This is a genomic window from Streptosporangium oxazolinicum (assembly GCF_039537505.1).
GTDB classification, from domain to species: Bacteria; Actinomycetota; Actinomycetes; order Streptosporangiales; family Streptosporangiaceae; genus Streptosporangium; species Streptosporangium oxazolinicum.
The window spans coordinates 114,045-229,387 of sequence record NZ_BAABAQ010000012.1; the positions used below are offsets into that span (position 1 = coordinate 114,045).

The window sequence follows — 115,343 nt, forward strand, 5'->3', positions numbered from 1 at the left end:
AGACCGGTTCGCACGCGCCGCAGTCGACGCATTCGTCGGGGTGGATGTAGAGCATCCGCTCGCCCTCGTAGATGCAATCGACGGGGCACTCCTCGATGCACGCCTTGTCCAGGACGTCCACGCAAGGCTGCGCGATGACGTAGGTCACCTCGGGCTCCTTCTTCTTTACGCACCTAGGCACGACTTCGACCGCGAGTTGCTAAGCCCTAGTATTGCCGTGCCCGCCATGTGTCTGAAACGGGAGGGGGCAAAAGCCGGTGGCCTTTGGTTTCAGCGCTCGCCTGAACATCACCATAACCCCTTCCGACGTGGGCAAAAGAGTCACCACTCGGAGAAGGGTTCCCGAGGGATTCCGCGACGCGGTGGGTGAGCTGGAGTTCTGGCGGGACGGCGTGCTCGGCGTGCGCAGGCGAAACGGCACCCTGGTCGAGATCGACGAGGAGACGCTCGCCGCGGCGAAGGTCGTCCCGGAGTCCCCGCGCCCGCGCGCGTGAATCCGTAGGAGCCCCGCGAGGAGTCCCGCGCCCGCGTGTGGACGACCTTCCGAACGCCCTTTGGACGCCCGCCGGGTAAGCGACTCGCCAAGACACGTATAAGCCGTTCGTTAAGAAGGGCCGCGCCTGCTCGACCAGGCGAATCGCAGCGGAGAGTATTCCGTTCGTGACCGTACGTACCAGCGCCGCAGCCGCCGTGATCCTCACGGCCACGATCGCCGGATGTGGCGCCCCGGCTCCTCAGAACGTCCAATTTCCGCCTCTCAACCCGCAGGCCGCCTCCCTGAAGGAGGGCTTCTCGACGATGGAGCGCCTCGTCGAGGCCGCCAGGAAGGAGGGGGCGCTCACGGTGATCGCGCTACCGCGCGACTGGGTGAACTACGGCGAGATCATCGACACCTTCTCCGAGGAGTACGGGATCAAGGTCCACCAGCTGGAGCCCGACGCCAGCAGCGCCAGGGAGGTCGCGGCCGCGGCCCAGCTCAAGCCGGACGTGTTCGACCTGAGCATGGACGTCGCCGCCGCCAAGACCGCCCTCTTCGCCCCGTACCGGGTCCAGGGCTGGCAGGACATCCCCGACCGCCTGAAGGACCACAGGGGCTTCTGGTACGCCGGGTACGGCGGCTACATGTCCATCGGCTACGACCCGAGCAAGGTCACGGCCCCCGCGTCCTTCTCGGACCTGCTCAAGCCGCGCCACAGCGTCTCGCTGCCCGGCGATCCCCGGGAGGTCTCCGCGGCCTTCAACGGGGTGATGGCCGCCTCCCTCAGGGGCGGCGAGGCGAGGGCCGAGCGGGGCGTGGAGTTCTTCCACCGTCTCAAGAGCGCCGGCAACCTCGCGGCCACCCCCAAGGCGGCCTCGGTCCTCGTCGACTGGGATTACCACAACGTCGAGCGGGCCGCCGCGGACAAGCTGTGGAAGGTGACGATTCCCGGCGACGCGGTGCTCGGCGCCTACTACGTCCAGGCCATCAACAGGCAGGCCCCGCACCCGGCAGCGGCCCGGCTCTGGCAGGAGTTCCTGTTCTCCGACAAGGGACAGAACCTGTTCCTGAAGGGATATGCCCGTCCGGCCAGGATGGAGGCCCTCCAGATGCGTGGCACCCTCGACCGCGAGCTGGCCGCGAAGCTCCCCGCCACCAGCGGGAGCCCCGTGATCCTCTCCATCCCGGAGATCGACAGGGCCAGGGCCTACCTCCAGCGTGAGTGGGCCAAGAAGGTGAGATGAGCCTGAGGCTGCCGAGACTGATATGTCGCGACTTCCCAGAGGCTCTAAAGTGTCTGGAGAGTACCGATAAGAGGCCTCGCGTCTCAGAATGTGAGCTGATCGTCTTGCGATACGACACCCCGAGCTTGATGAGGTGGAACGCTCGCGCCTATGACAGCAGCTTCGGGTACGTCTCAGCGCACGGCGCCCCCCTGGTCGAGCTCCTCGACCCGCAACCGGGGGAACGCATCGTGGATCTCGGCTGCGGCACCGGGGTGCTGACGGCCGAGATCACCTCCCGGGGCGCCCGTGTCCTGGGGATCGACGGATCGCAGGCGATGATCGAGAAGGCCCTGGCGCAGCATCCGGGGCTGGACTTCATCGTCGGTGACGGCCGCACCTTCACGGTGGCCCAGCCGTACGACGCGGTCTTCTCCAACGCCGCCCTGCACTGGATGGGCCAGGAGCCGGACGTGGTGATCACCCGCGTCCGCGAGGCCCTCACACCGGGCGGGCGGTTCGTGGCCGAGATGGGCGGCGCGGGCAACTGCGCCGCGCTGACGGCGGCCCTGTCCACCGCCTGGCGGGAGTACGGGCTGCCCGAGCCCGGCCTGCCCTGGTACTTCCCCACCCCCGCCGAATACGCCACGCGGCTGGAGAAGGGCGGCTTCACCGTCCGCCTGCTGGAATACTTCGACCGGCCGACCCCGCTCGACGAGTGCCCCGGCGGGGCGGCCGACTGGGTGCGGATGTTCGCGGGTTCGCTGCTCAAGGAGGTGCCCGCGGAGATGGTCGACCCGCTGCTCCGCCGGGTGAACGAGCTGGCCGCCCCCGCCCTCCGGCGGGAGACCGGCTGGATGGCCGACTACGTGAGACTGCGGTTCGCGGCCGTACGCCGCTGAACCGACCCAATGCGCCGGGGCGATTTGCCAGACTATGGTCTGTTCCATGAGTCTCGTTCCCCGGCCACATGGAGTGACTCGGGCGGCTTGAGGGGCTGGTGAAGGGAACGGATGAACTTCTGTCTGAGTGACCTCGTGCCGCCGCTGCGCTGGAGCGACGCGGCCACGATCCCACTTCTGCGCGCACAGCCCGACCTACCGGACGCTTGGTGGCGGAGCCTGCCGATGGCCCGCGTGCTCGCCGTGCTGGGCCCGGAGCGGCTCGCCGACATCCTCGCCTCGGTCGCCCTGAACCACTGGCCGGCCGCCGCCGTGGGTGACGTGCTTCCCGCCCTGTACGTCCTGGATCCGGACGACGCGGACGAGCCCTACACGGCCATCGCCCTCGACCGCGCCGGGTCCTGGGCGGGCCTTCTCTCGCTGACCGGCCACGACCTGCGCGACCAGCCGTTCATCCAGCCGGTCCCCCTGCTGCACGCGCTCTTCACCGCGGTCTTCACCCGCCTGGCGGCCCCCGCCCCCGCCCACGCGGTCCCGCCTCCGGCGCACGCGGCCGAGGACTCCCGGGCACCCGTGTCCTCCCTTACGCCCGTCGTGGGCGGATCCACCGAGCGCGAGCCCGCTGTGGATGGGTCCGTCGCGAGCGGATCCACCGTGGGCGAGTCCGGCTCCGGGGAGCTTTCCGTGCCGGACGGCCCGCCCGCCGTGGCGGACCTCCACGCCGAGAACGTTCCCGAGCCGGAGCCCGAGGCCCCCGCGAAGCCGATGCCGCTGCCGAAGCGCAAGGGCCCCCGGGAACGCGACGCCGTACCGGTGCCCGATGCCCGTCGTACGACGGAGACGGACACCGGCCCCAAGGAGCCCCCCGGTTCGCTCTTCCAGCCCGCCTCGGCGAGGAAGGGCAGGCCGACGAGCTCCTTCACGCGGGAAGAGCGGTTCGCGACCGCCTCCGAGGAGGCGGAGGCCGCCGGATCCGGCCCTCGGGACATCCCGGTGGCGGGGGTTCAGGCGGAGGGCGCGCCCGGCCTCCTCCCCCGGCCGGTGCCGTGGGCCGATCGGGCGGACCCCGCAGAAGCCGAACTCGCCGCCGAGGCCGGACCCACCGGAGCGGAGGCCGCCCCGGAAGCCGGAGCGGAACCGGTCGTCGAGGCCGGACCCGAGAGAGCCCAGGCCGCCTCGGACGCCGGACCCGCCGAAGCCCTCCCGGAGGCCGTAGCGGAGCCGGTCGAGGCCGAACCCGCGAGAGTCCAAGCCGCCTCGGAGGCCGGACCCGCCGAGACGAACCCCGATTTCGAGGAAGGCCCCGGCGAGACGGAACCCGCCGACGAGGCCGGACCCCCGGAAGCCGAAGCCGACCCCGGGGGCGACTCCGAGGACAACCCCCGAGACGACTCGCAGGACGACTCCGAGGACGACCCCGTACCCGCCCCCCTCGCGGAGGACGGCGAGGGCGACGGGGCCGGGCCGAAGGTACCGAAGAGCCTGCACTCGCTGGTGGACGCCGTCTTCGCCAACGTGGAGGACAAGCGCTGGGCGGTGGCGCAGAACAGGCTGTTCAGCGACGTCCCGGCGACCGTGGAGGCGCTGGCCAAGCTCTTCGCGGTGTCTCCGGAGATCATCAGCGACATCGAGACCGACCTGCGCCGGGAGCTCGCCGAGTGGGTCTCCTCCGACGAGGCCGCCCCGTACCGGGAGCACCTGGAGGAGACGAAGGAGGTCCTCGGCAAGGCCGCGCCGAGGGAACGGCTGGTCAACGCGGCCGAATGGCACACCCGGGAACTGCACTCCCTCGACGTACCGGCCTGGCAGTTCGTGCTCGCCACCCTCCCCGGCTACCACCTGGTCGACGAGTGGCTGGTGGAGGGCGACATCACCGAGCTGCGCCACCGCACCCGCGACATGATCAGCGGCGCCAAGCCGCCGCTCACCATCAACAAGGCCCTCGACATGGTCTCCTCGCTGGGCATCCATCCCGAGGTGTCCAAGGAGTGGCTGGAGAACGTCCCGCAGCTCCGCATCCTCGGCGCGGGCGAGCGGCCTCCCCAGCGCTCGAACGGCGCCCCCGCCCTGACCGCGGAGAAGCCAGGCGCAGAGCCCGGACAGGAGCCGAAGAAGGCCCCGTTCCGCCCGCTGAAGGACGTCTCGCTGACCAGGCGCTGCTTCCGGCAGCCCGACGGCCGCTGGTGGCTGAGGATCGACGTCACCGGGGAACACCTCGGGGGCGCCGAGTGCCCGCTGCCCAGCGGGTTCGCCGCCTACCTCGGGATGTCTCCCGGTGACGGCCGCACGGTCAGCAGTGCGGTCGGGGAGCTCGTCCTCAGCTGGCACGACAGGCCCGTGCTGGAGTCGCTCATGACGCTCCTGGAGGACGTGGGCGCCAAGGAGGGCAGCCACCTGTTCCTGACCCTGTCGGACGAGGGGGTCCTGCGGGCCAGGCACCTGCCGGCCGCGGGCGAGGAGGTGGAGACCACGGCGCGGGCGCTGCGGCTGGTCGGCTACACCGCGACGGGCGGCACCCCCGAGCAGGCCAAGCGGGTGATCGCCACCCGGGTCGGCATGACGGGACCCGTGGGCACCCCGGAGCTCCTCACCCGGCTGAGGGAACGCGGGGACCGCGACCTCCTGTCACTGTTGGCCTGACCCATGCCCCGCCTCGCCATCTCCCCGGACTTCCCCGTCGAACTCGGCGCCCTGGCTCAGCCGGTGCGCCGGGACGTCGTGGTCTCGGCGCGCAGGTTCCTGCAGAACGTGGCGGGCGCCCCGCACCCCGAGCGGGTCAGGGGGGCGAGGGATCCCCGGGTGGCCACCCTGAGGCTCGCCGACCGGCACCGGGGCGTCGTGGTCAAGCAGCGGGACGTCTACTGGCTGCTGACCGTGCTGCCGGACGCGGAGGCGTGGGCGTACGCGCAGCGCTACCGGTTCGGCGTCAACACGGCGCTGGGCGTGGTCGAGATGTGGGACGCCGAGGCGCTGGACCGGGTGCGGCCCGCGGTGCGCAGGGCGGCCGAGGCGTCCGCGACGCGACTGTTCTCCGACATCTGCGACAGCGACCTGGCCGAGCTGGGGGTCGACGGCCGTTTCCTGCCGCTGGTCAGGCAGATCACCGACCAGCTCACCCTGGAGGCGCTCGAACCGCTGCTGCCCCTGACGCAGTACGAGCCGCTGGCGGCGCTCGCCAGGGGCGAGTCGATGGCCGGGGCCTGGCGGGAGCTGGAGAACTGCCGCGCCGTCGCCGCGGACCCCGAGCCGATCAATCCCGAGGACTTCGGCGCCGCCCTCCTGCGCAGCCCGGACCGGGCCGTCTTCACCGACGACCCGCGCGAGCTGAACCGCGTGCTCGACGCGCCCGGCTGGTGCGTGTTCCTGCGCCCGCCGCAGCACCGGCTGGCGTACTGGGAGTCCTACCAGCAGCCGACGCTGGTCACCGGCGGCGCGGGCACCGGCAAGACGCTCGTCGCCCTGCACCGGGCCGCCTTCCTGGCCGGGCGCGCGAGCGGGCAGATCCTGCTCGTCACCTTCTCCCAGGGGCTGAGCGCCGAGCTCGCGGCCAGGCTCGACCAGCTGATCGAGGACGAGGTGGTCCGCAAGCGGATCGAGGTCGGCAACGTGGACCGGCTGGCCCACCGCATCGTCGCCGAGGCCGAGGGACGCCCGCCCTCGCTGGTCGGCGCCGCCGAGCTGACCGCGCTCTGGGAGGAGACCGAGACCGGCCACAGCCCGGCGTTCCTGCTGCGCGAGTGGGAGCAGGTGGTCCTGGCGCAGAACCTGCGGACCCTGGACGAGTACCTGGACGCCCCCCGCCCCGGCCGCAGCGTCGAGCTCGCGGGTGAGGAACGCACCTCCGTGTGGAAGGCCATCGAGCACGTCACCGAGCAACTGCGGGAACGCGGCAAACGAACCCTGCTGCAGCTCGCCTCCGAGGCGTCGGTACTTCTCGGCCAGACGACGGGGGACCTGCTGGAGGAGGCCGAGCCGGCGCGGGAGCCGTACCGGCACATCGTGGTGGACGAGGCGCAGGACCTGCACCCGGCGCAGTGGCGGCTGCTGCGGGCGGCGGTGCCGCACGCCCGCGACGACATGTTCATCGTGGGCGACCCGCACCAGCGCATCTTCGACACGCGGGTGACACTCGGCGCCGTGGGGATCGACGCGATCCAGCAGCGCCTTCAGGTGTCGTACCGGCTTCCACGGGAGATCCTGTCCTGGGGGGTCCGGTTACGCGGGGGTGGCCCCGCCGACGGGCTCGTCAAGGGTGTGCAGGAGCTTTACGGCTTCAGAGGCATCCGGCACGGGCTCCGGCCGATGGTCCGCGCCTACGATTCACCGCAGGATGAGCTGACGGGTCTGGTGGGACAGGTGGGACAGTGGGTGAATGAGGGTGTGACGCCCGAGGAGATAGCGGTGGCCGCCAGGACCGCCGGCCTCGTGCGTGACGCACGGGCCGCTCTGCGTGATCTGGGGGTGCGGGTGACGACGCTGCACGGTATGAAGGGGCTGGAGTTCCGGCGGGTCGCGGTGATCGGCGTGGGCGACGGGATCGTGCCCGACCCCGACTCCCTCACCCCGGTCGGCGAGGACCCGGCGGCCAGGGCACATGATCTCCAGCGGGAGCGCGGCCTCCTCTACGTGGCCTGCACCCGGGCCAGTGAACTCCTCTACGTTTCTCATTACGGACGGGCAAGTCCCTTCCTTCCTACCTGACCACATAGTCTGAACTGCGGATATATTCCCCTTTGCCGGTTGGACCTCAATGAACCTCAGCCTGAGCGACATCGCGCCACCCTTGCGCTGGACCTCTCCCGGCCAGGTAGCGCCGATCGCGACCGACCCCCGCCTCCCCGAGGCGTGGTGGCAGGCGCTTCCGCTCGACACCGCCTGCTCGACCATCGGGACGTCCGAGGTCGCCGGTCGCCTGACCGACCTCGCCCTGGCGTGCTGGGGTCACCTGATGCTCGGTGACGTCCTCCCCGTGCTCAGGTTCGCCGACCCCGCCGCGAGCGTCCGCACGCCCGAGGGGCTCGGCCGCGAGGTGGTGCACAAGCTGTTCACCGGGGTGCTGGAGCGGCTGCTCGAACCGGTCACCGAGGAGAGCGTCGCCAGCATCCGCCCCTCCCGGCCCGACCGGCCGCTGCCCGAGCTGATCGACGAGGTCTTCGCCACGCTGGACGAGCGGCAGCGGGCCATCGCCAGGGACCGGCTGTACGCCTCCCAGCGGGCCACGCTCGACGACCTGGCCCAGCGGTTCTCGGTCACCAGGGAGCGCATCCGGCAGATCGAGCGCGACCTGCGCGACCACGTCGAGGCCTGGCTCGCCAAGGAGGACGCGGCGCCGCTGATCGCCCACGTGTCCTGGCTGCGGGGCCGGCTGGGCTCCGCCGTGCCCGCCGACGACCTCGCCGCCGCCGTGCCGTGGCACCGCACCGACCTGACCACGCTGGGCATCCCCTCCTGGCGGTTCGTACGGACCCTGCTGACCGGCTACGAGCAGGTGGACGGCTGGCTGGTCGCCGGGGGGGCGGACGAGCTCAGGGAGAAGACCCGGCAGCTGTTCACCGACGGGCCGCGCCCGCTGGACGAGGCCGTGACGCTCGCCAGCCAGCTCGGCATCCGCGAGGACGTGGCCGAGCGCTGGCTCATCGCGGTGCCCCAGCTGCGGGTGCTGGAGAACCACGTGGTCCCCTGGCCGCGCAGCGTCAACGACAAGGCCGAGGCCGTGCTCGCGGTCGCGGGCGGCCCGCTGACGCCCGAGGAGATCCAGGAGCGCATCGGCGAGGACTACAGCCTCGTCGGCATCCGCAACCAGCTCACCGCCGACGACCGGTTCCTGCGGGTCGACCGGAACAAGTACGGGCTGTCACGCTGGGGCGGCGAGCAGTATCTGGGCATCCGGGAGATGATCGTCCGGGAGATCGAGCGGTCCAACGGCGAGGCGTCGGTCAACACGATCGTCACCAACCTCACCGGGCGCTACGACGTGAGCGAGAGCTCGGTCCGCGCGTACGCGGGCGGGCCCGGCTTCGAGCGTACGCAGCGCGGGTGGATCAGGGTGGCCGGAGCCGAGCAGGCCGACTACCAGCCGCGCCGGGACGTCTCGGAGACCCGGCGCTGCTTCCGCAGCCGCGACGGGCGCTGGTGGCACCGGGTGGACGTCAACGCCGAGCACCTGCGCGGCTCGGGCTCCCCGCTGCCGACCGGCTTCGCCGCGCACCTGGGCATGGCCCCCGGCGGCCAGCTGACCGCCGCCACCCCCTCGGGCGACGTGGTGATCAGCTGGCACAACCAGCCGACCATGGGCTCCATCCGCCCCGTCCTGATCGCCGCCAACGCCTCCGAGGGCGACCACGTCTTCCTCACGGTCTCCGACGGCGGCGAGCTGCTCACCCGCTACCTGCCCGCGGCCTCGCCGACCCTGCCCGCCCTGAACCGGGCGCTGCACCTGATCGGCTACACGGCGCCGGTGGCGTCGGAGGCCGAAGGCATCCGCCTGATCGGCGCCCGCATCGGCCTGCCGGAGGGCTGCACCCGCGAAGAGGTGATCGCCCGCCTGCGCGACCGGGGCGACCGCGAGATCCTCGCCTTCCTGGAGGGCTGACCTCTCTCGAAGGCCGGTCTGGGAGTCGGCCCGGGGCCGACTCGGGGGCTGAGGGGTGCCGCGCCGAGGGCTCCCGCTTCGCCCACGCGGGCTCGGGCGCCTTCGGCCGCGTCCGGGCCGGGCCCGGTCGCGCCTGTGTGGACTCGTACGCTGTGGAACCGGACTCGGTTGCGTAGGCTCGGTACATGCTGAGCCTGTATGACACGCGGAATCGCCGGGTCGAGCGGATCGTTCCCGAGGGGACCCGTTCCCTGCGGATGTACACCTGCGGCCCGACCGTCTACAGGTCGGCCCACGTGGGCAACCTCCGGTCGTACCTGCTGTCGGACCTGATCAGGCGGGTCAGCGAGCGGCAGGGGGTCCGGGTGGTGGTCTGCCGCAACATCACCGACGTCGGGCACCTGGTGGACGACGCCGAGATCGACCCCTCCGGCGAGGACAAGATCCTCGCTCAGGCCAGGGCCGAGGGGCGGAGCGCCCTGGAGATCTCGCGGTTCTACGAGGACACCTTCCTGAAGGACACGACGGCCCTGAACATCCGCCCGCCCGAGCACTCGCCCCGGGCAAGCGAGACGATCGACCTGATGGTCGAGATGATCGCCAAGCTGATCGAGAAGGGGCACGCGTACGCGGTGCCCGACGGGTCGGTCTTCTTCGACGCGGCCTCCTTCCCGACGTACGGGGAGATCTCCGGCAACCGGCTCGACCACCTGAGGCCCGGCCACCGGATCGAGGCCGTCGACCCGCGCAAGCGCTTCCACGCCGACTGGGCGCTGTGGAAGCCCTCTGAGGCGGAGCTGACCTGGGAGACCCCGTGGGGCCGGGGCTTCCCCGGCTGGCACATCGAGTGCTCGGCGATGTCGCTGCGCTTCCTCGGCGAGCACATCGACGTGCACACCGGCGGGATCGACCTGCGTTTCCCGCACCACGAGGACGAGCGCGCCCAGTCCGACGCCACCGCCGGGCACGAGGTGGTACGGCACTGGGTGCACGGCGAGCACCTGCTCTTCGACGGGCGCAAGATGTCGAAGTCCACCGGCAACGTGGTCCTGCTCAAGGACGTGGCGGACGCGGGCCTCGACCCGCTGGCCGTACGGCTGGCGCTGCTGGAGCACCGCCACCGCCAGCAGATGAACCTCACCTGGGACACCCTGCGGGCCGCCGACAAGACCCTGCGGCGCTGGCGCGGCCAGGTGGCCGAATGGTCGGAGTCGCCGAGCGGCCCGATGCCCGCCGACCGGGTCTCCCGGATCGAGGCCGCCTTCGACGACGACCTCGACACCCCGCTGGCGCTGCGGCTCCTGCGCGAGCTGGAGCGCGACGACTCGATCTCCCCCGGGTCCAGGTTCGAGACGTTCCTGCACCTCGACCAGATCCTCGCCCTGGACCTCTCCCTCGACATCGGCAGGACGGTCAGGCCGAAGGACCTGCCCGGGGGCGCCGCCGAGCTGCTGGAGCGGCGCTCGCGAGCCCGCGACGCCAAGGACTGGGCCGCCTCCGACCGCCTCCGCGACGAACTGGCCGCCCTCGGCGTGAAGGTCGTCGACACCCCGGACGGCCAGACCTGGTCCTGACGGCCATCCACCCGGACCGGCCCTGACGGTCTTCCACCCGGACCGGCCCTGACGGTCTTCCGCCCGGACCAGCCTGACCGACCTGACGGGCTTCCGCCCGGACCGGCTCTGACGGTCTTCCGCGTCCGTCCCGGTCCGGGCGCGAGCCCCCGGCGGGCGGGCGACGAGCCCGGCGGCCGGTCGGGAGCCCGGGAGCTTCGGGAAAGGATTTCCTGGCTCGCAAGGAAGAATCCCCACCCCGCCGGAAAGGGTTTCCGCCCCGCCGGTAGGGGCGAAAGCAGCAGATCACTCGTAATGTCGGTCGCGACCGATAGCGTCCCGATCATGAGTGAGATCGCCGTTGCCGTACGACCCGGCACGATCGCGGATGTGGACGGCATCGTCGCCTGCAGTTCCGCGCTGTTCGTCGAGGACGCCGGGGCCCGTGACCCCGCCCTGAACGTCAACTGGCCCGAGGAGCACGGGCGGGCCCGCTTCGTGGACGCGCTGGGTGACCCGGAGCGCCTGGTGATGGTCGCCGAGGACGGCGACCGGATCGTCGGCCACCTGACCGGGTCCCTGTCCGGCCCCACCGCGATGCGCCCGGTCACCGTGGCCACCCTGGGCAGCATGTACGTCCAGCCCTCCTACCGCAGCCAGGGAATCGGGGCCAGGCTGGTGGAGGAGTTCAGGACGTGGGCCCGCCAGCAGGGAGCCCGCTACGCCGGGGTGACCGCCTACGCGAGCAACGAGGCCGCCGTCCGCTTCTACCGGACCAACGGCTTCGCCGTACAGTCCACGGTCCTGGAGACGGTGCTTTAGCTGAATCCGACACGATTTCTCGGGCACCCGGTTCTTTCGAGGATCCGGGTTCCGGAAGGAATCGCCCTCGCGGGGGCGAGACTCGAAACCGTGGTGTGCCGACGAGTTCCGGTGCTTCGGAGCCAACACGATCTGACTACGGATCAGAAGGTTAGGTGTTCGGGTCCTCGCGGCCGCACCACAACTCAAGGGCCACTTTCGGACATCAGACACAGTATGTCGTCCTGTGATCGCTCGTCGCTCCCGGTTGTCGGCGGCGGCGAGTGTGAGGTGGGTAGATCTGTCTCCGGTGCCGTGGACGATCTAGGCTGAGCGCCTCCATTCACGATGAAGCGGCGGCGACCTTGCTTCCATTACCGGAGATTCCCCCTCGCTGGGGGATACCTCTGTTGACCCTGGCGGCTCTGGCGGCCCCCGCTTCACGCACCGTCCGGTGGTACCTCCCGGGGGGCTGACCTCCGAGATGAAAGGATTCACCTGTCCCCTCAGCGCGAAGCCGTACGTCTTTCAGGATGTCGGCTGGCTGATGGAGATCAACTGGCGGACCATTTCCGCGGAGCTGGACGGCTGGCCAACCGTCGTGATGGCGCTTGGCTTGAGTGCGGTTCTCACCCTTCGCGGGAGGTGGGGCACGATCGCCGGTTGGGTGACGGCGGCGCTGTTCGTAGTGATCGCCGTGCTGTTCACGATCCCCTTCGCCATCGATATCGTCACCGATGGCTGCCAGAACACGTTTCGTTTCGGGGGGTGGAACATCATCGCGGCCGGACCGGTCATGCACTATTTGGGCGGCACGGTGCTGGTCATGTTCTTGTTGCTGCTTCGGCGTGACGGGACGGACCGTTACGCCTCGGCGCGGAGGACACCGCGTCCGATGGAATGAGGCTCATGACCTGGCCTGGCTGTTGTCCGGTATCCCGGTGCTTCGCGACGTGTGCCGGCCCATGGCGGTTATCGCGCCATGTACAAGTAATCGTCACGACACAGACGGCAGAAGGTGACGACACAGTCGACACCCGGAAAGCGGACGCGGCTTGGTCTGAGATGACGGCACGTGCGGGGAGGGCGGCGCGGTGGCGAATGGGGAGTGAGGGGCAATAGGTGTTGAATTGCCGGGTGACAAACATCGCGCCCACCGGGGCCCAGCACACCATCGCGGCCGACGGTTTCCAGGCCGTCATCACCGAGCTCGGGGCCGGTCTCAGGAGCCTCACCCTGGACGGTCGTCCCCTTGTCGTCGACTTTCCCGAGGACCAGTCCCCGCTCGGCGGGGCGGGGTTGCCGTTGCTTCCCTGGCCGAACAGGGTCGAGGACGGCCGCTACACGTTCGACGGTGAGGAACGGCAGCTCGCGCTGAGCGAGCCCAAGACCGGCAACGCGATCCACGGCTTCTCCCGGTCGTTCCCCTGGCGGGTCCTCTCCCGTGACGACCGCGACGACCACAACGACCGCGACAGCGCCTCGATCACCCTGGGGCTGCGGCTCTTCCCCCAGCTCGGCTACCCGCACGTCCTCGACCTCTCCATCCGGTACGCGCTGGGCGCCTCCGGCCTGGAGGTCGAGGTGGGCGCGGAGAACGTCGGGGCCACCGACGCGCCGTACGGCTTCGGAGCCCATCCCTATCTGTCCCTCGGCGTCCTCTGTGCCCTCAACGACGCCCTTCTGGAGCTTCCCGCCACCCAGTGGATCGCGGTGGACGAGCGGAAGATCCCCATCGGCCGTCGCGACGTCGAGGGCACCGAGTACGACTTCCGGACCCCCCGTCCGATCGGCGGGACGGAGCTCGACACCGCGTTCACCGGTCTGGAGCGGGGTGCCGACGGGCGGGTGCGGGTCACGCTGACCGGCGGGAGCGGCGGGGTCGAGCTGTGGGCGGGCGAGGGGATCGAGTGGCTCCAGCTCTACACCGGCGACACCCTGCCGGAGGGCCACCGCCGCCAGGGGCTGGCGGTGGAACCGATGACCTGCCCGCCGAACGCCTTCCGCACCGGGGAGGACGTCATCCGGCTGGCCCCCGGCGAGCGCGCCGTCCATCACTGGGGAATCGGCCCGGTCTGACCGCCGCGCCGCGGGCGCCGACCAGGTCGGCCGTGGAAAGTCTCATGCCCGCATCTTCACGATGACCTCGGCGCCGACATCACGGGGGTGGTGCCACACTTGCGGGAGCTTGTCGCCTAGGAGGTTTTTGTGAGGTTCCGCCCGTACGCCTGGATGCCCCGCCCGTTCACGTGGCTGGCGCGGGTGCTCACCGTCCTTCTGGTGCTCGGGCTGCCGCTCGCCGGGGCGGGGGTGTGGAGCGTGCGGGCATCCTTCCCGCAGCTTGAAGGCGAGCTCAAGCTGGACGGCTTAAAGGGAAAAGTCACCGTATATCGCGATAAGACGGGTATCCCGCACATCTACGCTGACTCCCCCGAGGATCTCTTCCTGGCCCAGGGCTACGTCCACGCCCAGGACCGCTTCTTCGAGATGGACTTCCGCCGCCACGTGACCGCCGGACGGCTCTCGGAGATGTTCGGTTCGGCGACGCTGACCGAGGACAGGGTCATCCGGACCATGGGCTGGCGGAGGGTGGCCGAGAAGGAGCTGCCCCTGCTCGACAAGCAGACCCGGCGCTACCTGGACGCCTACGCGGGTGGGGTGAACGCCTGGATGAGGCGGAACACCGGCTTCGCCGACAGGAGCCTGGAGTACGTGCTGCTGCGGGCGACCAACCCCGACTACCGGCCCGAGCCGTGGAAGTCCGCCGACTCGCTGGCCTGGCTCAAGGCGATGGCCTGGGACCTGCGCTCCAACATGTCCGACGAGATCGGCCGGGCGCTCGCGGCGAGCAGGCTGCCGCGCGACCGGGTGGAGCAGCTCTGGCCCGGCTACCCGTACGACACCAACCAGCCGATCGTCACCCGGGGCTCGGTCGGCGAGCGCGGGTTCGACCAGGACGTGGAGCCGAAGAAGGTCGACACGGAGCCGTCCGGGGTGGCTCCGGCCACCGAGGCGCTGACCCGGGCGGCCGAGGCCATGCGCGCGGTGCCGAGCCTGATGGGCGACCCGGCGGGCGGCAACGGCATCGGCTCCAACTCCTGGGTGGTCGGCGGCGAGCACACCGCGTCGGGCAAACCGCTGCTCTCCAACGATCCCCACCTGGGGCCGGGCATGCCCTCGGTCTGGTACCAGGCCGGGCTGCACTGCCGCGTCAAGAGCCCCGAGTGCCCGTTCGACGTCACCGGGTTCACCTTCTCCGGCGTACCCGGCGTGATCATCGGCCGCAACGACAAGATCGCCTGGGGCTTCACCAACCTGGGCCCCGACGTCGCCGACCTCTATCTGGAGCGGATCAAGGATGATTCGTACCTGTCCATGGGCGAGTGGAAGCCACTGACCGTCAGGGCCGAAACGATCAAGGTGGCCGGGGGTACCGACGTACGGCTCAAGGTACGCGACACCATGCACGGGCCGATCATCTCCGACGTCATGGAGAACGCGAAGGACACGCTGCCGGGCATGGAGGCGACCCTCAAGGAGCGGGCCGACGCGGTCGCGCTCAAGTGGACGGCCCTGGAGCCCGGCAGGACCGCTGACGCGATCTTCGCGCTGAACACCGCGCAGGACTGGCAGCAGTTCAGGACCGCGGCGAGCAAATTCGAGGTACCCGCGCAGAACCTCGTCTACGCCGACACCGAGGGCAACATCGGCTACCAGGCCCCCGGGCGGATCCCGGTGCGAACCCGTGGCGACGGCACCTGGCCGGTACCCGGCTGGACCGGCGACTACGCCTGGCAGTCGACGATCCCCTTCAACGAGCTGCCCAGCCTCCGCAACCCGCCGGAGGGCTACATCGTGACCGCCAACAACGCGGTCATCGACCCTGCCCGCTACCCGTACACCCTCACCAGGGACTGGGCGTACGGATACCGCTCCCAGCGCATCCTGGAGCGCCTCCGCGAGGCGGTGAAGGACGGCGGCACGGTGGACGTGGCGGCGATGAGCGCGTTGCAGCAGGACAGCGACAACGGCTTCGCCGAGTTCCTGGTGCCCAGGCTGCTGGACGTCGAGATGGCCGGGCCCGCCAAGGACGCCCGCGACAAGCTGTTGCGCGGGTGGGACCACACGCAGGGCGCGGAGTCGGGACCCGCGATGTACTTCAACGCCGTCTGGCGGCACCTGCTCATCGAGACCTTCAACGACGATCTCCCCGAGGGTGCCCGGCCCCAGGGCGGCGACCGCTGGTTCGAGGTCGTACGGGTCATGCTCGACAAACCGGACGAGGCTTTCTGGAACGACACGACCACCCCGCGCGCCGAGACCCGCGACGACATGCTGCGGCGGGCGATGGCGAGGGCCTACGACGAGCTGAACGACCGGCTCGGCCCGGACGTCAAGGACTGGCGCTGGGGCGACCTGCACTCCCTGGAGCTCGTCCACCAGACCTTCGGCACCTCGGGAATCGGCCCGATCGAGTGGCTGTTCAACCGGGGCCCGTTCCCGGTGGCCGGCAGCGACGACGCGGTCAACGCCGCCGGGTGGGACGTGCAGGACGGTTACGCGGTGAGTTGGCTGCCCTCCATGCGGATGGTGGTCGACCTGGCGGACCCGGACAAATCTCGGTGGATCAACCTGACCGGCGCCTCCGGGCACGCGTTCCACGACAACTACTGGGATCAGGCGCCGCTGTGGGCGCGCGGCGAGACCATTCCCATGCTCGCCCGCCAGGACTCCGTCGAGAAGGCGGCCACCCACACCCTGACGCTCAGCCCCCGATGACGCGGGCGCCCTCGGGCCACCTCCTGACCCGTCGTCAGGGCGTCAGCGCGTCAGGACGCGGGACTCTCCGATGGCCAGGTCCCACAGGTCGGCGCGGTCCCGTCCGGCCTCCGCCCAGGCCGCCCTCGCCTCCTCCACCGGCGCGAGGAGCGACTCCCCGGACAGGACGAACGTGCCCCAGTGCATGGTCGCCATCCGGCGCGCCCCCACGTCCTGGCACGCCCGCACGGCCTGCGCGGGATCGACGTGCGCGGCCTTCATGAACCAGCGGGGCTCGAACGCCCCCACCGGCATCAGGGCCAGGTCGATGCCGCCGGGATAGCGGGCTCCGATCTGGGCGAAGCGCTCGCCGTACGCGGTGTCCCCGGCGAAGTAGATCGTCTGGTCGTCGGAGGCGATCACCCAGCCGCCCCAGAGGGTCTTGCAGGTGTCCCAGATCGACCGGCGGCTCCAGTGGTGGGCGGGGACGAAGTCGAAGCGGACACCGCCCACCCAGGTGCTCTCCCACCAGTCGAGCTCGGTGACGTCGCGAAACCCGCGCCGGGTGAACCAGGACCTGAGCCCCGCCGGTACGAGGACGGGCGTGCTACGCGGCAACCGCCGTACGGTCCGCGCGTCCAGGTGGTCGTAGTGGTTGTGGCTGATCACCACGGCGTCGATCCTGGGCAGGTCCACCCACGCGACGCCGGGCGGGGTGAGCCGGGGCCGGTGAATGCCGACGATCTTCCTCGCCCAGACCGGATCCGTGAGGATGGTCAGCCCGCCGATCTGCACCACGTACGTCGCGTGTCCCACCCAGGTGACGACCGCCTCGGTCCCCGTCGTCCGGGGGAGCCCGTCCCGGTGGACCGGGATGCGGTCCGCGTCCCCGACACCGGGCCGGAGCGTGCCGTGCCAGGCGACCGCCAGCAGTTCCTGGAACGTCGGGAGCGGCGAGGTCAGCCGGTCCCTGAAGCCACCCGGCCAGGACCGTCTCGGCAGGGGCGCGGGACGCCTCGGCCGAGGCGCGGGCCGTACGGGAGGCGCGGGCCGCACAGGTGTCACGGACCGTACGGAGGTCGCGGCCCCCGAGGGGGTCACGGATTCTGCGGGGAAGTCCGTTCCCGGGGAGGGGGCGGAGAGCGCCGAAGGGCTGGATGCCGTCTCCGCCGTCGCCGTCCGTCGCGCGGAGGGGTGATCCCGCACCGCCCGGCCCGCGGTCCGGCCCAGCTCCCTGAGAGCGCGCGCCGGTCTCGTGGCGAAGCGGGCCGACCATCCGGAACGCCGTGGGAGCTGCTCCTCGACGAGGCCGTCGGGTTCCGGGGACGCGTGGGAGGCGGTTGCTGGGTGGGACGTCTGTGACATGGGCGGCCCCCTTAGGTCATCGACAGCTCACCCCTTGTAGATCCCCCCACAGAGAGATTCATTCCTTTTGCGGGGATCTAGTGTGAAACCACCAGGGGGATCTGCGGGCATAGTTGCCGTCCTCCAGGTTCGCCAGCCGCTCGAAAAGGTTCCACGAGCCATGGTGGCCGCAGATCACCACGGAGACGACCACCGCGACGAGGTAAAGCGGAAGCATCGGCAGGCCCACGCAGCACATGTACTGGGAGGCGTGCCGGTCCTCGTGCCTGAGCAGGGCGCCGGTGAGGAAACCCTCCGGGTGCTTGGTCAGCACCACGTTGCCCACGGTGAACGCCGAGGCGATCGGGAACCGGAAGCGGTAGTCGTACGCCAGGAGCAGCCCGTCGGGCCCGGCGGTCACCCGGGCGTGGCCGAGGCGTGCCAGGAGCAACCCCAGCGGTGTGGACAGGTTGACGTAGTTGAGCGTCCGCCGTACCCGATGCAACCGCCGCATACCGGGATTGTGCGTCATCCGGGCGTCCGGCGGTAGCGACCCCCGGAGGGTGCGGCGAGGTCGTCAGTGGGCGGCCGGGCCCGGTGGTACGGGTGGGGTCTGAGAGTCTGGTGGGCCCCAACCCGACGGGGCCTGATCCGGTCCGTTCCGGCCGGACCGGAGCCGATCCTGCGAAACCCGACCGGACTGGGCCTGATCGGCCTGGACCTGTCCGGACTGGTCGGGCTGGACTTGACCGGACTGGCCGGGCGGCGCGGGTGGAGGCTGGGATCCGGACGTTACCGGCGAGGATTCCGGGCCGGAGCGGTATCCATGCGGGGTGAGCAGCCACGAACCGCCCATGGCGGCCGACGGCGAGAGCATGATCCCCACCGTGACCGCCGCCAGACCCCCGTAGAGGTAGAGGTAACCGGACAGGTCGTTGGCGATGACCAGGTCGCCCTCCGGCCGTCCTGAGGTCCAGATCACGGTGACCAGCACCCAGCCCGCCGTGAACACCAGGGCGGCCGTCTTGCCGCGCGTCATCCGGCCCGCCCCGTAGGTGATCGCGAACAGCAGGGCGAGGCAGCCGACGGCGGAGACCGGGACGGGCCTGATGTACCAGGAGTGCTGGAACCCGCCGAGGACGCCCAGCAGGAGGCCAAGCATGAAAAGCACGGCGTTGGCCGCCACGGCGACAACCGTCTCCGAGGGTTCGCGCACAGCTGGGACCTGCTCCATCACAAGCATCGAGGCTAGTGGATCCCGGCGAAGAGGTCGTCCTCACGGTCGTACGGCTCGCCGAGCCCTCCCACTTCGATCGGCGCTCCGGGGCCCGCCGGACCCGGCACGCCAGAGCGCAGGATGAAGTGCTCGACCCCGAGAACCTCCTGGCCGACGTTGTTGGACAGGGCGAACCAGGGCGGGTTCACGCTGATCTGGGTGGCGTGCGCCCGCATCGCCGCGATCTTCCGGCCGACGTGGGCGCGGGCGTCGATCTCGGTGGTGACGTCCTTGTCCGCGCAGCCGAACGGCATGTCGTCGACCGGCTCGACGAGAAAGGGGGCGCGGCTCTCGCGCATCGCCTCCTCGGTCCTGTGCAGCACGGATCTGGGGGCGGCGGTGTGGTAGAACTTGGCGACCCGCCACGGCCCGCCCCCACCGGACGTCTCACCGGGCGCCTCGCCGCGTTCCCCGGAATCCCCGGACGTTCCGGAGACCGGCGTGAACCCCGGGTCTGCGGCCAGCGCGACGGCCCGCCAGGCGACGCGGTGGGCCTGGATGTGGTCGGGGTGGCCGTAGAAGCCGTTCTCGTCGTAGGTGACGAGCACCTGGGGCCGTACCTCGCGGATGATCCTCGCGAGCTCGCCCGCCGCCTCGTCCACGTCGGCCTGCCAGAAGGCGTTCCTCCGGTGGTTGGAGGCGACGCCCATCATGCCGGAGTCCCTCCAGCGGCCGGGGCCGCCCAGGAACCGGTGGTCGGTGACGCCGAGCGCCGCGCAGGCCGCGACGAGCTCCCCGACGCGATGCTCGCCCAGGGTGTCGTCGCGATCGGCGGTCAGGTGGGCCAGCTCCGGGGGGATGACCTCGCCCTCCTCCCCCAGGGTGCAGGTCACCAGCGTGACGTGCGCGCCCTCGGCGGCGTACCTGGCCATGGTGGCTCCGCTGCCGATCGTCTCGTCGTCCGGGTGGGCGTGCACCAGCATGAGGCGCCGATCAGTCATGCGTCCGAGGGTATCGATGCCGGGCATCGTGCAGAACCTCCGGATTGCCTGTCGGTCAGCCCCCGGAAAACAAGACACTCGATGCGGAACTGGCAAGATGGCTCGTATGAGTGAGAGCTTCCCTCGCCTGCACGCCAGAACCCGTCGATTCACCCTCGGGGTGCCGCGCGGCTTCACGATCGCCCCGGGCGGTGACCGCATCGTCTTCCTCCGGACCAAGGGCGGCTTCGACCCGGTCACCTGCCTGTGGGAGTACGACGTCCTCAGCGGCACGGAACGGCTGATCGCCGACCCGCGCGCCCTGGCGGCCGACGAGGAGAACCTGCCGCCCGAGGAGCGGGCGCGCCGCGAGCGGAGCCGGGAACAGGCCGGGGGCATCGTCGGGTACAGCACCGACAGCGCGGTGACCGTCGCGACGTTCGCGCTCTCCGGCGGCCTCTACGTCGTCGACCTGAAGACCAGGCACGTACGGCGGCTGAAGACCCCCGGAGCGGTGATCGACCCCCGGATGTCCCCCACCGGCGTGCACGTCGGCTACGTGACCGGCGGCGCGTTCCACATCCAGGACCTGGAGGACGAGGTCGACCACGCGCTGGCCCGTCCCGAGTCCCCGGAGGTGACGTACGGCCTGGCCGAGTTCGTCGCCGCCGAGGAGATGGACCGCATGCGGGGCTACTGGTGGTCGCCGTCCGGCGACGCGATCCTGGTCGAGCGGGCCGACGACGCGCCGGTGCAGCGCTGGCACATCGCCGACCCGGCCAACCCGGCCCGGCCCGCCACCGAGCAGCGCTACCCCTCCGCCGGTACGGCCAACGCCGGGGTCGAGCTCTTCGTCCTCACCCTCGGCGGAGCCCGCGTCCCCGTACCCTTCGACGACGAATACCTGGTCAACGCCGCCTGGGACGCCCACGGCCTCTCGATCGTCACCATGACGCGCGACCAGCGGACCATGCGGCTGCTCGCCGTCGACCCGGCCACCGGCACCTCCACGGTCGTGCGCGAGGACACCGACCCCGCCTGGGTCGACATCGTCACCGGCGTCCCCGGCCACCTGTCCGACGGCAGCCTCGTCTGGGCCGCCACCTCGGAGGGCGGCCACCGCCTGATCGTCGGCGACTCCCCTGTCACGCCGCCCACCCTCCAGGTCCGCGAGATCCTCGACATCGACGGCGAGACCGTGCTCTTCCGGGCGAGCGGGGAGCCCACCGAGATCGCTGTCTGGGCCTACCGGAGGGGGCAGATCACCCTTGTCAGCCCGACCGAGGGCGGCGTCTACAGCGGCCACACCGCTGGCGGCACCCTGGTGATCACCGGCCAGACCCTCGACAGCGAGGGCTCGGTCACCCGTGTCCTGCACAACGGCACGCCTCGCGGCCACATCACCTCCCACGCCGAGCGGTACCGCTACGACCTGCGGGTCTCCCTGATCAGGACGGGCGAGCGCGACCTGGCCACCGCCGTGCTCCTGCCCACCGACCACGTGCCCGGCTCGGCGAAGCTGCCGGTCCTCGTGGACCCGTACGGCGGACCGCACGCCCAGCGCGTGCTGGCCGCGGCCGGAGCGCACCTGACCAGCCAGTGGTTCGCCGACCAGGGCTTCGCGGTGGTCGTGGCCGACGGCCGGGGCACCCCGGGGCGCGGCCCCGAGTTCGAGCGGGCCGTCCTGCACGACCTGGCCACCCCGGTCCTGGAGGACCAGATCGACGCCCTGCACGGCGCCGCCGCGCGGTTCCCCGACGACCTGGACCTGTCGCGGGTCGGCATCCGGGGCTGGTCGTTCGGCGGCTACCTCGCCGCCCTGGCCGTGCTCCGCCGCCCCGACGTGTTCCACGCGGCCGTCGCCGGGGCCCCGGTGACCGACTGGCGCCTGTACGACACCTGCTACACCGAGCGCTACCTCGGCCACCCGGACGAGGGCCACTACGAGTCCTCGTCCCTGTTCGCCGACGCCGAGAAGCTGGACCGTCCCCTCCTGCTGATCCACGGCCTGGCCGACGACAACGTGGTCGCCGCGCACACCCTGCGCCTGTCCTCCGCCCTGCTGGCCGGGGGCCGCCCGCACACCGTGCTACCGCTGTCGGGGGTCACCCACATGACCCCGCAGGAGATCGTGGCGGAGAACCTGCTGCTGCTCCAGGTCGACTTCCTGAAGAAGGCCCTGTCCTGAGTCCTCTCCGGTCCTGAGTCCTCTTCGGGAAGGCCCTGTCCCGGGCCTTCCCGGAGAGGCTCCTGTCCTGGGCCGAGACGAATCTCCGGTCATCGTCGCCTCGCGACGACACCTACTTGGAGCGCGGTCCGAGGGGGTCGCGTCAGTGGTTCTGACCGGGAGGGTAGGGAGCGGTGTAGCCCTGCTGGGGGTCGTACCCCTGCGGGACGGTGTACCCCTGCTGGAGGTTGTAGCCCTGCTGGACGTACCCCTGCTGCGGGTTGTGACCCTGCGGGGGGTAGTGCTGCGGAGCCGGGGGCTGCGGGGGAACCTGCGGAGGGCGACCGGTCCGGCGCTCGGCGGCTCCGCAGGCGGCTCCGGCGACCATCAACCCGATGGCGCCCAGCGCGAAGACGTGTGCCCGTTGCATGTTCTCGGGGTCGTTCTCGTTCGTCGCCATCAGCATGGCGACAAGCAGCAACATGCAGCCAAAAGTGAGATAGAGGATGCGGCCTATACCCATGGGGCGAGAGTGTAGCTTCCCGGACTGAACGATTTTTGGCCGCGAAGAGACTCGAAATGCGGGGCACCGCCGCGACCCGCTGTCCGACGAATCGTCGTCCGGCGGTTGCGCCCGTGGCGGTGGTGTACGAGTTTTCCCAGGTGGTTGCCGTGGCATCGTGAAATAGGGACGACCATATCCGCCCCGCGAGCGCCCCCGGCCCACGTACCACCGCTCGCCGGACATCGGACACGGCGACGCCGGGAGCCGGACGCGGCGGCACGGGGACACGCTCTCCGTGCCCGGCGAGTACGGGGCGGACCGCGTCGGGCGCGTCGGGTGCGTCTTCCCCGGCTGTTACGGACGGCCCGCTATACCAGATCTATCTTCTGTCAAGATTTCCGCGGCACAACGGCCGTAATATCAGTGCCCGAACCATCGTGAATGGTCCGTAAAACCGGCGGCGTTCCCTGTCTTCGTCTTCCAGACCGTGAACGCACCGGCACGAATTCGCGGTTCACCGGGGAAGCGACCATGGGGGGCGGGTAATCCCTTTCACCATGGCCTTCGTCGTTTCAACGGGAGGGTCAACCACTGATGATGGTCACTCGCACAAGAATCGTCGCGGGCCTCGCGGGACTCGCCATGGCCGCCGGGATGACAGCGGCCCCCGCCGCGGTGGCGGCCGGTGTCACACCGTCCTTCGACGTGGTGGCGTTGGGCGACTCCTACGGATCCGGCACGGGAGCCGGAGACTACGAGCCCGGCACCGAGCGGACCTGTTATCGCAGCCGCAATTCCTCCTCCACGATTCTCGTCGAGCAGCTCCGGCGGCGCGGCGCGAATGTGAGGTTCACCAACGTCACGTGCAGCGGGGCGACCGTCCAGGATCTGCGGCAGCCGTTCAAGGGGGAGCCCCCGCAGCTCGACGCGCTGCGCCGGAACACCGACCTGGTGACACTGAGCATCGGCGGCAACGACATCGGCTTCGCCGGATACGGCAACCTGTGCGTCCAGACGGACTGCACCGGCGCGCCCACCACGGCGATCCTCGACCGCGTCCCCGCCCTGAAGCGCCCCCTGAGCGGCCTCCTCAGCGAGATCAGGCGCCGCAGCCCCCACGCCCAGATCGTCATGACCGGGTACGGCAGGGCGGTCACCCGTGGCCAGAACGCCACCGGCGTCCAACTCGACCCGATCTGCGACGCCGGTGTGTTCAGCGCCGAGGAGCGCCTGGCGGGAGCGCGGGTCTCCGGCACGCTGGACGCGACCCTGTCCCGGACCGCGCGGGCCGCCAGGGCGCGCGGGGTCGACGTCCGGTTCGTCAGCCCGCACCGGAGTTCGACGACCCTGCACCCCGAGTTCGCCGGGCACTCGCTGTGCGAGTCCGCCACCCCGTTCTACCGGGGATTCGACGCCCTCGCCCCCGGCCAGGAGGGCGGCGCCGCGGTGCTGCACCTCAGCAGCCAGGGCCACGCCGCCCTCGCCGCCCTCATCCAGCGCAAGATCCCGATCCTTACCGCCCCCTGACCCGCGAGGCCCTCTCCCGACCGGAGACGTTCTTCACCCAGCCGACCCTCGTCTCCGAAAGATCTGCGGAACACGGCTCACCGGGACCGGAACACCCCGGCACGCGCCGCCGCCAGAGCCGCTCGGCACGGTTCCCCTGATGGACGGAAGGGTCATCTGGGCGGAGATCACGTCTACCGGCGCGTCGGGAACGGGCTGATCGTTGCACGAAAGTGTGACTTGTACGTCCCGGTGAGAGCCACAGGAACCCGGTCTCACCGGGACGTGCCGTGCCAGCTGCTCCACAGTGCCGCGTACGGGCCTCCCGCCGCGACCAGTTGCTCGTGGGAGCCGAGTTCGCTGATGCGGCCGTCCTCCACCACCGCGACGCGGTCGGCGTCGTGGGCCGTGTAGAGGCGGTGGGCGATGGCGATGACCGTACGGCCGTCGAGGACGGCGGCGAGCGAGCGTTCCAGGTGGCGGGCGGCGCGGGGGTCGATCAGCGAGGTGGCCTCGTCGAGGACGAGGGTGTGCGGGTCGGCCAGGACGAGCCGGGCCAGGGCCAGCTGCTGCGCCTGGGCGGCGGGGATGGCCTCGCCGCCGGAGCCGACGGCCGTGTCGAGCCCCTTGGGCAGGGCCTCGACCCACTCCCAGGCGTTCACGGCCTCCAGCACCTCGCGGACCCGGGCGTCGTCGGCGTCGGGCCGGGCGATCAGCACGTTGTCGCGTACGGTGCCACGGAAGATGTGGTGCTCCTGGGTCACCAGGGCGACGTGGCCGCGCAGGTCGTCCAGGGGGAGCTCGACCAGCGGGACGCCGCCGACCGCGACGGAGCCGGTGCGGGGGCCGTGGATGCCCGCGAGCAGGCGGCCCAGCGTGGACTTGCCGGCCCCGGACGGGCCGACCATGGCGAGCCGCTCCCCCGGCCGCACCGTCAGGTCGATGCCGTGCAGCACGTCGTGGCCCTCGCGGTAGGCGTAGCGAACGTCGTCGGCCCTCAGCTCGCTGCCCTCGGGGGCGCCGGAACCGGCCTCGCGGTCGTCGGGCACCTCGGCGACGCCCAGCAGGCGGGCCATGGAGGCGCCGCCGACCTGGAGCTCGTCGATCCACATGAGCAGCCGGTCGAGCGGGTCGATGAGCTGCTGGACGTACAGCGTGGCGGCGGTGACCTGCTCCAGCGTGACCCAGCCCCGGACGCAGAAGAGGCCGCCGATGACCAGCGTCGCCACGATCGGGATCACGTAGCCGAGCTCGACCGAGGGGAACCAGACCGTGCGCAGCCCCAGCGTGTAGCTCTCGGCCGCCCACGACTCGGCGATGTCGGCGTCGGTGCGGCGGTGGCGCCGCCTCTGCAGGCCCAGGGCCTCCACGGCGCGGGCGCCGTTGACCGTCTCGGCCAGGCCGTCGGTCATGTCGGCGTACGCCGCGCTCTCGCGCAGGTATCCGTCTCTGGCCCGCTTGAGATACCAGCGGGTGGAGATCCACAGGACGGGGACGGCCAGCAGCGCGGGCAGCGCGAGCAGCGGCCCGACCACGACGAGCGCGCCGACGGTGATCACGCAGGTGACCAGCGCGATCAGCGTCTCGGGCACGGCGTGCCGTACGGTGCGCGACAGCGAGTCGACGTCGCGCGAGGTCCGTGAGATCAGGTCACCGGATCCGGCGCGCTCGACCGTGGACAGCGGCAGGCCGAGCACCCGCCCGACGAACTCCTCGCGCAACTCGGCGAGGACCTTCTCCCCGAGCCTGGACGAGGCGTAGACGGCGAACCTGACCAGCACCGCCTGGGTGACCACGAAGCCGCCGATGGCCAGCGACACCTGGGCGACATCGACCCCGGAGCCGTTGTGGACGCCCTGGACGAGGCCGCCGAGCAGCCACGGCACCGCGAGGCCCGCGACGGCGGCCAGGGCGTGCAGGACCAGGGCCACGGTCAGGTCGCGGGGGTACTTCAGGGTGAGCCTTCGGGCGTACGCGCGGACCTGCGCCTGGTCGGCGACGGGCAGGATCTGCCTGCTCATGACTCTTCCCTCCGGGTGACGACGGCGGTGTAACCCGGGTGGGCGGCCAGGAGCTCCCGGTGCGTGCCCTGGGCGCGCACGACGCCTCCCTCGACGTAGATGACATGGTCGGTGCGGTCGAGCACCAGCGGGCTGGTCGTGCAGACCAGCGTGGTCTTGCCGACGCGGGCCTTGGCCAGCCGGTCGGCGATCCGCGCCTCGCTGTGGGCGTCGACCGCGCTGGTGGGCTCGATGAGGATGAGCACCTCCGGGTCGACGGTGAGCGCCCTGGCGAGCCGGAGCCGCTGCTGCTGGCCGCCGGAGAACTCCCGGCCCGCCTCGGCGACGCGCCCGTCCAGACCGCCGGGCAGCGCCTCGACGATGTCCTCGGCGCACGCGGCCCGCAGCGCCTGCCTGAGCTCCTCGGCCGTGGCCCTGCCGGTGACGTCGAGCTCGTCCCTGAGCACCCCGGCGAACAGCTTGGCGTCGTTGTCGGCGACGAGGATCCGGCGGCGCACCTCGGAGATCGGCAGGGTCGCGAGCGCCACGTCGCCGAAGTCGACGTCGCCCTCGCTGTAGCGGCCGAGCCGGTCGGCGATGGTCGCGGCCTCCTCGGGAACGGCCGCCGCGACGGCGGTGAGCATGCCGGGGCGCACCGCGACCCCGGAGGCCACGTCACGCAGCAGGCCGCCCTCCGAGCGGCCGGTGCCGCCCTCCACCTCCGGCTTCAGCGAGAGGATGCGCACCACCCTGCGGGCGGCGACGTGTCCCTTGGTCAGCTTGTCCGCGGCCTCGGTGAGGGTGCGCACGGGGGCGATCAGGAAGGCGGCGTAGCCGTAGAAGGCGACGAGCTGACCGGGGCTGATCTCGCCGCGCATCGCGAAGGTCGCGCCGAGCCAGGTCACCGCGGTGATCAGCAGCCCCGGCAGCAGCACCTGCGCGCCCTCCAGCATCGACTCGACGGAGGCCACCCGCACGCCCGCACGCCGTACCCGCTGGGACTCGGCGCCGTAGCGGTCGGCGAAGACCCGCTCGCCGCCGATGCCGCGCAGCACCCGCAGCCCGGCGACGATGTCGGCGGCGCGGGTGGAGAGGTCGCCCTGGAGGTCGCGGTGGGCGTTCTGGCGGCGGTGCAGCGGCTTGAGCAGGGGGGCGACGGCGACCGCCATGAGGGGCAGGCCCACCAGCACCATCAGGCCGAGTGGCGGCGAACTGTCCATCAGGATGACGGTCACGACGGCGATGGCGACGACCGCGCCGCTGCCCCGGATGAGGATGTCGATCGCGTTGCCGATGTGGGCGATGTCGGAGTTGCCGACGCTGACGACCTCGCCGGTGGACATGCGCTTGGGCAGGGTCGCGCCCAGCCGGGTCGCCTGCCTCGCGGTGACCTGCACGGTCCGGTAGGCGGCGGCGAGCCAGTTGTAGACGGCCAGCCGGTGACGCAGGATGCCGGTGACGGCCTGCGCGATCCCCAGGGCGAGCACCACCCCGCCCCAGCTGGTCAGGGACGACGCGTCCCCGGCCCTGATGGCGTCGATCCCCTTGCCGATGGCGTACGGCACGAGCGCCATCGCGAGCCACCACAGGATGGCGTAGACGATGCCGAGGAGCAGTGGGCCCCTTTGCGTGTGGGCCACCCACCGCAGGTATCTGATCGGACTGCGGGCATCGGGAACGCCAGGGTTGGCGGTGGGTAGGGAACGCATCTCCCTGAAAGGGTTCCAAACTCCGCCCTGACCAGGCAAACCATTTTCGGCCTCCCCGGCGTGTCGCCGTCAATCAGGGTTGACAAGCGGTTTGCGTCAACCTAAATTGACATCCATGAGTGATACGGCGCAGCTGGCATCCGACGCCGGTAGCCGCGATCCGGCCGTGGGCCTGCGGGCCGTGCGGGCACTGCGAACGCTGGTCGACCGGCTGGAGGCCCTCCAGGTGGAGAACGCGCGGGAGCAGGGCTGGTCCTGGCAGGAGATCGCGCACTGCCTGGAAGTGACCCGGCAGGCGGTGCACAAGAAGTACGCGGGTGGCCGAGGGTTGCTGAGACGGGAGAGATAGCGATGTTCGAACGGTTCCACCGCGAGGCCCGCCAAGCGGTGATCCTCGCTCAGGAGAACGCCCGCAGACTGCGGCACGACGTCATCGGCACCGAGCACATCCTGCTCGGCCTGCTCGACCAGCCGGAGAGCCTCTCGGCACGGGTGCTGGGCCGTCACGGCCTCGACCACTCCGGCGCCTACCGGGCGGTCACCCGCCTCACCCCGCCGAAACCGGGCGACGCCCTCGACGCCGAGGCGCTGGAGTCGATCGGCATCGACCTGTCGGCCATCAGGGAGAAGGTCGAGGCGGCCTTCGGGCCCGGCGCCCTGGACCGCAGGCCCCGCACCGATCGGCGGGGCCGCGTGCTCGGCGGCTCCCACATCCCCTTCAGTCCCCGGGCGAAGAAGACCTTGGAGCTGTCCCTTCGCGAGGCCGTCAACCTCAAGCACAACCACATCGGCGACGGGCACATCCTGCTGGGCGTCCTGCGCGAGGGCGAGGGGCTGGGCAGCAAGGTCCTGGCCGACGCGGGCCTCGACTTCACGAGCCTGCGACGGGAGATCGTCGTCGAGCTGGGCTAACCGCACCGAACCGAGGGACCGGGTACGCGACCGGCGGGTGGGGAGCCGGTCCGGGCGAGCCGGGGTATCGGTGCCGTCAGGGCCGTCCGGTGACGGTTCGGGTGCGCGGAAGCGTCGGTGCCGTCAGGGCCGTCCGGTGACGGTTTGAGCGTGCCAGGGCCTCGGCCGTCGACCGGAGAGTACCGGCCGTCCGGGACGGGAAAGGCGGGAGCCGCCCCGGTGGCCGGGGTGGCTCCCGCCTTCGGCGGAACCTACTTCGCGGCCCGCAGGTAGTCGCGGTTCATCTGGGCGATGGTGTCCAGCGGGATGCCCTTGGGGCAGACCGCCGTGCACTCGCCGGTGTTGGTACAGCCGCCGAAGCCCTCCGCGTCCATCTGCTCGACCATGGCCTTGGCGCGGGAGTCGCGCTCAGGCTGGCCCTGCGGCAGCAGGCCCAGGTGGGTGATCTTGGCGGCGGTGAAGAGGGAGGCCGAGCCGTTCGGGCAGGCGGCGACACAGGCGCCGCAGCCGATGCAGGTGGCCGCGTCGAACGCCGCGTCGGCGTCGACCTTCTTCACCGGGACGCTGTGCGCGTCGGGGGCCGATCCCGCCGGTACGGAGACGAAGCCGCCCGCCTGGATGATCCGGTCGAACGCCGAGCGGTCCACGACCAGGTCCTTCACCACCGGGAAGGGCGCGGCGCGCCACGGCTCGATGGTGATGACCGCGTTGTCCTCGAAGTGCCGCATGTGCAGCTGGCAGGTGGTGGTGGCCACCTGCTCGCCGTGCGCGACACCGTTGATGACCATGCCGCACATGCCGCAGATGCCCTCGCGGCAGTCGTGGTCGAAGGCGACCGGGTCGTCGCCCTCCAGGATGAGCCGCTCGTTGAGGACGTCGAGCATCTCCAGGAAGGACATGTCCGGCGACACGTCCTCGACCCGGTAGGTGACCATGCGGCCCTTGTCCTCGGGACCTCTCTGCCGCCAGACCTTGAGTGTCAGGTTCACTTGTAACTCCGCTGGCTCATCTTGACGTACTCGTAGTCGAGATCTTCCTTGTGCAGGATCGGGCCCTGCTCCCCGTACTCCCAGGCGGCGACGTAGGCGAAGTGCTCGTCGTCGCGCAGCGCCTCGCCGTCGGCGTCCTGCGACTCGGCGCGGAAGTGGCCGCCGCACGACTCGGTGCGGTGCAGCGCGTCGACGCACATCAGCTCGGCCAGGTCGAAGAAGTCGGCCACCCGCCCGGCCCGCTCCAGCGCCTGGTTGAGCTCCCCGGCCTCGCCGGAGACCTTCACGTTCCTCCAGAACTCCTCGCGCAGCTCGGGGATCCGCTCCAGGGCCTTGCGCAGCGACTCCTCGGTGCGCTCCATGCCGCAGTAGTCCCACATGAGCTTGCCCAGCTCGCGGTGGTAGGAGTCGGCGGTGCGGTCCCCGTCGTTCGACAGCAGCCTCGCGATCTTCTCGCGCACCGCCACCTCGGCCTCGGCCACGGCCTCCTCGTCGACCTCGCCGTACGGGCCGTTCGCGAGATAGTCGCCGATCGTGGTCGGCAGCACGAAGTAGCCGTCGGCCAGGCCCTGCATCAGCGCGGACGCGCCGAGACGGTTGGCTCCGTGGTCGGAGAAGTTGGCCTCGCCGATCACGAACAGGCCGGGGATCGTCGACTGCAGGTCGTAGTCCACCCACAGGCCGCCCATCGTGTAGTGGACGGCCGGGTAGATGCGCATCGGCTGGGCGTAGGGGTCCTCGCCGGTGATGCGCTCGTACATCTCGAAGAGGTTGCCGTACTTCTTCTCCACCGCGTCGCGGCCCAGGCGGCGGATCGCGTCGGCGAAGTCGAGGTAGACGCCCAGGCCGCCGGGGCCGACGCCGCGCCCCTCGTCGCAGACGTTCTTCGCGGCGCGGGAGGCGATGTCGCGCGGGACCAGGTTGCCGAACGCCGGGTAGATGCGCTCCAGGTAGTAGTCGCGCTCCTCCTCGGGGATCTCCGAGGCCGGACGGGCGTCGCCCCGCTCCAGCGGCACCCACACGCGGCCGTCGTTGCGCAGCGACTCCGACATCAGGGTCAGCTTCGACTGGTAGTCGCCGCTGACCGGGATGCAGGTCGGGTGGATCTGGGTGTAGCAGGGGTTGGCGAACATCGCGCCGCGCCGGTGTGCCCGCCAGATCGCCGTGGTGTTGCAGCCCTTGGCGTTGGTCGACAGGAAGAACACGTTGCCGTACCCGCCGCTGGCCAGCACGACCGCGTCGGCCAGGTGCCGCTCGATCTCGCCGGTGACCATGTCGCGGACGATGACGCCGCGCGCCCGGCCGTCGGAGACGATCAGGTCGAGCATCTCGTGGCGGGTGTGCATCTTGACGGTTCCGGCCGCGATCTGCCGCTCCAGCGCCTGGTACGCGCCGAGCAGGAGCTGCTGGCCCGTCTGGCCCCTGGCGTAGAAGGTACGGGAGACCTGCGCGCCGCCGAAGGAGCGGGTGTCGAGCAGGCCGCCGTACTCCCGGGCGAACGGCACGCCCTGGGCCACGGCCTGGTCGATGATGTTCACACTGACCTGGGCGAGCCGGTAGACGTTGGACTCGCGGGCGCGGAAGTCGCCGCCCTTGACCGTGTCGTAGAACAGCCGGTAGATCGAGTCGCCGTCGCCCCGGTAGTTCTTGGCCGCGTTGATGCCGCCCTGGGCCGCGATGGAGTGCGCGCGGCGGGGCGTGTCCTGGTAGCAGAAGGACGTGACGTTGTAGCCCAGCTCGCCGAGGGTCGCGGCGGCCGAACCGCCCGCCAGCCCGGTGCCCACGACGATGACGTTGAGCTTGCGCTTGTTGGCCGGGTTGACCAGCTTGGCGCCGAACTTGCGCTTCTCCCAGCGGTCCTCGATCGGGCCGTCGGGGGCCTTGGTGTCGCGGATCGGCTCGCCCTCTGTGTACCTCGTGGTCATGACCCGCTCACCGCTCCTCGCTCACCACGCGGAAGATCCGCTTCTCGCCCGCCGTACGGGAAGACCACTCCGCCGTACAGGAGGTCCGCTCCGCCGTACGGGAAATCCGCTCCTCGTACGTCACCGCGCTCGTCACGCCAAGCCCCGCTCACTTGATCACTCCGATCGCGACCGCGACCGGGACCGCGAGGAAGCCGACGACCAGCAGGGCCGACAGCCCCGTGGCGGCGGCCCTCAGCGGACGGTAGACGCGACGGCTCGCCAGGCCGAGCGTCTGGAAGGCGCTCCACAGGCCGTGGCGCAGGTGCAGGCCGACCATGACGACCGCGAGCACGTAGAACAGGGTGACCCACCAGCGGGACGGCGCGAAGCCCTCGACCAGTCGCTCGTACGGGGTGGAGCCGGAACCCGCCGGGTTGACCGCGCCGAACGTCAGGTCGAGCAGGTGGTAGACCACGAACAGCACGATGACGACGCCGCCGTAGCGCATGGTGTGGACCGCGTAGCCGCCCGCCTGGGACTTGCGCCTGGCCGCGTACCTGACCGGACGGGCCTTGCGTGCCCGCCGGGCCAGGGAGATCGCCGCCCACATGTGCAGCCCGACCGCGACGACCAGCCCGATCTCGACGACGGTCAGCAGGACGCGGTGCGGGAGGATCGGCTCGCCCATGGTCCGCAGGAAGGCCGCGTAGGAGTTGAAGGACTCCGCGCCGAAGAAGCTCTTGAGATTCCCGGCCATGTGGCCGATCAGGAAGAGCACCATCACGGCACCCGTGACGGCCATCACGGCCTTCTTGCCGTTGGAGGAGCTCAGGAAGCCGCCCCGCCTGGGCCGCGTCGGCTTCGCGGGGGCGTCCGCCGGGGGTTTCACCGGCGCGGTGGCGGATCCGCGCTCAATCGTGGCAGTCACGCCTGTCACGCTAAGTAGGAGGATTTACCGGCGTCCAAGTCATCGTGGATGTGGTTTCCATAGCCTGTGGCTATTAGCTGTGCGTTCCTGCCGCTTCCCGGAACGCGCCGCCCGCGCGGTGCGAGCAATCTCACAGCTCCCCGGGCCGATCTCCCATCGTCTCCCACGTCACCACCGGTCCCGGATCCGGGACCGGAAGGTCCGTGCGTTATACGTCATACGTCCGCGCGTTCAGAGTTCCAGACGCCCAAACGGCTTCAGCCGCGTTCGCCCGTGCGGGGACCCGTACGCCCGCGAACACGCACGCCGATGAAGCCGGGCGCCGAGGACCCCCTACCCTTGGGAAACGTGCAGCTCCAGCAACTCGCCTACTTCGTGGCGGTCGCCGAGGCCCGGCACTTCACCCAGGCCGCCGAGGGGATGCGCGTCGCCCAGCCCTCGCTGAGCAAGCAGATCAAGGCCCTGGAGGCCGAGCTCGGCGCGCCGCTGTTCAGCCGCGCCCGGGGGAACGTCACGCTGACCCCGGCGGGCGAGGCGCTGCTGCCGCTGGCCCGCAGGATGCTGGCCGACGCCGAGACCGCCAGGAGCGAGGTCGGCGAGCTGGCGGGCCTGCGCCGCGGCCGGGTCCGGCTGGGCGCGACCCCCTCGCTCTGCGCCGGGCTGCTCGCCGACGCGCTGGCCAGGTTCCACCACGCCTACCCCGGCATCGAGCTGTTCGTGGAGGAGGGCGGCTCCCGCGACCTGGTCCGTACCCTCGCCCGTGGCCAGCTCGACCTGGCGCTGATCATCATGCCGTTGCACAACGACGACCCGGCCCTCGTCACCGAGGAGATCCTGCGGGAGAACCTCGTCGTCGTCTCCCCCTCGAACGATCACACCCGCAGGCCGTACGTGCGCATCGAGGAGCTGCGGCGGCGGCCGATGGTGATGTTCAGGCGCGGGTACGACCTGCGGGAGGCCACGCTCAGCGCTTGCAGGCAGGCGGGGTTCGAGCCCAGGTTCGCGGTGGAGGGCGGCGAGATGGACGCCGTGCTGCGCTTCGTGGAGGCCGGGCTGGGGATCGCGCTGGTTCCCTCGATGGTGCTGGACGGCCGCCCCGGACTGACGGGGACGCCGCTGGCGCCTCCCGGGCTGCGCCGTACCGTGGCCATCGCGCACCGCAAGGACGTCGAGCCCACCCGCGCCGCCCAGGCGTTCCGCGCGACCCTGCTCCTCTTCCTCACCGAGGCCGCCCGCGACGGCAGCCTCCCCCAGGGGCTCGACCTGATCACCATCACCGAGAGATGACTCCCATCCGGCGGGCCCGCTCCGGAAACCGCCACGGCGGCCAGCGGCGCGGGCGGCCGTCTGCGGGACGGCCGGGGGGGCACCTGGCGGGGACTGTGGCGCGTTCCCGACGTGCGGCGGGCACGATATCGGCCACGTGGATCAAGGGGACTGATCAACACCCTCTAAGTCCCGGTGTCACACTATTCTACGTAGCGTCGACAGGTTTTCCCGATCCAACGAAGAGGCGTCAGTGACCGCCCCCGCCAATGAAACGCTCACGCTTCTCCTCATCGAGGACGATGCGGGCGACGCCTTCCTCGTGGAGGAGCTGCTCAGCGAGGCGGACAACCCACCCAAGATCATTTGGGTGCGTAGCCTGGCCGAGAGCCGGGAGCGTCTCACCGAGGACGTGCGGTGCGTGCTCGTCGACCTCTCCCTGCCCGACGCGAGCGGCCTCGAGGCACTGGAGCAGGTGCTGTCGATGGCGCCGCACGCCGCCGTGCTCGTGCTGACCGGTCTGAACGACACCCACGTCGGCGTGGAGGCCGTCGCCGCCGGCGCCCAGGACTTCCTGGTCAAGCAGGACGTGGAGGCCCGCCTGCTGGCGCGGGCGATCCGCTACTCGATAGAGCGCAAGCGCGCCGACCTGGCCCAGCGCAAGCTGGTCGAGGCCGAGCTGCTCACCAAGGAGAACTCCCGCCTCGAACGCGGGCTGCTGCCGGTCCCGCTGCTCACCCCGGGGGTCCTCGACCACCAGGCCCGCTACCTGCCGGGACGCAGGCGTGCCCTGCTCGCCGGTGACTTCTGGGACACCGTGCAGAGCCCTGACGGCGCCGTCCACGTGGTGGTCGGCGACGTGTGCGGGCACGGCCCCGACGAGGCCGCGCTGGGGGTCGCGCTCAGGATCGCCTGGCGGACCCTGGTCCTGGCCGGGCACACCGGCAACGAGCTGCTCGGCACCCTGGAGGCGGTGCTCCGCCTGGAGCGCAAGTCCGCGGAGATCTTCACCACCCTGTGCATCGTCACGATCGACCCCACGCTCAGCACGGCGCGGATGCACGTGGTCGGCCACCCGCCGCCGCTGCTGATCCGCGACGGCGTGATCGACGTGGTGCCCGGCACCCCCTCGGGGCCCCCATTGGGGATCTTCCACGACATCCAGTGGTCGGCGATCGACGTGCCACTCGGCGACGACTGGTCGCTGCTGCTCTACACCGACGGCCTGATCGAGGCCACCGTGGGCGGCGGCCCCGACCTGCTCGGCACCGAGGGCCTCCTCAGGCTCGTCCAGGAGCAGGGCGGGATCGAGCTCGACCGCCTCATCGAACGCGTCATCGAGCTGAACCGCGACGCGCTCAGCGACGACCTCGCGACCGTGCTCATCTCCCGGAACGGAACACGATGACCGGCCGTTCCGACCGTTCGCGGCCACAGCCCCTGCCCGCGTTCACCCCCTCGACGGGGTTCGGGAACCTTCCGGTGGGCCGCTGGTTCACGTTCGCCGGGGTGGGCATCGCGCTGGTCTTCATGATCTCGGCCGCCGTCACGATCAAGTCGATCGAGGAGACGCGAGAGGCCAGGGAGACACTGGTCAACGTCGTCGACCCGGCGGCGCTGCGCCTCCTGGAGATCTCCAACGCGATGACCTCGCAGGAGAGCTCGGTGCGGGCGTACGGCAGGACCAACGAGGACGTCTCGCTGCGGGACTACCGGAACGCGATCACCGCGGAGAGGACCTCGCTGGACACGCTCACCTCGCTGCTTCCCCGGATACCGGAACGGCAGGTGGTCAGTGCCGAGGTGGCCGGGCTGAGGGCCGCGGGGGACGCCTGGCGGCGCGACTACGCGGAGAAGGTCATCGCCGCCGTACCGACCCTGAAGACCGAGGCCGCCCGGCAGAACGCCGCCATCAACGCCACCCGGTTCAACGAGATCCGCCAGTCCCTCGCGGAGCTCCAGAACCACCTGAACCGGCTGCACGAGGCCGGTGTCGTACGGCTCGACCTCGGCTGGCAGGCCCTCTACGCCGCGCTCATCGGGGTGGCCCTGGCGCTGGTCGTGGCCGCGATCGCCGCGGTGCTCATCGTGCGGTACGCGGTGCTCCGCCCGCTGGCGGAGCTGAACGGACAGGTCCGCGCGGTCGCCCAGGGGGATTTCGACCACAGGCTCAGGGTCGAGCGCCCGGCCGAGCTGTCCGAGCTGTCGGGCCACGTCGACGCGATGCGCCGCCGCATCCTCGCCGAGTGGCGCCGGTCCTCGGAGACGCAGCGCAAGCTGGAGGACCAGGCGGCGGAGCTGAAGCGCTCCAACGGCGAGCTCGAACAGTTCGCCTACGTGGCCAGTCACGACCTGCAGGAGCCGCTGCGCAAGGTGGCGAGCTTCACCCAGATGCTGGAGCAGCGCTACGGCGACCAGCTCGACGAGCGCGCCAAGCAGTACATCGCCTTCTCCGTCGACGGCGCCAAGCGCATGCAGATGCTGATCAACGACCTGCTCGACTTCTCCCGGGTCGGCAGGATGGGCGGCGATCGCACCAGGATCGACACCACCGTGCCGTTCAGGGCCGCGCTGAACAACCTCGGCGCGACCATCGAGGACAGCGGGGCGACGGTCACCCACGACGAGCTGCCCGAGGTGTACGGCAACCGGGCGCAGCTGACCCAGCTCTTCCAGAATCTCATCGGCAACGCGATCAAGTTCCAGTCGCAGGACCCGCCGGTGATCCACATCGGGGCGCGGCGCGCCGGGGACATGTGGGAGTTCTCCTGCACCGACAACGGCATCGGTATCGAGAGCAAATACACTGACCGCATCTTCCTGATTTTCCAGCGCCTGCACGGGCGGGACATGTACGCGGGCACGGGCATCGGGCTGGCGCTCTGCAAGAAGATCGTCGAATACCACGGCGGCCGCATCTGGGTCGACACCGGAGACGGCGAGAACACCAAGAACACCAAGAACAGCGAAAAGACCGAAAAGCCCGGAACCGCCGCGACCGCCGAAGTCACCGAGAACGCCGGGACCGCCGAGGCTGCCGGAACCACCGAGAACCCTGAGAACGCCGCGATCACCGAGAACAGTGCGAACGTCGAGAAACCCGCCAAGTCGGGCACGACCTTCCGCTGGACCCTTCCCACAGGAGATTTTGATGAATGACCTGCGCTGGATCGACGTGCTCCTGGTCGAGGACGACCCGGGTGACGTCCTGCTGACGCGGGAGGCGTTCGAGCTCAACAAGGTCCGCAACAAGCTGCACGTGGTCAACGACGGCGAGCAGGCCATGGCCTTCCTGCGCAAGGAGGGCGACTACGCCGACATGCCCCGGCCCGACCTGATCCTGCTCGACCTCAACCTGCCCCGCAAGGACGGCCGGGAGGTGCTCCAGGACATCAAGGCCGACGAGAAGCTCCGCGGGATCCCGGTGGTCGTGCTGACCACGTCGGAGTCGGAGGAGGACATCCTGCGCAGCTACAACCTGCACGCCAACGCCTACGTCTCCAAGCCGGTCGACTTCGACCAGTTCATCAGCGTGGTCCGGCGGATCGACGACTTCTTCGTGACCGTCGTCAAGCTGCCCAACTCCAGCCAGCACTACTGAGACCCGCCGGGGGCACGATGGGGGGTGGGGTTAGGGGTTGCTCATCCGCCGCATCCGTGCCCATGACCTCCCGAGACCTCCCTGTGATCGTCCACCCCATGAGACGTCGCAGGCGAGAGGCCCTTGGCAGTCGAACGTGACAGGAATCACACCGGGTCGGTGAAATTGTGAGAGACCCCTTACACACAACCCCTAGGCTCCGTCGTAACGTATCCCCCACCAACATGCGCGCGCACGTGTGAGCCGGCGCGACGATGCCCCGGACGCGCGGCAACAACTGAAACAACCCGGATCCCTGGGCGAGCGGGATCCGCGGGAGGTGGAGAGGTCTCGATGACCCAGACAACGGCCGAGAGCCCGGCCAGAAGGCAACGTGCGCAGATCAAGGAGCGCACCCTGCGAACCGATCAGTGGTGGCGCTATCCGCTGGTCACTTTCATCATTTTCACGGCATTCCTCGTCTACGCCACGTGGGCGATCTTTGATACAAGCTACTTCGTGTCGCCGTATCACGCGCCGTTCGCGTCGCCCTGTCTGGCGACGAGTTGTCCGCCGGACGCGCGGCTGTTCGGCCTCGCCCCCTTCGGCGACTGGTACACCCTGCCTCCCGGTCTGCTGATCCTCGGCCTTCCCGCGGGGTTCCGCTTCACCTGTTACTACTACCGCAAGGCCTACTACCGGGGGTTCTGGCTCTCGCCCCCGGCCTGCGCGGTGAACGAGCCGCACAAGAAGTACTCCGGCGAGTCGCGGTTCCCGCTGATCCTGCAGAACGTCCACCGCTACTTCTTCTACGCGGCGATCGTCGTCGGCCTCATCCTGGCGTACGACGCGGTGAAGGCCCTGATCGAGAGGCCCGCCGGGCTGGGCACGTGGATCCTGATCGTCAACGCGGTCCTGATCAACCTGTACACCCTGTCGTGCCACTCCTGCCGGCACATCACGGCCGGGCGCCTGAACCACTTCTCCAAGCACCCGATCCGCTACCGGGCCTGGGGCTTCGTCTCCAAGCTCAACGCCAGGCACTCGCAGCTCGCGCTGATCTCCATGTTCTCCGTCATGGGCGCCGACCTGTACGTGCGCCTGGTCGCCAAGGGCATCATCGCCTTCTCGTTCGCATAAGGATCTCCTGTGGAAATCGAGCGTCACGAATACGACGTCGTCGTCATCGGCGCCGGCGGTGCGGGGCTGCGGGCGGCCATCGAGGCCCGCCAGCAGGGCAAGCGGACGGCGATCGTCTGCAAGTCGCTGTTCGGCAAGGCGCACACGGTCATGGCCGAGGGCGGCGCGGCCGCCGCGATGGGCAACGTCAACAGCGACGACAACTGGATGGTGCACTTCCGCGACACCATGCGCGGCGGCAAGTTCCTCAACAACTGGAGGATGGCCGAGCTGCACGCCAAGGAGGCCCCCGACCGGGTCTGGGAGCTGGAGGCGTGGGGCGCGCTGTTCGACCGCACCAAGGACGGCAAGATCAGCCAGCGCAACTTCGGCGGGCACGAGTACCCCCGGCTGGCCCACGTCGGCGACCGCACGGGCCTGGAGCTGATCCGTACCCTGCAGCAGCGGGTGGTCGCGCTCCAGCAGGAGGACGAGAAGCTCCACGGCGACGCCGAGGCGTACATCAAGGTCTTCCAGGAGTGCACGGTCACCCGCCTGCTCAAGGAGACGGATCCCGGCGGGAGCGGCGCGATCTCCGGGGCCTTCGGCTACTGGCGGGAGAACGGCAAGCTCATCCTGTTCGACGCCCCCGCGATCGTGCTCGCCACCGGCGGCATCGGCAAGTCGTACGTTGTCACGTCCAACTCGTGGGAGTACACCGGCGACGGCCACGCGCTGGCCCTGCTGGCCGGCGCGAAGCTGATCAACATGGAGTTCATCCAGTTCCATCCCACCGGGATGGTCTGGCCGCCCTCGGTCAGGGGCATCCTCGTCACCGAGTCCGTCCGCGGTGACGGCGGGGTGCTGAGAAACTCCGAGGGCAAGCGCTTCATGTTCGACTACATCCCGGACGTGTTCAAGGACAAGTACGCCACCACCGAGGAGGAGGGCGACCGCTGGTACACCGACCAGGCCAACAACCGCCGCCCTCCGGAGCTGCTCCCCCGCGACGAGGTCGCGCGGGCCATCAACTCCGAGGTGAAGGCGGGCCGCGGGTCGCCCCAGGGCGGCGTCTACCTCGACGTCTCCACCCGCCTCCCGGCCGCTGAGATCATCAAGCGGCTGCCGTCGATGCACCACCAGTTCAAGGAGCTGGCGGACGTCGACATCACCAAGGAGGCGATGCAGGTCGGCCCGACGTGCCACTACATCATGGGCGGCGTCGAGGTCGACGCCGACACCGGCGCGGCGGGCGTGCCCGGCCTGTTCGCGGCCGGTGAGGTCTCCGGCGGCATGCACGGCTCCAACCGGCTGGGCGGCAACTCGCTGTCCGACCTGCTGGTGTTCGGCCGCCGCGCGGGGGCGGGCGCGGCCTCGTACGTGGACGGCCTGGCGGCCCGGCCGAGGATCTCCGAGGAGGTCGTGGCCGAGGCGAGCGCGGAGGCGCTGGCCCCGCTGGAGCGCGCGGGCGAGAACCCGTACGAGGTCCACCACGAGCTGCAGCGGACGATGAACGAGCTGGTCGGCATCATCCGCAAGGCCGAGGAGGTCTCCGAGGCGCTGGAGGCGGTGGAGAAGCTCAAGGGGCGGGCCCAGGGCGTCGGCGCGGCCGGCAGCCGCATCTACAACCCGGGCTGGCACCTCGCCCTCGACCTGCGCAACATGCTCCTGGTCTCGGAGTGCGTGGCGAAGGCGGCCCTGCTGCGCCAGGAGAGCCGAGGCGGCCACACGCGCGACGACTTCCCCGGCATGTCGCCCGAGTGGCGGACCAAGATCCTGCTCTGTGGCCTCACCCCGGACGGCTCCGGCGTCACGGTGGAGGAGCAGGCGCAGCCTCCGATGCGGGACGACCTCATCGCGCTGTTCGACCGCGACGAGCTGAAGAAGTACATCACCGAGGAAGAGCTGGCCGCCTTTGACGCGCTGGCCAAGGAGTAACCATGAGTTACAAGGCGAAGTTCCGCGTCTGGCGGGGCGAGGGCGGCGAGGGCAAGCTCGAGGACTTCACGGTCGAGGTGAACGAGGGCGAGGTCGTCCTCGACATCATCCACAGGCTCCAGGCGACCCAGGCCCCGGACCTGGCCGTCCGCTGGAACTGCAAGGCCGGCAAGTGCGGCTCGTGCTCGATGGAGATCAACGGCAAGCCGAAGCTCGGGTGCATGACCCGGATGTCCACCTTCACCGAGGAGGAGACGATCACCGTGACGCCCATGCGGACGTTCCCGGTGATCAAGGACCTCGTCACGGACGTGTCGTTCAACTACCAGAAGGCCAGGGAGATCCCGTCCTTCACCCCTCCGGCCAACGTGAAGCCGGGCGAGTTCCGCATGCAGCAGATCGACGTCGAGCGGTCCCAGGAGTTCCGCAAGTGCATCGAGTGCTTCATGTGCAACAACGTCTGTCACGTCATCCGTGACCACGAGGAGAACAAGACCAACTTCGCCGGTCCGCGCTTCCTGATGCGGATCGCGGAGCTGGACATGCACCCGTACGACGTGGCCGACCGCAAGGACTCCGCCCAGGAGGAGCACGGTCTCGGCTACTGCAACATCACCAAGTGCTGCACCGAGGTCTGCCCCGAGCACATCAAGATCACTGACAACGCGCTGATTCCCATGAAGGAGCGCGTCGTCGACCGGAGGTACGACCCGCTGGTCTGGCTGGGCAACAAGATCTTCAAGCGTTCCAGCTCGAAGACCTGACGTTTCCCGCGTTCCACTCCCGCGTTCCACGACGGCGCCGTCCACGGGCTCTCCCGGGGCGGCGCCGCCGCGTTTCCCCCTTTTCCGTACGGGCTCCGTACGGGCTCCTGGCGGGACAGGGGCGGGGACGGGGACGGGGACGGGTCAGCCTCGCAGCAGGTGCCGGGTCTGCTTCCGCATGAGGTCGTTGGCACGGACGAAGAAGTCGTAGATGATCGTCAACTCCGCGGCGCTGTAGCTCCCGGCGAGGTCGGCGTAGGCCCGGTTGACGTCCGCCAGGATCTCCTGCAGCGCGTTGTAGGGGCCCTCGCGCACCAGCTCGACGAGAACGCGGCGCCGGTCGGCGTCGTCCCGGCCGCGGCGCACGTATCCCGCTTTCTGCAGGCGGTCCACGGCCGCGGTGATGGCGCCGCCGCGCGTCAGTCCTATCCGCGCGGAGAGGTCGTTGGGGGTGAGGGGGCCCTCCTTGTCGAGGACGGCCAGGCAGTTGAAGTCGGTGACGTTGATCCCGGCCCGGCCGGCCACGCCGACATGGAACAGGGCCAGTTGCATGGCCGTGAGGCGTCCCTGGGCGGACACGGCCATGATCATCTCTCTGTGGCCTTCCGGCTCCGTTGACACGGTGGTTCCCTCTTTCCAGTCTCTCCAAAATAGAGAGACTCCATATCAGAGAGTCTCTATTTCAGTCCAAAAAGAGTCGTTCGATCCTCGTGAAGAAGGCGTACCTACATCTTCTGCCCGAACCGGCCCGCCCCTATCGCGTCGGCGATGGAGCACTCTCGGCTCGTCCTGAGCGCGACCTCGCCGAGCGGTTCGGCACGGCGACCGAGGCGACGCTGTTTCCCTCCCGTCCACGACCCGGCCGTGGACGCCGGGGCTCGCGCCCGGACGATCGGGTCAGGTGGAGCGGCGGAAGAGGCCGCGCTTCTTCTTGCCGCCGTCCTTGGCGGTGTCCTTACCGCCGTCCTTGCCGGAGGACTGGTCGCCGTCCTTGCCGGAGGGCTGGCCGGGGAGCGGATAGACCGCCGTCGGGGTCGGCTCGGCGGGAGGCCCCTCGCCCCCGTCCGGCCGGTCGCCGGGACCGTTCTTCGGCTCGGGCCCGAAGGTCATGACCTCGCGCTCCGGCCCGCCGTCGCCCCGCGACTCCTGGAGTGCCGGGTCCTGCGAAGGGCCCTGGCCGGGGATGTCACCGGCAGCGGTGCCGGAACCGAACGTCCGGAAGTCGTCTCTCGGGCCGTCGAACCCCGTATTGCCCCGAGCGGGCTCCTGCGGGAACGGCGCCCCGGGGAACTCCGGCGCCCCCTGCGGGAGGCGCCCCTCGCGGGAGTCGGGACCGTGCTGCGAGGGGCCCTGGAACGTGGCCGCCGGGCCGTCCTGGAGCGTCGGGGCGTAGGGCGACTGCCCGGCCCGCGGGTCGTACGGGTCACCGTGACCGGCGACCGGCTGCTGCTGCTCGTAGCCGGGCGCGGGCATGTACGCCGTCGTCTGGTCGTACCCGTGGGGATGCTGCTCCGGGGTGTAACCCTCCGGGTAGACCGGGGCGTACATCTGCATGGGCACGAAGCTGATGATCGGCGCGTAGGCCGTACCGCCCTGGTAGGGGCCGGGGCCGTAACCGGGTCCGGCGCCGTAGCCGGGACCGCCGGGGTAGGCCATCGGGTCCATCGGATCGCGGCCCATCGCCCGCGGACCGGCCCGGCGGATGGCCGCGGCGTGGGCCAGGCGGCGCAGCCTGCCCTCGAAGATCAGGACCGCGAACAGCACCAGCAGCACCAGGATCAGCGCCGGGATGCCGAGCTGGCGGCTCAGCGTGGCCCCGTCGAACTCGGAACCCGCGTTGCGGATCTCGTACACGGAGGTGCCCGCGGCGCTCTCGTCGAGCGCGGCGGTGTCGGACGGCGTGGGCGTGGGCGTGACCGTGGGCAGCTGGTTGGGGTCGGGGTTGGTCGGCGGGAACTGGGGGTCGCTGTTCTCCGGCGTGCCGGTCTCGGCGGGCGGGACCACCGGGTTCGTCTGCTGGACCGGCGGCGGCGGCGCGACCGCCGTCTCCTGAGGAGGCGGGGGCGGGGCCGTGGTCTTCGTGGGCTTGGGCTTCGGCGACGCCGGGACGGTGATCGTGGTGGTCACGGTCTTCTGCGGTACGGGGCTCTCCTCGGAGCCACCGCCCTGGGGATCCTCGGTGACCGTGACGGTGACGATCGGCGTGGGCTCCTCCTCGCAGGGGCCCGCGGGATCGACGTCACAACCCTCGATCTGCGACGGCTCGACGGCCACCGTCCTGATGGCCGCGCCGGCCACGGAGGGGCCGGTGAGCGGCGCCAGGGCGAGCAGGACGGCGCCGCTGAGTCCCACGGACATCACAACGGCGGAGACAGCTGCCCTGTGCCGTGCTCGCGTCACCGGTGCCCTCCGTGCAATCAACCATGAACACGTCAAAGAAATACTAGTTGGGCAAAAGTAACAGTAAACCGGGTTTTACAAAACGTGTCGCGATCGACGGCGGCGCTGGATCCTCCGCTGCAGCCACAGGAGGCCGAGCAGCGTTCCCACCGCCGCCCCCACCGCGGGGAGACCCGTCACCCCGCTCAGCGGACTCGACTCCGCGACCGCCTGAACCTGGCCGTTCGGGCCGTCGAGGTCCTGCGGGAGGGGCGCCCCCTGCGGGCGCGGGTCCTGCGGAAGGGGGACCTGCCCGCCGGGGAGGCCCGCCTGCGGCAGCTGGAGGCCGTTCACGAGACCGGGCATCTGGCCCGCCCCCGCCATGCCCATCGAGATCGGCGGCGTCATGGCCCCCGGCGCCTGCGGTCCGCCCGGCTGCGCGCCCGGCATCTGCGGCCCGCCCGGCTGCCCCGTTCCCGGGTAGCCGGGAGGCATGGGGCCGCCCATCGGCCCGCCCGGACCCTGCTGCGGCACGCCGGGCTGCCCCGCCATCCCCGGCCCGATCCCCGGATATCCCGGAGGCATCGGCTGCCCCGCGCCCTGGGGCCCCGCACCGGGCCTGCCGGCCATGCCCTGGCCGGGCACGGCGGGTTGCGCGGCGGGCCACTGGCCGCCCCCCGGATAGCCGGGAACCATCGGCCCGACCACCGGCGGGCGCACCCCCGCCTTCTGCCCGCCTCCGATTCCTGGATAAACGGGACCCATCTGCTGGAGTCCCGGCTGACCGGGCATGGGCTGCGGCATCCCCGGCATGCCAGGCATCCCCGGCATCCCGGTCATCGGCCGGCCGGGACCCGCCTGCCGGAGGGCCTGCCGGTCCGCCCCCTGCCCGCGCGCACCGGGCCGGCCGGCCGCGTGCCGCTGCGCGTGCGCCTTCCGCCCGGCTGCCTTGCGGCCCGCCTGAGAGCCCATGGCCGAGTGATTCCTACCGTTCTGCCCTTGAAGTGTGGGGGGTGCGGGCACTTTCGCCGGTGGTACGGCGGCCTGTCCCTGGCCGGGCGCATTCGTACCGGACTCCGGCACGGCACCCGGGGTCGCGGCGCCGTCCGGAAGGCGCGTTCCCTCCGGTGGAAGCCTCGTCCCCTCCGGCGGAAGGCCGGGAGCGACCGGACCCGCGGAGACACCGGCGGCACCGTTCGCACCCGCCTCGCCCGGTTTCGGGGCCGGGAGGACGAACGCCTTCCCGGCGAGATCGAGAAGGAACGCCGACATGCGCTGCTCGGCCCTCTGCGCCTCCGAGACACCGGGTGCGACCAAAGGGACCCCTCCGGTCTCCTCGACCGCCTGGGGGACGCTGAGGACCATGCTGGCGGCACCTGGCGCCCCCACTCCGGGGCGGGTCCCGGCGGACCTCGCCTCCCTCGCGGCGCGAGCGTGCTCCGGCGCCTCCGACGTCTCCGGCCCCCGAGCGACACCCCCGCCCCGCATCACCGCGTCCGAGCTCCTGATCGTGCTCTGGGCCTGCTGCCTCACCAGCCTGCCGTCGGGCCCGTTCATCCGGGCTAAGGCGGACACCGTGATGTCCCGCGGGCGCTCCGGCACGGCGAGCAGCACGTCGACGGTGCCGCCCTCGGCGGGCAGGGCACCGAACGCGCACACCCCCGCCCCCTTGGGGAGGGGCGCCGACGACCCGGTCTCCTTCGGGCACTCGATGCCCCTGAGCGCCTCGGCGGGGGTCGTCAGGACCGCGAGCCGCGCGTCGGTGCCCGGTCCGCGCAGCCGGATGCGGTAGCGGATCACCTGTTCGGCACGGCTCCCCGGCGCCCATGTGCCGGGGTCGGCGACGGCGACCAGGTCGAGGGGCAGCGGGGCCGGCTCGTCCATCTGGACGGCGTACACCCCCGAGGCTCCAAGGACGAGCACCCCCGCTCCGACCGCCGACACGAGCCCAGCGTTACGCCACCATACGGTCACCGCATATCTCCGTTCCCCGGGTACGGACACGCGACATCGCCACGTCCAGTAGCAGTTATGTCACGTTGCGGAGTCGATCAATCCTTATTGAACCGACCTTGCCCATCGTTGAGGCGACCTTGTACCGCCCGGACGATTGGAAGGTCCGCGGGGAGCCACGCCACGTCGTAGAGCTCCTCCTCGGTCAGCCAGCGCAGGTCCAGGTGTTCCCTCGCCTCGGGCTTGCCCTCGGCGACCACCGCGAGCCAGACCCGGAGGACGTAACCCCCGGCGAGCGCCCAGTCCCCGCCGACGCGCTCGCCCACCTCGATCAGCACGCCGAGCTCCTCCTGGCACTCCCTGACCAGGGCCGCGTGCTCGTCCTCACCGGGATCGACCTTCCCCCCGGGCAGCTCCCACCCTCCGGCCAGCTCGGGGGGGTCGGCACGCTGGGCGGCGAGCAATCTCCCGTCGCCGTCGACGATGGCGGCGCCCACAACGACCTTTTCCATGGCTCCCGATTCTGTCAGCCCTGCTCCCGCGCCTTGAGTTGCGCGAGGACCTGGGGGTGTTGCAGCGGCCGGGTGAATCCCACGATCCCGGTGCGATCCCGGTAGGTGGTGACCTTGATCGGCCCGCACAGCGTGCACCTCGCCTCGACCATCTTGCCCGGAGTGACCACCATTCCCACGTGCCCGGGACGGTCTGGGCCGGTTCCTGGACCGGAGTTGAAGAAGACCAGGTCTCCCGCCTGCTCCTCCCCCTCGGGAACCTCCACGCCGAACGGCCACTGGCCGAACGTGGTGCGCGGGATGGTCAGGCCGACGCTCCGATAGGCCATGTAGATGATCCCCGAGCAGTCGTAGCCCGCCGGACCCGTACCGCCCCAGATGTAGGGCTTGCCGCGCTGGGCCAGCGCGTACTCGAGGATCGCGGCCACCGTGCTCGTCGGCGCCGCCTGCAGCATGGGCTCGTCGCAGCTGTCGTCCGCCTCGGGCGGGACGGTGACCTCGCCGTCCTTGGCGTACTTCCCGGCGATCTCCATGACCTGGTCGACGTACCACCAGGCACGGTTGTAGACGAACAGCGAACGTCGCACGTCCTCCGGCGCGCCGTTCCGCTTCAGCATCTTCGCCGCGCCTAGGATGGCGTCCGCCGGGTTGTACACGTCGGCCCAGCCGTCTCCGTCGCCGTCGGAGGCGTAGCCGTTGAACGTGGACGGGATCTTGATCTTGGCCTTGCCGCCCCACGTGCTGATGAGAAACTGCATCGGCCCGGCGGCGCCCGCGTAGTTGGTGCCGCTCCGCACGCCGCGAAGCGTGGAACGGCCGTGGTCGGTCTCGCGCTTGCCGACCCCGGCGAGCACGTTCCACTGCACGCCGACCTTCCGGCCGTGCTCGCGATACAGCTTCAGATACTCCTCGGGGATGTCGGACGTCGCGGTCTCCGACTGGTCCTCCACCGACTGCGCGGTGTCCCCGCACTCGGGCCGAGTCTCCCCGGTGATCGACGGGAAGCTGGGGAAGCCGCTGATCATCATCATCGGCGCCATGATCAGCGTGACCAGGCAGAGCGCGGCGACTCCGAGGATCAGCGCGAGGCGGAGGTGCTTGTTGTCCCTCATGCGCTCCCGCCGCCCGTCCCGTACGCGCCTTCGCCGCCCATCCCGTACCCGGCCTCGCCGCCCGTCACGTCCCGCCGGGACGCGATCCCGCCGCTCGCTCCGTCCCGCCGGGACGCGATCCCGCCGCCCGGCTTGTCACGGCCGTACGCGACCCCGTCACCCCTGTACGGGGGCCCGCCTGTTCGCTCTCGTCCGTACGTGATCTCGGCGCTCATCCGGTCTCGCCGGTCTCGCCGGTCGCACCGGTCTCGGAGATCTGGTTGTCCCCCTCCTGGCCGGAGTCCGCGGGCTGGAGATCGTGGACCCGCCATTCGGCGCCGACCTGGATGAGTGTGACGGCGTACTCCGCGGTCCTCTCGTTCACCCCGCTCCTGGCCGTGACGTTCTGGGTGCCGACGACCACGAAGACCACCGAGGCACTGTCGATCTGCCGGATCTCCTTCACCCGCGCCGCCCCGACCGAGACGACCTCGTCGGCCCTGTTCGCCTCGACGGTGCCCGGCGAGGTGACGGTCCGCAGCAGTGCCCCGGAGAACTCCGCCGTGACGTACCCCTTGAGGCGGTCGCCGTAGACCGCCGGGTCCTCGTCGTAGCTGAACGTGCCGTACTCGGCGGTGAAACGCTGCGCGTAGTCGGCGGCGGCGGCGAGCTCCTGCTTGGTCATCGGCAGGTAGGAGTAGACGTCGAAGGGCGCGTTGCTCGCCGTCGCCGCCGGGCGCGCCGGCTCCGGGGCCGGTTCCTGCCCGGACGCCACGGTACGGGTGACGCCCGCCGGCTCCGCCCGGGTCTCCGGCCCCTCTCCGGTGTCCGGCCACATGGTCAGGTAGACGCCGACGGCGGCGAGTATCACGACCAGCACCGCGAAGACGGCTCCCCGCCGGCTGCCTCCCTCGACCATTGTCAGTCCTTGCCGCGGTTGGACGGGCGCAGCCAGAACGGCGGCGGCTCACCGGCCTCCCCGCCGCGCTCGGCCCGCCTGGTGATCCAGAGCGGAGGCGCCTCGGACGACCTGCTTCCGGAGTCGCGGTTCCGCGAACCACCGGAGCCCCGGGAGGAACCGCCGAAGATGCTCCCACCGGAACCGCTCGAACCACCGGAACCCGAGGAGCCCCGGGAGGACCCGCCGTTACGCGAGCCCGAGCCGGAGCCGCCTCGCGAGGAGCCCGAGGAGCCCCGGGAGGAGCCGCCGCCGAAGATGCTCCCGCCGGAACGACCGCCACCGCCCGAGGAACCGGAGGAACCCGAGGAGCCCGAGGACCTGCCCGGCGAGGGTGCCGCGGGCCGGACCGCCGGGGAACCGGACGACCTGCCCGCCGAGGAGGACCGGCCGCCCGAGCCTCCCTGCGGGGCCCAGCCACCGGAACGGCCGCCGAACCAGCCTCCGGAACCACCTGACCCACTCGACCCGCTCGACCCGCCCGAGCCGCGCCCGGAGGAGCCTCCGGCCCGGGTGGGGGGCGCGCCGCCTCCCGTACCGGCTCCGGAGAGGTTGAGCGGCGGTGCCGCGCCGGGGCGGGCCGCGGTGACCGGCCTGCCGGTGCCCTTGCGCCGCCCCGCCGCCTGGGAGTCGGTGTCGAGCGGTGCCGGTTGGGCACCGGTCGGGACCCTGGTGCCCGACGGTGTGTTCGGCGTGGCGCCGCCGTCCTCGCCGCGGACCCTGCCCTGGGCGACCGCTGCCGCCGCTGCCGCGCCGACGGAGGCTCCGCCCGCCATCGCGGCCGCCTGCAGCATCGGCTCGGCCTTGCGCATGCCCCACCGGCCCACCCTGGCCGCCGCGACCGGCGGCAGCGCGGACGCCGCCCGCTGCAGGGTCGGCGCGGTCGCCGCGTCGCCGAGCATCCGGGTGGTGAGCGTGTGCCCGTCCATGGACGAGAACAGGTGCTGGAACGGCCGCCGGTAGAAGAACACCGCGATCGTCAGGATCGCCATGAACATGACCTGCATGCCCCACGGCATCGCCGTGGAGATGATCAGGGCGTAGCCGTACACGAGCACGCCGAGGACGAGGGCGAGCACGGCCTGTCTGAGCAGGGTGCCTATCAGCATCTCCACCCAGCGCATGGCGATGATCCGCCCGGATCCCGGATGGACGCCGATCAGCAGGAAGACCGGCGCGAGGATCAGCAATAGCAGGAACCCGACCTTGAGCACCAGCAGCGAGACCGCCACCAGGAAGATCAGCAGCCCCGCGACCACCGCGGCCATGAGGGCGCCGATCGCGACCCCCAGGCGGCTCGTCCAGTCCTTGCCCTGGAAGAGGGGGAAGACCGGCGTGCTCTGCAGCTTGTCGGCGACCTCCGTCTCGTATCTCGCCTGGTGGGAGTTCGCCTCCGGCACCTGCTCGGCCTTCATCTCGGCCGCGTCGATCGTCTGGATCTCCAGCAGCTTGGCGCCGAACACCTTGATGATGGGGGCGTTGGCGTCTGCCGTGCCGAACTGGCCCATCAGCCACGGCTTGCAGACCAGGGTGGACCAGAGCGCGTCGGAGTTCTGCTCGACGCCCGGCACGCCGCTCTGGCCGTACCCACCGCCCTGGACCTGCGGGTTGGCCTCTCCCCTGGCGGGCAGGCAGGAGGTGCCACCCGCGCCGGGCAGCCCGGAGAAGGCGGAGTTGACCACCTCGCCGGTCTTGTCGGTGACGACCTTGCCCAACCCCGTGAGGTCGCCGGGGCGGCTGAAGAACCAGACCGCCACCGTGACCGCGAGGACCATCCAGATGACGCCCTCGGCGGTGGTGGTGGCGCGCTTGCGGATCAGCCCGTACCAGGCCAGCCAGATGGCGCCGAGGATCACCAGCGGCCGCAGGTACGGCCAGTACATGGCGTCGGCCAGCCGGACCACCATGTCGTCGACGACGTTCTTGATCGATTCCAGCGGCCCCTCGGTGGCCGCCGCCTGGTAGGTCGTGATGGTCAGCCGGTCCAGCGCCTTGGCCCACAGGAAGACCGTGTTGGCCATCGCGTTGCCCATCACCGCCGCGATGTCGTCGCAGCCGAGCAGGTGGGTGTGCCAGAACTGGCCGCTCATGCCGTACGTCGCGTAGTTGCCCTGCGTCGCCGGGGGCTGCGCCGCCTGGGGCTGTGCCGCCGGGGCGCCCGACGGGGCGGGGTCGGGAAGCGGCGGCTGGATCAGGCCGTCCACGCCTCCGGCGACCATGTCCGGGGACAGGTCGGGAGACATGTCGCAGGGAGCCGCGGCGACGGCCGTGGACGTGTCGCCGGGGAAGGCCAGCGGCAGCGCGAAGAACGCGGTCAGCGCCACCAGCCCGATGGCGACCCGCCTGCCCAGCCGTCCGCCGCGGGAACCCCTCCCGCGAGGACCACCGGGCCCGCCGGACCCGCTGAACCCGCGAAGACCGCCGAGCCCGTGAAGCCCGCGAGGACCCTTCGGCCCGTTGCGGGACCGTCTCTCGCGAAAGCCCTCGAACCCCTTACGGGAGACCCTCATGACCGCACCTCCAGCGCCGCAGCCCCCGGCCTACCGACTCTGTCGCCCCCAGGAAGATCATGCACTTTCTCGTCGGGTTTGTCGTGGGTCGGATTCGTGTCCAGCCAGCGCAGCAGCTCATCCGAGATCAGGTCCACCCCGATACGGCCCGCGCGACCGTCCAGATCCCGGAAGACGCATTCGCCGTTGCCGAGCGAGCGCAGCACCGCCTTGTGCTCCTCCGAGGGTTCGACCCCGAGGAGCGCCATCACGTGCTCCACCTCGACCCGTTCCGTGGAGCGGAACGCGAAGACCGACGACAGGCAGTTCGTCACCTGCTCGCTCAGCAGGTCTCCGGCGTTCTGCGAGACCAGGACCAGCGCCGTGTTGCGGGAGCGGCCCATCCGGCTGACCTCGGGCACCAGCTTGGCCCCCTCGGGGGTGGAGGTGATCGCCCACGCCTCGTCCAGGAAGATCGCCTTGGGCGTCCGCCGGTCCAGGCCGTTCATCAGACCCCGCGCGAACTGCGCGACGAGGTAGAGCAGCGCCACCGACAGCCTCTGCTCGTACGAGTAGTCGTCGCGACCGGTGGAGGCGTCGGGCAGCGTCAGGCCGCCCAGGGTGAAGACCGTGGTCCAGCCCTCGGTGTCGATCTGGTCGCCGCCCGAGGGGTCGAAGCAGAGCCTGGCCAGATGCATGTCCGACATGGAGCGGAGCACCGCGCCCAGGTTCTTGGAGGCGGCGTCCTCGGTGTGCTCCAGGAAGTCGACGACCTTGCCCAGCGACGGGTCCTCGGCGTTGGACACCGCGGCGACCGCCTGGATCATCGCCGACTCGCGTTCCTCCGACATGCGAGGCAGCAGCAGACGCAGGGTCTCGGTGGCCATCGTCTTCTTGGCCGCCAGGTCGTCGCCGAACGAGAACGGGTCCAGCAGGCCGGGAGCCGCCGAACCGAGGGGGATGATCCGCGCCTTCCTGCCCCGCTTCTGCAGCAGCTGCACCAGCGACTCGGCGTCGCCCTTGGGGTCGATGACCGCGACCGTCACCCCGCGCAGCGCCATCTGGTAGATCATCAGCAGCGCCAGCGTGGTCTTGCCACCGCCGGGCTCGCCGGTGATGGCGATCGCCGTCGGCCGGTTGCGCGTCGCTGCCACCAGCGGGTCGAAGTGCACGATGCTGCGGGCCCGGCCCAGGGTCTCCCCGACGTACGGGCCCATCCAGCCCGAGCCGCTCTCGTCCGTCCGGTCGCCCAGGTCGACGGTGGCGGTGGCCATGCCGCCCGCGATGGTGCGCAGCGGCTGACGCTGCGCGTAGGCGTTGACCCGGACCCGCTCCCCCGGCAGCGTCTCGCAGAACAGCGAGAACTGGTCGCCGGTGGAGTTGACGATGTCGATGCCCATGTCGCGGTAGTGCTCCACGACCGCCTCGACCCGCTGCACGCAGATCTCCTCGGTCGGGGCCGACACGATCAGGCGGTGCCAGCCGTACACGAACGGCAGGCGCTCCTTGGTGATGCCGTGCTCCAGCATCCTGGCCGCGTCGATCTGCTCGGCCAGGGCCAGCGGCGCCTCCGCGCCCGCCTCGCGGATGTGGATGTCCATGTCGCGGGCGTGGGCGAGCTTGCGCGCCACGTCCTTGCTCGCCTTGACGGGCGGGATGAGCCGCATCCTCGAACTGATCTCCACGGGGAAGGGCAGCTGGTCGGCGAAGTGCATCCAGGGCTCGCCGTCGGGGAAGGGCATGAGGTCGGGGAAGCGGGCGAAGGACATGTGCGCCACGTAGGAGTCTCCCTGCGGCTGCTCGATCCGCAGCAGCGCCCTGCCGTTGTGGATCTGCCCCTCGACGAGGGACTCGATCTCCCCCTGCCCCCACCGGCGCTTGGGGCTGGCCGAGGCCGGGGGGTCGCCGAGGGACCCGGTCGTGGCGTGCTGGAACAGCCAGGCGAGCTCGACGGAGGTGGCGTGCCTGGCGTACAGCGCGCTGGCCGACAGCGCCCTGCCCAGACGCTCCGCCTGCTCGGACCACTTGGCGATCTCCGCCTTGGGGACGTGGTCGTCCTCGATGCCCAGGGCCTTCTCGCTGCGCTGGTAGAAGCCGAAGAGCTGCGAGAGGACGCCGGTGCCCAGCTGCCGACCGCGCGTGCCGAGCCGTACGCCGAGGTAGACCTCCTTGGTCCAGAAGTCCTTCGCCCAGACGTGGCGGTACATGTCCTCCAGGTAGTCGCGCCAGCCCGGCCCCTCGTCGGAGGTGGCGTTCAGCGCCATCGCCCACTCGGCGGCGGGGTAGGTGCGGTGCGCCACGCGCAGGTGGACCTCGGCGTCGGGCATGCGGATGGCGGCCAGCGCGATCGTGATGTTGGTGGCCAGCGCCTCCCGCTCCTCGGGGGTGATGAACTCGTAGCTCACGGTGGGAAGCCTGAAGTAGGCCCAGACCGACGATTCGGTGAGCAGGATCCGATCGTCGAAGTATCGGACGGCCAGGCGGCTGCGCGCCCGGGAGGCACGGCTCACGGCCCTTCCCCTCCCGAGACCGGGACCGGGACCGAAGCCGGGACCAAAGCTGAGGCCGGGACCGAGACCGAAGCTGAGGCCGCCGACATCCCGGCCACCGCCGGAACCACCATCGCTCGCCCGGCCCCGTTCCCACGGTCTCCGGACCCCTCGCCGGGCCGGATCCCGTGACACCCGCCCACCCGAACCTCGACCGGTCCACCCTCGCGAACCCGCTCAAGACGCACCAGACCAACCCGATCCAGCCCGCCACGGTCCAGCCCGCCCACCCGAACCTCGACCGGTCCACCCTCGCGAACCCGCTCAAGACGCACCGCACCGACCCGGCCCGGCCCGCTCACCCGAACCTCGTACGACCCGTCAACCCGCGCCCGGTGCGACCCGCTCGCCCGGACCCCGGCCTGCCCGATCACCACCTGCACCTCGTCTCGCCCGCTCACCACATCTCCTCGCGCCCGGGGGATCACTGGGCTAACTCCTCCTCGCTGGGTCGACCCGCCTGAACCGTTCCGAAGCCCGCCACGACGACACCGGCCAGGGCGAGGTACGCCCGGCGGCCCGATGCCCTCAGGTGGGACGGCTCCACCCGATCGGCCCTGCCGGGGGCCAGCGCGTCCTCCCAGGGAACCCGGACGATCGCCCGGCACCTGCCCCGCGCGACCGCCTCCGCCTGCTCCACGTCGGCCATGCTGCGACGGCTCACCCCGTTGACCACCATGACCGCCCGATGGCGCAGGTCGGCACAGCCGTGCCCGTCGAGCCACTCGTAGGTCATGGCCACCGCGTCCGGCCCGTCCTCGCTGGCCGGGACGACGAGGACGAGCTGGTCGGCGTAGGGGAGGACCCGCGCGGCCAGAGCCGCCGCCGGGTCCATGACGATCATCTTGTAGTGCCGGTCGAGCGTGTCCATCGTCTGGCCGAGCCGCCGGTCGGAGAAGAGCGTGCGGTCGGACAGGCGCTGCTCGGCACCGGCGTCGCTGTCTCCGGCGAGGACCTCCAGCCCCGAGGCGCAGCGGCTGGTGTACGCGCGCATGCCGAGGTATCCCTGGACGTTGTCGAGCCCGGAGAGCAGGGAGGTCAGGGTCTCGGGCGACTCGCCCTGGATCCGGCTGGACAGGGCGTGGGAGCCGGTGCTCGCGTCGACCGCGAGGATCCGGTCCTCGCGGTAGCGGGCGAGGGTGTGGCCGAGCATGAGCGCGGTCGTGGTCTGCCCGGCGCCGCCGGTGCATCCCAGGACCACCACCCGGCGACTGCCGCTGAACACCGCCCTGGCCCGCGCCTCGTCGATCTCCGAGCCGTCCGTACGGCCACCGCCGCCGGGTCCGATCACCACCTGGGCCAGCCGCCGCCAGCCGCCCGAGGAGTCGCGGCCGACCACCGACTCCACCCGGCGGACCCTGGTCTCTGCCTCACCGCGCGAGGAACCGGCCACCGGCACCGCCGGGGTGACCGGATCCGCCGTGGCCGATCCCGACGGGACCGCGCGGATCGACATGCCGCCTCCCTGGGCACCGGCGCCCGCTTGACCGACGGGACCGCCCTGCGCGCCCGCGGGCCTCTCCGGCGGCCACGCCTGCGACCTGTCGACCGGCCGTCCGATCGGCGCGGGCTGCCCCTTGCGGTGCTGGCGCCGCGCGCTCTCCTCGTCCGGTGTCTCCAGCCTGTCCTGTCTGTTCTGCGGGAGCTCGGCCGCCTCCGTGGCACGGTGCCCGATCGGCGCCGGTCCGACGAACCTCGGCACGAAGGAGGGAGCGGCCGGGACGGCGGGCTTCTGGGCCGGGTCGGGCACGACAGCCGGTCTCTTCTGGGCCGGGTCGGGCACGGCGGGCGGCCTCTCGGCGGGCACCGCACGGGCCGGGGCGGGTGTCTCCACCCGCGGCGCCTCGGGGGCCGAGGGCGTCGTCGGCACGGCCGGGGTCTCGGGCCGCGACCGGCCGGGAGGCTTCGCGGTGGGGGCGACGGTCTCGGAGGACGCGGCGGGCGCGATCACCCCGGGGGGCGCGACCGGCGCGGGCGGCGCCTCTCGTACGGGAGGCGCGTCCGGTACGGCCGGGGCCGCGGCGGCGCGCTGGGCCTCGGCGGAGGCCGCGAGCCTGCGCAGGCGCCGCAGCGCCTCGGCGCCGATGGGAGCGGGCGGAGTCGCGGTCGCGCCGGACGACGCCGCGGGGGCCTCGTCCCTCGAATCGTCCGCGCTCCCCGTAGCGGCGGATCCGGTCGCCGGAGCGCGATCGGCCCGAACCTCCGCCCGTCCGGGGGAACGGTCGGCGGGCGGTCGCGAGGCAGGGCCCGGGACCGGCGTACCCGGCGCGGACCCCGCGGCCTCGGCGAACGCGACCGGCTCGGCGAACGCTACGGGCTCGGCCACCGGGGTCACGACGGGCAGGGGCGCGGAGGGCGCCAGGGACACCGGGGGCCCAGAGGGCACGGAGGACACGGAGGACACGGAGGACACGGGAAGAACGGCGGGGACGGTGACCGGGGGCGCCTCGACGGCCCAGGGTGCCTCGACGGACCGAGAGGTCTCGACGGCCGGGGCGTGGCCGAGCGCTGGGGCGACGCCCTGACGAGGGGCGTGGACCTCGGCCCAGGCGACGCGCTCGCGGGCCACGGGAGCGGTCGCGGCTGCCGCCGCCGCGGCGGCAACGGCGGGACGCACCTCGCGCGAGCGGGCGGCGGATCGTTTGGCCTGGGCGTGCCTGGCCCTGCGCGACGCCTTGACCCGGACGGCCGCGTACTGCGGCGCGGCCCGCCAGATCCGGCCGTTCAGCGTGACCTCGGCGGGCTCGGAGAGGGGTGCCATCCGGCACCAGGTGCGCGGCTCTCCCACGTAGCGCATCTGCGACTGAAGCAGCTCGGTGAGCCTCTTGCTCTCGATCACCGGCCGGGTGGAGAGCCAGGTGACGACACCGGGCGGCACCAGGTAGAGCACGTGCCAGGGGGCGGCGAAGGGCAGACCGAGCAGGTAGAGCAGCAGCGACCACGGGGCCAGCACTCCCACGAACCCACCGATCCAGACGATCGGGAGCGGCATCGGCAGCCGTAGGTCGTACAGCTTGTAGAGCCGCTTCTCGATCCTCCAGATATTGGTGTACGTGGGCAGATCCACGTGATCCTCCTCTCCGCCTCTCCTTGTTTGACCGTTCGAAGCCGGTCTCAACCCCCCGAGATGCCCAGCGCGCCCGCGATCGCCTTGGCAGTCACCTCGATGATGTTCGGAACGTAGAAGATCACGCCGATGGCGATCGCCAGGATGATGAACTGGACGAACCTGGTGATCTCACGGGTGAAGAGGAAGAAGAGGGCCACCACCGAGACGATGACCAGGAAGAGCGGCGCGAAGAAGCTGCGGAGGAAGTCGGCCAGGCCCTCGGTGTTGACGCCCGCCGGAGGAGCTGTGGGCTGAGTGAGCTCTATCGCGCTCAACAGCATGGTCTTGAGAATCACTTCTTGTCCTCCGTACTCACGATCGTGCCCGCCGGGCGGCGACGGGTCCACGGCGCGTAGGCGCGGGAACCCGGACCGACGGCTCGTCGATCAGGGGGGGTCTGCTCACCGTGGACCGGCACCATTCGATCATGCGTTACCCCGCCACAGATCGGTGTGCGCCGCGGATGTCCTTGACGAACCATTTGTCGCCTTGTTTGACCATGGTGAGCAAGTAGGACTGTTCCAGCTTGCCCCCCGCCTGGCCGGGATCGGCGGGTTCCGGATCGGTGGACGGCGTCGCCTTCGACGGCACTCCCCACGAGACCGTCGCGGTCACCTCGCGGGTGTTCCCCCCGCCGAGGGGCACGGCGAGGTCCTTGAGCTGCAGGAAGGTGAACGCGCCTCCGAACCCCTGCAAGGTGACCCCGGCATCGGCGTACTGCTGCAGCGAGGTGGTGTCACCCGCGTACGCCCTGAAGAAGTCTTCCAGCGTGGTGCGCAGCTCCTGCTCCGCGGCGCGGTCGCGCTCGGGCGCGGCCTTGGGCGGCAGGTCGGCCGCCCTGGGCGCGGGCAGGATGCCCGGACGCCCGGCGACGACGAACCTCTTCGCGGCGTAGTCGTGGTAGACGGGCACCGACAGGAGCTGGCGGCGGTTCTCCGACTGGTAGGCGACGGTGACGACGGCGTTGTCTGCGTCGACGACCTCGATCCCGTACGGTTGCACCGCTCCAGCGCTCATCCTGCCGAAACCGTCCCAGCCGAACTGCGCCTCGGCGCCCTCGGGCAGGTAGGGGGCGAGTCTCGACTCCCGCTCCGCGAGGCGGGCGCCGTCGAAGTTGAGGTAGACCTCGGCGAACTGGGCCGCGAAGGCGGAGGCCTGGACCGTGGGGAATCCGCTCCCCGCGACGGGCGCCGCGCCGGAGGGGGCGTTCTGCTGGGTGAAGCGCTCGAAGGGCGCGCGGACCCCGTTCACGACGATGACGACGATGAGCGCCCAGAGCACGGCGCGGCCGGTCCACACCAGCCAGCGGCCACCCCCGCCGGACCAGCGTCCGCGCGACGCGCCCCGCCCGCGCGCCGGAGCGCGATCGAGGTCGGAATCGTCGGGAAAGTCCGGGTATGACGACAGCTCAGGGTCGCCAGCGATCCGGGGATCACGCTGGACCGTCGACCTTCGAGCCATCACGCCTCCGCTCGCGTCAATCCTCGGCCGGTGCGGTCTCGTATTGCCGCCGATCCCGTTGGCCATGGTGACGCACTTACTCTAGCCGCCCAGCCGATTGTTCCAGGAAAGCCACGCCTATGCTGCAGGCATCGTGATGACTGAGCAAACCCGGTCTGGAACCCCGGCGAGGCCGCCGATGCCGACGACGCCCGGCGAAAGGCGTATTACCCCTGGCCAGCGCATGGGCCGATTACTCAAACGCCACCCATTGCTAACTAGACGGCCCCCGGACTGTCGCGACCTGCGCATTTAACACTAAATACGTCACCCAGGGTCACAACTCCTTGAAATGGACTTTCTTCCCACCCGGCAACGATCACAGCCGCGACCAGCGGAGTCATGGCGTCCGTGGCGATCTCCGACTCGGCCACGGTGATCCCTTTGACTATGGAACAGCGCCAAATCAGTCTTCCCGGGCGTACGCCGCGCTCCACGCGAAGCGCGTACCACGGGCAAGGCGGGACAGGTGGTGACCAGCCACCGTCGAGCCTCAGGCCGCCACAGGCCCGTCGGACTCCCACCTGATGAGCGCCGGTCGATGGCCGAGTTGCGTACCGGTGCGGGGGTCGATCTTGAAGGCGCCGAACAACGTGGTCGTCTCCAACGACGCGGCGGCCGACCACAGGGCGTCGCGTCCCGTGTCGCCGGCCGCCGTCGCGCAGTGGGTCGCGATGATCGCGGCGGCCACCGCCTGAACGGCTGGATAGTCAGGGAGCGTCCCGGCGCGGTCTCGGTAGGCGGCGAGGAAGTCGGGTTCGCCGATGCCCACTTCGGCCGAGTCCGCGGTGCCGGGGAACCACTGTCCGACCCCGTAGACGCCATAGGGGTCGTCGATCGCCTCACCGAACTCGCGGACGCCCGCCGCCACCGCGCACACCACCCGTGGTGGTGCGGGCAGTGATCTGGCTCGCTTGACCGTCTCGACGTCCTCTTCGAAGGCGCCGGCGCAGAGGAGAGCCCAAGCGCCCCCGGCCGTTCGCGGCAGATCGTCCCCGGGGCCGAGCCGGACCGTGTCGATGCCGAGGGAACGCGCGATCGTCTCGGCACCGGCGGCCACCTGCCGGCCGAAACCGCCCCTGCCACAGACGATCCGTACGGGGAGTGCCCCGGTGCCGGCCAGATGCCGCAGGAACGGCTCCGCGTATCGGCCGGCAGGCGTCAGGACCGAGACGACGTGCCCGGGGTGGGCCGCCTCGACGTCGTCACCTGATCCGCCGTGGTTCCAGATCAGGCGGCCGAGTCCGGCGGCGACGTCACCGGCCCCGCGCATCAGCCGGGTCGAGTACGGGCCGAGCAGGAGGTCGCAGCGGTCCGACAGCCCGCGGAGCGACGCCCGCAGGACCGCCGGGTCACTCCGGTCGTCCTGGATCACCAGGTCCGGCGCGCTGTTCGCGGCGTGCCAGATCTCCAAGCCGAGACGGGCCTGCGTGCCGAAGCGGGCATGCTTGCCGGAGAGGGACAGGCAGGCGCCGATGGTGAGTGCCGTCACCGCGTCCTCACCTCCCCGACGCTCGCAACGCGCTACACGTTGAAGCGGAACTCCACCACGTCGCCGTCGCGCATGACGTAGTCCTTGCCCTCGATGCGGGCCTTGCCCGCCTGGCGGGCGGAGGCGATGGAGCCGGTCTCCAGGAGCTCGTCGAAGGAGACGATCTCGGCCTTGATGAAGCCGCGCTGGAAGTCGGTGTGGATGACCCCGGCCGCCTCGGGAGCGGTGGCGCCCTTGCGGATCGTCCAGGCCCTGGTCTCCTTGGGACCGGCGGTCAGGTACGTCTGCAGGCCCAGGGTCTCGAAGCCGACCCTGGCCAGCTGGGTCAGGCCCGACTCCTCCTGGCCGACGGACTGCAGGAGCTCCAGCGCCTCGGTGTCGTCGAGCTCGACGAGCTCGGACTCGATCTTCGCGTCGAGGAAGACGGCCTCGGCCGGTGCGACGAGCGCCGACAGCTGGGCCCGGAGCTTCTCGTCCACCAGCTCGTCGGCGTCGAGGTTGAAGACGTACAGGAACGGCTTCGCCGTCAGCAGGTGCAGCTCGCGCAGCTCCTTCGGGTCGATGCCCGCGCCCTTGGCCCCGGCGTACAGGGTGGTGCCGCCGTCGAGGAGCTTGAACGCCGCCTCCGCCGCGTCGAGCGCGGCCTTGCGGTCCTTGTTGGTCCTGGCCTCCTTCTGGAGGCGGGGAATCGCCTTCTCCAGGGTCTGCAGGTCGGCGAGGATCAGCTCGGTGTTGATCGTCTCGATGTCACGGCCGGGGGCGACGTCGCCGTCCACGTGGGTCACGTCGGGGTCGTTGAAGACCCGGATGACCTGGCAGATCGCGTCGGTGTCACGGATGTTGGCGAGGAACTGGTTGCCTCGCCCCTGTCCCTCCGAGGCGCCGCGGACCAGACCGGCGATGTCGACGAACTCGACCTTCGCCGGCAGGATCTTGGCGGACCCGAAGATCTCGGCCAGCTTCTCAAGACGCGGGTCGGGAACGCCGACGATGCCCACGTTGGGCTCGATGGTGGCGAACGGATAGTTCGCCGCCAGGGCGTTGGCGGTCTTCGTCAGCGCGTTGAAAAGCGTTGACTTGCCGACGTTGGGCAATCCGACGATGCCGATGCTCAGGCTCACGTGAGCCGAGTTTACGCGGAATGACCCACTGCTACCCGCCGCGGGCGGGTCACAGATGCGAACGGAGCTCGTTCCGGTGCGGAGGCGTGTCGGCGCGCCAGGAGTGGCCGGGCCTGGAATCATGCCGGGGTGGATGTCATGGCTCTCTCCTTCCAGCTCGCGGTGGGCCTCGCCGCGGGACTCGCGATCGGGTTCCTGCTGGGCCGGGCGCGTGCCACCTCGGGAGCCGCGGACGTCATGGCGCGCCTGGCCGACGCCGAGGCCCGCGCGAAGATCGCCGAAGAGAAGGTCGTCTACATCGAGGGGCAGCTCTCCGAACGCTTCCAGGCCCTGTCGAGCCGGGCGCTCGACGTCAACAACCTGCGGTTCCTGGAGCTGGCGGAGACGAGACTGGCCGCCAACCGGGCCGAGGCCGCCGGTGAGCTGGAGCAGCGCAAGCAGGCCGTCGAGCACCTGATCGAACCGCTGAAGGACACCCTCGCCCGCGTCGAGACGCAGCTGCGCGACACCCAGACGGGCCAGCGGGCCGCCCACGCCGAGCTGGCCAAGCACATCGACGTCGTCCGCGAGAGCAACGAGCAGCTCCGCGCCCAGACGAACTCGCTGGTACGGGCCCTGCAGCGGCCCGAGGCCAGGGGCCGCTGGGGAGAGCTCCAGCTCCGCAGGGTCGCCGAGATCGCCGGGATGCAGCGGTTCTGCGACTTCGACGAGCAGGTGAGCGTCACCACGCCGGACGGCGTCCTGCGCCCCGACATGATCGTGCGGCTGGCCGGTGGCAAGAACATCGTGGTCGACTCCAAGGTCTCCCTCGCCGCCTACCTGGAGGCCGCCGAGTCGGCCGACCCCGACCACCAGTCGGCCCGGCTCGACGCCCACACCCGGCACGTGCGCGACCACGTCGACCGGCTCGCCTCGAAGCCCTACTGGCAGGCGTTCAGCCCGGCGCCGGAGTTCATGGTCCTGTTTATCCCCGGCGAGGCGTTCCTCGCCCCAGCGCTGGAACGCGACCCCGCCCTGCTGGAGTACGCCATGCGGCGCCGGGTCCACATCGCCACGCCGACCACGCTGATCACCATGCTCCGCACCGCGCAGTACGCCTGGCAGCAGGCCGCGCTGGGCGAGAACGCGCGGGCGATCTTCGAGGTCGGCAAGGAGCTGTACGAGCGGCTGAGCAGCATGGGACGCAACGTCGACGCCCTGGGCCGCTCGCTGAGCCGGGCCGTGGAGTCGTACAACAGGACGGTCGGCTCGCTGGAGACCCGGGTGCTGGTGAGCGCCCGCAAGCTGAACGATCTGGGACTGGTCGAGACAGATCTGGACACCCCGCAGGCGGTCGAGGACCTGCCGCGCGCCCTGACCTCACCGGAACTACTCGCGCAAGAGGAGCCAAGCTCGCCTCTCGTATCCCGCTTGAACGGTAGGTTGGCCAACGACCTGCCCTGAAAACTGTTCCCCGAAGGCTCCGGCGGCCGGACACTGGAGACGGCGGGATCGACGGCGCGGGGCCTCGCGAGGGCCCGCGGGGTCCGCGAGGGGCAGGGTCAAGGGGGCGAGTGGTGGAAGAGCGAGGCGGCGTGCAGCCGGTCGGCGGGGTAATCGCATGAGTGAGCTTGACCGGACCGCGGGCATCCGGCTGACCGTCCGGGGCGCGCTGGCCTTCGTGCTGGCGTCCACGCTGGTGGGCAGCGTGCTGCAGGCGCTGCTGGGAGTGACGGCGCTGACCGGGGTGGCGTTCGTGGCCGGTTGCGTGGCCGCCGCGTCGCTCGTGAACCGCCGGGACCTGCTGTCGCTGGTGGTGTCCCCGCCCCTGGTCTTCTTCGTGACCACAGCGTTCATCGAGGCGGTCCGGTCCCTGTTCGCGGCCACGCCCGTGCAGGCCTTCGGCCTGGGCATGTACACCGCGCTGTCGCAGGGGGCCCCATGGCTGTTCGGCGGCTCGTTCCTGGTGCTGGTCATCGCCTGGCGCCGTGGCCTGACCCGCTGCGTCCGCGAGCTGCGCGAGGAGCTCAGGGCGTCCAAGGCCTCGGTGCCCCGGCCCAGGAGCGGCGGGGACGGCAGCGGCGGCACGGCCTTCGCCCCCGAGCCCGAGGGATACTTCGAGCCCAAGGTGTACGGCACCCCGCGCGAAGGGCAGTGACGGCCCGGCACGGGGCTTCGCGCGGGTGGTTTCTCACACGGCGACGGCGGGCCGTGGTGGCCCGCGGGGCATCCGTGCCGGGCCGCGCGACGGCACCGATGCCCGTACGGGCGACGGCGGAACTTCTCGAAGGCCCCTGACTCACAGGCCCTGAACTCACGAAGGCCTCCTTAAAAGGGGGCCTTCGGGTGACGGGGCCTGCCGGGGAGAACTGTCGGCCGGAGCGGCGTGATCAGACCGTGGCGCGCAGGTCCTTGCGCAGCTCGTGCGGGAGGGCGAAGCGCACGCTCTCGTGGACGGACTCGACCTCTTCGACGTCCGCGAAACCGTTGCGCGCGAGGCGGGCCAGGACCTCGGCGACGAGCTCCTCGGGCACCGAGGCGCCGCTCGTCACGCCGACCGTGGTGACGCCGTCGAACCAGGCGTCGTCGATGAGCGAGGCGTCGTCGACCAGGTAGGAGGCATCGGCCCCGTGATCGAGGGCGACCTCGACCAGCCGCTTGGAGTTGGAGGAGTTCTCGGAGCCGACGACGATGACCAGCTGGGCCTGGGCGGCGATCTCCTTGACCGCGACCTGGCGGTTCTGGGTGGCGTAGCAGATGTCGTCGCTCGGGGGGTCGATCAGGCTGGGGAAGCGCTCCTTGAGCCGGGAGACCGTCTCGGTCGTCTCGTCCACCGAGAGCGTGGTCTGCGACAGCCAGACGAGCCGCTCGGGGTCCTTGACCCGCACGGTGTCGACCGAGTGCAGGCCGTCGACGAGCTGGACGTGGTCGGGCGCCTCGCCCGCGGTGCCCTCCACCTCCTCGTGACCCTCGTGGCCGATGAGGAGGATGTCGTAGTCCTGGGAGGCGAAGCGCTTGGCCTCGTTGTGCACCTTGGTCACCAGGGGGCAGGTGGCGTCGATCGTCTTGAGGCTGCGCCGGGCGGCCTCCTGGTGGACCGCCGGGGAGACGCCGTGGGCGGAGAAGACGACGATGGCGCCCTCGGGCACCTGCTCGGTCTCCTCGACGAAGATCGCTCCGCGCTGCTCCAGCGTCCTGACCACGTGGGTGTTGTGGACGATCTGCTTGCGTACGTAGATCGGAGCACCGTACTGCTCCAACGCCTTCTCCACGGCCTGGACCGCACGATCAACCCCCGCGCAGTAACCACGGGGCTTCGCCACTAGCACGCGTCGAGTCGCGGGGGTGTCTGAAGTCATGCTCTTATGCTACGTGGACACGCCCGCGAGACAGCCCACACGTCCCACAAGCTCATGCGGCACAAGTCTTGCCACACTAGCCTTCTCGATACAGACCTCCCAGGGAGACGATATGTCAGTCCCCGACATGATTCGCAATGTCACACAAAAGGCAAAAGACCTGCCGCTGCACATGCTGCAGAGCGCGCTGAGCGGGGTCGGCCAGGCTCTGCTCCTCGGCGACCGCGTCCGGAGCAGGCTCAAGGGCACCTCCGGCCAGGGCGAGGCCACCGACGAGCCCGTCGGGACGACCGCCGACCAGACCGCGAAGACCGGCGAGGAGACCACGGACCAGGCGGGGAAGCCCACCCGCCGCGAACCCGTCATCTTCGCACCGCGCCCGGGGCAGACCGCGAGCAGGCCCGCCGCCGAGAGCAACGGGGCCAGGACCACTCCTGAGCCGGTCATCTTCAGCCCTACCAAGCCCGACACCGAGGCGCCCTCCACTCCCGAGGCCAAGGCTCCCGAGGTCAAGGCTTCCGAGGCCGTCGCCGGAACCACCGAGGCACCCGCCGCCACGGAGTCCGGGACCGCCACGGCGAAGCCCGCCGAGGCCCCGGCCACCGCCGAGGTCAAGGCCACGGAAACCCCGGTCACCAAGGAAACCCCGCCCGCCGTCGAGACCGCCGAGCCTGCCGAGGCCAAGACCAAGGTCACGGACACCTCCGCCAGCGACGTTCCGGCCGCCGAACCCGTGGAGCCCGAGGCCGCCAAGAGCGCCACCCCGGAGGCCACGGCCGCCGAGGCCGCCCCGGTCGAGGTTCCCGCGACCGAGGTCGCCGAGGTCAAGGCCCCCGCCGCCAGGAAGCCGAGGGCCGCCAAGGCCAAGGCTCCCGTCGCGGAGCCCCAGGCCGCGGAGGCGAGCGCGGTCGCCGAGGCCCCCGCCAGGAAGCCCAGGGCCACCCGGGCCAAGGCCAAGACTCCGGTCACCGAGGCCGCGGAGTCGGAGGCCGTCGCCCCCGAGGCGGCCAAGGCCACCCCGAAGGCCAGGGCGACCAGGACCCGCAAGACCACCAAGGCCGCCCCGGCGGAGGCCACGGCCGGGAACACCGGGAACGCGGAAAGCGACACCCTGACGAGCACCACGACGGAGGCCGAGGCTCCCGCGGCGGTGAAGGTCGAGGTCACCAAGGTCGACACCGCGAAGCCCGAGACCGCGGACGCCGCGGTGGTCGAGGTGACGAAGACCAGGGTCGCGGCACCCGAGGCGGCCGACGCGGCCGGGCCCTCCCCGGAGACGGCCACCGCGACGACCACCACGGCGGCCGAGCCCTCCACCGTGACGACCACCACGGCGACGACCGCCACGCCCGCCGAGCCCCTGCCGGGCTACGCGGGGCTGACGGTCGCGTCCCTGCGGGCGCGGATGCGCGGCAGGACCGCCGCGCAGATCCAGGAGCTGATCGCCTACGAGCGGGCCACCTCCGACCGTGAGGTCGTCGTGCGGATGTACGAGAACCGCCTGGCCAAGCTGGAGGGCGCGGAATAGTCACGCCCGGCGCGTAGGCTCCCGGCCATGAGCTCGAAGACCACTCCTGAGCAGCCTCTCCCGGTTCGCACGGTGTTGCAGATGGTCGGCGGCTGGATCGGCAAGCTCGGCACCGTCTGGGTCGAGGGGCAGATCACCGAGTTGACCGCCCGTGGCGGCACGGTGTTCCTGACGTTGCGCGACCCGGTGGCCAACGTGTCGGCCCGGGTCACCTGCCCGCGCGGCGTGTACGAGGCGACCCTCCCCCGGCCGGTCGACGGCGCCAGGATCGTGGCCCATCTGAAGCCCGACTTCTGGGTCAACAAGGGTTCCTTCGCGTTCACCGCGCTGGAGTTGCGGCCGGTCGGGGTCGGCGAGTTGCTGGCGCGGCTGGAGCGGCTGCGCCAGGTGCTCGCGTCCGAGGGGCTCTTCGGTGTCGACAGGAAGCGGCGGCTGCCGTTCCTGCCGGGCACGGTCGGGCTGATCTGCGGTCGTGACTCGGCCGCCGAACGCGACGTGCTGGAGAACTCTCGGCGCCGCTGGCCCGCCGTGCGGTTCAAGGTCGAGCCGGTGGCCGTGCAGGGGCCGTACGCGGTCGGCGAGGTCACCGAGGCGCTGCGCAAGTTCGACGCGGACGGCGAGGTCGACGTCATCGTGGTCGCGCGGGGCGGTGGGTCGATGGAGGATCTGCTGCCCTTCTCCGACGAGGCCCTCGTCCGGGCGGTGGCGGCGTGCCGCACGCCCGTGGTCAGCGCGATCGGCCACGAACAGGACAATCCGCTGCTCGACCTGGTCGCCGACGTGCGCGCGTCCACGCCGACGGACGCCGCGAAGAAGGTCGTGCCGGACGTCGGCGAGCAGATGACGCTGATCCGCCAGCTCCGCGACCGGGGCCGCAGGGTGACGGGCGGCTGGCTCGACCGCGAGACGGCCTGGCTGGCGGCGGCCCGCTCCCGGCCCGCTCTCGCCGACCCGGTGCGCGAGGTCGAACGCAGGGCCGAGCAGGCCGAGCAGCTCAGGGACCGGGCGAGACGTTCCCTCACCGCCTCCCTGGACCGCGCCCAGGATTCGCTGGAGCACCTGCGCGCCCGCCTGATCTCGCTGTCTCCCGCCGCCACGCTGGAGCGCGGCTACGCGATCGTGCAGCGTCCCTCGGGCGACGTCGTACGGCTCGCGAGCGAGGTCTCCCCCGGTGACGAGCTGACGGTGCGCTTCCCCGACGACCGGGTGACGGTCAGGAGCGAGACCGCCACGTGAGCGAGGGATAGCCGTCGTCGACGAAGCCGAACTCCCGGTAGAGGGGTTCGGCGTCGGAGGTCGCGTGCAGGTCGACCCTGTGGACCCCGCTGCCTCGGTACCACTCCAGGAGGGCCCCCATGATCGCCCGGCCGTGCCCCCGGCGCCGGTGCCGGGGGTCGGTGGTCATGCCCTGGACGTAGCCGTAGCGGCCGTCGGGGAGGGAGGGGCCGGGAAAGCGCTGGAAGATGAGGCCGATCCCGCAGGCCGCCAGCCCCGCGCCGGGGGCGTCCACCACGTAGACGGCCGTGTCGGAGCTGCCCAGCCGCTCTTCGAGGCTCTCCGCGTAGGCCCCCTGCCACGCTTCGTCGATCGGGTAACTGCCGTCCTGGGCCATCCGGTCGGCCAGGACCTCACGGAGACGCACCAGCTCGGGGATGTCCTCCGGGATCGCCTCACGAACGCTCACCCGGGCATTGTGCCAGCTGTACGCCCCGATGGAGCGGCCGGGGAGGTTCGCCGTGGATCACGCCGTCGCGGATGCGCGCTGCGCCGGTGGCGGACCACGGGCGGTAGCGTGCCAACCCCGCAGACGGTGAGGCGTCGTCAGGTGGCCGTCACCGGTGAGACCGTGCCGGGACGGCGCCGGGAGCCGCGCCGGGTGGGCGTCACGGGCTGAAGATCCTTGGGACACGACCTAAGGTGGGGGCGTGGCCGATAAGAAGACACCGTCGTACGAGCAGGCGCGCGAGGAGCTGACCGAGGTGGTCCGCAGCCTTGAGGCGGGCGGGCTCACGCTGGAACAGTCGATCGAGCTCTGGGAGCGCGGCGAGAAGCTGGCCGCGGTCTGCGAGGAGTGGCTCCAGGGGGCCAGGGTGAAGCTCGCGGCGGCCATGACACAGCGGCGGCACCCCGACCCGGCCGGAGACGCCCCCTTCTGACCTTTCCAAGCTCTGACCTTTCCGAGCTCTGACCTTTCCGAGCGGCCCCGGCCCAGGCGCCGTCCCGCGAGCGGAAACCCCGGCCGCCGGGCGGACAGGCCGGGTGCGGGCGTGCCCCGTACGACCGGGCGCCATCCGAAGCCGGGAACGGCGTACGAGAGAGCGGCACCCCGCCAGAAAGCCCGAACGAGGGGCCCTTCGCGGCGGGGCGGACGTCAGGAGGTGTTTCTCGGCTGCTGTTTGAGGGACCCGGCCAGGGTGGACAGCTCGTCCCACGGGGCGGTGCCGGTGACGACGATCGTGACGTCCGGCAGGAAACGTACGAGGGAACGCTGGTCCTTGTCCTCGCGGAGGCGCTGCTCCCAGGTCACGCCGTTGATCTGGACGGTGCCGGTGACCGTGGAGGTGTTGGAGAGCCGGTTGGCGAACTCGGCCGCGGGCTTCTCGTTGCTCTGGGCGAGCATCGCGTGGAAGCGCTTGGCGGTGGCGAAGCCGAGCCTCCAGGTCGTGACGCCGTTGGCGTTCGTGTTCCTGGAGCTGTTCGGGACCCACCCGGCGGCGACGGGCTCGGGCGCCCACAGCTGGAAGGGTGCCGTACGGCGCAGGTCGGCGAGGGCGATCGAGTAGTCGACCCTGGGGATGTGCTCGGTCCTGCTCTGCGGAGTGACCAGCAGGAACAGGCCGACAGCGCCCAGACAGACCGCCATCGCGACCACATAGCCGTAGAAGCCCTGAGTGAACCTTCGCACGACTGTCGACACTATCCGTTCGGGAGGGCGGTCCGTCCTCAGGGGCGGCGGATCTGGGCGATGATGGTCAGCACGTCCTCGGCGAGGGCCCGGGAGGCGTCCTCGTCGTCGGACAGGGCGACCTCGGAGACCGCGGCGGCGAGCGCGCCGGTGAGGACCACGACCAGTGCTCCCTCGTCGCCCTCGAACAGGGCGGCGTTGCGCTTGGCCCACTGCCGGAGCCGGTCGCGCATGATGACCTCGAACCCCGGCGGCCCGTCTCCGCGCAGGAACAGCGCGGAGATCTCCCGCTCGGCCAGGCAGCCCTCCAGGTAGGCGCGGGCCCCGGCGATGAACAGCCGCATCGGGTCGCCCTCACCCTCCCCCCTGGCGTCCTGGACCGCCTGCTTGGTCCGCTGAGCCTGACGGGTCTGGAACTCCTCGAAAAGCGTGAGGTAGAGGTCGGCTTTGCCGGAAAAATGGTGGTAAAGACTTCCGACACTGGCTCCCGCGCGGGCGACCACGTCGGTGACCCCGGTTTCGGCGAAACCGCTCGTGACGAAGATCTCCCTCGCGGCGGACAGGAGCGCGACGCGTGTGGCGGCCCCTCGCTCGGAGGTCCGCGCACCCACGCCTTTCACCAGTCGTTCCGTGTCGCTGCTCATGGTGGGCACATTATCCTCCGCCGACCGGTCAGAGGGGGGCCAACTACGATCGTTGCATTGACCACGAGAGGGGTTTCCCACCATGTCCGATGAGACGTCCGTTCCCGACGCCCTCGCCGCGGGAGAGCACGCGCCCGATCGCAACCTCGCTCTGGAACTGGTCCGGGTCACGGAGGCGGCCGCGATGGCCGGTGCCCGCTGGGTCGGACGAGGTGACAAGAACGGCGCCGACGGCGCCGCGGTGAACGCCATGCGCCAGTTGATCAACACGGTGTCCATGAGCGGCGTGGTGGTGATCGGCGAGGGTGAGAAGGACAACGCGCCGATGCTCTACAACGGCGAGCACGTTGGTGATGGCAGCGGCGCGGCGTGCGACGTGGCCGTGGACCCGATCGACGGCACCCGGCTCACCGCGCTCGGCATGCCCAACGGCATCTCGGTGATCGCGGTCAGCGAGCGCGGCTCGATGTACGACCCGTCGGCCGTCTTCTACATGGACAAGCTGGTCACCGGCCCCGAGGCCGCCTCGTCGGTCGACATCAACGCGCCGGTGGCCGACAACATCGCCGCGGTGGCCCGCGCCAAGGGCGGCGTCCCCTCGGACGTGACCGTGGTCGTCCTCGACCGTCCCCGCCACGAAAAGATCATCCGGGAGATCCGGGAGACCGGCGCCCGGATCAGGCTCATCACCGACGGCGACGTGGCCGGTGCGATCATGGCGGCCCGGGTGGGCACGGGCGTCGACCTGATGCTCGGCATCGGCGGCACCCCGGAGGGCATCATCGCCGCGTGCGCGCTCAAGTGCCTGGGCGGCGTCATCCAGGGCAGGCTCTGGCCGCAGGACGACGCCGAACGCCGCCGGGCGCTGGACGCGGGCCTCGACCTCGACGCCACGCTGAGCACCGACGACCTGGTCAGGTCCGACGACGTGTTCTTCGCGGCCACCGGGATCACCGACGGCGAGCTGATGCAGGGCGTCCGTTACCGCGCGGGGAGGGCCATCACCAACTCCCTGGTCATGCGCGGCCGTTCCGGGACGATACGGAAGATCGAGAGCGAGCATCAGCTCTGGAAGCTGCGGGCCTACAGTGCGATCAACTTCGACAGCGCCACCTGAGGGCCGGGCGCCGGGCCCGGGTCGGGCCGGGGCCGGGGCCGCCCTCAGCCGAGGAGCGCCCCTCGGCACAGGGCCCTCGGCGAAGGCTCCTGAAGAAGGGGTCTCAGCGAAGGGTTCCTGACGCAAGAGAGCGACGGCGGCACGGAAACGCCACCGGCCGCCGGACCGGGAACGGTGTCAGCGCCGGAACCAGGAGCGGCGGGGACGCTTGGGAGACTTGGCCACGATGCTCCCGAGCGTGACGAGACCGGTGATCTCGATGACCGGTCCGTCGGGCGAGGCGGGAACCTGGTTCTTCTTGCCCCCCATGAACGCCGACGCGGGCATCTCGATCCGTACCCCCTCGGGAACGATCAGGGTGAGCGTGCCGCCCATCACGGTGACGTGCAGGGTCACGTGGCTGGACTGGAGGAGCGCGTCACGCAGGTCGAGCGTGACGTTGGCGCAGATCGCGGTGGCCGTGAACCGGGTCGGCACGACCCAGCGGCCCGAGCGCTCCTCGGAGCCGAAGAACGCCGCCACCGGGCGGACATCGGTGCGGAGCGGCTGCGCCTCGGGCGGGAGCAGGTCGGCGGTGAGCGCGGACAGCTCTCCCAGCGTGCGGGCGCGGTAGAGGGCCTCGGTGCGCTCGTCGTGCTCCTCGTGGTCGAGACGCCCGTCGGCGAGCGCGTCGCCCAGCACGGCGGCCACTCTCTCACGGTCGACGTCTCCGGCCCTCAGGTCGGCGGGGCTCGGCTCGGGGTCGTAACGGCGGACGGCGGGGGGACGGGGACTCTCCACCCTTCGACCATAATCCCTGCCGGGGCTCCGGCAGGGACACGAGAGCGCCGACATGCCCCGGAAGCTCGGACATCCGACGGACGACCCATGCCACCGGCCCAGCGGAGCCTGACTCACCGGCGATCCCGGCCCTCTCCGCTTCGAGGACCCCGTCCCACCCGGCCAAGACCTCGAACGCCCCGTCCGGCCAGGCCGATGAAACCAGCAGGTGACCGGTGATTGACCCCCGGGTACCCCACCTTTACCCTGACGGGAACTTGAATCCCCCTCATGTTCCCCGGAGGTCGTCATGCCGACCCCACGTGACAGGCAGGCGCGCGTGGCGACCTGGGCGGCGTTCTTCGTCCAGGGCCTCTGCCTCGCCACCCTGCTCACCCATGTGATCGACCTCCAGCACAGGTTCGGGCTCAGTGATGGCGACCTCACCCTGGTCCTGCTGCTCGTGCCGGTGATCGCCGGGGTCGGCAGCGCCGTCGCGGGGCTCCTGGCGGGCCGGTACGGCAGCGCCCCGGTCCTGCGGATCTCCCAGGTCGGCGTCTGTGCCGCCGTGGTCCTGTCGGGCTGGAACGAGCAGCTCGCCGGGCTGTACGCGCTCAGCGCGGTGTTCGGCCTGTTTCTCGGCGCGGTGGACGCGGCGATGAACATGCAGGCGGTCGCGGTCGAGCGCCGGTACGGCATGAGCGTGCTGACCGGCTTCCACGCCGTGTGGAGCGTCGGCTCGATGCTGGGCGCCGGGTTCAACTCCGCCTTCAGCGCGCTCGGCGTGGAGCTGGGCTGGTCCTTCTCCGTCCCGGCGCTGATCGGCGCGGTGGTCTCGGTGGTCATGCTTCCCCGCCTCTACGGACGGGACGAGGAGCGGGCCGATGTGGGGTCCGGCGAGCGGGCCGCGCGCGTGGCGCCCCGGGTGCCGTGGCGGCCGATCATCCCGCTCTGCCTGGCGATGGCGTTCCTGTACGTCGGCGACGCGGCGGTCTCCAACTACGGCACGGTCTACATGGAGAAGGCGCTGGCGGCGAGTGGCTGGCTGGTGCCGTTCGCCTACCTCGTCTACCAGGCGACCATGCTCCTGGCACGGGTCCCCGGCGACCTCGCCGTCCGCAGGTACGGACCGGCGCCGGTGGTCCGCGCGGGCGCGGTGATCGCGGCGGTGGGCACGCTGGGGGTCGTCGTCGCGCCCGGCGTCGTGGTGGCCGTCGTGTCGTTCGGCCTGATCGGCGTCGGCCTGTCCGTCATCGCCCCGCAGTCGTTCTCGGCCGCGGGCCGTCTGGGTGCCGGGGCGGAGACCGCGATCGCGCGGGTCAACCTGTTCAACTACGTCGGCTTCCTCGTCGGCGCCGCCGTGGTCGGGACGCTCAACGACGTGGTGAGCGTCCGGGTGGCGTTCGTGCCCGCCGCCGTCCTGGTGGCCCTGATCGTGTTCCTCGCCAGGGGCTTCCAGCCGGACCCGGAACCCGCCGCGCGACCGTAGCCGCGCGGAAAAGCCGTGGAGCACGACCGTGGCCGCGCGGGAGGGCCCGGAGGTGTCTCACAGGTAGGGCCGCTGGTCCCGCTTGGCCTGCTCGTAGGCGGCACGGGCCCGCCGCGCCTCCGGCAGCCCCGACACCTCCGCCACCGGCACGTCCCACCAGGCCGTGGTCTCGGGACCGGGACCGGGCACCGTCTCGACATACACCACGGTGGTGCCGACGGCCTCCCGCGCCTTGGTGAGCGCCACCCGCAGCGACTCGGGGCCGTCGGCGCGGATCACTCCGGCGCCCAGGCTGGCCGCGTTGGCGGCGAGGTCGACAGGGAGGAGGGCGCCGTCCAGCGCGCCCCCGGCCCCGCGCATCCGGTAGGCGGTGCCGAGGCGTCCCGCCCCGACCGACTCCGACAGGCCGCCGATGGAGGCGAAGCCCCGGTTGTCGACCAGCACCACGACGAGCTTGACGCCCTCCTGCACGGCGGTGGCAATCTCCTGGGCCATCATCAGGTAGGACCCGTCGCCGACCAGCACGAACACCTCGCGCTCCGGCGCGGCCAGTTTCACCCCGAGCCCTCCGGCGATCTCGTAGCCCATGCAGGAGTAGCCGTACTCGACGTGGTAGGACTTCGGGTCGCTCGCGCGCCACAACTTGTGCAGGTCCCCGGGCATCGACCCGGCCGCGTTGACCACCACGTCCGAGGGCCGGGCCACCTCGTTGACCATGCCGAGCACCACCGGCTGGGTCAGCGCCTCCCCGATCGTGAGCAGGGAGACCTTCTCCTGCCAGTCGTGGGTCAGGCGCGTCGCCCTGGCGGTCCAGCCGGGGTCGGCGCTCCAGCTTCCGAGGTCCAGGGCGCGCAGCGCCTCGCGGGCGTCGGCGACGAGCGTCTCGCCGGAGTGCTTGGCGGCGTCGAAGGCCGCGACGTTGACGTTGAGGAACGCGGCCTCGCCGAACAGGGTGCGGGAGGCGGTGGTGAAGTCGGTGTAGCGGGTGCCGACCCCGATGACCAGGTCGGCGTCACGGGCCAGGTCGTTGGCGGCGGCGGTGCCGGTGTGCCCGATCGCGCCGACCGCGCAGGGGTGGTCGTACGGCAGCGTCCCCTTGCCCGCCTGGGTCTCCCCCACCGGGACGCCGTGATCGGCGGCGAAGGTGGCCAGCGTCTCCCACGCCTCGCTGTAGACCACCCCGCCCCCCGCGATGATCAACGGCCGTCGCGACCGTCTGACCAGCTCCACCGCCCGCGCCAGCGCGGCGGGTTCGGGAACGGGCCGCGCCACGTGCCACACCCTGCGGGCGAACAGCTCCTCGGGCCAGTCGTACGCCTCCGCCTGCACGTCCTGCGGCAGCGCCAGGGTGACCGCGCCCGTCTCGGCCGGGTCGGCGAGCACCCGCATCGCGGCCGGAAGGGCCGCGAGAAGCTGCTCGGGCCGGTTGATCCTGTCGAAGAACCGGGAGACGGGACGCAGCGCGTCGTTGACGGTCACGTCGGGGAAGCGGGGATCCTCCAGCTGCTGCAGGACCGGGTCGGCGGCGCGGGTGGCGAAGACGTCGCCGGGCAGCAGCAGCACCGGGATCCGGTTGATCGTGGCCAGCGCCGCCCCGGTGACCATGTTGGTGGCGCCGGGGCCGATCGAGCTGGTGCAGGCGAAGGTGGACAGCCGGTTGCGGGCCCGCGCGTAGCCGACGGCGGTGTGCACCATGGCCTGCTCGTTGCGCGCCAGGTAGTACGGGAGGTCGCCGTCCGTTCCCGCGCCCCGCTCGGCCAGGGCCTGCCCGATCCCGGCGACGTTGCCGTGGCCGAAGATGCCCAGGCATCCGGCCACCAGCCGGTGCTCCACGCCGTCGCGCTCCGACCACTGGTTCGCGAGGAACCGCAGGAGCGCCTGTGCCACGGTGAGTCTCATCGCCGCGCCTCACAATGCCTTCGTCATCGGAACCCTCGGGTCGATCGGCTGCTCCGCCCACGAGGCGCGGATCCAGGTGTGCCGGGGGTCGTCGCAGAAGGCCATCGACCGTTCGGGCGCGGGCCCGGCCAGCACGTTCAGGTAGTAGAGGTCGTAGCCGGGGGCCGCCATCGACGGGCCGTGGTAGCCGCTGGGGACGAGCACCACGTCGCCGCCCGCCACCTCGGCCAGCACCTCGTGGGTGCCGTACACCCGCTGGTAACCGGGGCCGCCCTCGAAGTAGTAGATCTCCTCCAGCACGGCCTCGCGCTCGGAGGCCGTGTCGTGCTTGTGCGGCGGGTACGACGACCAGTTGCCGCCGGGGGTGAGCACCTCCACCGCGACGAGTTTGTCGCAGTCGAAGGCGCCGGGAGCGCAGAAGTTGTTCACCTGGCGGCTGGCCTGCCCCGTCCCGCGCACCTCGACGGGGACCGCGTGCGCGGGGCCGTACCGCACCGGGAGGCGCCGGGTCGCGCGGGCGGCGGGAAGGGCGAAGCGGCCCTCCCCGGTGATCCGCGCGGTCGTGCCGACGGGCAGGTACGCGAAGTCGGTGACCGCGTGGAAGACCGAGGTCCTGCCGTTCAGCGTGAGCCTTACCCCGTCGCACTCGACCACGCACCCGCCCGACAGCGGCAGGACCAGCATCTCCTCGCCGCCGGTGTCGAACTCCACGCTCTCGCCGGACAGGCAGAGCACGCGAAGCCCCGCGTACGTCCACCCGGCCGCCTCCGGGGTGATCGACAGCGCCCACGGCGCCCGCGCGGTGCTTCCCGCCGGAACGAAGGTCATGGTCGCTCCTCCCCGGTGCCGCCCCTGCCAGGGCTCGCGTCCACGCCCTCACCGACGCCGTCAGGGCCAAGGCTCGCGTTCACGCTCTCCCCGGCGCCGGTACGGTCAAGGCTTCCGTCGACGCTCTCACCGGCGCCGCCCCGGCCAGGGCTTCCGCCCCCGCCGATGCCGCTCCGGCCGGGTCTCCCGTTCATGGCACCTCCAGCATCGCCGCGGCGGTGTCGACGGCCGCGGCCACGTCGTCGTCGGAGGGATACAGCAGCGCGCGGCCCACCACCAAGCCTCGCACGCCGGGAAGCCGGAGCGCCTCGCGCCAGGTCGCGTAGGTGAGCTCCGGCGCGCCGCCGGGGTCGCCCCCCAGCAGCAGCGTCGGCAGCGTGGTGGCCCGCGTCACCCGTTCCATGTCGTCCACGACCGGGATCTTCAGCCAGGTGCGCGCGGAGGTCGCGCCGAGCGCCTGGGCGACGTGCATGGACCGGATGACCCCTTCGGGCGACAGGTCGTGGGTGACAGCGCCGCCCACCCTCCGGGACCAGAACGGCTCGATCATGGCGACCAGGTCGTGTGAGGCCAGCTCGGTGACGGCCCGGCCGCACGCCTCCAGGGTCCGGGCGGTGGCGGGGTCGTCCACGCCGATCCGGCAGAGCATCTTGCCGCCGTCCAGGCGGGTCCGGACGATCGAGGGGGTGTCGTAGGCGGTGAAGCGGTCGTCGAACTCGAAGGCCGACCCGTGCAGGCCGCCCCGGTTCATCGACCCGATCACGATCTTGCCTTCCAGCGCGCCCAGGAGCAGGAGGTCCTCGACGATGTCGGGGGTGCCGAGCAGCCCGTCCACGCCGGGTCTGGACAGCGCCACGCACAGTCGTTCCAGCAACTCGACGCGGCTCTCCATCGCCCCGGGGCGGCTTCCGACGCCGACGACGCCCCTGGCCGTGTGGTCGGCGGCCACGATCAGGAGCCGGTCGCGCTCCTCCAGCAGGCTCCTTCGCCGCCGGGCCGCCGCCGCCTCCGCGATCCGCCCGGGGAAGCGCGCCCGCGTCTCGGTGAGCGTCCTGTGGTCGAGGCGGGGTCCGGTCGTCTCACTCATCGCCGAGCACGTCCATCACCTCGTCGAGCCGTGGCATGGCCGGGGCGCAGGCCAGTCGTCCGGCGACGATGGCCCCGGCCGCGTTGGCGAACCGCAGCGTGGCCTCCAGCGGCCAGCGTTCGAGGAGACCGTGGCAGAGGGCGCCGCCGAAGGCGTCTCCCGCGCCGAGGCCGTTGACCACCTCCACCGGCACCGGCGGCACCTCCACCGTCTCGGCCACGGTCATGCCGAGCACCCCTTCCGGGCCCCGCTTCACGATCGCGAGCTCGGCGCCCGCCTCCAGCAGCGCCCCGGCGGCCTCGTACGGCTCGCGGGTGCCGGTCGCCACCTCGACCTCGTCCAGGTTCCCCACCGCCACCGTGACGTGGCGCAGGGCCTCGCGCACCTGCTCGCGGGCCTCCTCCGCGCCGGACCAGAACATCGGGCGGTAGTCGAGGTCCAGCACGGTGTGCGGCACGCGCCCCCTGGCCCGCCAGGCCGTGAGGTGCGCGCTCCTGGAGGGCTCCTGGGACAGCCCGGTGACGGTCGCCCAGAAGAGCCTCGCTCCCGCGACGGCCTCCAGGTCCAGCTCCTCGGGGAGGATCTCCAGGTCGGGGGCCTTGGGGAAGCGGTAGAAGTAGAGGGGGAAGTCGTCCGGCGGCCGGATCTCGCAGAACGTCACCGGGGTGGGCAGGTGCGCGACCGGGGTGACGAAGCCGTCGTCGACCCCGTACTCGCGCAGCGCGTCGTGCACGAAGAGCCCGAACGGGTCGTCCCCGGTCCTGGTGATCACCGAGCTGAAGTGGCCCAGCCGGGCGGCGGCCACGGCCACGTTGGTGGGACTGCCGCCCAGATACTTGCCGAAGGTCTCGACCTCGCGCAGCGACACCCCCACCTGCAGCGGGTAGATGTCGACCCCGGCCCGCCCCATGGTCAGGACCTCGATCATGCGCGTCCCTCACCGGGAGCCGCCCCGCCGCTCCCGGAGGTGAGCCTCTCCAGGTACGCCAGGCTCTCGCGGACGTTCTCCTTCGGATCGCCGGAACCGCCGGAACCGCCGGGAGCACCGAGAGCACCGGAAGCACCGGGAGCATCGGAAGCGCCAGGACCATCGGGAGCGCCGGGACCCAGCACGATGTCCTGCTCCAGGACGTACCAGCCGTCGTACCCGGCCGCCGTCAGGCCGCCGACGATGGCGGGGACGTCCACGTCACCCCGGCCCAGTGGGCGGTAGAGGCCGTCCCGCACGGCCTGGGTGTAGGTCAGCTCGCCCGCCCCGACCCGCCCGGCCATCGCGGCGTCCACGTCCTTGAGGTGGACGTGCGCGATCCGCCCCGCGGCGCGGGAGACCAGGTCGGCGGGGTCGGTGCCGCCCGCGAGGAGGTGGCCGGTGTCGAGGCAGAGCGGCACCGGGCTGCCGTCGAGCACCCGCTGGACCTCCTCGCGGCTTTCCACCACGGTCCCGATGTGCGGGTGCAGGGTGACGGTCCTGCCGAACTCCTTGGCGTTCTTGAGGATCCGGCGCAGGTTGCCCATCAGGGTCTTCCAGGCGGCGGCGTCCAGCTCCGGCCTGGCGTCGTAACCCTCGCCGCCGGTGGAGGCGGCCAGCACGACCACGTCCACCTCGCCGTCCATGAAGGCGCGCATCGCGGCCCGGACGACCGGGAGCGGGTCGTGGTCGGCCTCGTGCAGGACGACGGGGACGAACCCGCCCACTGCCCGCAGCCCGTACTCCGCGAGCAGGGCGCGGCAGCGCGTCGGCGAGGGCGGCAGGAACCCGTCGGGGCCGAGTTCGGTGGCCGTCAGGCCCAGCTCCCTCATCTCGGCGAGCACCAGGGAACGATCCAGCTGCCGTCCCCAGCCGGGGACCTCGCAGACACCCCAGGAGATGGGCGCTCCGGCCGTTCTCAGCGGGGTGCCTCCGTCGGCGGAGCCCGACTCTTCCACCGGGTCGCCTCTTCTCACACGATCACCTCCGTGACGCGCACCGGGCGCCCCTCGCGCCGGGAGAGCTCCGCGGCCTCGGCGAGGTAGAGCGCCGCGAGGGCGTCCTCGACAGTGCAGGGACTTTCCGTCTCCCCCCGCGCCGCGCCGAGAAACGCGCCCAGCTCGGCGACGTAGGCGGGCTCGAACCTGGCCGCGAAGTCGGGCCAGGGCTCGCCCGGCGGCTGCAGACCCTCGGTGCTGGTCAGCGGGACGCGCGGGTCGAGGCCGACCGCCCAGGTGCCCTGGGTGCCCGCCAGCTCCATCCGCACGTCGTACCCGGCTCCGTTGTAGCGCGAACCCTGAAGGGTGACGAGCGTGCCGTCGTCCATCGTGAGCAGCGCGGCGCTGGTGTCGACGTCCCCCGCCTCGGCGAAGAACGCCTCGCCCCGGTTGGAACCGGTCGCGTAGACGGTCTCGGCCTCCCCGCCGGTGACCCAGCGCAGGATGTCGAAGTCGTGGATGTGGCAGTCGCGGTAGATCCCGCCCGACATCGGGATGTACCCCGGGTCGGGCGGCCGGGGGTCGGCGGTGAGCAGGTGCACCCGGTGCAGCGTGCCCAGCTCTCCGGCGGCCAGCGCCTTCCTCGCGGCGGCGTAACCGGCGTCGAAGCGCCGCTGGAAGCCGATGTGCACGAGCGTGCCGCTCCGCCTGACCGCGTCGAGCACGCGCAGGGTGTCTCGTACGCCGGACGCCACCGGCTTCTCGCAGAACACCGGCACCCCCTTGGCGCAGGCGTGCGTCAGCAGCTCGGCGTGGGTCGCCGTGGGGGTGGCGACCACCACCGCGTCGCTGTCGAACGCGTCTCCCACCCGGGCCCCCAGCCTGGCGGCCACCTCCGCCGCCCGCCCGCCGTCCGCGTCGCTCACCACCAGCTCGTCGACCCCGGGATGCGCCGCCAGGGTCGCGGCGTGGAACGCCCCGATCCTGCCGAGTCCCAGTAGTCCAACACGCATCGTGCCTCCGGAGAAGAAAGCGGCCGGTCTCCAGTTCTAAGCGACGAGTCAGAAGCCGTCAAGAATTTGTCAGGACATACGGACGATCTCCCCGGCCGTACGGGATGTCACACGGAGGACGTATTCGCAGGTGGGAAGGGTCTCGCGGAACGCGTCAGCGGTGCAGGGCGTCCGCGAGGGCGCGGATCGTCGCGTCGGCGCGGCGGACGGGCAGGCGGGCGAAGCCCATCACCAGCGCGGGCGGCCCCGCGGCGTGCCGCATCGGGCCCACCGGCTCGACCGCGAGCCCGCGGTCCCGGGCCGTCTCCGCCGTCGCCGCCTCGTCCCAGCCGTACGGCAGCTCGGCGAACAGGTGGAGCCCGGCGGAGACGCCCCGCACGGTGATCTCGGGAAGGTGCTCGCCGAGGGCGAGCGCGAAGGCGTCGCGGCGGGCGCGGTACTCCCGGCGCATCCTTCTCAGGTGCCGGTCGTAGCCGCCGGTCGTGACGAAGTCGGCCAGGACGTACTGCTCCAGGACGGGCGACCCCAGGTCCAGCTCGCCACGGGCCAGCCGCAGCGACTCGGCGATCTCGGGCGGGGCGGCCACCCAGCCCAGGCGGAGCCCGGGGGCGAGGGACTTGCTGACGCTCCCGATCAGGATCACCCGGTCGGCGGCGAGCCCCTGGAGGCAGCCCACCGGGTCGCGGTCGAAGCGGAACTCCGCGTCGTAGTCGTCCTCCAGGATCGCCGCGCCGGTCGCGGCGGCCCACTCGATCAGTTCGGCGCGGCGGCGGGGCGAGAGCACGACCCCCGTCGGGTACTGGTGCGCGGGGGTGAGCAGCACCGCGCGCGCCCCGGTCGCGGCCAGGGTCCCGACGTCGACGCCCTCGCCGTCCACGGGGACGGCGGCCAGGTCGGCGCCCGCGGCGCGCAGCAGCGGGAGCTGCCGTCCCCCCGCCGGATCCTCGACCGCGAGCCGGATCCGGCCGGGGGGCGGCACGGGGCCCGCGGCCCGCCGGACATACCAGCCGAGGTCGTGGGGCGACCTGGTCCGGGGAAGCCTCCCCGCGAGCGCCTGGATCGTGAGGCTGATCCCCTGGGCCACCCCGCCCACGATCACCAGGTTGTCCGCGCTCACATCGGCCGCCCTCACCCTCCTGAGGTAGGCGGCCAGCTCCTCGCGCAGCACCTGAACTCCGCCGGGATCGCCGTAGTCCAGGGCCTCCGCGGGCAGCGCGGCGAGTGTCCTCCTCATCGAGGCCAGCCACCGCTCCCTGGGGAACGCCCCCAGGTCGGGCGCGGTGGAGCGGCGCCCGTGGTACGGCTCGCGGTCCTCTCCCGCCGCGCGCGTCGGCCTTTCCGGCGCCGGGAGGGGATCGTCGGGGGGAGCGGGAGGGGCGGCGGTGCGGCTCGCCGCCGGGGCCACGGTGGTTCCCGCCCCGATCCGGGAGATGAGGAAGCCCTCGGCGACGAGCTGCTCGTACGCCTCGACCACCACCCCTCGGGAGAGCCCGAGATCCCTGGCCAGCTCGCGGCTGGCGGGCAGCCTGGCCCCGGCCGCCAGCCGCCCGCGCCGTACCGCCTCACGGAGTTCGCGGGCGATCTGGGCGGCGACGCCGCCCGCCGCCCGGTCGACGACGAGGTGCAGATCGGCCAATTGGTCCTCTGTTTCGCTGCCGCATTGGACCCGACAGGGGTGCCATTGGCTTCCTAGCATTCCGCACATGAACGTGGATGTCAGCACCACCCCCCACTCCGCCCGGTTGGAGTCGCGCGGCCTGGTCGAGGCCGCGACGGCGATGTTCCTGGTGGGCACCCTGGCGGGGGTCTCCGGAGTGATCGACGAATACCCGGTCTACGGCGGCCAGGCCCTGCGCTACCTGTTGGCGGCCGTGATCCTGCTCGCCGCCGCCCGGCTCGCGGGGCTGCGGTTCGTCCGGCTGACCGCCCGCGAGACGGCGCTGCTGGCGGCACTGTCCCTGACGGGGCTGGTGATCTTCAACGTGTGCGTGATCGAGGCCACCCGGCACGGCGGCCCGGCCCTGGTCGGGACCGTCCTCGGCACCGTGCCGCTGGCGCTCGCCCTGCTCGACGGGCGCCCCTCGCCCCGGCTGCTCGTGGCGGCGGTAGTGGTCGTCGCCGGGGCGACGGTGACCACCGGGCTGGGCAGCGGCGACCTGGCCGGGCTGCTCTGGTCGCTGGGCGCGCTGGTCTGCGAGGTCTGCTTCTCCATACTGGCCATCCCGCTGCTGCCGAAGCTGGGCGCGATGCGCGTCTCGGCGTACTCGGTGGCGCTGGCCGTGCCGATGCTGGCGGTCGCCGGGCTGTTCGCGGACGGCGCCGCGATGATCCGGGTGCCGACGGTCCCCGAGCTCGCGGGCCTGGGCTACCAGTCGGTGATCGTGACGGCCGTGGCGTTCTTCCTCTGGTACGACGCCCTGCCCCGGCTCGGCCCGGGAACCGCGGGGCTGTTCGCCGGGCTCATCCCGGTCGGCGCCATCGCCACCGGCGCGGTGCTCGGTCTCGGCGCGCCCTCGGTGCCCGACCTGCTCGGCGCCGCGCTCGTGGTCGCCGGCATCGTCGTCGGCCTCAGCTCCGCGGGCTCACCCGCCGCGAGGGCAGGCCGGCCCGCCGGGGCGGGGCGATCCGCTGCCGGGGGATCTCGATCCGCTGGGGCAGACTGACCCGCCGCACGGGCTCACCTTCCCGGCCCGGGGGCAGGGTCACCTGCGAGGGCAGGCTCGCCCGCCCGGAGAAGACGCCGACGCGCTGCCGGGGGACGGTCAGCGGGGGCTCCGGCCAGCTCACCGGCCATTCCGGGGTACGCCCACCGGCCTCCTTGATGCTCGTCAGCGTGATGGCTATCAGTGACACGGTGAGACCGGCCACCACGAAGACGGCCACGATCACCAGCAGAACGACGTTTCCGGCCATGATGGCGCTTTCGATGTTCATGCTGTCCCCCCGCTTCCGCCCGACGCTCGGCCCGGCCTCTTCCAGCTTCCCCCCGTCTCTTCGGACAGATATGCACAAAAGACGCATAAGACACCAATAGTTGCCCCAAATTTGTGACTTTCATCTCATATGTCCACCTGCCCGCGGGTGCCCCGACCGCGAGGATCGAGGCCGTACCCTCTAGGGAAAACAGCGCCCGCACGGAGGATCGACGACGATGCCCGAGTTCGACTACACCGACCTGCTTCCCATGGGACCGGACGAGACGGAGTACCGTCTGATCACCGCCGAGGGGGTACGGGTCGTCGAGGCCGCGGGACGCAGGTTCCTGGAGGTCGAGCCCGAGGCGCTGCGGCTTCTCACCGAGAACGCGATCCACGACATCTCCCACTACCTGCGGTCGTCCCACCTCGCCCAGCTCCGCAAGATCATCGAGGACCCCGAGTCGAGCGGGAACGACCGTTTCGTCGCCCTCGACCTGCTGAAGAACGCCTCGATCTCGGCGGGCGGCGTGCTCCCGATGTGCCAGGACACCGGCACCGCGATCGTGATGGGCAAGCGCGGGCGCCACGTGCTCACCGACGGCGCCGACGCCGAACACATCTCCCGAGGGGTCTACGACGCCTACACCCGGCTGAACCTGCGCTACTCCCAGATGGCCCCCCTCACCATGTGGGAGGAGAAGAACACCGGCTCCAACCTCCCCGCGCAGATCGAGCTCTACGCCGAGGACCCGGGCGGCCACCCCGACGAGTACAAGCTGCTGTTCATGGCCAAGGGCGGCGGCAGCGCCAACAAGTCGTTCCTCTACCAGGAGACGAAGGCGGTGCTCAACGAGAAGCGGATGCTCCAGTTCCTGGAGGAGAAGATCCGCTCCCTCGGCACCGCCGCCTGCCCGCCGTACCACCTCGCGGTCGTCGTCGGCGGCACGTCCGCCGAGTTCGCCCTGAAGACCGCGAAGTACGCCAGCGCCCGCTACCTGGACTCCATCCCCATCGAGGGTTCCCCCTCCGGCCACGGCTTCCGCGACACCGAGCTGGAGGCCAAGGTCTTCGAGCTCACCCAGAAACTCGGCATCGGCGCGCAGTTCGGCGGCAAGTACTTCTGCCACGACGTCCGCGTCATCCGCCTCCCCCGCCACGGCGCCTCCTGCCCGGTCGCCATCGCGGTCTCCTGCAGCGCCGACCGCCAGGCACTGGCGAAGATCACCCCCGAGGGGGTCTTCCTGGAGCAGCTGGAGACCGACCCGGCGAGGTTCCTGCCGGAGACCACGGACGACCACCTCTCGGACGACGTCGTCAGGATCGACCTCAACCGCCCGATGCCGGAGATCCTCGCCGAGCTGACCAGATACCCGGTCAAGACCCGCCTGTCGCTGACCGGGCCGCTCGTGGTCGCCCGCGACATCGCGCACGCCAAGATCGGCGAGCTCCTGGACGCGGGCGGCGAGATGCCGGAGTACCTCAAGAACCACGCGGTCTACTACGCCGGACCCGCCAAGACCCCCGAGGGCTACGCCTCGGGCTCCTTCGGCCCCACCACCGCCGGGCGGATGGACTCCTACGTCGAACGCTTCCAGGCGGCCGGGGGCTCCAAGGTCATGCTCGCCAAGGGCAACCGCTCCAAGCAGGTCACCGACGCGTGCAAGGCCCACGGCGGCTTCTACCTCGGCTCCATCGGCGGCCCCGCCGCCCGCCTCGCCCAGGACTGCATCAAGAAGGTGGAGGTCCTCGAATACCCCGAGCTGGGCATGGAGGCCGTCTGGAGGATCGAGGTCGAGGACTTCCCCGCCTTCATCGTCGTGGACGACAAGGGCGAGGACTTCTTCACCGACTCCACCGGCCCCGTCCTGACCATCGGCCGCCGCTGACCCCCTCCAGACGGGGCACCCCGTCAGGATCCGCCGTACAGGCGCCCGAGATCGACGAGCTCGACGTCGAGGCGCCGTACGGTGGCGCGCGCGAGATCGGCGGTGAAGCCCGACCGGGAGAACAGCAGGAGCTTGGGCGGCACGGTGACCTTCGCGCTGGGCAGCAACCCGCGCAGGTGTTCGAGGCGCTGGAGCTCGGCGAGGGGGACGGGGGTGGTCGTCCCCTTCGCCTCCCCGATCGCGATGATCCTGTCGGCGGCGAACGGAAGCCTCTCGGTCACCACGATGTCGAGCTCATGGCCCTGCCGGTGCTCCTTGCAGGAAATCTGCGTGGGCTGGACGGCCGCCGCGACACCTCCGAGGGTCTCGGCGGCGGCGTGTTCGAAGCACCACTCCCTGGAGAGTTCCTCGAAGTGCGGGCCGTAGATTTTCCCTGCCACCGTGTCCGCGTTGGCGGCCCAGACCTGAGCCGCTCGCCGTACGACCAGGTCCGGCTCGTGCCGCTGGATGAGCAACCGGTGGAGGCGGACGACGGGTTCCGTGACGCGGAACACGGCGCGCTTCTGCCGCAGGGCGTCGTCGATCTGCCCGATCAGGCCGATGTCCTGGAGTCCCGACAGCAGGTGCGCCAGGGCGCTGCTCGGGCGGCCGAGCGCCGAGGCGATCTCCGAACGCCGGTGGTTGCCGGCGCTGAGAGCGCTCAGGATCGCCGCGTAGGAGGTCGGATCGGCGATCGAGGGCTCCTCCCTGAGCAGGAGCGCGCCCTCGCGGAACATGGCCGAGGCCGGGTTGAGCAGGCGCCGCTCGACCCATCCGTCGAACCTGGCGAGGTCGGGAGGTCCTGATCCACCGCACATCTCAAGGTAGGCCGGGGTTCCGCCGACCAGGGCGTTCAGCCGGAACGCGAGGTCGGGGTCGTGGTCGACGTTCCAGAAGGTCGCGGCGTCGCGGAACCTGAACGGCCTGACGACCAGTTCCAGCGAGGCTCGTCCGCGAAGCGGCGCCCCACCACCGAGAAGCTGGGACATGGTGGTGAGGGCGCTGCCGCAGAGGATCATCCGGGTCCGCGTGCGCTCCTTCGCATGGCCGAGCGGGCTGAGCGCCGCCTGGAGGTACGAGGGCAGGGCGGGGGTCGTCGCGGTCAGGTAGGGGAACTCGTCGACGATGACGGGCACTGCCCGCTCCTCGCCGAGACGCAGCAACTCGTCCAGCGCATCACGCCAGGTGCCGAAGACGACGGGCACACCCAGTCCGCGAAAGGCCGCGTAGGCGGCACCGAGATCCGCGAGGTTCTGCCGCTCGCTCTGCTGGGTGGCCGCGAACAGGAACCCGCCCGTCTCCCTGGCGAGCAGTTCGAGCATCAGCGTCTTACCCTGTCTCCGGCGGCCGTAGACCAGGCCCAGCGTCGCCCCGGCGACAGGGGACGTGACGAACTCCGAGAGCTCTTCCCACTCCGCGTCACGGCCGAATAGGCGGCCCGGTTTCGAGATCATCTGCCCCTCCGACTATGAGCATAAGTTTGGCAGTTTTAACTATCATAGTTAGAGCTACCAAACTTATGCTCGACCCATCTCGCGGCGACGGCAGGCGACCTCAGGTTCCGAAGAGCCCGGGTGGTTCGGGAGATGCGGGAGATTCGGGTGAGAGGTAGACGCGGAAGGTGTGGAAGGGCTCGTGGGGGACGTCGAACTCGCGTAGCGGGGACCAGCCGAGGCGTTCGTAGAGGCGTACGGCGGCGGTGGCCGCGGATGAGGTGACGAGCCAGGAGGGGCCCGCGTCCGCGGTGATACGGCGAAGCAGCGCGGCGCCGAGTCCCCGGCCGGTGAAGCGCGGGTCGACCGCGAGTTCGTGGACCTCGAAGCGGGCCTCCAGCGCCGACGTGTCACCGCCGAGGGCGTCCGCGATGGGACGGTAGAGACGGTCGGCGGGCCAGGGGGCGGGGGTGTCGAAGCCGCAGGTGAAACCGGCGGGCTCGCCGTCGACATGGGCGGTCACGCAGCGGAAGCCGGGGTTGCCCGTCTGTGACGGCAGCCGCCTGAGGAAAGCCTCGACCCGGTCGGGGGTCTCGCGCCACGGCGGCGGCGTGAACGCCGCCGCGTAGATCGACCTCAACGCCGCGGCGTCTGGCTCCGCGTCGTCGAAGACCGGTGGCGCGAGACCTCCTGGACCAAACTGACGTTCGCCATCATGACGCAACTGCAACCCCTTCGCAATAGTTGAAGACCTAGGTCGCAAGACTGATGCAGATGCGAATAGCTTGCAATAGTGTCCGGAGGAAAGGTGATCAACGAGGAGGTAGCCCGCATGGGTGAGTACGTCCTGCCCGACATGCCCTACGACTACGCGGCCCTGGAGCCCGCGATCACCGGGGAGATCCTGGAACTGCACCACTCCAAGCACCACGCCGCCTACGTCAAGGGCGCCAACGACACCCTGGACCGGCTGGCCGAGGCGCGCGACAAGGGCGAGTTCGGCGGGCTGGTCGGGCTGGAGAAGACCTTCGCCTTCAACCTGTCCGGGCACGTGCTGCACTCGATCTTCTGGGAGAACCTCTCCCCGGACGGCGGCGACCGCCCCGACGGCGAACTGGCCGCGGCCATCGACGAGCACTTCGGCTCCTTCGAGGCGTTCCAGAAGCAGCTCACCACCGCCACCGCCGGGGTGCAGGGCTCCGGCTGGGGCATCCTGGCCTGGGAGCCGCTGGGCCGCCGCCTGGTCGTCGAGCAGGTCTACGACCATCACGGCAATGTCGGAATGAACTCCACCCCGCTCCTGGTATTCGACGCCTGGGAACACGCCTATTACCTCCAGTACCGCAACGTACGCCCCGACTATGTGGAGAAGCTGTGGACACTGGTCAACTGGGCGGATGTCACGCATCGTTTCTCAACAGTTACGAGCGCGAGAATCTGACCCAAGTTGGCAAGAAGATTCGGCCCGGTCTCTACTGGTCGCATTACGCAAATCGGTAAGCTGCACCACATGCGTGCGCCGCCCGGATACCTTCTCGCAGCGCGCTACCGGCTGTCAGAACCGGTTGGGCGCGGTGGCATGGGCACTGTCTGGCGGGCACACGACGAGTTGCTCAACCGTGAGGTGGCCGTCAAGGAGGTCCGTCTCCCCCTGATCCTCGACGAGGATCTCCGAGCCGAGCTGTGCGCCAGGACCGAGCGCGAGGGGCGCGCGACCGCGATGGTCGCCCACCCCTCCGTCATCACCGTCTTCGACGTCGTCACCGAGGACGAGCGTCCCTGGATCGTGATGGAGCTGCTCCGCGCCAGGTCGCTGGAGCAGCTCCTCCAGGACCGTGGCCCGCTGCCGCCGCGCCAGGTGGCGGAGATCGGCAGGCAGGTCCTGGGGGCGCTGCGCGCCGTGCACGCCAAGGGGATCCTGCACCGCGACGTGAAGCCGAGCAACGTCCTGGTGACCGACGACCGTGCCGTGCTCACCGACTTCGGCCTGGCCGCGCTCGAGGGCGACGTGTCGATCACCCAGGCGGGCATTGTGCTGGGTTCCGCCGGATACATCGCCCCCGAGCGGGTGCTGGGGGCCAAGGCCAGCCCGTCCGGCGACCTGTGGTCGCTCGGCGCGACCCTCTACACCGCCGTCGAGGGCCGGGGCCTGCACGGGCGCCGTACGGCCGCCGCCGCGCTCGCCGCGCTGACCAGTGGTGAGCCGATCCCCATGGAGCGGGCCGGACCGCTCACGCCGGTGCTGCGCGGCCTCCTCATGATCGACCCGAACTCCCGGCTCGACGCGGGACGGGCCTCGACGATGCTCGCCCGGGTGGCGGCCGGTGGGATGGTCGAGGAGTCCTTCTCCCGGCCTCCCGGGCGTCCCGACGGCAGGCCGGCCGCGAGCGGGTCCGACGGGGCGTCGGCTCCGCCGTTCAACCGCCGCGCGCAGCACCGCGGCACGCATCGCGGGACGCACCGGGTCGGCTCCGCGCCACCGCCGGCGCCTCGGCCCTCGTCGCCGGGGACACCCCCGCCGCCGTCGGGGCCCGCCTCGGGGCCGACGCCCCAGCTTCGCGCGCTCCGGCGTCCCGGCGAGGGCGTCCACCGGAAACCAGCAGAGATTTCACCCACCTATCGCCCAATTGTCCGTTTTATGACACCCTTCATCAGGTTGGTCCTCCCGCGTCTTCTCTGGCCGAGGGAACTCCGTAAGCGCGGGTAAAGCGCTTCTCAAGGTGGAATGGCTATCTTCTTCTCATGCCGGAACAGCAGACGCGTGTGCTCGCGGACCGTTACGAGCTGATCGCGCCGCTCGGCCGAGGCACGATGGGCACCGTTTGGAAAGCCCACGACCGTTCCCTCGGCCGTGAGGTCGCGATCAAGGAGATCCGTCAGGAGCCCGGCCTCAGCGAGGCGCAGCGCGCCGAACTTCGGGAACGGATGATCCGCGAGGGTCGTACGGCCGCCCGCATCAGCCACCCCTCGGTGGCCACCGTCCACGACGCCATCGTCGAGGACGGCAGCCCCTGGATCATCATGGAGCTCGTGCAGGCGCGTTCCCTGGAGCAGGTGATCGAGGAGGAGGGCCCCCTTCCGCCCCGCCTCGTCGCCGAGATCGGGGCCGATCTGCTGGGGGCGCTCCGCGCGGCCCACGCCCAGGGGGTCCTGCACCGCGACGTCAAACCCGGCAACGTGCTGATCACCGAGAGCGGCCGGGTGGTCCTCACCGACTTCGGCATCGCCAAGGCGGAGGGCGACACGAGCCTCACCAAGACCGGCATGGTGATCGGCTCCCCCGGATACACCGCGCCCGAGCGGGCCCGTGGCGAGCACACCGGGCCCGAGTCGGACCTGTGGTCCCTCGGCGCCACGCTGTACTTCGCGGTCGAGGGCCGCCCGGCCTACGAGCGGGCCTCGGTGGCGGAGACCCTGGCCGCGCTGATGAGCGAGCAGGTCGACCCGCCGACCCAGGCGGGGCCGCTCCGCCCGGTGCTCGAACAGCTGCTGGAGAAGGACCACACGACGCGGCTGACGGCCGCCCAGGCGGGCGTGCTGCTCCGGGCGGTGGCCGACACCCCCTCGCACCTCGCGGACTCCCTCCCCCCCGTTCCGGCGCCCGCGACGGCCCCTCCCGCGCCGTCCCCCCCGGCCTCCGAGACGCCCTTCGTGCAGGACACCGGGGACACCGGGGAGGAGCCCGAGAAGTCAGAGGACGGCGACGGCGGTTTCGACGCCGACCGCACCATGGTGGTCATCCGCCCCAAGGACGGCCTGCGCATCCCCGGCGGTACGCCGGCCGCCGAGCCCTCCGCCCCCGCCCGCCCGACGACCTCCCCCTACCCGGACCGCCCGCCCCTCGCGGAGCCCGGCAGGCCGGTCGCGGGACGGCAGACCCCCTCCGGTCTCGGAACCCCCGTCGCGCGGGGACCCGTCTTCGGAAGGCCGGACGCCTTCGAGGAGCCGGACGACGAACCGGCGGCCTTCGGGGAGCCGGGAAACGAGTCGGCGGCCACGCCGCCCCACGGGTTCCCGGTGAGCGGCAGGCCCGATCTCTCCGCCACCCCGCCCCACGGCTTCCCGCCGGTCGATCCGGAGTTCGGGACGCCCGGCACGGGAGGCCCGGGGTCCGAGGCGCCCCCTCCGCTGAGGCTCCTCCCCGGCAGCCGTCCCGCCGCCGGTGACCGGTCTCCCGGCGTCGGCGGCCCGTCCGGGCAGGCCGGACCGGTGTCCTCACAACCCTGGCGTCCGCCGGGTCCCGAGGCGTCCGACGGCGCCTACCGCTCCCCCGGCCTGGGCACCGACCTGTTCGCGATCGCGGGCCAGAACGCCCAGCCCGACCCCGGCCGCCCCGGGCCGAGGAAGCCGCCGTCGCAGAAGACCCGGATCGGCGTCCTCGTCCTCATGAGCGTGGCGGCGCTCGCCCTCGTGGTGATCATGATCCTGTCGGTGGCCGCCTTCTTCTGAGGACGGCTTCCTCCGAGGCCGGTCCGCGAGGGAGAACCCGTACCCGCCGTTTGATTCCCTCCTCAGGACGCAGACTGGGTTCATGAGCGAGTATCGGATCGAGCACGACTCGATGGGCGAGGTACGGGTTCCCTCGGGGGCGAAGTGGCGGGCGCAGACCCAGCGGGCGGTGGAGAACTTCCCCGTCTCCGGGCGCGGGCTGGAGGTCCCGCACATCGCGGCACTCGGCCTGATCAAGGCACTCGCCGCCGAGGTCAACGCGGAGCTGGGGGTGCTCGACAAGGAGATGGCGCAGGCGATCGCCGAGGCCGCCACCGACGTCGCGGAGAACGAGTGGGACGGCGAGTTCCCCGTCGACGTCTTCCAGACCGGCTCGGGCACCTCCTCCAACATGAACGCCAACGAGGTGATCGCCACCCTCGCCGAGGAGCGGCTCGGCCGCCCCGTCCACCCGAACGACCACGTGAACGCCTCGCAGTCGTCCAACGACGTGTTCCCCACCTCCATCCACGTCGCCGCCACGACCGAGGTCTCGTACCACCTGATCCCCTCGCTGCGGCACCTGGCCACCGCGCTGCGGGACAAGTCGCTGCAGTTCGAGGACGTGGTCAAGGCCGGGCGCACCCACCTGATGGACGCCACCCCGGTCACGCTGGGACAGGAGTTCGGCGGGTACGCCACGCAGATCGACAACGCCATCGCGCGGGTGCGGGGCACGCTCCCGCGCCTCGCCCAGCTGCCCCTGGGCGGTACGGCGGTCGGCACCGGCGTGAACACGCCTCCCGGCTTCGCGGCCAAGGTCATCGAGAGGCTGCGCGAGGCCACCGGGCTGCCGTTCTCCGAGGCTCCCGACCACTTCGAGGCCCAGGGCGCCCGGGACGCCGTCGTCGAGCTCTCCGGGCAGCTCCGCACGGTCGCGGTCTCACTCAACAAGATCGCCAACGATCTGCGCTGGATGGGGTCGGGTCCCCGGGCGGGGCTGGGCGAGATCAACCTGCCCGACCTGCAGCCCGGGTCGTCGATCATGCCGGGCAAGGTCAACCCGGTCGTCCCCGAGGCGGTGACCATGGTCGCCGCCCAGGTCATCGGGAACGACGCGGCCATCACCTTCTCGGGCGCCTCCGGCACGTTCGAGCTCAACGTGATGCTCCCGGTCATCGCGCGCAACATCCTGGAGTCCGTACGGCTGCTCGCCAACGTCTCCCGGCTGCTGGCCGACCGGTGCGTGCACGGCATCACCGCCAACACCGACCGCATGCGCGAGTACGCGGAGTCGTCGCCGTCGATCGTCACGCCGCTCAACCCGTACATCGGGTACGAGGAGGCCGCGAAGATAGCGAAGCAGGCCCTGGCGGAGCGCAAGACCATCCGCGAGGTCGTCATCGAGCGCGGCCACGTCGCCAACGGCACCTTCACCGAGGAACGGCTCGACGAGTTGCTCGACGTCCTGTCCATGACCCGGCCCCCCTCGTAGCCCCTGCCGTACACCCCCCGTGGACCTCGTGGACCTCGTGGACCGTGTCGGCGGCGGGTCGGCGCCCCGATGGGCGTCGTAGATCGACTGCCTGGGAGACTCGGGGCATGACCCAGATCAAGTTCTACGGCCGCAGGGACGTGTGGTCCGACCGGCGTCAGGAGATCTCCGACACCGTTCACGGCTGCCTGGTCGACGTGTGGCGGCTTCCCGAGGACAAGCGGTTCCACCGGTTCCTGCTGCTGGACGCCGAGGACATGGTCTGCCCGCAGCGGAGCGAGCGGTATCTCATCGTGGAGATCGTCTGTTTCAGCGGCCGGTCGGACGAGGCCAAGCGCTCGCTGATCCGTGCCCTGTTCACCAGGACCGGGGACGCGCTCGGCCTTCCCGCCGAGGACCTGGAGATTGTGATCATAGAGTCACCCAAGGTCAACTGGGGCATCCGCGGCCTCCCCGGCGACGAGCTCACGCTCACGTACCCGGTCACCGTCTGAGATCCGCGCGGCCTCCGTCGTCGGCGGGTACGGATCCGTGCTCTGCCGGTCCGTACGGTCCGTGTGGGTTGAGATGGCTCCGACGCCGACCGGGCGGTGGCCCGCGCGTGGATCGAGCACACCGATCCCCTGGCGATCCGCGCACCGCGGGCACCGGCCCGCTCCGCGCCCGACGGTCTGCCGCGCGGTGCTGAACGAGCCGGGGTGCCGGGGACCTCTCACACGATGACTTCCGGGACGTTGATCCATTTCTCGCCTTCCGGCGCCAGGACCCTCTGCGCCGGGGGCCGGGCCGAGGCGGATACCCGCCACATAAACGCCCCATGGAGTGTGGGGGTGGGCGACATGGGCCGGGATTCGGGTCATTGCCTAGATTCGGCAGCATGATTGACCTAGCGGGTCGGCGAGCCGTGGTGACCGGGGCGGGCAGCGGGATCGGGCGCGCCTGCGCGCACCGGCTGGCCGCGGCCGGGGCACACGTGCTGGTGGTCGACATCGACGCCGAGGCGGCGGCGAAGGTCGCCGCGGAGATCTCGGGCACACCCGTCGTCGCGGACCTGTCGGAACCCGGCTTCGTACGGGCGATCCCGCCCGGCACGGACATCGTGGTGAACAACGCCGGGTTCCAGCACGTCGCCCCGATCGAGGAGTTCCCCCCCGAGGTGTTCTCCAAGATCCTCAAAGTGATGGTCGAGGCACCCTTCCTGCTGGTCAGGGAGGTCCTGCCGGGGATGTACGAACGCGGCTGGGGCCGGATCGTCAACATCTCCTCGGTTCACGGGCTCCGCGCCTCGCCCTACAAGGTGGCGTACGTCACCGCCAAGCACGCCCTCGAAGGACTGTCCAAGACGATCGCCCTGGAGGGCGCCCCGCACGGCGTCACCTCCAACTGCGTGAGCCCCGCCTACGTCCGCACCCCCCTGGTGGAGAACCAGATCGGCGCCCAGGCCGGGACCCACGGCATCGGCAGGGACGAGGTGGTCGAGCAGATCATGCTCGCCCCCGCCGCCGTCAAACGGCTGATCGAGCCCGAGGAGGTCGCCGAACTCGTCGCCTACCTCTGCGGCCCGCACGGCTCCTTCATCACCGGCACCTCCCTCCCCATAGACGGCGGCTGGACCGCCCGCTGAACCCGGTGAGGACACGTGGCGTCGCCATGAACCCGTGAGGCCGCGCCGGGGACCGGACTGAGGAGCGCCGTGAGGCCGCGCCGGGGACTGGACTGAGGAACGAAGGAGCGAAGCGGATGAGTGACGAGGGAAGGAGCCGGGTGAGAGCGGCCGAACCGCGACGCGCAGCGTCGCAGGCAAGCGGAGGCGAAGCGGATGAGTGACGAGGGAAGGAGCCGGATCCCAGCGGCCTCACCGCGACGCGTAGCGTCGCCATGAACGGAGAATGGTTGGTATGAGCGCACGGGTCTTTCTCGAACTGCTGGCCAGGGAGGCTTCGGCGGTCGAGTTCGAGGGGCCCGTTCTCGCGGCGAGGAGCGGTGGGACCGACGCGGAGACTCTGGCGGAGCTGGAGGAGGCCAAGCTCGCCGCGCTGAAGGTGCGGGCGCTGCTGCGGCGCAGGGCGAAGCGTGAGGCGGAGCTGTCGGCGCTGTTCGACACGGCCGGTGACCTGGCGGGCCTGCGGGATCTGGACGCCGTCCTGGAGGCCATCGTGCACCGGGCCAGGCAGTTGCTCGGCACCGACGCCGCCTACATGACGCTGCACGACCCCGAGCGAGGCGACACCTGGATGCGGGTGACCGACGGCTCGGTGTCGGCGAAGTTCCGCGCGCTGCGGCTGGCCATGGGCGCGGGGCTCGGCGGGCTGGTGGCCCAGACCGCCACCCCGTACTCGACCGCCGACTATTTCGCCGACGAGCGGTTCCGGCACAAGACCGACATCGACGACGCGGTCCTCGAAGAGGGGCTGGTCGCCATCCTCGGCGTACCTCTCAAGCTGGGCGCGCGGGTGATCGGGGTGCTGTTCGCGGCCAACCGGAGCGTGCGGCCCTTCACCCAGGACGAGGTCGTGCTGCTGGGCTCGCTGGCCGCGCACGCGGCGGTGGCGATCGACAACGCCCGGCTGCTGCAGGAGACCAGGAACGCGCTTGAGGAGCTCAGCGAGGCCAACCGGCAGGTGAACGCGCACAGCCAGGCCGTGGAGCGCGCCGCGCTCGCGCACGACCGGATGACCGGCCTGGTGCTGCGCGGCGGCGGGGTCGAGGATGTGGCGGCGGTGGTGACGGAGGTGCTCGGCGGCTCGCTGACGGTGCTCGACGACGCCGGACGTCCGATCGCCGGGGACGCGCGCGTGCTGGAGGAGGGCGCGCTGGGCGAGGCCGCGTTCGACCAGGCGACGTCCGGACCGGAGACGGGCTCGGTGACCGGCTCAGGAACAGGCGCGGGAACCAACTCGGCCACCGGCTCAAGAACCGGCCCGGTCACCAGCTCGGTCACCGGCTCGGGAAGAGGACCGGGGACAGGACCGGGGGCAGGCTCGAAGCCGGGCGCCAGGCGGGGGACGCGAACGGCCGCCGATGTGATCGCGGACGCCGCGCGGTCGTCGAGGGCGCTGGGCCGCACCGTACGGCAGGGAGACCTGCTGGTCGCGTCGGTGGACGTGGGCGCGGAGCCGCTGTGCACGCTGGTGCTGCGCAACGGCGGCCAGGTGTCGGACGCCGACCAGCGCATCCTGGAACGGGCCGCGCTGGTCACCGCGTTGCTGCTGCTGTTCAGGCGTACGGTGGCCGAGGCGGAGGGCCGGGTCAGGGGCGAGCTGCTCGACGACCTGATCTCGCGGCCCGCCCTCGACGGTCTGGCCGACCGCGCCCGGCGGGTCGGGGTGAACCTGGACCACGACCACGTGGTGGTCGTGGTCCGCCACGGCGGTGGGCGGGACCGGGCCGCGTTCTGGGCGTCCTCCCAGGCGACGTTGCACCACGGGCTCGCCGCGCAGCGTGGCGACGAGGTGGTCCTGCTGCTCCCCGGGGACCGGCCGGGCCCCCTGGCCAAGCGGGTGGCGGCGGAGCTGAGCGCCTCGCTCGGCCACCCGGCCACGGCGGGCGCGGGAGGGCCGGTACGCGGCACCGCGGAGGTGGCCGCCGCGCACCGGGAGGCACAGCGCTGCGCCGACGCCCTGGTGGCCCTGGGGAGGGCCGGTGAGGGCGCCGGAGCGAGGGAGCTGGGCTTCGTCGGGCTGCTGGTCGGCGAGGGGCGCGACATCGGGGCGTTCCTCGCCTCGGCGCTCGGCCCGGTGATCGACTACGACGCCCGCAGGGGCACCGCGCTGGTGCAGACGCTCACCGCGTACTTCGGCATGGGCGGCTCGCTGTCGCGGACGAGCGAGGCCCTGCACATCCACGTCAACACGGTCACCCAGCGCCTGGACCGGATCGGCCAGCTCCTCGGCGACGACTGGCAGGCCCCCGACCGGGCCCTGGAGATCCAGCTCGCCCTGCGCCTGCACCGCCTCAGCGGCTGACCCGAGCGCCCTCACGCACCCACATAGGGCGTCTGTCGGCTATGGCGGTCGTACCCATAGGAGTGACGCCGGTCACTACGTACGGTAGCCGAAATCCCCCCAACAGCGACTCCCCCTGGTGAGTGAGATGGCAGAGAAAACCCGTACCCCCATCGGAAAGATCGTCGGTGCCAGTCTGATCGGCACGACGATCGAGTGGTATGACTTCTTCCTGTACGGCTCCGCCGCCGCACTGGTCTTCCCGCAGTTGTTCTTCCCCGAGTCGGAGCCGCTGACGGGCACCCTGCTGGCGTTCCTGACCTACGCGGTGGGCTTCGTGGCCCGCCCGCTGGGAGCGCTGGTCTTCGGGCACTTCGGTGACCGGCTCGGCCGTAAGAAGCTGCTGGTGATCAGTTTGCTGATGATGGGCGGGGCGACCTTCCTGATCGGCTGCCTGCCGACCCACGCGGCGATCGGGATGGCGGCGCCGCTGCTGCTGACCCTGCTCCGGCTCGTCCAGGGCTTCGCCCTCGGCGGCGAGTGGGGCGGCGCGGTGCTGATCGTCTCCGAGCACGGCGACGCCGCGCGCCGCGGCTTCTGGGCCTCCTGGCCGCAGGCGGGCGCCCCCGGCGGCAACCTGCTGGCCACCGCCGTGCTCGCCGTACTGGCCGCGGTCCAGACGGACGAGGCGTTCCTGAGCTGGGGCTGGCGGGTCCCGTTCCTGCTGTCCGGCGTACTGGTGCTGGTCGGCATGTGGATCCGGCTCTCCATCAGCGAGTCGCCGGTCTTCCAGCAGGCGCTCGCCAACGCCGAGCCCGCGCCGTCCCTGCCGATCGTGGAGGTCTTCAGGTACCACTGGCGGGACGTCCTCATCGCGATCGGCGCCCGCTTCGCGGAGAACGTCTCCTACTACGTGATCACCGCGTTCGTACTGGTCTACGCGACGGCGCAGGCGGGGCTGGCGAAGCCCGTCGTGCTCAACGCGGTGCTGATCGGGTCGGCCATCCACTTCGTCTCGATCCCGATGTGGGGGGCGCTCTCCGACCGGCTCGGCCGCCGGCCCGTCTACCTGATCGGCGCCGCCGGGGTGGGCCTGTGGTCCTTCGCGTTCTTCCCGCTGATCGACACCAAGAACTTCGCCGCCGTCGCCCTGGCGGTGACCGTCGGACTGATCCTGCACGGCGCGATGTACGGCCCGCAGGCCGCGTTCTTCTCCGAGCTGTTCGCCACGAGGATGCGCTACTCGGGTGTCTCGATCGGCTCGCAGCTCGCCTCGATCGTGGCGGGCGCCCTCGCCCCGCTCATCGCGGTCGCCCTGCTGGACGCCTACAAGTCGTCGTTCCCGATCATGCTGTACGTGGCCGGAGCCGCCGTACTCACCCTGATCACCGTGTACGTCTCGCGTGAGACCCGTGGACGCGACCTCGTCACCATCGGCACCCGCGACGAGGCCAAGACCACCCGCTGAACGGTACGGAGAGACATCTGATGCGCATCGAGAACCGGCCGGTGCCCACCGGCCGGGTCACCCAGAACGTCCTGTCGGTGGCGGGGAACACCGCGGAGGACGGCGAGACCGTGCTGTTCGTGCACGGGAACGTGTCGAGCTCCGCCTTCTGGCGGGACACGCTGCTCGCCCTGGCGGAGGCGGGCCACCGGCCGCTCGCCGTGGACCTGCGGGGTTTCGGCGACACCGAGCCCGCCCCGGTCGACGCCACCCGCGGCCTGCGGGACTACTCCGACGACGTGCTCGCCCTCCTCGACGCCCTCGGGCTGGACGGCGTGCACCTGGTCGGCTGGAGCATGGGCGGCGGGGTCGTGCTGCAGGCGCTGCGCGACCGGCCGTCCGTCGTGCGGAGCGTGACCCTGGTCAACCCGGTCTCCCCGTACGGCTTCGGCGGCACGCACGGCGCCGACGGCGTGCTGAACCACCCCGACGGCACGGGCGGCGGGGCGGGGGGCGCCAACCCCGACTTCGTGAAGCTGCTCGCGGCGGGGGACACCTCCGACGACTCCCCGGTCTCGCCGAGAAACGTGATGCGGACCACGTACGTGAAGCCCGGCACGGTGATCGAGGACGAGGACGCCCTGGTCGCGTCGATGCTGTCCACGAGGGTCGGCGAGGACCACTACCCGGGTGACGCGGCGACGTCGGAGGAGTGGCCGGGGGTCCGTCCCGGTACGCGGGGCGTGCTCAACGCGTTCGCCCCGACGCACTTCCGGCTCGACGACCTGCACACGATCGACCCGAAGCCGCCGGTCCTGTGGATCAGGGGCGAGGCCGACGTGATCATCTCCGACACCTCACTGTTCGACCTGGCCCACCTGGGCGCCCTGGGGGTCGTCCCCGGCTCGCCGGGCACCCCGGCACAGCCGATGGTCACCCAGACCCGCGCCGTCCTGGAGCGGTACGGCCCGTACACCGAGATCGTCCTGGACTGCGGGCACAGCCCGCACATCGAGCGGCCCGCCGAGTTCCGCGCCGCCCTTTCCGACCACCTGAAGCGGAGCTGACCAATGCACAGTATTGATGGCGACGCTTCGCGTCGCGGTTCGGTCGCGGGGTTCGCCGCCGTCGGCCTCGCCGTCCTGGTGGGTCTGGCCGGGGCTCCCGTGGCGAGTGCGGGGACCGCTCCGGCGCACTGCGCCCGGCTGGACCGGGTGGCGGTGCCGGGGGCCGAGCGCCAGGTGAAAGCCTGTCTGGACGACCTCACGACGGCGGGCACGACCGTCTCCGGGCACACCGACCCGGCCGACTGGGCGGGCCTGCACCCGGCGGGGGCGGTCAACCCGAAGGGCGTGCCCGGCATCCAGGTCGACGGCTACTTCCCCGACACCTCGACCTCCAACACGACGCACGGCTGGAACCACGACTCGCAGTTCGTCCTGCGGCTGCCCGACAACTGGAACGGCGGGCTGGTGGTCACCGGCACCCCGGGCAACCGGGAGCAGTACGCCAACGACTTCACCATCTCCGACTGGGCGCTGGCCAAGGGGTACGCCTACGCGGTGACGGACAAGGGCAACGTCGGCGTCACCTTCTACAAGGACGGGCGCAAGCCCGGTGACGCGGTCGCCGAGTGGAACGACCGGGTCACGCAGGTCGCGATCGCGGCCAAGGCCGTCGTCGCCCAGCGCTACGGCAGGCTTCCCAAGCGGACCTACGCCGCGGGCATCTCCAACGGCGGCTACCTGGTCCGCTGGCAGCTGGAGAACCGGGCCTGGCTGTACGACGGCGGGATCGACTGGGAGGGCACGCTCTGGCGGGTCAAGGGCGACAACCTGGTCAACTACCTGCCCCCGGCGCTGCGGGCCTACCCGGCGGGTGACACCCAGGCGATGTACGACGCGGGATTCGCCCGAGGGTCGGAGTTCCTGTGGCCGTTCCACTACCAGTACTACTGGGACCTGACCCAGCGCCTCTACCGTGAGGAGCTCGACCCCTCCTTCGACGGCGACACCGAGGCGGGCACCCCCTTCTGCGCCTCGGGCACCCCGGCCTGCGACGCCGACTACGACTACGACGCGCGCAAGCCGTACGCGGCGGTGAAGAAGATCGGGCTCACCGGCCGGATCGGCAAGCCGCTGATCACGATCCACGGCACGCTGGACACGCTGCTGCCGATCTCCCGCTCCGGCGACGTCTACGCGGACATGGTCGGCAAGCACCGGCCGTTCCGCTACTACCGGATCACCGACGGCACCCACGTGGACAGTCTCTACGCCTCCTACCCCGACAAGCTTCGCCCGTTGCTGCCGTGCTTCCGCAGCGCGTTCGAGACCATGGAGGGCTGGGTGGAGCGCGGGCAGAACCCGCCGCCGAGCGCGACCCTGCCCAGGCCCTCGACCGGCGACCTGCCCAACGAGTGCCGGTTGGGCGTGTGACGACCGCCGCCCGGTGCCGCACCGCCCCGACGGGCCGTGCGGCACCGGGCGGACGTCGGTCAGCGCCGGGCGGGTGCCCGGTCAAAGCCGGGCGAACGTCCGATCAAGCCGGGCGGATGCCCGGTCAAAGCCGGGCGGACATCGATCGGCGTCAGATGAACGTCAGTTGAGCATGTAGCGCCGCTGGACGGTCCTGGTCACCCGGACCGCGTTCCTGACCAGCGGTATTCGCAGCGCGACCCGCTTCAGCAGCGGGTACCAGGGCTCGGAGGGCTGCGCGGCGGCGGCCCGGTGGATCTCCACCCGGCCGCCGCGGTTCATCTCCACCTTGAAGCGCAGCCCGGTCTCCTTGCCGTCCACCCGCAGGAACGGCGCCCAGACGCCCGGCGCGAGGAACCCCTCCCGGTACACCCGCCGGGTCGGGATCTTGGCGATCAGCCGCCCGGCCAGTTCCCCGGGGACACCGGGCTCGACCAGCGCGGGGGCGGCGACCTCGCGGTCCCTGCCCGTACTCTGGCGGAACACCAGCTCCGCGGGCGGCCCCCCGCTCGGCGGCACGTACGGCACGGGCACGACGACGAAGACGTGCTTGCGCTGCCTGATGACCGTCGTACCCGGTGAGACCAGGACGATCGACTCGGGGAACGAGCGCGGTTCCACGCAGATGCCCAGTTCGCCGCTGTCGGACCACCAGGGGACGGTGAGCCGCCTGGAGCAGTCGGCGACCATCCCGGTGCAGTTCAGCGGCGCTCCGGTCACCCGGGTGCGTGCCTGCTGCGCCCCTCCGTACATGCGCACGTGTATCTCCCACAGTCCGGGCGGCAGCGGTCCGCCCGTCGCCGCGGCGTCGACGTCCAGCCGGGCCGTGCCCATGACCTGGAGCCTGACCCCGTCGCGGTGACGGCAGCGGATCATCGAGCACTTCGAGGGCAGGAAGTGGATGGCCCCGGTCTCCTCGTGCCTGACGTAGACCTCGAACCGCGCCCTGGCGGCGGCCTGGCTGACGTCGGCCATCTCGGGCGGCAGGCGGAACCCGTCGAGGGGCACCGGGGGCTCCCAGAGCAGGCCGTCGTCTCCGTAGGGGGTGAAGGTCACCGGGGTGCCGTCGGCCTGCGTGATCTCCGCGGTGAGCCCCATGACGAGCGCGCCGTCGTCCCAGTCGAGCTCGTCGAGGTCGGCCTGGAGGCGGACGCCGCGCATGGCTCCGGCCAGGACGACGAGCTGGTCGAGCCTGCCCGCGCGGAGCAGCGCGGCGCGAGCCCGCAGCGGAACGGGCAGCAGGAGGTCGAGGCGCGGGGGGAAGCGCTGGACGACCAGCTCGCGCAGGGTCGTGAAGGTGGCCGCCCGGTCCGTGGAGGAGGTGGCGAACCTGCTCCCGCCGAGCCGTCGCAGCACCGCGGTGCGGAACCAGTGGGCGTACATCCGGTCGCGGCGGCGCCCCTCGGGGACCTCGTCGTCGATGATGTCGAGCAGCTCGCGCAGCTCCGCGGCCCAGACGTAGGGGTCCTCCGGCAGCTCGGGCCACTCGGGCCGCTCGGTGACGTGGCAGCAGACCTCGTCGGCCATCACGACGATGTTCCCGGCCCGCAGGTAGGCGCGGAGCACGAAGGTCTGCTCGGCCAGGCACCCGCCGGGGTCGGGAAAGTTCAGCGCCTCGGCGTCGAGGAAGGCCCGGCGGAAGAGCTTGTGCGGTGTGAGCTGCGTGAGCAGCCGGTCCCTGACGATGTCGGCGTTCTCGCGGTCGGCGTCGAAGACCGCGGAGGACGGCCTCTGGTCACCGGCCAGCCGCCCGAGGAGGATGTCGGCCCCGCTCTCCACGGCCCGCAGGTACATCCGCTCCAGAGCGTCCCTTTCCAGGCGGTCGGCCTGGTCCAGCAGGTAGACGTACTCGCCCCTGGCGACCATGAGGGCGACGTTGCGGCCGCGCATCGGCGAGCCGGTCCGCTCAAGGTGGAGCACCCTGACGTTCGACCGCACCGCCTCCAGGGTGTCGAGGCGCCGCTGGATTCCGTCGTCGGAGCCGTCGTCGGCGAAGATGACCTCGTACTCCTCGGAGGCCATCGACTGTTCCAGCACCGACCGGATACAGTCGTCGGCGCCATCACCGGGGTTGTGCACCGGCACCACCACGCTGACCTTCACGTTCATGCGGCCAAGGGTGCGGCGCGCGGCGCCGGGAGACGGTCAGACTTGCCGACTCCTGGTCTCTCAGTACCAGCCTTTGGCCTGGGAATGGGCCCAGGCGCCGCAGGGCGAGCCGTAGCGGCCCTTGATGTAGCTGAGCCCCCACTCGATCTGGGTGGCCGCGTTGGTCTGCCAGTCGCTTCCCGCGCTGGCCATCTTGTGTCCGGGGAGGGACTGGGGAATGCCGTAGGCGCCGCTGGAGGTGTTCATGGCGCGCTCGTTCCAGCCGCTCTCCTTCATCCAGAGTTTCTCCAGGCAGCCCCACTCGCCGCCCTGGCCCCTGGACTCCAGCATCTCCTTGCCCAGTGCCCTGTTGCCGGTCGGGTTGGAGGTGCCCGGGGGGAGTTGCTGCGGGTTGAAGCCGCCACCGCCCGGCGCCTCGTCAACGATCTTGACCTGGCTGAGGGCCTTGCGGTTGTCGCGCTCAGCGGCGATCTTGTCGGCCTTGAGCGCCTGGGCGGCCTGGGCCTTCAGCATGTCGGACTTGAGGTCGGAGCCGAACGGGTCGGAGCCGAGCATCTGCGCCATCTCGTCCAGGGTGAGTGGCTGCGTCGGCGGCGCCGAGGCGTTCTGGACGGCGGTGTAGGCGGTGAAGGCGCCTCCACCCACCAGGACCACGACCGCGGCCCCCAGGATCAGCACGCGCTTGGAGGTCGTACCGCGCTTCGAGGCGGGACCGTCGGCGACCTTCCCCCTGACCGCTCTGCGGTTCGTACGGCGGCCGCGGGGCGCCGAGCGCTCCTTCAGTTGCTGTGATCCTGGACTCACGACCTATGAGCTTGCCGTGGGGAGGGGGGTGGTCCGCAACCGGAACGGGAGAGTTGGTCTGCGCTCGACCGGACCCGCAGGGGTTTCTCACGACCTAACCGCCAGGCCACCAGCGCTTTCCAGGCAACGGAAGCTTGGGAGTGATTTTGCTCACATTTTGCCATACGAGGCCACTTCGGCCATCCGGGCGATCATGAAATTGCCCGAATCGTGGTCTGACCACCTCATTCAGGTACTGTTTGCCTTATGTCTGGGTTTCGTGACCCGGCAGATCCATCCGAGCCTTGGGAGAATAATTACCCGGTGGCAGGCATCCTCCTCGTCGAAGACGACCCCTCGGTCCGGACCGGGCTGGAGCTGGCGCTCACCCGGCAGGGCCACTCCGTCACCGCGTACGCCAGCGGTGAGGAGGCCCTTGAGCACATCAGGTCCCGCCGCCCCGAGATCGCCATCCTGGACGTCATGCTGCCCGGCATCGACGGCGTGGAGGTGTGCCGTCGCATCCGCAGGCTCGACCAGCTGCCGGTGATCCTCCTCACCGCCAGGGGCGACGACCTCGACGTGGTCGTGGGGCTGGAGGCCGGGGCCGACGACTACGTGGTCAAACCGGTCGAGCCCCGCGTGCTGGACGCCCGCATCCGCGCCGTCCTGCGCCGGATGGAGTCGGTCGCCTCCGACCGCATCACCTTCGGCGACCTGGTCATCGACCGGGGCGCGCTCAAGGTGGCGCTGGGGGGCCGCGAGGTCCACCTCACCCCCACCGAGCTGCGACTCCTGCTCGAACTCGTCCGCCACCCCGGCCAGGTGCTCAACCGCAGATACCTGCTGCGGGCCGTCTGGGACCACACCCACGTCGCCGACTCCCGGCTGGTCGACGCCTGCGTCCAGCGGGTCCGCGCCAAGATCGAGGCGGTCCCCGCCGAGCCCGAGTTCATCCACACGGTGCGGGGGTTCGGCTACCGGTTCAGCCCACCGTGAAACAGACGTTCCCTCCTTCGACGAAGCGGATGTACACCGGGCTGCGCGGGCGCCTGGTGATCACTTTCACCCTGATCGCCGTCACCGCCTCCGCGGTCGTCGCGGGAATCGGCTACGAGTTCGTGAAGAGCCGCATGATCGGGCGCGCCGAACTGGTGGCCGTGAGCAACGTCCGCGACATCCTGGAGGGCAGCAGGGTGCCCGTCGGCGCGCTCTGGCCGGGAGACGGCCCGCCGACCGACGAGGAGATCAGCGCGCTGCAGAAGAGCCTGCGCCCCCAGGGCGGCAAGGTGGTGGTCCGCTATGAGGACTACCCCTACCCCGACGGCGACTTCGACATCAAGGACGTCCCCGGCGACCTCGCCGCCAGGGCCACCCAGCGGATGGTCGCCAAGCGCATGACCATCGGCGGCGACATGTGGCTGCTCATCGGCACCCCCGTCTGGCGGATCGAGCCCATCCACACCGCCCAGCCCACCGGGATGACCGTCTTCGTGTTCGCCCCCCTCATCGAGGAGGAACGGCTGCTGAGCGGCCTGCGACAGCCGCTCGCCGTCGCCGGTGTCGCCATGCTGATCATCGCGCTGTCCCTGGGCCTGGTGTCGGCCCGGCAGCTCCTGCTGCCGGTCAGGCGGCTCGGTTCGGCGGCCCGCGCGCTCGGTGCCGGCCACCTGGACACCCGCCTGCCCGTACACGGCCAGGACGAGCTCGCCGAGCTCACCGCCACGTTCAACGACACCGCCGCCGCCCTGGAGCGAAGCGTCACCGAGCTGCGCGCGCTGGAGGCGATGTCCCGCCGCTTCGTGGCCGACGTCTCGCACGAGCTGAGGACCCCCCTGACCGCGATGACCGCGGTCACCGACATGCTCTCCGAGGAGGCCGACCGGCTGCCCCCCGAGCCCGCGGCGGCCGTACGGCTGGTGCTGCGCGAGATCGCGCGGCTGCGGACCCTGATCGAGCAGCTCATCGAGGCGAGCCGCTTCGACTCGGGCACCGCGACGCTGAACGTGGACACCGTGAACATCGTGGACGTGGTCTGCGACTGCCTGGAGACGCGCGGCTGGTCGGACCGGGTACGGGTGAACGTCCCGGAGGGACTGGCCTTCTCCGTCGACCCCAGGCGCTTCGACGTCATCGTGGCCAACCTGGTGGGCAACGCCCTGCGCCACGGCGAGCTCCCGGTGATGGTGACCGCCCGCAGCACCCCGAACGGCCTGGAGGTGAAGGTGCGCGACCACGGCAAGGGCATCCCGGCGAAGGATCTGCCCTTCGTGTTCAACCGTTTCTACAAGGCCGGCGCCCGGGGCGACGGCAGCGGGCTCGGCCTGTCCATCGCGCGGGCCAACGCCCAGCTGCACGGGGGCACGATCTCGGTCCGCGCGCAGCGGCCCGGGACCCTCTTCACGGTCTGGCTCCCCCCGGCATGAGACGTCCCACCCACTCCCGCGCCCCGAGCGCCCCCGGCACGGAACGGATCACCCGCTCCCACGCCCTGACCGCCCTCGGCATGGGACGGTCCACCCACCCGTACGCCCCGAGCACGGGACGGTTCCCCCGCTCCCGCGCCCTGACCGCCCTCGGTGCGGGGCGGTTCGCCGGTGTGAGGTGGCTCGCCTGCCTGCTCGCCGCCCTGGTGCTCTGCGGATGCGGCATCTCCCCCACCGACGTCCAGGACTACGGCCGACCGCCGGTGATCAGCTACAGCCCCACGTGGGTGACGGTCTATCTGCTCCGCGACAACCGGCTGGAGCCCGTCAAGATCCCGGTGGTCTCCGACTCGGCGAAGAACATCATCGACACCCTGTTCCGGGCCGGCAAGCAGCCGCCGAAGGCGGGGCTGACCAGCGCGCTCAACGACTTCAGCCACTACGACACCAAGACGACCCGCTACTCCGACAACACCGACCAGCGCAACGAGCCGGACGACAACCTGGGCTATCGGCTGAACGTGATCATCACGGGCGAGGGCAAGATCTCCAAGCAGGCCCTCGCCCAGATCACCTGCACCATCCGGCAGAACAAGCAGGAGAGCATCTGGAGCGTCGAGGTCACCCGGCTCTTCCCGGGCACCCCGGAGACGATGGGCGACCGGGGCTGCTTCGAGTACCGCAACCTCGCGGCACCCGGCGTGCGGCTACCCCCCTGAGGAACCCGCCGCTCTCGTGGACCCCGCGCTTTAAGAACTTCACCGCTTTGAGGAACCCGCCGCCCTGAGGAACCCCGCGCGGCCCTGGAGAACCCCGAGCCGCTCCGAAGAACCTCGCCGCCCTGGGAACCCTGTCGTTTTGGGGGACCCCCGCCGCGAGGCTCTCGGAGCCGGGACGCGCGGAACCCGAGCCGGAACGCGCGGAGCGCGGTCGCGGGCCCGTACGGCACCCGCGACCGCGCTCCGGCGGTGGCGTCGAGACGCCGCCGTCACATCGTGATGTCCTCCAGCATCTCGGTGACCAGCGCCGCGATCGGCGAACGCTCCGAGCGGGTCAGGGTGACGTGCGCGAACAGCGGGTGCCCCTTGAGCTTCTCCACCACCGCCACGACACCGTCATGGCGGCCCACCCGCAGGTTGTCGCGCTGGGCGATGTCGTGGGTGAGGACCACCCGGGAGTTGGCGCCGATCCGGCTCAGCACGGTGAGCAGCACCCCGCGCTCCAGTGACTGCGCCTCGTCCACGATGACGAAGGCGTCGTGGAGCGACCGGCCGCGGATGTGGGTGAGCGGGAGCACCTCCAGCATGCCCCGGTCCATGACCTCATCGATCACCTCGGGCGTGGTGACCGCGCCCAGGGTGTCGTAGACCGCCTGCGCCCACGGGCTCATCTTCTCGTTCTCGGAACCGGGCAGGTAGCCCAGCTCCTGGCCGCCCACGGCGTACAGGGGACGGAAGACGATGACCTTGCGGTGCTGGCGGCGCTCCAGGACCGCCTCCAGGCCCGCGCAGAGGGCGAGCGCGGACTTGCCGGTGCCCGCCCGGCCGCCCAGCGAGACGATGCCGACCTCGGGATCCATCAGGAGGTCGAGCGCGATCCGCTGCTCGGCGGAGCGGCCGTGCAGGCCGAACACCTCCCGGTCGCCGCGCACCAGGCGCACCGACTTGTCGGGCAGCACCCGGCCCAGCGCGGAACCCTTGCTGGACAGCAGGCGCAGGCCCGTGTGGGTGGGCAGGTCACGGGCCTCGACCAGGTCGGTCGTACCGTGCTCGAAGAGCGTCTCGACGTCCTCCGTGGTCACCTGGAGTTCGTCCATGCCGGTCCAGCCGGACTCCACCACGAGTTCGGCGCGGTATTCGTCCGCGGCGAGCCCGATGGAGGCGGCCTTCACCCGCAGCGGCAGGTCCTTGGAGACCAGCACCACGTCCTTCCCCTCCGCGGCGAGGGTCTTCGCCACGGTCAGGATGCGGGTGTCGTTGTCGCCGAGCCGGAACCCGACGGGCAGGACGGATGGGTCACTGTGGTTGAGCTCGACCCGGATGGTGCCCTCGCCGATCGGCATGGGCTCGTCCAGACGTCCGTGTGTCACCCGGAGTTCGTCGAGGGATCTCAGCGCCTTACGCGCGAAGTATCCGAGCTCTGGATGATGGCGTTTGCCCTCCAACTCGGTGATGACGACGATCGGGAGGACGACCTCATGCTCGGCGAAACGGCTCATCGCCGTTGGATCCGCCAGGAGCACCGAGGTGTCCAGGACGTACGTGCGCCGCTGCACTGCCGGCGACGTGGGTGAGGACGAAGGGTTTGCCACGCGTTCTCCCCCGGGCGCCATGGACGGCGCCCTGCCATGAGCTGGGATGCGGACCGGCCCCGGGCCCGCTCACGAGAACGTCGAGCAGGGACCGTGGACCGGCCCTCCTCAGCAGGTCGTGACGCAAAGGCGGGCCCTCTCCGGCGTAGGTGAGCTGTGCTCTCCTACTTCTTACGGTACGTCCTGAATGCCCGAGTTCCAACTGCTTAAGACTGACCGAAAGGGGTCGTTCATGTGGAGTTTCAGGAACCGTACCTGCGGTGTCGCGCGGCGTAGGAGCGGAGAGCCCGCAAGAAGTCGACCCTGCGGAAGTCAGGCCAGTAGGCCTCGCAGAAGTAGAATTCGGAGTGAGCGCTCTGCCAGAGCAGGAAGCCCGAGAGCCGCTGCTCCCCCGATGTCCGGATGACCAGATCCGGGTCGGGCTGGCCGCGCGTGTAGAGATGCTCCGCGATGTGCTCGACATCGAGGACCTCGACAAGGTCCTCGATGCTCGCGCCCTTGCTCGCGTGCTCCTGAAGAAGGGAGCGCACCGCATCAGCGATCTCACGCCTTCCTCCATACCCAACCGCAACGTTCACAATCAAACCGGGACGATGTGATGTCGCTTCTTTTGCGTTTTTGAGGACACGGGCCGTGTGATCGGGCAGCAGATCGAGTGCTCCCATGGGCTTGATGTGCCATCCGTCGGCCACGAGCTCCTGGACCACGTCCTCGATGATCTTCATCAGGAGGTCCAGCTCGTCCTTGGAGCGGTTGATGTTGTCGCTCGACAGCAGCCACACGGTGACGACCTCGACACCGGCCTCGCGGCACCAGCCGAGCAGCTCCGAGATCTTGTCCGCGCCCTTGCGGTGCCCTCGGCTCACGTCGTCGATGCCCATCGAGCGCGCCCAGCGCCGGTTGCCGTCGACGATCACGCCGACGTGCCGGGGAGCCATCTCCTTCTGACGGGACAGCTTCGCCTCAAGCCGGCGTTCGTACAGCCGGTAGACGAGATCGCGCACGCCCATTGAAGCCCCTCCCTCAGCACCTGCCACGAATGGGCACTGACAGGCAATTATCGCCGCCCCGCGGACCCCTCGGCCCCCTCTACAGGGATCTGGCGGGCTTGCCCGGCTTGCGGGACCCCAGGCAGTCCTCGGCCTCAGCGACGAGTGCCTCCACGAAAACGCCCAGCTCAGAGGATGTCAGAACGGCGCGCATGCCCACCCCGCCGCCGCCCCAGGCCTCCAGGAACGCCCTTCTGGTGAGCCGCCACTCTCCGCCGGGCCCTCGCCGCCCGGGGACCCAGACCGGGATGGTCCGCAGCTGACAGCGGAGTTCGCCCCCGCCGACGATCCCGTTCCTGGCTCGGTAACGAAAGGCGAACAGTTCCGTGTCGTCGGGGAAGCGGTCGTCGGGGTCGGGCCACCGGGCCTCGTGGCCCGCACGCGCCTCGGCGACCCCTCGCGCCAGCCGGGTGAGGAACCAGCCGCACCGCTCGCCCACCGTGCCGTACAGCGCGCCGTCGCGGTGGAGCTGCAGGGTGATCTCGTACGGCGTGCCGACACTGTCACGGCACGCCACCGGCGTAACGGTCAGATAAGAACCATCAAGACAACGCAGTCCCCCCACCTCAGAGAGGGTATCCCTGCCTCAGTCCGCCAAAACATGATCAACGCCATCTATGTCCCCGCCGGCCGGGTGGCCGGTGCCGTCCGTTCCCGCCCGTCCTCGGCCTCGAACCGGCACGGGACGCGCGGGAAGCAGGCGATCTCCTCGTCCGGGAACGTCATGGCGACCGGGGCGGGATCGCGCCGCGTCCGTCCGCGATCCTCAGGAACTGCCGCCGCAACCGCCCCCGCCTCCGCCTCCGCAGCTGGAACCGGAGCCGGAGTCGGAGCCACCCCCGTCGCCCCCGTAGAAACCGTAGGAGCCCGCAGAGGCACCGGAGGCGCCGGACCGGGAGGCACGGCGGCGTGGCGCGGACGACGACGGCCGCCCGCTCATGGACAGGGCGGCCGCCAGCTGCCCGTCCTCCAGCTGCTTCAGGCCGTGCAGGGCCACGCCCAGGATGTTCAGCTCGTCACCGTCGACGCGGCCACCGGCGCGGGGTGGCAGGGACCTGTCCTCGCGGTGGCGCAGGCGGTAGTGGGCAAGGGCGACCTTCCCGGCGCGGTTGGGGTGGGTGGGGTCGGCCCGGCCGGAACCGGGCGCGTCGATCAGCGCCAGGTCCCTCAGCCGCGCGATCAGCATGGTCACCGCGGGCCCCCAGGACACCGCGTTCCTGACCTCCCAGACCGGCACGCCCTCTCCCCTCACCCTGAGCAGGTCGAGGATCTCGGTCTGCAGCGGCTGGGTGAACACGCCGACCTGGCCGGACACCGGGGTGAGCCGCCCGTCACGCCGCGCCCGGACCGCCCCGCCCGCCGCCGTCAGCGAGGCCAGCGCGGTGTCGACCGCCCGGCCCCGGCCGCCCGCGAGCAGCGCCAGCTCGTACGGCGTCAGCTCGGGCCCCTCGTAGACACGCGAGGGGCGCACCGCCAGACGCAGCGCGACCAGCACCGCCACCACCAGAAGCGCGAAACCCACCACGACGACGATCTGTACGGTCTGCATGACGGCCTCCGGGATGACGCCCCTGCCTGAGGTTCACTATCCAGTGGACGAACGGGGAGGACCAGAAGTTTCAGCGGTCCCCGGCCCGGCACATCGTCTCAGCGGCCCCGGTCCGGCCCGCCCGTTTCGGCGACGCCCTGTCCGGCACGCCGGTTCCGCGACGCCCGGTCCGGCGTGCCGATTCAGCGGCGCCCGCCGGGTCGGCGTGCCGCTTCGGCGGTGCCCGGTCCGGTGTGCCGTTTCAGCGGCGCCTGCCGAAAAGCGACCACCGGCGGGGCTCGGGACCGGGTGGGGAGGCGGGCGCGGGGCCGGGTTCCTCCGGCAGCCGTCCCGCCACACGGAGGCGCTCGGCGAAGTCACGGGCGTCGGCGTGGGAGCCGCCCTGCGGTTTGGGACGGCCTCGCGCGTACGCGTCGAACTCGGCGGCGAAACCGTCACCGAGCAGCGCGACCAGGTCGGGGCGCAGCCTGGCCACCGTCCTGCGCCGCTTGGAGATCAGGCTGGACTCCTGGATTCGCAGCCGCTCCCGGTCGAACCCCCGCGGCGCCTCCTCCCCGGCCACCAGGGCCGCCACCAGGGCCGTCTGGGCCCTGGCCAGCGCCTCGCGCGCCACCGCGTCGTCAGACACGGGCCATCGCGCCGCGGATCCGGTCGAGCTCCCCCTCCAGGGCGCCGTCACTGGGGTAGTCGTCGTCCCATTCCAGCAGCACACCGGGCGGATCGACCCGGGCGCACAGCTCGGAGAGGATGTCCAGCACGTCCTGCGGGACGTGGGCGGTGTGGGTGTCGTGCCACACCCCCTGGTGGGAGTGGCCCCCGGCGACGTGGACGTAGGCCAGCTCGGACAGCGGGAGGCCGTCCAGCGCGGCGGTGGCCGACAGTCCCAGGTTGACCTGGTTCGTGTAGAGGTTCGCCACGTCGATCAGGAGCCCGACGCCGGTCATCTCCACCAGCTCGCCGAGGAAGGCGGCCTCGGTCATCTCGTCCTCCGGCCAGCCGAACAGAGCCGCGACGTTCTCCAGGGCCAGCGGCACGGGAAGCGCCTCCTGTGCCCGCCGCACGTTCTCGGCGACGACGGAGAGCGCGGCCCGGGTACGCGGGACGGGGAGCAGGTGCCCGGCCTCCATCCCGCCCGCCCGTACGAAGGCGAGGTGCTCGCTGACCAGCGGCGCGTCCAGGGCGCGGGCGCAGGCCGCCAGGTGTGCCAGCCGCCGAGGGTCGGGGGACTCGGCGCCGCCGATGCCCAGCCCGACACCGTGCGGGATCACCGGCACCCCGCGGGCGCGGAGCACCCGCAGCGACTCGGGGAGCCGGGCGGGGTTGACGTTCTCGGCGATGACCTCGACGAAGTCGACCCCGGGCAGCCGCTCCACGGTCAGGTCGATCTCAGGGCGCCAGCCGATGCCCACGCCCAGCGCCGGAGGCTCAGCCGCCATCGGAAGCACCCCCGCCCCGGCCTACGGGCAGCCCGGCCACCACCGCTGGGGCGACCGGGGTGATTGAGACGGCTGGGACGACTGGGGCGGCCTCGGTGGCCGTCACCGCCGTGGCCGGATGCCGCTCACCCACCGCAACCGCCACCGCCGCACCCTCCGCCGCAGCTGGACCCGCCACCGCCGTCACTCGATCCGCCGCCGTCACCCGACCCGCCGGAGTCGCCCCAGCCACCGGAGCCGAAGTCGCCACCACCGCCGAAGGAGGAGCCGTCACCCGAGCTCGGGCCGCCCCCGCAGGCGCCCGTGGCGCAGTTGCCCGAACCGTTCGCGGTCTGGCGCTGGAGCTCCTCCTCCAGGCCGGGCTCGTTGAGCTCGCTCAGGCCGTACAGGGCGACGGGGATGCCGACGGCGAAGGCCAGGTCGGGCGCGAGGGGCCGGGCGCCCCGGACGTAGGTTCTGCGGGCGGCGGCGAGCACCTGGTGGCCGGCGTTACTCAGGACGTCGCGCAGCGCCCGCCTCTGCCGCGCGTAGGTGGAGAAACCGCCGATCACCGAGAACATCCCCACCAGCAGCGCGAAGGTGCCCAATCCTCCGGTCGCCCCGGCGAGCAGGATGCCCGCCACGACGACCACCTCGACGATCGAGGCGATCTGGAGCCTGCTCAGCAGGGCCTGCGCGTGGTCGAGCGCGCCCTCGGGCACGAGCAGGCCGAGCCCCAGCAGCCGGTAGCGCAGGCTGTCGACGCTCTGTCCCTCGGCCACCGCCCGGCGGACCTCGCCCACGGGGGCCGACCCTCCGCGCAGGTGGAGCGCCTCCATGACGGCGTACTCGACCGGGTCGGGAGAGGGCTTGGCCCCGGCGACCAGGCTGGCCTGGCCGCCTCGCGAGACCCGGATCGCCCCGGCCCTGGCCAGCAGGCCGAGCGCGGTGTTGATCACACGGCGCGGCCCTCCGGAGAGATAGGCGAGCTCGTACGGGTTGGGTGGTCCGCCGTAGTGGCCGACCATGGCCGAGCGGACCCGGCGGTGTTCGCGGCGCACCGCGAGGGCCGTGGAGAGGATGACCAGGGCGACGACACAGGCGATGACGAACAGCGAGAACTCCATGTCCGCCTCCTCGGGGGGAAAGGTGGGCCACAGGAGCGGCGTCCCGTGCACTCAGGTAGACGCGCACAGCCTGGCAGAAGTTTGGCCCGACTTCGACGGCGACCCGGTGAGATGTCGGTCACCAGGCGAAACGCGGGTTGCCGTCCCAAGCGCGGCCGGGCCCCACCCAAACGACCGGCACGGACGAAAGCCCCGGACCCCGTTCAGCCCAGGCGGGCGACGAGGGCCTCGTGCTCCTCCCAGAGCTCTCCGGGCAGGTGGTCGCCGAAGGTCCGGAAGAAGGCGGGCATGAGCGACGCCTCCTGCCTCCAGATCTCCTTGTCGACGCTCAGCAGCGTCCGCATGTCCTCGTCGGAGACGTCGAGGCCCTCGGTGTCGAGCGCGGCGGGGAGCAGGCCGATGGGGGTCCGTACCGCCTCCGCCCGGCCGTTGAGGCGGTCGACGATCCACTTGAGCACGCGGGTGTTCTCTCCGAAGCCGGGCCAGATGAACCTGCCCTCGTCGTCCTTGCGGAACCAGTTCACGTAGTAGACGCGCGGCAGCCGGGCGTTCTCCCGCTGGCCGATCTTGAGCCAGTGGGCGAAGTAGTCGCCCATGTTGTAGCCGCAGAAGGGCAGCATCGCGAACGGGTCGCGGCGCAGCTCGCCGACCTTGCCCTCGGCGGCGGCGGTCTTCTCCGAGGCGATGTTGGCCCCCACGAAGACGCCGTGCCGCCAGCCGAACGACTCCGTCACCAGGGGAACCGCGCTGGCGCGGCGCCCGCCGAACAGGATCGCGGAGATCGGTACGCCCTCGGGGTCCTGCCACTCGGGGGCGATCGTCGGGCACTGCGCGGCCGGGACCGTGAAGCGGGCGTTGGGGTGCGCGGCGGGCTCGCCGGAGTCCGGTGTCCAGTCGCGGCCCTTCCAGTCGGTCAGGTGCGCCGGGGGCCGGTCGGTGAGGCCCTCCCACCACACGTCGCCGTCGTCGGTGAGGGCGACGTTGGTGAAGATGCTGTTGCCCCAGAGCGTCCTGATCGCGTTGGCGTTGGTGGACTCGCCGGTGCCGGGGGCGACGCCGAAGAAACCCGCCTCGGGGTTGATCGCGCGCAGCCGCCCGTCGTCGCCGAAGCGCATCCAGGCGATGTCGTCGCCGATCGTCTCGACCTTCCACCCGGGGAGGGTCGGCTGGAGCATGGCGAGGTTCGTCTTCCCGCAGGCGCTCGGGAAGGCCGCCGCGATGTAGCGCGTCTCCCCCGAGGGCGGGGTGATCTTGAGGATGAGCATGTGCTCGGCCAGCCAGCCCTCGTCGCGGGCCATCGTGCCGGCGATGCGCAGGGCGTAGCACTTCTTGCCGAGCAGGGCGTTGCCGCCGTACCCGGAGCCGTAGGACCAGATCTCGCGGGTCTCGGGGAAGTGGCTGATGTACTTGGTGGGGTTGCACGGCCAGGGCACGTCGTCCTGGCCCGGCTCCAGCGGGGCGCCGACCGAGTGGACCGCCTTGACGTAGCCGCCGCGCTCCTCGATGAGCCGCAGGGCGTCGTCGCCCATCCGGGTCATGACGCGCATGGACACGACCACGTACGGCGAGTCGGTGATCTCCACGCCGAGCTGGGAGATCTCACCGCCCAGGGGGCCCATGCAGAAGGGCACCACGTACATCGTCCGGCCGCGCATGCTGCCCTTGAAGATCTTGCCGAAGGTACGGCGCATCTCGGCGGGGGCGACCCAGTTGTTGGTCGGTCCCGCGTCCTCCTCGCGCTCGGAACAGATGTAGGTCCGGTCCTCGACCCTGGCGACGTCGCTGGGGTCGGAGGCGGCGTGGAAGCTGTTCTGCCGCTTGGTCAGGCGCGTGAACGTGCCCTGCTCGACCAGCAGGTTCGTCAGGCGGGTCCATTCGGCCTCGGAGCCGTCGCACCATTCGATCCGGTCCGGCCGAGTCAGTTCGGCGATCTCGTTGACCCACCCGGCGAGCTCCTCGTGGCTGGTCGGGCTGACGGCGGTGACACCTACGGTAACGGACACTGCTGGGGCTCCTTTGCACTTCTCGGGGCCAAAACATCATTGACGGCCGGACCGCGCACAATCCAATTGGCATAGACCAGTGAATTCACACGATCGCGCGTCATGACGCTTCACGCCCGACGCCTCCAGCCGCGTATGCCCTGGCAGGAGACGCGAGGTTTTGAAACCCCTACCCAAAAGAAGTGATTCTTAAAAAAGCCGCCACAGCAGTGGTATAGGCCAATGAGAAAGGTCTAAACCAATCGGCGGACAGGTTCAGACCAGTTTCCCGGCCATTTCCGCTGCCCAGGGTCAGGAATTCACGTCCGGACCCGCCGCCCGCACGCGGTCCACGTGCTGGAGCGCGTCCCGCAGATCCGCCAGCCAGGTGTCGGTGTGGTTGCCCACCAGGCGCACGCACCAGGCGAGCGCGTCACTGCGGCTGCGGGCCACTCCGGCGGCGACGAGGGTGTCGAGAACCTGACGCTCCGACTGCTTGAGGCGGGTCATGACGGGCACCGAGAGTGTGGTGAACATCACTGTCTCGTCGCCGACGGCGACCCCCCAGGAGACCTTCCTGCGGAAGCGGTGCTCGGCCTCCAGCGCGATCTCGACGCGCCGCTCCCTGGTCTCCTCGCGGAAACGCAGGATGCCCCCCTCCAGGGCGGCGGAGCGCTCCACCTCCGAGACGTCGTCGCCGAGGGCGGGAGCCCGGAGCCTGCCGACCACCGCGATCTCCTCGCGGTCGAGCACGATCTCCACCCTGCCCTCGAACCACTCCTCGGGCAGCCTCCCCGCGAACCAGCCGCGCAGCTTCTCCACTGCTTCATCGTTTTCCATGTAATTTAGATTACAACGCTTCATCGAGCGGAGCCAGCATCGCGTACGAACCGACGGGAAGCCCGGAGGCGACGGGCCTGGAGCGTGCGACGAGGGATGAGGACGGACCGCCCGAAGCCCATGAAAAACCGACGGAACCCCGCGAGAACGGACGCGAGATAGCGGACCCGGGCTAGCGGACCCGGGCGGCGACCTCCGGGCTGATCCGCACGGCCCCGGCGAAGTTGCGGGTGGTGACGGGGACGAGCTTGACCACGTCGCCGGTCCTGGGGGCGTGCAGCATCTTGCCGTTCCCCCAGTAGATGGCCACGTGCGAGACGTAGCCGGGGTTGGTGGGGTCGTGCCGCCAGAACAGCAGGTCACCGGGTTGCGCCTGGGCGAGCGGGACCTGGGGGCCGGAGACGAACTGCTGGTGCGTCACCCGGGGCACCTTGATCCCCGCCTGCGCGTACGCCCACTGGACCAGGCCCGAGCAGTCGAAGCTGTCCGGGCCCTCGGCGCCCCACACGTACGGGCGGCCGAGCTTGCCGATCGCGGCGGTGAGGGCGGTCGTGACCTGGGAGGCGCTCATGAAGGAGCTCGCGGACCAGGTCGTGGCCTCACCGGTGGCCTGACCGGCGGTCTCGCCGGTGGTCTTGGCAGGGGCCACCAGCACCGGGTTGATCACCGCGACCTGCGCCCCCTTGGGCAGGGCGCGCAGGAGGGTGAGGCGCAGCTTCGCGGAGTCGGTCTTCGGCGCGCTCACCACGAGCGCGTTGTTCTCCGGGATGCCCAGGGCGCGGGCGGTCGGCCGGGAGACCACCGCGTCGATGGCGCCCATGCCCATCGTGGCGTAGGCGCCGACGCGCAGGTTGCGCCCGGCGGTGGTGAAGGTCTTGCCCAG

General features: G+C 71.1%; 97 protein-coding genes (2 of these 97 cut by a window edge). 45 read left to right on the forward strand and 52 right to left on the reverse strand.

Features of this window, described 5'->3' with window-relative positions; all coding sequences use genetic code 11:
* Positions 1 to 148, reverse strand: the 5' end (the start) of a protein-coding gene (gene fdxA / locus ABD817_RS28570; RefSeq protein ID WP_344902423.1) for a ferredoxin. 179 nt of this gene lie to the left of the window's left edge; 148 of the gene's 327 nt are visible here — the first part of the coding sequence; its start codon is at positions 146 to 148; the stop codon falls past the left edge of the window.
* A gap of 160 nt (positions 149 to 308) precedes the next feature.
* On the opposite strand from fdxA, the gene ABD817_RS28575 reads away from it, so the two are divergent.
* From ABD817_RS28575 to ABD817_RS28625, 11 genes are all read left to right on the forward strand, one after another.
* Positions 309 to 494 carry a putative acetyltransferase gene (locus ABD817_RS28575; RefSeq protein WP_329085793.1) on the forward strand — a complete coding sequence of 62 codons (186 nt, stop codon included), beginning with the start codon at positions 309 to 311 and terminating at the stop codon, positions 492 to 494.
* A 166-nt stretch (positions 495 to 660) separates the two neighbouring features.
* Entirely contained in the window at positions 661 to 1,722 is a 1,062-nt protein-coding gene (locus ABD817_RS28580; protein ID WP_344921292.1) for an ABC transporter substrate-binding protein, read from the forward strand.
* A gap of 128 nt (positions 1,723 to 1,850) precedes the next feature.
* Positions 1,851 to 2,603 (forward strand): class I SAM-dependent methyltransferase, encoded by a 753-nt coding sequence (locus tag ABD817_RS28585; RefSeq protein WP_344921293.1) that lies wholly within the window; start codon positions 1,851 to 1,853, stop codon positions 2,601 to 2,603.
* Between the two features lie 111 nt (positions 2,604 to 2,714).
* Positions 2,715 to 5,243 carry a hypothetical protein gene (locus tag ABD817_RS28590; RefSeq protein WP_344921294.1) on the forward strand — a complete coding sequence of 843 codons (2,529 nt, stop codon included), beginning with the start codon at positions 2,715 to 2,717 and terminating at the stop codon, positions 5,241 to 5,243.
* 3 nt (positions 5,244 to 5,246) lie between these two features.
* Positions 5,247 to 7,304 carry a UvrD-helicase domain-containing protein gene (locus ABD817_RS28595; protein ID WP_344921295.1) on the forward strand — a complete coding sequence of 686 codons (2,058 nt, stop codon included), beginning with the start codon at positions 5,247 to 5,249 and terminating at the stop codon, positions 7,302 to 7,304.
* Between the two features lie 49 nt (positions 7,305 to 7,353).
* Positions 7,354 to 9,195: a sigma factor-like helix-turn-helix DNA-binding protein gene (locus tag ABD817_RS28600; protein ID WP_344921296.1), complete on the forward strand. Its 1,842-nt coding sequence runs from the start codon at positions 7,354 to 7,356 to the stop codon at positions 9,193 to 9,195.
* A 185-nt stretch (positions 9,196 to 9,380) separates the two neighbouring features.
* A complete protein-coding gene (gene cysS / locus ABD817_RS28605) occupies positions 9,381 to 10,769 on the forward strand; it encodes a cysteine--tRNA ligase (protein WP_344921297.1) in 1,389 nt (462 codons plus the stop codon).
* Between the two features lie 324 nt (positions 10,770 to 11,093).
* Complete coding sequence (locus ABD817_RS28610; protein WP_344921298.1) at positions 11,094 to 11,570, forward strand: GNAT family N-acetyltransferase; 477 nt, start codon at positions 11,094 to 11,096, stop codon at positions 11,568 to 11,570.
* A 463-nt stretch (positions 11,571 to 12,033) separates the two neighbouring features.
* Positions 12,034 to 12,453, forward strand: coding sequence for a hypothetical protein (locus ABD817_RS28615; protein ID WP_344921299.1), 420 nt, complete (start codon positions 12,034 to 12,036; stop codon positions 12,451 to 12,453).
* Between the two features lie 233 nt (positions 12,454 to 12,686).
* Positions 12,687 to 13,628, forward strand: coding sequence for an aldose 1-epimerase family protein (locus ABD817_RS28620; protein ID WP_344921300.1), 942 nt, complete (start codon positions 12,687 to 12,689; stop codon positions 13,626 to 13,628).
* Between the two features lie 153 nt (positions 13,629 to 13,781).
* Positions 13,782 to 16,328: a penicillin acylase family protein gene (locus ABD817_RS28625; protein WP_344921491.1), complete on the forward strand. Its 2,547-nt coding sequence runs from the start codon at positions 13,782 to 13,784 to the stop codon at positions 16,326 to 16,328.
* Between the two features lie 42 nt (positions 16,329 to 16,370).
* On the opposite strand, the gene ABD817_RS28630 is transcribed toward ABD817_RS28625, so the two are convergent.
* From ABD817_RS28630 to mshB, 4 genes are all read right to left on the reverse strand, one after another.
* On the reverse strand, positions 16,371 to 17,372 hold the full coding sequence (locus ABD817_RS28630) for an MBL fold metallo-hydrolase (protein ID WP_344921301.1): 1,002 nt from the start codon (positions 17,370 to 17,372) through the stop codon (positions 16,371 to 16,373).
* Between the two features lie 358 nt (positions 17,373 to 17,730).
* Positions 17,731 to 18,165: a hypothetical protein gene (locus tag ABD817_RS28635; RefSeq protein WP_344921303.1), complete on the reverse strand. Its 435-nt coding sequence runs from the start codon at positions 18,163 to 18,165 to the stop codon at positions 17,731 to 17,733.
* 63 nt (positions 18,166 to 18,228) lie between these two features.
* Positions 18,229 to 18,894 carry a DUF6113 family protein gene (locus tag ABD817_RS28640; RefSeq protein ID WP_344921304.1) on the reverse strand — a complete coding sequence of 222 codons (666 nt, stop codon included), beginning with the start codon at positions 18,892 to 18,894 and terminating at the stop codon, positions 18,229 to 18,231.
* A gap of 5 nt (positions 18,895 to 18,899) precedes the next feature.
* A complete protein-coding gene (gene mshB / locus ABD817_RS28645) occupies positions 18,900 to 19,868 on the reverse strand; it encodes an N-acetyl-1-D-myo-inositol-2-amino-2-deoxy-alpha-D-glucopyranoside deacetylase (protein WP_344921305.1) in 969 nt (322 codons plus the stop codon).
* A 106-nt stretch (positions 19,869 to 19,974) separates the two neighbouring features.
* On the opposite strand from mshB, the gene ABD817_RS28650 reads away from it, so the two are divergent.
* Positions 19,975 to 22,035 carry a S9 family peptidase gene (locus tag ABD817_RS28650; RefSeq protein ID WP_344921306.1) on the forward strand — a complete coding sequence of 687 codons (2,061 nt, stop codon included), beginning with the start codon at positions 19,975 to 19,977 and terminating at the stop codon, positions 22,033 to 22,035.
* A gap of 142 nt (positions 22,036 to 22,177) precedes the next feature.
* Here the strand turns inward: ABD817_RS28650 and ABD817_RS28655 are convergent, their stop codons facing one another.
* The gene (locus tag ABD817_RS28655; RefSeq protein WP_344921307.1) at positions 22,178 to 22,498 is read right to left on the reverse strand and encodes a hypothetical protein; all 321 of its coding nucleotides are present in this window, start codon (positions 22,496 to 22,498) and stop codon (positions 22,178 to 22,180) included.
* Between the two features lie 615 nt (positions 22,499 to 23,113).
* Here ABD817_RS28655 and ABD817_RS28660 point away from each other — a divergent pair.
* Complete coding sequence (locus tag ABD817_RS28660; RefSeq protein ID WP_344921308.1) at positions 23,114 to 24,046, forward strand: SGNH/GDSL hydrolase family protein; 933 nt, start codon at positions 23,114 to 23,116, stop codon at positions 24,044 to 24,046.
* A gap of 254 nt (positions 24,047 to 24,300) precedes the next feature.
* On the opposite strand, the gene ABD817_RS28665 is transcribed toward ABD817_RS28660, so the two are convergent.
* Complete coding sequence (locus ABD817_RS28665) at positions 24,301 to 26,046, reverse strand: ABC transporter ATP-binding protein (protein ID WP_344921309.1); 1,746 nt, start codon at positions 26,044 to 26,046, stop codon at positions 24,301 to 24,303.
* Positions 26,043 to 27,665 carry an ABC transporter ATP-binding protein gene (locus ABD817_RS28670; protein WP_344921310.1) on the reverse strand — a complete coding sequence of 541 codons (1,623 nt, stop codon included), beginning with the start codon at positions 27,663 to 27,665 and terminating at the stop codon, positions 26,043 to 26,045. The genes ABD817_RS28665 and ABD817_RS28670 overlap by 4 nt, the downstream gene beginning before the upstream one ends.
* 184 nt (positions 27,666 to 27,849) lie before the next feature.
* Between ABD817_RS28670 and ABD817_RS28675 the strand changes: the two genes are divergently transcribed.
* Both ABD817_RS28675 and ABD817_RS28680 read left to right on the forward strand, forming a co-directional pair.
* Positions 27,850 to 28,083, forward strand: coding sequence for an RNA polymerase subunit sigma-70 (locus ABD817_RS28675; RefSeq protein WP_329085846.1), 234 nt, complete (start codon positions 27,850 to 27,852; stop codon positions 28,081 to 28,083).
* Positions 28,084 to 28,085: 2 nt separating this feature from the next.
* Positions 28,086 to 28,646 carry a Clp protease N-terminal domain-containing protein gene (locus ABD817_RS28680; RefSeq protein ID WP_344921311.1) on the forward strand — a complete coding sequence of 187 codons (561 nt, stop codon included), beginning with the start codon at positions 28,086 to 28,088 and terminating at the stop codon, positions 28,644 to 28,646.
* A gap of 251 nt (positions 28,647 to 28,897) precedes the next feature.
* Here ABD817_RS28680 and ABD817_RS28685 read toward each other — a convergent pair whose 3' ends face one another.
* From ABD817_RS28685 to ABD817_RS28700, 4 genes are read right to left on the reverse strand one after another with little or no spacing between them, the layout of a single operon-like run.
* Positions 28,898 to 29,635 (reverse strand): succinate dehydrogenase/fumarate reductase iron-sulfur subunit, encoded by a 738-nt coding sequence (locus tag ABD817_RS28685; RefSeq protein ID WP_344921312.1) that lies wholly within the window; start codon positions 29,633 to 29,635, stop codon positions 28,898 to 28,900.
* Positions 29,632 to 31,560, reverse strand: a complete 1,929-nt coding sequence (locus ABD817_RS28690) for a fumarate reductase/succinate dehydrogenase flavoprotein subunit (RefSeq protein ID WP_344921313.1) — start codon at positions 31,558 to 31,560, stop codon at positions 29,632 to 29,634. The genes ABD817_RS28685 and ABD817_RS28690 overlap by 4 nt, the downstream gene beginning before the upstream one ends.
* A 7-nt stretch (positions 31,561 to 31,567) precedes the next feature.
* A complete protein-coding gene (locus tag ABD817_RS28695; RefSeq protein ID WP_344921314.1) occupies positions 31,568 to 31,696 on the reverse strand; it encodes a hypothetical protein in 129 nt (42 codons plus the stop codon).
* 12 nt (positions 31,697 to 31,708) lie between these two features.
* Complete coding sequence (locus ABD817_RS28700; RefSeq protein WP_344921315.1) at positions 31,709 to 32,470, reverse strand: succinate dehydrogenase cytochrome b subunit; 762 nt, start codon at positions 32,468 to 32,470, stop codon at positions 31,709 to 31,711.
* Positions 32,471 to 32,818: 348 nt separating this feature from the next.
* On the opposite strand from ABD817_RS28700, the gene ABD817_RS28705 reads away from it, so the two are divergent.
* The 7 genes from ABD817_RS28705 to ABD817_RS28735 all read left to right on the forward strand — a co-directional run bounded on the left by ABD817_RS28705 (position 32,819) and on the right by ABD817_RS28735 (position 41,137).
* Positions 32,819 to 33,757: a LysR family transcriptional regulator gene (locus ABD817_RS28705; RefSeq protein ID WP_344921316.1), complete on the forward strand. Its 939-nt coding sequence runs from the start codon at positions 32,819 to 32,821 to the stop codon at positions 33,755 to 33,757.
* Positions 33,758 to 33,989: 232 nt separating this feature from the next.
* Positions 33,990 to 35,144, forward strand: a complete 1,155-nt coding sequence (locus ABD817_RS28710; RefSeq protein ID WP_344921317.1) for a PP2C family protein-serine/threonine phosphatase — start codon at positions 33,990 to 33,992, stop codon at positions 35,142 to 35,144.
* Entirely contained in the window at positions 35,141 to 36,895 is a 1,755-nt protein-coding gene (locus ABD817_RS28715) for a sensor histidine kinase (protein ID WP_344921318.1), read from the forward strand. The genes ABD817_RS28710 and ABD817_RS28715 overlap by 4 nt, the downstream gene beginning before the upstream one ends.
* Positions 36,888 to 37,337: a response regulator gene (locus tag ABD817_RS28720; protein ID WP_344921319.1), complete on the forward strand. Its 450-nt coding sequence runs from the start codon at positions 36,888 to 36,890 to the stop codon at positions 37,335 to 37,337. The genes ABD817_RS28715 and ABD817_RS28720 overlap by 8 nt, the downstream gene beginning before the upstream one ends.
* Before the next feature lie 333 nt (positions 37,338 to 37,670).
* Positions 37,671 to 38,456 carry a hypothetical protein gene (locus tag ABD817_RS28725; protein WP_344921320.1) on the forward strand — a complete coding sequence of 262 codons (786 nt, stop codon included), beginning with the start codon at positions 37,671 to 37,673 and terminating at the stop codon, positions 38,454 to 38,456.
* A gap of 9 nt (positions 38,457 to 38,465) precedes the next feature.
* Positions 38,466 to 40,373 carry a fumarate reductase/succinate dehydrogenase flavoprotein subunit gene (locus tag ABD817_RS28730; protein WP_344921321.1) on the forward strand — a complete coding sequence of 636 codons (1,908 nt, stop codon included), beginning with the start codon at positions 38,466 to 38,468 and terminating at the stop codon, positions 40,371 to 40,373.
* A gap of 2 nt (positions 40,374 to 40,375) precedes the next feature.
* A complete protein-coding gene (locus ABD817_RS28735) occupies positions 40,376 to 41,137 on the forward strand; it encodes a succinate dehydrogenase/fumarate reductase iron-sulfur subunit (RefSeq protein WP_344921322.1) in 762 nt (253 codons plus the stop codon).
* 144 nt (positions 41,138 to 41,281) lie between these two features.
* Here ABD817_RS28735 and ABD817_RS28740 read toward each other — a convergent pair whose 3' ends face one another.
* The 8 genes from ABD817_RS28740 to ABD817_RS28775 all read right to left on the reverse strand — a co-directional run bounded on the left by ABD817_RS28740 (position 41,282) and on the right by ABD817_RS28775 (position 53,029).
* Positions 41,282 to 41,722 carry a MarR family winged helix-turn-helix transcriptional regulator gene (locus ABD817_RS28740; RefSeq protein ID WP_344921323.1) on the reverse strand — a complete coding sequence of 147 codons (441 nt, stop codon included), beginning with the start codon at positions 41,720 to 41,722 and terminating at the stop codon, positions 41,282 to 41,284.
* 312 nt (positions 41,723 to 42,034) lie between these two features.
* Complete coding sequence (locus ABD817_RS28745) at positions 42,035 to 43,495, reverse strand: chromosomal replication initiator protein DnaA (RefSeq protein ID WP_344921324.1); 1,461 nt, start codon at positions 43,493 to 43,495, stop codon at positions 42,035 to 42,037.
* A 117-nt stretch (positions 43,496 to 43,612) separates the two neighbouring features.
* Positions 43,613 to 45,460 carry a hypothetical protein gene (locus tag ABD817_RS28750; RefSeq protein WP_344921325.1) on the reverse strand — a complete coding sequence of 616 codons (1,848 nt, stop codon included), beginning with the start codon at positions 45,458 to 45,460 and terminating at the stop codon, positions 43,613 to 43,615.
* A 107-nt stretch (positions 45,461 to 45,567) separates the two neighbouring features.
* Entirely contained in the window at positions 45,568 to 45,981 is a 414-nt protein-coding gene (locus tag ABD817_RS28755; protein WP_344921326.1) for a (deoxy)nucleoside triphosphate pyrophosphohydrolase, read from the reverse strand.
* A 14-nt stretch (positions 45,982 to 45,995) separates the two neighbouring features.
* Positions 45,996 to 47,093, reverse strand: coding sequence for a C40 family peptidase (locus tag ABD817_RS28760; protein ID WP_344921327.1), 1,098 nt, complete (start codon positions 47,091 to 47,093; stop codon positions 45,996 to 45,998).
* A gap of 211 nt (positions 47,094 to 47,304) precedes the next feature.
* A complete protein-coding gene (locus ABD817_RS28765; RefSeq protein WP_344921328.1) occupies positions 47,305 to 47,991 on the reverse strand; it encodes a hypothetical protein in 687 nt (228 codons plus the stop codon).
* A 2-nt stretch (positions 47,992 to 47,993) separates the two neighbouring features.
* Positions 47,994 to 50,354: a type IV secretion system protein gene (locus ABD817_RS28770; protein ID WP_344921329.1), complete on the reverse strand. Its 2,361-nt coding sequence runs from the start codon at positions 50,352 to 50,354 to the stop codon at positions 47,994 to 47,996.
* A 182-nt stretch (positions 50,355 to 50,536) separates the two neighbouring features.
* On the reverse strand, positions 50,537 to 53,029 hold the full coding sequence (locus tag ABD817_RS28775; RefSeq protein WP_344921330.1) for an ATP-binding protein: 2,493 nt from the start codon (positions 53,027 to 53,029) through the stop codon (positions 50,537 to 50,539).
* A gap of 167 nt (positions 53,030 to 53,196) precedes the next feature.
* Here ABD817_RS28775 and ABD817_RS28780 point away from each other — a divergent pair, with 167 nt between their 5' ends.
* A complete protein-coding gene (locus ABD817_RS28780) occupies positions 53,197 to 53,532 on the forward strand; it encodes a hypothetical protein (protein WP_344921331.1) in 336 nt (111 codons plus the stop codon).
* Here ABD817_RS28780 and ABD817_RS28785 read toward each other — a convergent pair.
* From ABD817_RS28785 to ychF, 5 genes are all read right to left on the reverse strand, one after another.
* Complete coding sequence (locus ABD817_RS28785; protein ID WP_344921332.1) at positions 53,493 to 56,135, reverse strand: TcpE family conjugal transfer membrane protein; 2,643 nt, start codon at positions 56,133 to 56,135, stop codon at positions 53,493 to 53,495. The genes ABD817_RS28780 and ABD817_RS28785 overlap by 40 nt on opposite strands.
* Positions 56,136 to 56,182: 47 nt before the next feature.
* Entirely contained in the window at positions 56,183 to 56,458 is a 276-nt protein-coding gene (locus ABD817_RS28790; RefSeq protein ID WP_344921492.1) for a hypothetical protein, read from the reverse strand.
* A 151-nt stretch (positions 56,459 to 56,609) separates the two neighbouring features.
* Complete coding sequence (locus ABD817_RS28795; protein WP_344921333.1) at positions 56,610 to 57,638, reverse strand: conjugal transfer protein; 1,029 nt, start codon at positions 57,636 to 57,638, stop codon at positions 56,610 to 56,612.
* 532 nt (positions 57,639 to 58,170) lie between these two features.
* Entirely contained in the window at positions 58,171 to 59,169 is a 999-nt protein-coding gene (locus ABD817_RS28800) for an ABC transporter substrate-binding protein (RefSeq protein ID WP_344921334.1), read from the reverse strand.
* Between the two features lie 32 nt (positions 59,170 to 59,201).
* A complete protein-coding gene (gene ychF, locus ABD817_RS28805; RefSeq protein ID WP_344921335.1) occupies positions 59,202 to 60,290 on the reverse strand; it encodes a redox-regulated ATPase YchF in 1,089 nt (362 codons plus the stop codon).
* A gap of 138 nt (positions 60,291 to 60,428) precedes the next feature.
* On the opposite strand from ychF, the gene ABD817_RS28810 reads away from it, so the two are divergent.
* Both ABD817_RS28810 and ABD817_RS28815 read left to right on the forward strand, forming a co-directional pair.
* On the forward strand, positions 60,429 to 61,733 hold the full coding sequence (locus ABD817_RS28810) for a DNA recombination protein RmuC (RefSeq protein WP_344921493.1): 1,305 nt from the start codon (positions 60,429 to 60,431) through the stop codon (positions 61,731 to 61,733).
* Positions 61,734 to 61,890: 157 nt separating this feature from the next.
* Complete coding sequence (locus ABD817_RS28815; RefSeq protein WP_344921337.1) at positions 61,891 to 62,427, forward strand: DUF6542 domain-containing protein; 537 nt, start codon at positions 61,891 to 61,893, stop codon at positions 62,425 to 62,427.
* Between the two features lie 232 nt (positions 62,428 to 62,659).
* Here ABD817_RS28815 and ABD817_RS28820 read toward each other — a convergent pair whose 3' ends face one another.
* Positions 62,660 to 63,628 (reverse strand): 4-hydroxy-3-methylbut-2-enyl diphosphate reductase, encoded by a 969-nt coding sequence (locus tag ABD817_RS28820; RefSeq protein ID WP_344921338.1) that lies wholly within the window; start codon positions 63,626 to 63,628, stop codon positions 62,660 to 62,662.
* A 112-nt stretch (positions 63,629 to 63,740) separates the two neighbouring features.
* Between ABD817_RS28820 and ABD817_RS28825 the strand changes: the two genes are divergently transcribed.
* On the forward strand, positions 63,741 to 65,156 hold the full coding sequence (locus ABD817_RS28825; protein ID WP_344921339.1) for a hypothetical protein: 1,416 nt from the start codon (positions 63,741 to 63,743) through the stop codon (positions 65,154 to 65,156).
* 27 nt (positions 65,157 to 65,183) lie between these two features.
* Entirely contained in the window at positions 65,184 to 66,392 is a 1,209-nt protein-coding gene (gene xseA, locus ABD817_RS28830) for an exodeoxyribonuclease VII large subunit (RefSeq protein WP_344921340.1), read from the forward strand.
* On the opposite strand, the gene ABD817_RS28835 is transcribed toward xseA, so the two are convergent.
* Positions 66,370 to 66,840, reverse strand: coding sequence for a GNAT family N-acetyltransferase (locus ABD817_RS28835; protein WP_344921341.1), 471 nt, complete (start codon positions 66,838 to 66,840; stop codon positions 66,370 to 66,372). The two genes, xseA and ABD817_RS28835, sit on opposite strands and share 23 nt — an antisense overlap.
* 241 nt (positions 66,841 to 67,081) lie before the next feature.
* Here ABD817_RS28835 and ABD817_RS28840 point away from each other — a divergent pair, with 241 nt between their 5' ends.
* Positions 67,082 to 67,312, forward strand: a complete 231-nt coding sequence (locus ABD817_RS28840; protein WP_344921342.1) for an exodeoxyribonuclease VII small subunit — start codon at positions 67,082 to 67,084, stop codon at positions 67,310 to 67,312.
* A gap of 215 nt (positions 67,313 to 67,527) precedes the next feature.
* On the opposite strand, the gene ABD817_RS28845 is transcribed toward ABD817_RS28840, so the two are convergent.
* Complete coding sequence (locus ABD817_RS28845) at positions 67,528 to 68,061, reverse strand: DUF4245 domain-containing protein (RefSeq protein WP_344921343.1); 534 nt, start codon at positions 68,059 to 68,061, stop codon at positions 67,528 to 67,530.
* Positions 68,062 to 68,099: 38 nt separating this feature from the next.
* Entirely contained in the window at positions 68,100 to 68,705 is a 606-nt protein-coding gene (locus ABD817_RS28850) for a TetR/AcrR family transcriptional regulator (RefSeq protein WP_344921344.1), read from the reverse strand.
* A gap of 82 nt (positions 68,706 to 68,787) precedes the next feature.
* On the opposite strand from ABD817_RS28850, the gene glpX reads away from it, so the two are divergent.
* The gene (glpX, locus tag ABD817_RS28855; protein WP_344921345.1) at positions 68,788 to 69,822 is read left to right on the forward strand and encodes a class II fructose-bisphosphatase; all 1,035 of its coding nucleotides are present in this window, start codon (positions 68,788 to 68,790) and stop codon (positions 69,820 to 69,822) included.
* A 177-nt stretch (positions 69,823 to 69,999) separates the two neighbouring features.
* On the opposite strand, the gene ABD817_RS28860 is transcribed toward glpX, so the two are convergent.
* Positions 70,000 to 70,602 carry a DUF1707 SHOCT-like domain-containing protein gene (locus ABD817_RS28860; protein ID WP_344921346.1) on the reverse strand — a complete coding sequence of 201 codons (603 nt, stop codon included), beginning with the start codon at positions 70,600 to 70,602 and terminating at the stop codon, positions 70,000 to 70,002.
* 289 nt (positions 70,603 to 70,891) lie between these two features.
* Here ABD817_RS28860 and ABD817_RS28865 point away from each other — a divergent pair, with 289 nt between their 5' ends.
* Complete coding sequence (locus ABD817_RS28865) at positions 70,892 to 72,070, forward strand: MFS transporter (protein WP_344921347.1); 1,179 nt, start codon at positions 70,892 to 70,894, stop codon at positions 72,068 to 72,070.
* A 57-nt stretch (positions 72,071 to 72,127) separates the two neighbouring features.
* On the opposite strand, the gene iolD is transcribed toward ABD817_RS28865, so the two are convergent.
* From iolD to pdxR, 7 genes are all read right to left on the reverse strand, one after another.
* Positions 72,128 to 73,969: a 3D-(3,5/4)-trihydroxycyclohexane-1,2-dione acylhydrolase (decyclizing) gene (gene iolD, locus ABD817_RS28870; RefSeq protein ID WP_344921348.1), complete on the reverse strand. Its 1,842-nt coding sequence runs from the start codon at positions 73,967 to 73,969 to the stop codon at positions 72,128 to 72,130.
* A 9-nt stretch (positions 73,970 to 73,978) separates the two neighbouring features.
* Complete coding sequence (iolB, locus tag ABD817_RS28875) at positions 73,979 to 74,797, reverse strand: 5-deoxy-glucuronate isomerase (protein WP_344921349.1); 819 nt, start codon at positions 74,795 to 74,797, stop codon at positions 73,979 to 73,981.
* 190 nt (positions 74,798 to 74,987) lie between these two features.
* The gene (locus ABD817_RS28880) at positions 74,988 to 75,884 is read right to left on the reverse strand and encodes a Cgl0159 family (beta/alpha)8-fold protein (protein WP_344921350.1); all 897 of its coding nucleotides are present in this window, start codon (positions 75,882 to 75,884) and stop codon (positions 74,988 to 74,990) included.
* Positions 75,877 to 76,812, reverse strand: coding sequence for a 5-dehydro-2-deoxygluconokinase (gene iolC / locus ABD817_RS28885; RefSeq protein WP_344921351.1), 936 nt, complete (start codon positions 76,810 to 76,812; stop codon positions 75,877 to 75,879). The genes ABD817_RS28880 and iolC overlap by 8 nt, the downstream gene beginning before the upstream one ends.
* Positions 76,809 to 77,828, reverse strand: coding sequence for a TIM barrel protein (locus tag ABD817_RS28890; protein WP_344921352.1), 1,020 nt, complete (start codon positions 77,826 to 77,828; stop codon positions 76,809 to 76,811). Before ABD817_RS28890 ends, iolC begins: the two co-directional genes overlap by 4 nt.
* Positions 77,825 to 78,802, reverse strand: a complete 978-nt coding sequence (locus tag ABD817_RS28895) for a Gfo/Idh/MocA family protein (protein WP_344921353.1) — start codon at positions 78,800 to 78,802, stop codon at positions 77,825 to 77,827. Before ABD817_RS28895 ends, ABD817_RS28890 begins: the two co-directional genes overlap by 4 nt.
* 154 nt (positions 78,803 to 78,956) lie before the next feature.
* Positions 78,957 to 80,438: a MocR-like pyridoxine biosynthesis transcription factor PdxR gene (pdxR, locus tag ABD817_RS28900; protein WP_344921354.1), complete on the reverse strand. Its 1,482-nt coding sequence runs from the start codon at positions 80,436 to 80,438 to the stop codon at positions 78,957 to 78,959.
* Between the two features lie 67 nt (positions 80,439 to 80,505).
* Here pdxR and ABD817_RS28905 point away from each other — a divergent pair, with 67 nt between their 5' ends.
* A complete protein-coding gene (locus ABD817_RS28905) occupies positions 80,506 to 81,465 on the forward strand; it encodes a DMT family transporter (RefSeq protein ID WP_344921355.1) in 960 nt (319 codons plus the stop codon).
* Here ABD817_RS28905 and ABD817_RS28910 read toward each other — a convergent pair.
* Positions 81,371 to 81,736, reverse strand: a complete 366-nt coding sequence (locus tag ABD817_RS28910; RefSeq protein WP_344921356.1) for a hypothetical protein — start codon at positions 81,734 to 81,736, stop codon at positions 81,371 to 81,373. The two genes, ABD817_RS28905 and ABD817_RS28910, sit on opposite strands and share 95 nt — an antisense overlap.
* Positions 81,737 to 81,953: 217 nt before the next feature.
* Between ABD817_RS28910 and ABD817_RS28915 the strand changes: the two genes are divergently transcribed.
* The gene (locus ABD817_RS28915) at positions 81,954 to 83,606 is read left to right on the forward strand and encodes a fumarate hydratase (RefSeq protein WP_344921357.1); all 1,653 of its coding nucleotides are present in this window, start codon (positions 81,954 to 81,956) and stop codon (positions 83,604 to 83,606) included.
* A 23-nt stretch (positions 83,607 to 83,629) separates the two neighbouring features.
* Here ABD817_RS28915 and ABD817_RS28920 read toward each other — a convergent pair whose 3' ends face one another.
* On the reverse strand, positions 83,630 to 85,099 hold the full coding sequence (locus ABD817_RS28920; protein ID WP_344921358.1) for an AAA family ATPase: 1,470 nt from the start codon (positions 85,097 to 85,099) through the stop codon (positions 83,630 to 83,632).
* A 100-nt stretch (positions 85,100 to 85,199) separates the two neighbouring features.
* Positions 85,200 to 85,718, reverse strand: a complete 519-nt coding sequence (locus ABD817_RS28925) for a GNAT family N-acetyltransferase (protein ID WP_344921359.1) — start codon at positions 85,716 to 85,718, stop codon at positions 85,200 to 85,202.
* Positions 85,719 to 85,910: 192 nt separating this feature from the next.
* Here ABD817_RS28925 and ABD817_RS28930 point away from each other — a divergent pair, with 192 nt between their 5' ends.
* The 10 genes from ABD817_RS28930 to ABD817_RS28975 all read left to right on the forward strand — a co-directional run bounded on the left by ABD817_RS28930 (position 85,911) and on the right by ABD817_RS28975 (position 98,830).
* Complete coding sequence (locus tag ABD817_RS28930; protein ID WP_344921360.1) at positions 85,911 to 86,519, forward strand: superoxide dismutase; 609 nt, start codon at positions 85,911 to 85,913, stop codon at positions 86,517 to 86,519.
* 138 nt (positions 86,520 to 86,657) lie between these two features.
* Positions 86,658 to 87,785 carry a serine/threonine-protein kinase gene (locus ABD817_RS28935; RefSeq protein WP_425583417.1) on the forward strand — a complete coding sequence of 376 codons (1,128 nt, stop codon included), beginning with the start codon at positions 86,658 to 86,660 and terminating at the stop codon, positions 87,783 to 87,785.
* A 35-nt stretch (positions 87,786 to 87,820) separates the two neighbouring features.
* A complete protein-coding gene (locus ABD817_RS28940; RefSeq protein ID WP_344921363.1) occupies positions 87,821 to 89,527 on the forward strand; it encodes a serine/threonine-protein kinase in 1,707 nt (568 codons plus the stop codon).
* Between the two features lie 82 nt (positions 89,528 to 89,609).
* Positions 89,610 to 91,001: a class II fumarate hydratase gene (locus ABD817_RS28945; protein ID WP_344921364.1), complete on the forward strand. Its 1,392-nt coding sequence runs from the start codon at positions 89,610 to 89,612 to the stop codon at positions 90,999 to 91,001.
* Between the two features lie 107 nt (positions 91,002 to 91,108).
* A complete protein-coding gene (locus ABD817_RS28950) occupies positions 91,109 to 91,495 on the forward strand; it encodes a tautomerase family protein (protein ID WP_344921365.1) in 387 nt (128 codons plus the stop codon).
* A 383-nt stretch (positions 91,496 to 91,878) separates the two neighbouring features.
* The gene (locus ABD817_RS28955; RefSeq protein WP_344921366.1) at positions 91,879 to 92,625 is read left to right on the forward strand and encodes a 3-hydroxybutyrate dehydrogenase; all 747 of its coding nucleotides are present in this window, start codon (positions 91,879 to 91,881) and stop codon (positions 92,623 to 92,625) included.
* 274 nt (positions 92,626 to 92,899) lie between these two features.
* On the forward strand, positions 92,900 to 94,966 hold the full coding sequence (locus tag ABD817_RS28960; RefSeq protein WP_425583418.1) for a helix-turn-helix domain-containing protein: 2,067 nt from the start codon (positions 92,900 to 92,902) through the stop codon (positions 94,964 to 94,966).
* Between the two features lie 127 nt (positions 94,967 to 95,093).
* Positions 95,094 to 96,413, forward strand: coding sequence for an MFS transporter (locus tag ABD817_RS28965; RefSeq protein WP_344921368.1), 1,320 nt, complete (start codon positions 95,094 to 95,096; stop codon positions 96,411 to 96,413).
* A gap of 20 nt (positions 96,414 to 96,433) precedes the next feature.
* Complete coding sequence (locus ABD817_RS28970) at positions 96,434 to 97,459, forward strand: alpha/beta fold hydrolase (protein ID WP_344921369.1); 1,026 nt, start codon at positions 96,434 to 96,436, stop codon at positions 97,457 to 97,459.
* 3 nt (positions 97,460 to 97,462) lie between these two features.
* A complete protein-coding gene (locus ABD817_RS28975; protein ID WP_344921370.1) occupies positions 97,463 to 98,830 on the forward strand; it encodes a tannase/feruloyl esterase family alpha/beta hydrolase in 1,368 nt (455 codons plus the stop codon).
* A gap of 162 nt (positions 98,831 to 98,992) precedes the next feature.
* On the opposite strand, the gene ABD817_RS28980 is transcribed toward ABD817_RS28975, so the two are convergent.
* The gene (locus tag ABD817_RS28980; protein WP_344921371.1) at positions 98,993 to 100,978 is read right to left on the reverse strand and encodes a glycosyltransferase family 2 protein; all 1,986 of its coding nucleotides are present in this window, start codon (positions 100,976 to 100,978) and stop codon (positions 98,993 to 98,995) included.
* A 60-nt stretch (positions 100,979 to 101,038) separates the two neighbouring features.
* Positions 101,039 to 101,782, reverse strand: coding sequence for an aggregation-promoting factor C-terminal-like domain-containing protein (locus tag ABD817_RS28985; RefSeq protein ID WP_344921372.1), 744 nt, complete (start codon positions 101,780 to 101,782; stop codon positions 101,039 to 101,041).
* Between the two features lie 303 nt (positions 101,783 to 102,085).
* Here ABD817_RS28985 and ABD817_RS28990 point away from each other — a divergent pair, with 303 nt between their 5' ends.
* From ABD817_RS28990 to ABD817_RS29000, 3 genes are read left to right on the forward strand one after another with little or no spacing between them, the layout of a single operon-like run.
* A complete protein-coding gene (locus tag ABD817_RS28990) occupies positions 102,086 to 102,760 on the forward strand; it encodes a response regulator (protein ID WP_344921373.1) in 675 nt (224 codons plus the stop codon).
* The gene (locus ABD817_RS28995; RefSeq protein WP_344921374.1) at positions 102,757 to 104,187 is read left to right on the forward strand and encodes an ATP-binding protein; all 1,431 of its coding nucleotides are present in this window, start codon (positions 102,757 to 102,759) and stop codon (positions 104,185 to 104,187) included. Before ABD817_RS28990 ends, ABD817_RS28995 begins: the two co-directional genes overlap by 4 nt.
* Positions 104,184 to 104,906 carry a hypothetical protein gene (locus tag ABD817_RS29000; protein WP_344921375.1) on the forward strand — a complete coding sequence of 241 codons (723 nt, stop codon included), beginning with the start codon at positions 104,184 to 104,186 and terminating at the stop codon, positions 104,904 to 104,906. Before ABD817_RS28995 ends, ABD817_RS29000 begins: the two co-directional genes overlap by 4 nt.
* 269 nt (positions 104,907 to 105,175) lie before the next feature.
* On the opposite strand, the gene phoH2 is transcribed toward ABD817_RS29000, so the two are convergent.
* From phoH2 to ABD817_RS29050, 10 genes are all read right to left on the reverse strand, one after another.
* Entirely contained in the window at positions 105,176 to 106,519 is a 1,344-nt protein-coding gene (gene phoH2, locus ABD817_RS29005; RefSeq protein WP_344921376.1) for an RNA 5'-3' helicase PhoH2, read from the reverse strand.
* 221 nt (positions 106,520 to 106,740) lie between these two features.
* On the reverse strand, positions 106,741 to 107,508 hold the full coding sequence (locus tag ABD817_RS29010) for an isoprenyl transferase (RefSeq protein ID WP_329085962.1): 768 nt from the start codon (positions 107,506 to 107,508) through the stop codon (positions 106,741 to 106,743).
* A 79-nt stretch (positions 107,509 to 107,587) separates the two neighbouring features.
* Positions 107,588 to 108,064: a hypothetical protein gene (locus tag ABD817_RS29015; protein ID WP_344921377.1), complete on the reverse strand. Its 477-nt coding sequence runs from the start codon at positions 108,062 to 108,064 to the stop codon at positions 107,588 to 107,590.
* A 249-nt stretch (positions 108,065 to 108,313) separates the two neighbouring features.
* Positions 108,314 to 109,096: a TIGR04222 domain-containing membrane protein gene (locus tag ABD817_RS29020; RefSeq protein WP_344921378.1), complete on the reverse strand. Its 783-nt coding sequence runs from the start codon at positions 109,094 to 109,096 to the stop codon at positions 108,314 to 108,316.
* A gap of 241 nt (positions 109,097 to 109,337) precedes the next feature.
* Positions 109,338 to 109,724 (reverse strand): SCO6045 C-terminal-like domain-containing protein, encoded by a 387-nt coding sequence (locus ABD817_RS29025; RefSeq protein WP_344921379.1) that lies wholly within the window; start codon positions 109,722 to 109,724, stop codon positions 109,338 to 109,340.
* Positions 109,717 to 110,532 (reverse strand): MbnB/TglH/ChrH family RiPP precursor modification enzyme, encoded by an 816-nt coding sequence (locus ABD817_RS29030; protein WP_344921380.1) that lies wholly within the window; start codon positions 110,530 to 110,532, stop codon positions 109,717 to 109,719. Before ABD817_RS29030 ends, ABD817_RS29025 begins: the two co-directional genes overlap by 8 nt.
* Before the next feature lie 125 nt (positions 110,533 to 110,657).
* The gene (locus tag ABD817_RS29035; RefSeq protein WP_344921381.1) at positions 110,658 to 111,638 is read right to left on the reverse strand and encodes a TIGR04222 domain-containing membrane protein; all 981 of its coding nucleotides are present in this window, start codon (positions 111,636 to 111,638) and stop codon (positions 110,658 to 110,660) included.
* Between the two features lie 203 nt (positions 111,639 to 111,841).
* Positions 111,842 to 113,641 carry a phosphoenolpyruvate carboxykinase (GTP) gene (locus tag ABD817_RS29040; RefSeq protein ID WP_344921382.1) on the reverse strand — a complete coding sequence of 600 codons (1,800 nt, stop codon included), beginning with the start codon at positions 113,639 to 113,641 and terminating at the stop codon, positions 111,842 to 111,844.
* A gap of 291 nt (positions 113,642 to 113,932) precedes the next feature.
* Entirely contained in the window at positions 113,933 to 114,460 is a 528-nt protein-coding gene (locus ABD817_RS29045) for a hypothetical protein (RefSeq protein ID WP_344921383.1), read from the reverse strand.
* Between the two features lie 172 nt (positions 114,461 to 114,632).
* Positions 114,633 to 115,343, reverse strand: the 3' portion of a protein-coding gene (locus ABD817_RS29050; RefSeq protein WP_344921384.1) for a C40 family peptidase. Its footprint extends 591 nt past the window's final position; 711 of the gene's 1,302 nt are visible here — the last part of the coding sequence; the start codon falls outside the window, past its right edge; it ends in the stop codon at positions 114,633 to 114,635.

Coding starts and splice junctions, on each gene's coding strand:
- ABD817_RS28975 (WP_344921370.1), top strand. CDS start 97,463: ATGCACAGTATTGATGGCGACGCTTCGCGTCGCGGTTCGGTCGCGGGG.
- ABD817_RS29035 (WP_344921381.1), bottom strand. CDS start 111,638: ATGGAGTTCTCGCTGTTCGTCATCGCCTGTGTCGTCGCCCTGGTCATC.
- ABD817_RS28935 (WP_425583417.1), top strand. CDS start 86,658: ATGGGCACTGTCTGGCGGGCACACGACGAGTTGCTCAACCGTGAGGTG.
- ABD817_RS28715 (WP_344921318.1), top strand. CDS start 35,141: ATGACCGGCCGTTCCGACCGTTCGCGGCCACAGCCCCTGCCCGCGTTC.
- ABD817_RS28795 (WP_344921333.1), bottom strand. CDS start 57,638: ATGGCTCGAAGGTCGACGGTCCAGCGTGATCCCCGGATCGCTGGCGAC.
- ABD817_RS28745 (WP_344921324.1), bottom strand. CDS start 43,495: ATGTCCGTGGGACTCAGCGGCGCCGTCCTGCTCGCCCTGGCGCCGCTC.
- ABD817_RS28820 (WP_344921338.1), bottom strand. CDS start 63,628: ATGACTTCAGACACCCCCGCGACTCGACGCGTGCTAGTGGCGAAGCCC.
- ABD817_RS28850 (WP_344921344.1), bottom strand. CDS start 68,705: ATGAGCAGCGACACGGAACGACTGGTGAAAGGCGTGGGTGCGCGGACC.
- ABD817_RS28810 (WP_344921493.1), top strand. CDS start 60,429: ATGGCTCTCTCCTTCCAGCTCGCGGTGGGCCTCGCCGCGGGACTCGCG.
- ABD817_RS28825 (WP_344921339.1), top strand. CDS start 63,741: ATGTCAGTCCCCGACATGATTCGCAATGTCACACAAAAGGCAAAAGAC.
- iolB (WP_344921349.1), bottom strand. CDS start 74,797: ATGACCTTCGTTCCGGCGGGAAGCACCGCGCGGGCGCCGTGGGCGCTG.
- ABD817_RS28970 (WP_344921369.1), top strand. CDS start 96,434: ATGCGCATCGAGAACCGGCCGGTGCCCACCGGCCGGGTCACCCAGAAC.
- ABD817_RS28720 (WP_344921319.1), top strand. CDS start 36,888: ATGAATGACCTGCGCTGGATCGACGTGCTCCTGGTCGAGGACGACCCG.
- mshB (WP_344921305.1), bottom strand. CDS start 19,868: ATGACTGATCGGCGCCTCATGCTGGTGCACGCCCACCCGGACGACGAG.
- ABD817_RS28880 (WP_344921350.1), bottom strand. CDS start 75,884: ATGAGTGAGACGACCGGACCCCGCCTCGACCACAGGACGCTCACCGAG.
- ABD817_RS28660 (WP_344921308.1), top strand. CDS start 23,114: ATGATGGTCACTCGCACAAGAATCGTCGCGGGCCTCGCGGGACTCGCC.
- ABD817_RS28980 (WP_344921371.1), bottom strand. CDS start 100,978: ATGAACGTGAAGGTCAGCGTGGTGGTGCCGGTGCACAACCCCGGTGAT.
- ABD817_RS28690 (WP_344921313.1), bottom strand. CDS start 31,560: ATGACCACGAGGTACACAGAGGGCGAGCCGATCCGCGACACCAAGGCC.
- ABD817_RS28740 (WP_344921323.1), bottom strand. CDS start 41,722: ATGGCCGTGTCCGCCCAGGGACGCCTCACGGCCATGCAACTGGCCCTG.
- ABD817_RS28725 (WP_344921320.1), top strand. CDS start 37,671: ATGACCCAGACAACGGCCGAGAGCCCGGCCAGAAGGCAACGTGCGCAG.
- ABD817_RS28585 (WP_344921293.1), top strand. CDS start 1,851: ATGAGGTGGAACGCTCGCGCCTATGACAGCAGCTTCGGGTACGTCTCA.
- ABD817_RS29030 (WP_344921380.1), bottom strand. CDS start 110,532: ATGGCGGCTGAGCCTCCGGCGCTGGGCGTGGGCATCGGCTGGCGCCCT.
- ABD817_RS29045 (WP_344921383.1), bottom strand. CDS start 114,460: ATGGAAAACGATGAAGCAGTGGAGAAGCTGCGCGGCTGGTTCGCGGGG.
- ABD817_RS28910 (WP_344921356.1), bottom strand. CDS start 81,736: ATGAACATCGAAAGCGCCATCATGGCCGGAAACGTCGTTCTGCTGGTG.
- ABD817_RS28655 (WP_344921307.1), bottom strand. CDS start 22,498: ATGTTGCTGCTTGTCGCCATGCTGATGGCGACGAACGAGAACGACCCC.
- ABD817_RS28760 (WP_344921327.1), bottom strand. CDS start 47,093: ATGAGGGACAACAAGCACCTCCGCCTCGCGCTGATCCTCGGAGTCGCC.
- cysS (WP_344921297.1), top strand. CDS start 9,381: ATGCTGAGCCTGTATGACACGCGGAATCGCCGGGTCGAGCGGATCGTT.
- ABD817_RS28595 (WP_344921295.1), top strand. CDS start 5,247: ATGCCCCGCCTCGCCATCTCCCCGGACTTCCCCGTCGAACTCGGCGCC.
- ABD817_RS28590 (WP_344921294.1), top strand. CDS start 2,715: ATGAACTTCTGTCTGAGTGACCTCGTGCCGCCGCTGCGCTGGAGCGAC.
- glpX (WP_344921345.1), top strand. CDS start 68,788: ATGTCCGATGAGACGTCCGTTCCCGACGCCCTCGCCGCGGGAGAGCAC.
- ABD817_RS28615 (WP_344921299.1), top strand. CDS start 12,034: ATGAAAGGATTCACCTGTCCCCTCAGCGCGAAGCCGTACGTCTTTCAG.
- ABD817_RS28735 (WP_344921322.1), top strand. CDS start 40,376: ATGAGTTACAAGGCGAAGTTCCGCGTCTGGCGGGGCGAGGGCGGCGAG.
- ABD817_RS28905 (WP_344921355.1), top strand. CDS start 80,506: ATGAACGTGGATGTCAGCACCACCCCCCACTCCGCCCGGTTGGAGTCG.
- ABD817_RS28930 (WP_344921360.1), top strand. CDS start 85,911: ATGGGTGAGTACGTCCTGCCCGACATGCCCTACGACTACGCGGCCCTG.
- ABD817_RS28945 (WP_344921364.1), top strand. CDS start 89,610: ATGAGCGAGTATCGGATCGAGCACGACTCGATGGGCGAGGTACGGGTT.
- ABD817_RS28765 (WP_344921328.1), bottom strand. CDS start 47,991: ATGGTCGAGGGAGGCAGCCGGCGGGGAGCCGTCTTCGCGGTGCTGGTC.
- iolD (WP_344921348.1), bottom strand. CDS start 73,969: ATGAGACTCACCGTGGCACAGGCGCTCCTGCGGTTCCTCGCGAACCAG.
- ABD817_RS28955 (WP_344921366.1), top strand. CDS start 91,879: ATGATTGACCTAGCGGGTCGGCGAGCCGTGGTGACCGGGGCGGGCAGC.
- ABD817_RS28815 (WP_344921337.1), top strand. CDS start 61,891: ATGAGTGAGCTTGACCGGACCGCGGGCATCCGGCTGACCGTCCGGGGC.
- ABD817_RS28790 (WP_344921492.1), bottom strand. CDS start 56,458: ATGCTGTTGAGCGCGATAGAGCTCACTCAGCCCACAGCTCCTCCGGCG.
- xseA (WP_344921340.1), top strand. CDS start 65,184: ATGAGCTCGAAGACCACTCCTGAGCAGCCTCTCCCGGTTCGCACGGTG.
- ABD817_RS28950 (WP_344921365.1), top strand. CDS start 91,109: ATGACCCAGATCAAGTTCTACGGCCGCAGGGACGTGTGGTCCGACCGG.
- ABD817_RS28635 (WP_344921303.1), bottom strand. CDS start 18,165: ATGCGGCGGTTGCATCGGGTACGGCGGACGCTCAACTACGTCAACCTG.
- ABD817_RS28650 (WP_344921306.1), top strand. CDS start 19,975: ATGAGTGAGAGCTTCCCTCGCCTGCACGCCAGAACCCGTCGATTCACC.
- ABD817_RS28940 (WP_344921363.1), top strand. CDS start 87,821: ATGCCGGAACAGCAGACGCGTGTGCTCGCGGACCGTTACGAGCTGATC.
- ABD817_RS28755 (WP_344921326.1), bottom strand. CDS start 45,981: ATGGAAAAGGTCGTTGTGGGCGCCGCCATCGTCGACGGCGACGGGAGA.
- ABD817_RS29010 (WP_329085962.1), bottom strand. CDS start 107,508: ATGGGCGTGCGCGATCTCGTCTACCGGCTGTACGAACGCCGGCTTGAG.
- ABD817_RS28920 (WP_344921358.1), bottom strand. CDS start 85,099: ATGATCTCGAAACCGGGCCGCCTATTCGGCCGTGACGCGGAGTGGGAA.
- ABD817_RS28960 (WP_425583418.1), top strand. CDS start 92,900: ATGAGCGCACGGGTCTTTCTCGAACTGCTGGCCAGGGAGGCTTCGGCG.
- phoH2 (WP_344921376.1), bottom strand. CDS start 106,519: ATGGCGCCCGGGGGAGAACGCGTGGCAAACCCTTCGTCCTCACCCACG.
- ABD817_RS28675 (WP_329085846.1), top strand. CDS start 27,850: ATGAGTGATACGGCGCAGCTGGCATCCGACGCCGGTAGCCGCGATCCG.
- ABD817_RS28665 (WP_344921309.1), bottom strand. CDS start 26,046: ATGAGCAGGCAGATCCTGCCCGTCGCCGACCAGGCGCAGGTCCGCGCG.
- ABD817_RS28915 (WP_344921357.1), top strand. CDS start 81,954: ATGCCCGAGTTCGACTACACCGACCTGCTTCCCATGGGACCGGACGAG.
- ABD817_RS28965 (WP_344921368.1), top strand. CDS start 95,094: ATGGCAGAGAAAACCCGTACCCCCATCGGAAAGATCGTCGGTGCCAGT.
- iolC (WP_344921351.1), bottom strand. CDS start 76,812: ATGATCGAGGTCCTGACCATGGGGCGGGCCGGGGTCGACATCTACCCG.
- ABD817_RS28640 (WP_344921304.1), bottom strand. CDS start 18,894: ATGCTTGTGATGGAGCAGGTCCCAGCTGTGCGCGAACCCTCGGAGACG.
- ABD817_RS28600 (WP_344921296.1), top strand. CDS start 7,354: ATGAACCTCAGCCTGAGCGACATCGCGCCACCCTTGCGCTGGACCTCT.
- ABD817_RS28895 (WP_344921353.1), bottom strand. CDS start 78,802: ATGCGTGTTGGACTACTGGGACTCGGCAGGATCGGGGCGTTCCACGCC.
- ABD817_RS28680 (WP_344921311.1), top strand. CDS start 28,086: ATGTTCGAACGGTTCCACCGCGAGGCCCGCCAAGCGGTGATCCTCGCT.
- ABD817_RS29000 (WP_344921375.1), top strand. CDS start 104,184: ATGAGACGTCCCACCCACTCCCGCGCCCCGAGCGCCCCCGGCACGGAA.
- ABD817_RS29020 (WP_344921378.1), bottom strand. CDS start 109,096: ATGCAGACCGTACAGATCGTCGTCGTGGTGGGTTTCGCGCTTCTGGTG.
- ABD817_RS28610 (WP_344921298.1), top strand. CDS start 11,094: ATGAGTGAGATCGCCGTTGCCGTACGACCCGGCACGATCGCGGATGTG.
- ABD817_RS28865 (WP_344921347.1), top strand. CDS start 70,892: ATGCCGACCCCACGTGACAGGCAGGCGCGCGTGGCGACCTGGGCGGCG.
- ABD817_RS28625 (WP_344921491.1), top strand. CDS start 13,782: ATGCCCCGCCCGTTCACGTGGCTGGCGCGGGTGCTCACCGTCCTTCTG.